Below are 101171 nucleotides of genomic sequence, written 5' to 3'. Positions count from 1 at the left end.
TGTTAAGTCTGTCCGTTTGTCTGGCCAAGGTGAAACTTTCTGGACAGGCTGGACAGCCTGTCCTACCCTTCGAAAATCTGCTACTTTGGACAGACTGTTAAGTCTGTCCGTTTGTCTGGCCAAGGTGAAACTTTCTGGACAGGCTGGACAACCTGTCCCACTTTATTTCCTATACTTTATGAAAGTAAACAATTTTTCTGGTAGTTTTATTCACTTTTCACGATCCTGCAACGGCACGCTGTAGTTCTTCGATGGCGGCGGCGATGCGCGCACGGATTTCGAGCAGCGTTGTCGGATTTTCGTTGTAATTCGTGTGGCTTTCGGCGATTTCCGGACCGAACCGGACGAGCGGCCCGGCCTTTTGAAGCAATTCGTCCGGTACCTTGCCTTTGGCGTTTTCGACAAGGTTCTGCAACAAAAATAGGTATTCGTAATCCTCGATGCCGTCGCGCACGATTTCGAGGCGGATCGAACTGAGCGGCGTTCCGTCCGGCCCCGGATAAATCAAATACCCGCATCCGTTGTGGCCCGGCTGGCGGTTGTAGGGAATCCATGGAACTTCCGGCCAACGCTGATCGCCAGCGCAGTTCAAATCCCAATGGGTGGTTCCCCAATAGAGGAAACCCTCGGCCTTGTATTTGAAGCACATCCAGAACATCATGCGGTAATCAATCGGCGGAAATTCGATCATGATGCCGGGACGTCCCCACACCGTATAAAACCACAACCGGTCGCCTTCGGCCATGCGTTCGGCCAGAATTTTTTCGTCGAATGAATCAATGGTCGGGCACCAGATGTCCACCGCGCCGAACAACGCGTCTTCCGGCGCGCTGGTTTCGAGGCGCGGCCATTCGGGAACGACTGTCTTGATCCAATTGTTCATCTCGACCATTTGGGGAATGCGGTGGCGTTGCATGACAGCCACCTCGTCCATGCTGTAGAGAAGGACCTTGTCGGCCCAGCCTTTTTCCTGCAGCAGGGCGCGCGTGGCTTGGATTTTCTCCGCGGCGGCAGCCCGATCCGCTTCGGGCAGGTAATCGGGCACATCCACAAAAAACACATTCTGCCCGTTGGCCATCAGATACTCGAAATCCTCAAGCAGATTTCCGCCATCCGGAGGGAACGTTTTGATGGGCGAGATGCGATGGTCGAGATGCATCTGATAAAACCGTTTTCGGACTTCGAACGGCGTTCGATCCGGATACCGGTAAAACGCCTTCAGCATGCCCTCGTTCATCCACATAGAGACCTTGAAGTTTGGTTTTTCGGGTATGGCAAAATCCCATACATGTACAGTTATTGGAACATCAAGGGGAGGGCATTCATCGGCTTCTATACGGACAATTCCCTCGTAATCGCCCGCAGCCGTGTTTTGGTTTGCGAAGACCGTTACATAATACGGCTGGACGTCTTGGCTGGCAGGGATATCCACGGGGTCATTGGGAAACAAGACATCCGGATACTCGCCTGTTTTCGGAACATGCCAGTTGTATTCGGGAGGCCCAATGGTGACATATCCGACCCGTGCGACCGAGACGTCATTTGTGGAAATGACGCCGCCCTCTTTTCGTTTCAGGTCTTCGGGAATTATGACGCGAAGGTTCTTCAGGTCTCTGAAGAGGGGCACGACAAGGATTTGAACAGCCTCCCGCTCGTTTCGGCAGAGGGATAGGGCGGCCGGTTTGGGCGCGGGTGTGCCGATGACATAGGCGGTCTGGGCCGTCTCGTCCTTGAAGAATTTCTTGAGTGTCGTATCCGGGAAGGCCCCGAATTCGGTGAGAGTTGGGGGTGAATAGCACAACGCGACGCCCCGCGCGAACACATGTTTGAGTTGTTCGCCGGTGGTTTCAAGCGCCTTCAAGGCCGCGCGTCGTTCATCGGGCGTGGCCTCTTCACGGGCAATGGTCGCGCGCAATTCTTCGAGCCGGGCGTTCCATGCCTGTTCGGCTTCGGCACAGGCCGCCTCGAGGCGTGTCCGCGCCGGGGAAGCGGGAATGCGTTCCAGCATGTAACTCTTTCCAACTATGGCCCGCTCGACGGCGATATCTATTGGCGCTTGGGGGTCGAGATCCCATTTCTTTTCCTCACGGCTGACAACCGCGCCCTGGCCGATATCGAGGAGGCTCGCGACCAGCCTGTATTCGCCCGGATACAATGCGGGGAACTCGAATTCGAACTGCTGGAAATCAAGCGCCCCGAAACGGCCCACAATGGAACGCGTGATGGCCAGCCCGTTCGGCGTGTAGACGGCGATATTCGCTTCGAGACGCCTCGGACGATACCAATTGTTGGTGATTTGGCCCTTGACCGTATTCGAGCCGATATGGACTCCGGTGATTTCGTCGAGATAGACATTGGGAATCTGGGCCGGGGACGGCAGGGCTGGCGGCGTGAACGGCGCGCCGAAAAAACATCCGGTCAATTGGGGATCGTGCGAAATCATCGGCCACGGCATCAGCGACGCATCATAAGCTCCATCCAGGGTAAGGCAATAGATACGCCGATCCTTGCTGGTAAACACGATGTCGGTCTTGCCGTCGGCATCCAGATCGCCGATTGCGGGCGTGGTAATCACCTCGGTTTCCGACGGAAACGACCATTCCTCCTGGCCGTTTTCGTCCAGACACATCAGGCGCTTGGAACGGGAACAGACGAGGATCTCCAGGCGCTGATCGCCGTCCACGTCGCCAATGGCGGGTCCCTGCACGACGCCCCCCCCCACATCCACGGACCACAGCGCCTTTCCATCGCGCAACCGGTGGACATGCCCCGTCCCGCCCTGTCCGGTGCCGTCCGCGCAGACGATGTCCAAGCGGTTCCGTTTGTCGAAATCCGCCAGCGCGATGCCGTTGGCCTGATCGATCGAGGACTTGCCTTCCCAACGCCATTTTTCGGCGCCGGTGATCGCATCGCGGACGATGACCTGAAAATCCTCGGTCACGGAGACGACATCCAAATCGAAATCCGCGTCAATCAATCCGATTGCCGGCGTCGAACGGCGTTCCTTGCGCGGGCCGGGTTCGTTGAACGACCAGACGACCTTTCCCGCGGGGTCGAATGCGGTTTCGGCGCCGCCGCCGAAGGTCGCGAAGATCAGCCGTTTTTTGGCCCGGGCATCGAACAGGAACGCGGGGATGCCCCGGATGGGCCCGTCGCCCTGGAAATGCCAGCGCTCCTGGCCGCAATCGTCGAAACAATACAGCATACCGTTGTCGCCTCCCACGACGATTTCGGCCCGGTAATCGCCGTCAATGTCGGCGACCAGCGGCCCGCTGTAATCGAAGGAATCCGGCAGCATCGTGCGCCAGACCATTTGCCCCAAACGGTCCAAGCACCCCACCACGCCGCCTTTGCTGGCAAAAAAGATTTCCTTGCCCCCGTCGCCGTCAATGTCGAGGGCCGACGGCGAAGCTTGCAATCCGTCATTGCTCAGATCATCGAGGCGGTAATCCCACAACAGTTCGCCCGTGCAACTCAGGCATAGAATGCGTTTGTCGCGCGACGCGCACACAATCACTTCCTGTTTGCCGTCATTGTCGAGATCCGTGAAAATCGGCGAGGCGTAAATTTTGCCCCGGGTCTCGAACGACCATTTGAGTCGCGGTTCGGCGGCATCGGCCTGAACCGCGCACAACATACACACTCCCATCGCGATCAGCCGTTTCATATCCACTCTCCTTTTGATTTTTTCGAGATCATAAGCAATCCCCGGCGCCCGCGCAATTCGACAGGGCGTTAGCATTCACATGCCTAGGCCGGAATCGCATGTCAGGTTGCACGATCCGGGCGTCGTGATGTATTGTTGCTTTGTGTGCGGTCGGCCATGCGTGCGGATGGCCGTAGTTTTGCGTAGCCGGGATCCATTTTTCGCGGGCGGGCTGCCCGTAACCGGGCCCATTGCTGGCACGATAACCATGGACAACCCCCCAGACAGGATAGTGCGGTCATGAAAACAGCCAAGTTGATTCTCGATGGACAGACGTATGAGTTTCCGGTGATTGAGGGTTCGGAAGGCGAACGCGCCGTGGACATTTCCGCCCTGCGCGACATGAGCGGCGTGGTGACCTACGATCCCGGATTCGGCAGCACCGCGGTCTGTAAAAGCGCCATCACGTTCATTGACGGGGACAAGGGGATTCTGCGTTACCGGGGATATCCCATCGAGGAACTGGCCTTGCGCGCCAAATTTCCGGCCGTGGCGTATCTGCTTATCTACGGGCATCTGCCCAGCGCGCGCGAGTATGCGGACTGGCGCCGCAAACTGACGATTCACAGTTATATCCACGAGGACATGCTCAAGTTTTTCGAGGGGTTTCCCCCGCTGGCGCATCCGATGGCGATTTTGTCCGCGATGGTCGCGTCGCTTTCGGCCTACTATCCGAATTTCGACGAGCACGAGGACGTGGATCTGAACATTGTGCGCCTGATAGCGCAGGCCAAGACCATCGCGGCGTATTCGTACAAGAAATCGATCGGCGAGCCGCGCATCTACCCGCGCACGGAGTTCAGTTACTGCGCCAATTTTCTGCGGATGATGTTCGCCACGCCCGCCGAGGAGTATGTCGTGCCGGACGTGCTCGAGGATGCGCTCAATCTCCTGCTGATCGTTCACGCCGATCACGAGCAGAACTGCAGCACGGCCACGGTGCGCACGGTATGCAGCAGCAAAGCGAACCTGTTCGCGGCGGTATCGGCGGGGATCAGCGCGCTTTGGGGGCCTTTGCACGGCGGCGCGAACCAGGCCGTCATCGAAATGCTCGAACGCATCCAGCGCGACGACAACGACTACCGGAAATTCATCGCGCGGGTAAAGGACCGCAAGACGCGCCTGATGGGTTTTGGGCACCGCATCTACCGGAGTTACGATCCGCGGGCGAAAATCCTCAAGGCCTCGATGGACCGGGTCCTGAACACGCTCGGCATCAACGATCCCTTGGTCGAACTTGCCAAAAATATTGAGGAAGCGGCGCTGAAGGACGATTTCTTTATCGAGCGCAAGCTGTATCCGAACGTGGATTTCTACAGCGGCATCCTGTATCGCGCGATGGGCATTCCGACTGACATGTTCACGGTCATGTTTGCGCTTGGCCGTATTCCCGGCTGGATAGCGCACTGGCGCGAGCAGAACCAGATGCCCGGCCAGAAAATCTACCGTCCGCGCCAAATTTATACCGGTCCGAATATGCGGCCGTACGAACACCGCGATGAAATCGGCACATGACGCGCGCCCGATCGCATGCCAATAATCCACATTGTCCGGTTTCGCGTGGCCCGTTGCGTGTTTGACATCTTCCCCGTCGTGCTTTAGACTCCGGGCAACATCGTTCGTGGCGGCGGAACGCCATGTTTACAAGGAGCCAATACCATGATTTTATTGACGGGCGGCGCGGGGTATATCGGCGCGGTGGCGGTGCGCGAGTTGCTGGACAAGGGATTCGCGGTACGCGTGCTGGACAAATTTCTGTACGGCTCGTATCCGTTGGACGCGGTGAAAAATCAGGTCGAAATCGTTGAGGGCGACATCTGCGATTTGGATGAAAGCGTGCTCGACGGTGTCAAGGGCGTGATTCATCTGGCGGGGCTGAGCAACGATCCAACCGCCGAATTCAACCCGGAGGCCAACCACCGGATGAACACGGTCGCGACACAAACGATCGCCGAGGCGTGCAAGCGGCGCGGCATCAAGCGGTTCATCTTCGCGTCGAGTTGTTCGGTGTACGATCGGGGTCTGATGGCAGAGGACATCTTGCAGGACGAGACCTCGCCGCTCGAACCGCGCGCGGCCTATGCAACGAGCAAATTCGCCGCAGAGCAAATCCTGCTCAAATTGGCGGACGACACCTTTCAACCGACGATTCTTCGCCAAGGAACGGTGTACGGCTGGAGCCCGCGCATGCGCTACGATCTCGTGATCAACACGTTCGTGAAATCGGCCTTCGAGGATCGCAAACTGACGGTGCATTGCGGCGGGGAAATGTGGCGGCCGCTGGTGGACGTGACGGATGTGGCAAAGTGCTATCTGGCCTGCCTTGAAGCGGACTTGGGCGTGGTCGGCGGGCAGATCTTCAATCTTTCGCACAAGAACTACCGCATTCTCGAATTGGCCCACTGGGTCAAGAAGGCATTGCAGGATATTGTTGATATAGACATTGTGGTCGAGTACGGCAGCCAGCGCGGGCGCAGTTATCGCGTATCCACCCGGAAAATTGAAACGGCGCTCGGCTTTCGCCCGATCGTCTCGGTCGAGGATTCCGCGCGCGATATGGCGCTCAAGGTCAAGGCGGGCATCAACGCGGATTTTGCCAATCCAAAGTATTACAACATCCGCTGGCTCGAATTGTTGCTTGAAATGCAGGCCCATTTGCGGCGTCTTGGAAACATTTTCTAATGCGGGTCCTGGTAACCGGCGCAAAAGGGCAACTCGGCACGGAAGTCTGCGCCGCCTATGCGGACGTGGAGTTGATTTCCGTTGATATCGATCGCGTGGACTTGCGCGACACGGATGCGGTGCATGCGCTGATCGCGGACGAAACCCGGCCGGACCTGGTCGTCAATACCGCCGCGGCGCACAACGTGCCGGAATGCGAGAAAGATCCCGCCACGGCCTTTGCCGTGAACGCGGCGGCCGTGCGCGCGATGGCCGCCGCTTGCCGCGCGTGCGGCGCGCGCATGGTGCATATCAGCACCGATTATGTGTTTGGATCGGGAGGCAAACGCCCCTATGTCGAAACGGATCTTCCCGCGCCGCTGAACGTGTATGCGGCGAGCAAGTTGGCCGGAGAATTCCTGCTGGCCGCGGAATGTCCCGATCATGTCATCCTGCGCACGGCGGCCCTGTACGGCCATGCGCCTTGCGTGGCCAAAGGCGGCAAGAATTTCGTGCAACTCATGCTCCACTTGGCCGCGACGCGCCCGGAGATCCGCGTGGTCACGGATGAGATCACCACACCCACCTACACGCGCGCGCTTGCCGCGCAAATCCGGCTGGTGGCCGAAAAGGGCAAACCGGGTCTGTATCACGCCACGTGTAACGGCGAGTGCTCATGGTATGACTTTGCCAAAGCCATCTTCGAGGAAACGAACACGTCCGCGAACCTCCTCCCGGCGACATCCGCCGATTTCCCGTCGCCCGTCAAACGCCCAAACTATTCGGTCCTGTGCAACAAACGCTTGCAGGATCAAGGGATTGATATCATGCCGCATTGGCGCGATGCCCTGCGGGCCTATGTACGCGCGGAACAAGACGCCCGTTGAGAAGGTGTGGACACCGTGGACGTGGTGAACCCTGCGGACTTCGCCCGAAAGATGCACCGCTTCTTGAGCCCATCTCGTCCATGAGACAAGCCGGAAGTTTTCCGCTTTGCCGCCGAATTTCGGTTGTTGGAAGGACAGACTACACGCCCGGCGTAATCTTTCCGAGGATGGCGGCATGGCGGGCGCCGGTGGCTTGGGGCACATTGGCGGGCGTGCCGCAAATGGTTTCATTGCCCAAAATGGCGAAGGCCACGGCTTCGCGCGCGATGGACGGTATGCCATATTGTTCGCTCGTGCGGACAGTCGTGTTGGGCAGCCCTTCGCGAATGCCCGCGAGAAGGGTTTTGTTGTACGCGCCGCCCCCGCTGACGACGACACGCGCAATGTCGTATTTGGGCTTGATGAACCGGTCGAATGCGTTGACGATGCTTTTGGCAACGGCCGCCGTCACGGTGGCGACGAGATTCTCGTAGGGTTGGCTTTTCCGGCTCATCAGCGCGTCGCGCAAATAGACTTCGATGCCGAATTCTTCCCGTCCGGTGCTTTTAGGCGGGGATTGATCGAAATAGGGATGGCTCAGAAGATAATCGAGGAACTCCTCGATAACGACACCTTCGGCTGCGGCCTTGCCGTCGGTGTCCATGTTTTCCTCGCCGCGCGTCAACAGCCCCACCGTGCCGTCAATAATCATATTTCCAGGGCCTGTGTCGAATGCGAGAATATCGTCGAAATTCGGCGTAACCACGGTTACGTTCGCGATTCCCCCGATGTTGAGGCACACAATCGAGCGATCCGGCCGGGCAAACAATACCCAGTCTGCATAGGGAACCAGCGGGGCGCCTTGTCCGCCGGCCGCCATGTCGCGCGTTCGGAAATCGGAAATGACCGGCAGTCCGGTTCGTTCGGCGATAATCGCCGGCTCGCCGATTTGAAGCGTGCCATGGGGTTTTTCACCCCGGGGGGGCACATGAGCGACCGTATGGCCGTGTGATGCGACGAAATCAATGGTGCAGCCCGCCTCTTTCGCCACGGGAAACATCGCGAGCACCGCATCGGCGAAACGCGATCCCAATTCAAAATTGAGCAGGCAAATATCCTGCGCGGTCAGTTGTGGACTCAGCAGGCGATTACGCAAATAGGACGGATACGGGAACTGGAGCAGTTTGATGAATTTGAGATGCAGGCTGTCGCCGGTCCCCTTGATGCGCACGAGCGCCGCCGAAATGCCATCGCAGGACGTGCCGGACATCAAACCGACGGCAAACCGCATTGGTTTGTTACGAATTGCGTTCAAGTCCATTTCAGTGCAACCTCGCGAGTGCAGCCATGGCAAAATAATGTTTCAATATACCGCTATATGTCGCGCCTGCGCTCGCCATTCCGCGCGCGCCGTCTTGGCACAAACCCACTCCGTGGCCGCGTCCGCCGCCCGTAAACACAAACGCATCGGGGGAACCCGGCCTTCCTTGCGCCTCGACCATAAACATAGCACTGTTCAGACCACCAAATGCAAGTCGGATGTCGAGATCCTTTCGCACGATCTCCGATTTCTTGGTCCCAATGATTTTTACCCATTTCAGGCGGCCGCTGACGCCGCGGTCGCCTGTTTCGATGGCCCGAACCGGTCCGACCGGATATCGCTTGTTGACGATATCGGTCAGTTCTTTGGCGGTCATTCGCTTTGTCCACCGGAACGATTCGCGATTTCCGGCGCAATAGGCCGCCGGTGTGCTTTTAAGCCATTTTGCCCATCCATGGGATTCGGGCCCGTTTGGGGCGGGATTCGCCTTCGGGGGAAAATCGGGCACACCGCGCAACGCGTTGTTCGGTGGTCCCGACCAGACGGTATCGTTGTGCTCGGTCCATCCGCCGCAATTGGCCGAAAAAACGGCGGGAACCACCCGGTCTTCCGCCACGAGCACCATGCCGCGGGTGGCCGCCACCGCGTCATCCGTGGTTTTTTGGCGTCCGTTATCGCCGCCGTAGGCCCGGCAATGCTCGTTTCCGCAAAAGTCGAAGCCTTCCAGGGCGTGTTTGCCGCCGAGTGCGGCGACCACCTCGCTCCGCGCGGCAACGGCTTGGGCCTTGAGTGCTTCGGCGGGCCACCCGGCCGGCATTTCCGCGGGCAATACACCGGCCAAGTACGATTCAAGGGCGATGTGTTCATAGAGTTCGAGTTGCGCATCCGGCCCGATACGAATTTCCAGCGATCCCCGGTACGTGCGGTCTTTTTGTTGATTTTTCCAGAATCCGACATCAATACCGGCGACACGCACGGGCGCATTGGAGTGGAATCGTGCCGGCGCATCCGTCATGCAAATTTCCCTGCCCCGTGAATCCCTGAAATGGATTTTGCCCCGGCCTTGGACGATCGTTTCCGGCAGAATCCATGCCCAGACGCTTTGCTTTTCGAGCGCAGCCTTGAGCGCTTTGGCTTTGTCCAATGTCGGCTGGCAGCCTATGGAAACCCACCAGTTACGGTTATCGGCCGATTGGCCGGATTCCAGTTTCCACACCCGCCCGAACGGGAGGATGTCCGTTGCATAACCCTGGCTTTTCCATTGGGCGGCATATTGGCGGGCTTCCGATAATTGGCCAGGGGGGAATGTTTTTGCAAAGAGCCGAAACCGCTGAACGGCCCGATGAGCGCCGCTCGCCTGAACCGTATAGGCGCCCGGCGGCAATGGTTTTCGATTGCCCTCGATAACAAGAGGCTGATCCGCATGGACGATTAGTTCTTTTCGTGCCGCCGCCAGTTGGATCGTAAGTGTGTTCGATTCGGAGGTTTCCTCGCCTTTGACGCCGAAGGCCGTTGTGAGCGTAAACAGGACGAGCGCCACACAAATCGGAGAAGGATTTGGAAACAGAATTTTCATGCCTCAGAAATTCTCCAATGCCTGGCGCAAGTTTCCATTTGCCCGGGCAAGAATGGCCTGCGCCGTTGCGAGATCACAAAAGCGGCGAGCCATGAGAACGGCCGCCGCTAGGTTGCCGCCCGCGTCCGCCAAACAGGTTTTCGCCCGTTCCCGATCACATGGTGCGAGTGCGGCCACAATGTTTTCGGCGCGCTTGCGCAATTTGTCGTTGACCGGCCGCATTCCAATCATCAGGCCATCATGAACGCGGCCATTCAACGCCATGGCGCCGGTTGATATGATGTTCAAGACCATTTTCGTTGCCGTGCCGGCCTTCAGGCGGGTCGAACCCGCCACCACTTCCGGACCGGTTTCGACGACGATACGGACGTCGGCGGCATTTGTTTCGATCGGATTGCAGGCGATAATCGCGGTACGGGCGCCGGCTTGCCGTGCCTCATCCAGCGCGGCCCGCACATAAGGCGTCCGGCCTGAAGCCGTAATTCCCACGACAAGGTCGTTCGCATGGACGGGCGGGCGCATGGCGGCCATGTCGGTTCGCGCCTGCGCCGTGTCGTCCTCCGCGCCCTCGACGCTTTCCCGAATTGCCCGGTCGCCGCCGGCGATAATCGCGACCACTTGATCGGGCGGCGTGCCGAATGTCGCCGGACACTCGGAAGCGTCGAGCACGCCCAGGCGCCCGCTGGTTCCCGCGCCCACATAAATTAGGCGACCGCCGGATCGGATGGCCTCGGCTGCCATTTCAACGGCTTTGGCCATGGCCTCGGACGCCTTTTCAACAGCCCGCGCGACACCCGCATCTTCCGCGATCATGAGCGCCACCATTTCTCGCGCGGGGAGCGTGTCAATGGATCGGGCCGCCGGCAGCCTTCGTTCGGTGGTTGCGTCATCCCTTCTTTCCGGGGCCACAGCCTCCGTGATCCACGCCGGCAAAGGTCCGTCGAGGGCCGCCATGCGAAACGCCGCGGCATGACCGCGCAACGGCGGAAGCAGCGGCTTGGCCTGTGGCCAGCATGCGGAAAGGGCGTGGCAATAGGCGTTCCTGAATAGCGCCGAACCCTCGAACAGGCCGCCTAGGATGAAGACCGGCGTGCTGGATGGCAAATCCAGTTTTTTTCGCGCGGCCAGTGTTTGCTGCACAAGGCGAAGGGCCTGTTCCTCGACGCATTGCGCCGCCACGGCGTCGCCTTCGGCGGCCAGTTTGTCCACAATGCGCGCCAACGCCGCAATTTCGTGTTTTCGCGCCTTGGAGGAAAAAAGGACAAGGTCGTCAAAAGAGGTCAAACCGGGTTCGCGCCATAGTTCGGAGGCCAGACGCGTCGGTCGGCCCGTGCCATCCACCGCGCGCGCGGCGGCTTGCAGGGCGGAAACAGCCACGGCATAAGCGCTGCCCTCGTCGCCGAAAATGCGTCCCCGCCCGCCGATGCGAATTTCACGGTACGGGTTGAAATCCCAAGCCAGCACGCTGGAACCGGTTCCGGCGATTGTCAGGACGGCGGTTTCGTTTTCCGCATTGGCCAGCAAGAGGGGATGTAAATCGTCGGCAATCCGGACACGGCCTCCCGTTTCCTCCGCCACGGCATGAGCAAGCGCGGTGCGTATCTGCATGCGTCCGGCGCCCGCAATCGCCGCCACAATCAAGTCCGGTTGATCATTCGAGCACGAATGAAACAAGCGGAGGATCATGTCTCTGCCGTGTTCGATGCCGTGTTCGATGAGATTGCAGGGTCCGGCCGCCATTTCGCGGAGCAACGTCCCCGCCGCATCGTAAAGACCGGCGCGCAAGCCCGTTGCGCCGCCGTCGCAGGCCAGTATGAGACCGCCGCCTCGTCCTTTTTTCGCCGACATGCACCAAACTCCCGGTGAAATGCGTCTTCTTGACGTAAGCATCGTATCACGCACGGACTTCAAACCGAAAGAGAAACCCGATGAACGCTGAAATCGTGGCCACGCTCGCGTTGCTTATGGCGGCCCGAAACGCATTTGTGGCCCTCAATCGTCTGGCCGCATCGGCCCGACAGATGGGGTTGTCGCTGGCCGAATTGTGTGAACAGCCGCCAATGGAGCGCACTCGGAATGCATCCGTCTGCGGAAGCGTCGTTGCCTCGGCCGTGGCGCGCTTGAGCGCGGAGGATTTGGAAAAGGCAAGAGCCATTCTCAAGCGGTCGGCCGCCCAAGGCATTTGGATGGAAAACCGGGGGGCGGAAGGTTATCCGGAGATTCTGGACCGGCGCATGGGTGAAGCCGCGCCGCCGATTTTATTTGGGAAAGGCGAACAGTCGCTTCTCAAGGATGAAATGGCGGCGATTGTGGGCACGCGAACGCCCTCGGAAAGAGGGAGCGCCCTTGCCGCCGACTGTGCGTCTTGGATGGTGCGCCACGGGATCGCCGTTGTCAGCGGCGGCGCCAAAGGCGTGGATTCCGCCGCGCATGAAAACGCGATTGCCGCGGGCGGTCGCACGCTGGCCGTGCTTCCGCAAGGGCTGTTGGTGCATGCCGCTTCACGGGCGATGACCGCCGCAATGGCCGAAGGAAAAGCCGTATTGATCAGTCCCTTCCCTCCCACTGCGCAATGGGCGACCCATGCCGCCATTATGCGAAACGCCATTATCGCCGCTTTTGCGCGATGCGTCTGCGTTGTCGAACCATTTCGTGAGGGCGGAAGCGTCCGAACGGCACGTTTTGCGCTCAGCCGGGGAATACCCGTCTTCGTTGCGGCTCCTCCGGTGGACAATGCAGCCTGCGATCACCTGATCAAGGCCGGCGCGCAATCATTGCTGACGAGCGGCGGGGAGTTGGATCTCGACGCCTTGAAAAGGGCCTGGAAACAGGAGACGGGAGGAAAATCGCGCAGGGAACAACTTCTCTTGCCTTAACGGCGCGCGGATCGGGATCCCCGGCCTTTCCGGTTTGCGCGCAGGGAAATCAATCGGACGGCGTTTCTTCGCGGATGGTTTCTATTTCGCTTTGCAACTGCGAACTTTCCCTTGTCAATTCCACGAAGGTGAATTTTTCGCGGATTAGACAATAGGTGCCCGCGGCGATGATGGGAACCAGGTTCAGAACATAAATCACAATCGAGAAGGTGAGGGCGGTGGAAATGGTCATGCCGGGGACAAGCATCATCAGCGCGATGACGATGGGATACTGGAATTGTCCCAGGAAACCAGGCGGACCGGGCAGGCTGATGAACACCGCCAGCAGCACTTCCATGACGAACGGCATGTACCACGGGAAATCAATGTGGAACGCGTACATCGCGCTTACCATGGTCACGACGAAAGTCCCCCACGTCAATAACGAAAAAGCGATCGCTTTCGCCATATCCGACGCCGATCGGAAAACATGTAGTCCGTCCGCGAAATTCTGAAGGATTCCGTGCACACGGGTGGCCAGTCGTTTCGAGACGAATCCTACGCAGGCATCGGAAATGCGCAAGACCAGTTTCTGGTTCACATACAGAAGAACGAGCACGGCGACCATGGCCACGAGCACGAAAAGCATCTTCACCTCGATGCTTTGCACCACTTCGGCGGAAAAACGGAGTTCCGTTCCGAAAACGGACGCGGGGATGACGACCGTGCCTTCGGGCTTGTAGGAAAAAATCGTGACGAAAATCACCGCCGCCAATCCGAAAAGATCCGTGACGCGGTCCAGCGCCACCATGGCGAACGCCTTGCTGAAGGGCAGGCCCGCCAATTTGCCCAGGACGACGGCTCGAACGACTTCGCCCAGCCGCGCCGGCAGGACGAAGTTGGCCATGAATCCGATTTGCGTGGCGCTGAACATGTGGCGGAACGACACGAATTTGGCCGTTCGGACGATATAACTCCAGCGTTGGACACGCGTGAAGAAGCCCAGAACGATAAAGGCCAGCGAGATGCAAAGCCACACCGGCGATACGCCGCGCAAGGCATCGCGTATCTCGGCCGGATTGGTGTCGCGAAAGAGAAACCATAGCAGGCCTATTCCGATGGCCAGCCCGATGATTGCCTGGATATAACGTTTCATGGAATCGAATCGTACCCGTTCAAGTGGAGGGAGTATAGCAGGCAAATCGCCGTTTGCACTAACACACCGCCATCCCTGCTTCCATGCCCCCTTTCACGATTCGATTCAAGGTCTTTGGAACGGCGGCCTTTGAGCAGTTATAATGAATTCAGCGCAGGCGCCAAGAGAAAATACTGAATTGCCTGCCACGACGACAATAGGGAGATGAATGCGATGAAGAGACATTCCCGGCGCGAATTTCTGAAAAGGGGTGCGATGATGGGCGGCGCGATGGCATTGGGGCCTTTGGGCGCAGCGACGGCACAGGAGGCGTCAGCGCCGCCGATGTGTATCGCCCGTTGGAAAGGCGCGGCGGCGAACACGCCCGAATCCATCCAGGCAATGGCGATTCAGTTGACCAAAGAGGCCATGGCCGGACTCGGCGGGATGGGGCGTTTCGTGAAAAAAGGGGATGTGGTGTGGGTAAAACCCAACATGGCGTGGGATCGCGCGCCGGAATTTGCCGCGAATACCAACCCGGATGTCGTGGGCACGCTGGTACGGTTGTGTTTCGAAGCGGGCGCGAAGACGGTCAAGGTCGGCGACATGACCTGCAACGACAACAAGAAAGCCTACCCCGCCAGCGGCATCGAAGCCGCGGCCAAGGCGGCGGGCGCCGAAGTGGTCTATCTCGATGAGAACCGATTTCGGGAAGTCGAAGTCAAGGGCAAGCGCCTCGACAAATGGCTGGTCTATCCGGAAATTATCGAGTCGGATCTCGTCATCAACGTGCCGATTGTCAAGCACCACACCATTTCGAAGGCAACCCTCTGCATGAAGAACTATATGGGCGTCATTGCGGGCAAGCGCGCGCAATGGCACCAGGATCTTTCCACGTGCCTGTGTGACATCACGGCATTTATGAAACCGCGGCTCTGTGTGTTGGACGCGATCCGCATTCTTACCGCCAATGGACCGACCGGCGGCAACCTGGACGATGTCAAGCGAATGGATATCGTCGCGGCAGGCACGGACATTGTCGCATTGGATGCCTTCGGCGCCGAATTGCTCGGCCATAAGCCCGAAGACATCCAATCGGTTGCAGCGGGTTTCAAGGCGGGTCTTGGACAGATGGATTATCGAAAATTGGCGCCCAAGGAACTCGAAGTCGCGTGAACCGCAAGCCGTTTGCGAAGAAGATCGTCTGGGCGCGACGGATAGTCCAAATTGTTTCGCTCGCGCTGTTCTTCTGGCTGTTCTGGGCCGCGCGCCTGTATGAAGGCCGGCCGGCCAGCCCATGGTTGCGCGTTTATTTCGATCTGGATCCGCTGGCGTCGCTGATCACATGGCTGGCCGGGCATGAACTGCGCACCGTTCCCATTTTGGCGATAGCGACGGTTGTCGTGACCATTCTATTGGGCCGGGTTTTCTGCGGCTGGATTTGTCCGCTGGGCGTGGTGCACAACGCGGCGACGTGGTTCCGCGCGAAAATGCGCAGGAACAAGCGTCCGCCGCGCGATGCGTGGTCGCCGTGGCAGCGCGCCAAGTATTACCTGCTGGCGGGATTGCTGGGCATGGCGCTGTTCGGCGGTCATTGGGCCGGGGTCTTCGATCCGATGCCTCTGCTGTTCCGCGCGACGACGACGGCTCTCTATCCTGGCGCTCAATATACCATCGAGGACGCTTCGACGGCCGTGTACCAGTCCGATCCGCATCTGGGGCCGGTGCATCTGACCTCGGCGACGGAGCCGGTCTATGGTTTCATGCGCGACCATGTGTTCAAGGCCAAGCGGCAAACCTATTGGGGTGCGGATCTCATCTTCCTTCTGTTCGTCGCGATTGTTCTATTGAATCTGTACCGTTCCCGGTTCTGGTGCCGATACGTGTGTCCTCTGGGCGGTCTGTTGGGCCTGTGCGCCCAACGCCCGGTGCTGCGATTGAAAAGCCACGACAACTGCACCGAATGCGGCTTGTGCGCCCAACAATGCCCCGCGGCCGCCAGCCCTGAAAAACCGGGCGCATGGCGCGCTTCGGAGTGTTTCGGTTGTTGGAACTGCGTGGCGGCATGCAATCGGGGTGCGCTGGATTTCACATGGTCGTTGCCGTGGCCGGCGCCGTCCAAGGCGAAACTGGATTTGTCCCGCCGTGCCCTTTTGTCGGCGGGGATGGGTGGAGTCGGTGGACTTGTCATGTTTCGCTTGTCGCCCCAGGCGCAGGGCATTTCATTCAATCCTGAATTGATCCGTCCGCCCGGCGCACGCAATGAACGGGCCTTTTTGCAGCGTTGCCTCAAGTGCGGGCTTTGCATGAAGGCGTGTCCGACGAACGGACTTCATCCCACGGGTCTCGAAGCCGGACTCGAAGGCATTTGGACGCCCATGATGGTCCCGCGCACCGGCTATTGCGAGTACAACTGCAACCTTTGCGGGCAAGTATGCCCGACCGGCGCCATTCAGGAACTCGCGCTGGACGAAAAGAAGAAGGTTCGCATGGGGCTTGCTGTCTTCGATACGACCCGCTGCCTCCCCTACGCCTTCAACCGGGAATGCCTGGTCTGCGAGGAGCATTGCCCGCTGCCCAAGAAGGCGATTTACTTCCTGCCGGCGGAAGTGCGCCAACGCGACGGTTCCACGATTACGCTGAAACAGCCCCACGTGGACGCGGATCTCTGCACGGGATGCTGCATCTGCGAGCATGTGTGCGTGTTCAAGGATCGCGCGGCCATCCGCGTCACCAGCGCCAACGAAAGCCGTCATTCCGGCAACAAGGCCATCCTGACCGGCAACACGGAAGAGGGCTGGGGCGAACCGGCGCCGGCGGAATCGGGCGGCGGCAATCCCTACGGTTCCTGAACCGAGACGGCGAACACGTCGAAACCGGATGCCTGCCGGATCTCAACCTCAATAAATTGACCTTGCGCCAAGCCATCGGCAGGCGCCACAAACACGCAACCGTCAACCTCCGGCGCCTCGCCGGGACTGCGCGCCATCCAAAGTCCCTGGACGTCATCGAAGGATTCCAGCAGAACGCGCGTGCGCGCGCCGATGCGGGAGACGTTGTATTGAGCCGAAATCGCTGATTGAAGATCCTGGACGTCTTGCCGTCTTTTTTCGCGGGTGTGTTTTCCGGGATGACGCGGCATGGCGTCGGCGGTCGTTCCTTCCTCGCGCGAGTAGGAAAACACGCCCGCCCATTGGAAGAAGTGTTCGCGAAGTCCTTCCAGCAGACGGCGATGTTCGGCGGCCGTTTCCCCCGGAAAACCCACAAGTATCGTGGTGCGCAATACGACATCCGGCATGGCCGATCGCAATTGCCCCAGCAAAGCGCCGAGGTCAAGATCCCACGCGGGCCGGTTCATCCGCCGCAAGACGCCGGCATCGAGGTGCTGCACAGGCATGTCGAGGTAATGAACGACCTTCGGGGTCGAGGCCATGGTTTCGATCAATTCACTCGTGATGCCGCCCGGATAGGCGTACAGGCACCGAATCCAGAAATCGCCTTCCAGAAGGGCCAGCCGGCGGATCAAATCCGGAAGGCGGCAATCGCCGCGATCGAGGCCGTACGCGGTAATATCCTGCGCAATAAGGTTGAGTTCGCGGACGCCTTGCTTCAGCAACGCCCTCGCTTCCTCGATCAGCGCCTCCGGCGGCACGGAACGGAACGGCCCTTTCATCGCGGGAATGGCGCAAAACGCACAGCGGTGATTGCAGCCGTCGGCAATCTTGAGATAGGCATAAGGCTTTGTGTCGAGCCGTTTGCGGGACAACGTTCCGTTGATTTCGACCAGCGGCGTTTCGCGCACGAGACAGGCCGGCGCATCTTCCGAACGAATCATGGCGGCCAGTTCGGCAAACTGCCCCACTCCGACAATGCCGTCAATTTCCGGAATCTCCCCGCGCAGATCGGCAGCGTATCGCTGGGCCAGGCAACCGGCCACGAACAGGCGGCGGGGATTGCCCGTCGTGCGTTTCATCTCGGCGACGGAAACGATGGTCTGCACCGATTGTTCCTTCGCGTCGCCGATGAATCCGCATGTCGTGATGACGACCGCGTCGAGAGGCGTCTCGCCGGCAAAGTTGTCCACGGCCAGCACCTCGCAGCCGCCCGATTCGAGCAGTCCCGCAAGATACTCGTTGTCCACCGTGTTTTTGTCGCATCCCAAGGTGATCAATCCGACACGCATAGATCCTCTATTCCGATATCGCCGACATAACCTGAGGAGGAAATTTTTCCAATCAATTATCGTCGTATGACGCCCGCGGCTTTGGAATTCCCGATCCTTCCCGGATCCGCCGGAAAAAACGGGACAGGATGTCGCCGCATTCGTCGGCAAGGAGACCGGGACGAACACGGGGACGATGATTGAAACGCGGGTCTTCGAGCAGGTTCATCAGGGTGCCGCACACGCCGGCCTTCGGATCGAAGGCTCCGAAATGGACCTCGGCAATGCGTGCCAGGATGATGGCTCCGGCGCACATCGGGCATGGCTCGAGCGTCACGTAGAGTTTCGCGCCCTCGAGACGCCAACTGCGGAAATGCGCGGCGGCCTGTGTGATGGCCAAGATTTCGGCGTGGGCCGTCGGATCCTGAAGGGTTTCCCGCTGATTGTGGGCTTTGCCGACGATGTGGCCGTCATGGACGATCACGCAGCCGACCGGCACCTCGCCGCATTCCAGCGCGCGTTCCGCCTCGCGCAGCGCGTAGCGCATGTGGCGCGAATCGTCGTCGAGCAGGGATCCATGCGTCATGCCCGCCATGGCCGCTCCCTGTTCTGGTGTTCCGCTAGACACTTGCGCGCGATGGCCGCGTCGGTGGCCACCTGAAAGTCGAACATGCCCACGCACAGGAAATCCGCGCCGTTTTTCAGCGCATAGGAGAAACCCTCTTCCGGCTGGATGGCCCCGGCGCCCAAAACCTTGAACGCAATCCACGGTTTCGTGACGGTTCTCATGATTTCGATCGTCTCTTCGGGCGTTTCCTCGAATACGCTGTCGTGGCGTTCCTTCGGCCCGGCCGACCAATATTGTTTGCTGTTGAACGTCTTCATATAGAAATCATTCGGGATGCCGGCTTTTTCGCAGGCGGCGACGACCTTGATGTCGTGCGCGCCGACGCCGGCAATTGCCCCGTTCGCCTGGATGTATTCGATTACCTTGGCGATTACGTCAAGCCGGTTTTGCCGCACCATGGCATCGCCGGTTTCGCCCTGAATCTGTACGCCCGTTGCGCCGAGGTCCAACGCAACCCGGGTATCCCACAACGGATCGGACAGCGTCGGTTTCACTTGCGCAATCCATTGCAGTTTTCCGCCTTCCTTTCCCCAATAGGCCTGCCAAATTCGCTGTGTGTTGGGATCGGTGCGGACAATGGCGGTGTTGATGCCCTGCGCTTCGCACAGTTTGAATGTCTCGAACACCTTTTCATCCGTGAAATAGTGTTTGAGCAGCGACGACACATAAATCAGGTCGCGGCTGTGCGCTATGCCGCTGATGAGGTTGCCGCCGCAAATCAGCCGGCTGATGGACACGTCCTTGATTGTGCCCATCGGCATCGTCTGTGGATTTGCGGGCGCAGAGGCCGGCGCGGCTTTCTCGCCGACATGCGCCGCAAGGGCCTTTTCCTCGAAGCCAAAGGCCAGCGCCGTGCCCGCCGAAGCCGCCAGCGATTTCTTGAGAAACCTGCGGCGGTTTACTTTTCGAGCCATTTTCATGCCCTCCCCGGATTTCGTTGATTCGCTCCGGCCGCGACCAGCCGCATGCCCAGCGCGCGGGCCTTCTTTTTGGCGCGCTCTTTCAAGACGGGACGCTGTTCGCCCGCGGCAAGGCCGATGAAAAGGACTCCGGCAGGCTTCGCGCCAAGCAGTTTCGCCACGTCTTTCAACAATTTGACCATTTTCGTCAAGGTCCGCGCCATGATGGCGGGAGCGGCGGATGATGCAACGATGACGGCCGGCTTGTTTTTTCGGGATGTGCGCGCCTTGGGCGCCGGCACGCCCCACGGCCAATAGGCATAGCACACAAGCCGCTCGATAAATCGCTTCGTGACCGCTGTGACCGTCCAAAAATTCATCGGTGAGCCGATAACGAGAGCGTCCGCCGCTTCGATCGAATCGAGAATCGCCCCCATCTCGTCATGTACGGCGCATTCGCCGCGTTTATCTCCGGGTTGCTGCGTGCAGGTCCGGCAGTTCGTGCAGAACTCGATGTGCCTGTCAATCAGGTAAATCTTCTCCGTTTCGGCCCCCCGATCCCGGGCGGAGGCAAGAATCTCGTCAACGGCCATGTCCACAACGCCGCCCTTGCGGTATGTTCCAACGATGGCGACGACCTTCACGATATTCCCTTTCCGTATTCGCGCAGGATGGCCTCCACCTTCTCGCGATGATCCCCCTGAATCTCTACGCTGTCCGTGAATGCCTTGCCGCCGGCTGCGCAACGTTTCTTGAGCACGGCGAGCAGATCCCCCGTATCTCCGGAAAGGTTGCGGACGATGGTGACGGTTTTTCCGGCCGCGCGCCTCTCGACGAAGATCGGATAACCGCCTTTTTGGGTCCGCTCGACATGGCATTGAAGTGTTGTCTTGCCCGCAACGTGTTCTTTTGGCGCAGACACGGCGGGCGTGTCGGATACGATCGCCGGAACGGTTTCTGTCAGTCCTTGAAATGGATTCGAGACCAACGAAAACGCGGGTCCGTCCGTGTGTATTCGTGTCGCCTTTTCTCTCATACCGATTGTTCCTTGCCTGGAAATGGATGATACCAAAAGCCGATTGTCGAATCCCACGGTTGGCTTGCAAAACCAGTTCCAATACATGCACGATGGGATTTATGCGAAATGCCGGGCTTGGTTGTTCAGACAGGCCCAAGTTTCGGCAAGACCGGTTTTGATGTCCGTAAACGCAAAATCGGGCAGGCGGCACAACAGACCGGACGGGGCAAACACGATGTCGTACTGTGGCATTTCGGGATTGTACCGGACGTCGAGACGCTTGCCCGACAAGCATTCGATGAGGGCAATGATTTCATTGAGACTGGCCGTTGTCCCGGTCACCGCGTTGAATACACCCGGCACGCGTTTTCCGAGAATTTCCACGACGAGCCGCGGAATGTCGCCCACATAGAGCAGATCCCTTCGCTGGCGTCCGTTGCCATGCACGACGGCCGGTTTGCCGTGCCGGGCGGCATCGAGAAACGCGCGCACCGGCCCATGGTGCGTATCGCCTGGACCGTACACGCCGGGCAGGCGCAAAATCGTCAACGGGATCCCCTGTCTTTCGCAGCAGGCGTCGAGAATGCCTTCCGCGGCCAATTTGCCGGCGGCATATGGACTCTCGGGCCGCAGCGGGCTGCATTCGTCCAGCGGCAAGGCGAGATTCGTCCGGCCATAAACGTCAATGCTGCTCAAATATACAAGATGAACAGGAGGGCGCATGCCGGCAATATGCGCGATATGCTCCGCGATGGCCGCATTGACGCGCAGCGCCTCCGAAGCGGGTCGAGGATCGTCTGGGTTTCTTGCCGCAGCCACAATCCACGCCGCATGCGTGGGGATTCGCGGCAAGAGCGATTCCGTCTGTTTGCGGTCGCAAAGGTCGGCATCCCTTGACGCAAATCCAATCACGTGAGGGGAACCGCTTCGGAAAAAGGCACGATACAAAACACCGCCGATAAATCCGCGGCCGTGTTCTCCGCCGCCAAACACAATAACCGGCGCCGACAAGTTCATGGGGACATCCGCTGCCGTCGAGATAAACACATTATGACGTGGGCATCACCCACAACCCAATTTCTCCTCGTGCTCGTCATCGTAATCGTCATCGCACTCGGGACCCCATGGTTTTCGCACTTGCTAATCCATGGAATTTCTATTGATTACGCAAGTTGCCCAAGAATTTCTTGTTGCTATTTGTAGAAGCCAGACAGACGTTGAGGCGCCAGTTGACGGCCGCCATTATAGCCGACCTCTCCGCCGCGTCCGCAATAGCGGAAAACATGCATGAAAACCGGACGGGCCAAGGGACCTGTATTGCGCCTGTATCCGCCGGTGCTTTGAGTGAATTTGAAAAGCCGGCGTTATTGTGTATGCTGCTCGTATTGTTGTGGACCTTTTGGCGCATGGAAGGAAATGCTTTGATCTCCTGGTTGATGGCCATGTATCTGCTGGGCGCGCCCAATCCGGTGTTGCCCCATACGGCCGACGCGGGCCTTTTGCGGCATGACGGGAAATACTATCTTATGGGTGTGGGAACAGACGGCAGCCTATTTGTCTCCGACGACCTTGTGCATTGGTCCGGTCCACAGCATGCCTTTTCAATGGAAAATGCCTGGACGTCCGGGTCCGCCGCCACGGATGATAATATCCATGCATGCGACCTGCTGCTGCATAACGGCCTGTTCCATCTCTATTGGTCGGTAAATCACGGTGAACTGCGTCAGATTGGGCATGCCGTCGCCAAAACACCCGAAGGTCCTTACCATGAACCGGTGCGCGAGATTCCCTTTGACGGACGCATAGATCCGCAATGTTTTCAGGATGACGATGGCCGCCTCTACTTCTATACGGTAAAATTTGGCTTTGGCAATGCGATTTGGGGCCAGCCCATGACCAGTCCCTGGAAATTGGCGGATAAACCCATACCTCTGCTAACGGCGGTCCGCGATAGTTGGGAAACGGCCGACAAACCCAAGCAATTTATCAACGAAGGGCCTTTCACCATCAAATATCGGGGCCGGTATTACATGATGTACAACGCCAATCATACCAGTCCCCAGTATGGAAACTATGCCCTTGGCGTTGCGGAATCCGATGGGCCCCTGAATTTCAACAACGGCGGCAAGTACCGTTTTCCCGTGTTGCGATCGAACCTCGATCCCAGGCATGCGGGCATCACGATCGACCCCAAGGCGCCTGAAACAAAAAATTGCGGCCAGCCCAATTTGGTGCGCGGACCGAACGGCATTGAATGGTGGCTCCTTTACTTTGCGGATCGGGGCGCTCGATCGCAATGTATCGATCGGGTGCATTTTTTCGGTCATGAACTCTTTATGGAAGGCCCCACCACCGCCGCCGTGCCCGGCTACCACCCTGTGCCCGCCCTGCCCACGTTTCGGGATTTCTTCGAGGATGCCGCATCGCCCGTGGCGCGCTGGAACTTGGAAGGTAATTGGCAACAGCGGCAAGGCGCTCTTCATGTTTGCGCTGAAACCGGCGAGGGATGTGCGCAGCCCCGTGTGTCATGGATGCGCAACTATGTGCTGGAAACAACCCTGCAATATCGGGAAAAAGACGCCGGCCGTCTGGGTGTCGTGGCATGGGACAACGGGCACGGGACACGTCTCCTCATTGGAATTGATCGCGCAAAAGACATCGCCTTTCAGCGCCTCTCGCACGGCCAACGAAGCAAAGAACACCGGGTTCCGTTGCCACGCGGATTCAACTGGGAAGGGCCGCATGATCTGCGAATCGAAAACAATGCAGGGGCCTTCAGTGTCTATCTGGGGGCCCTGCGCTTGGATCTGCCCGAAGAACCCATTTCGAAGTACTCGCCGGGTCTGCCGGCTCTTTTTGCTTCGGGTTGTTCCGCCTCTTTCGGAAGTTTTTCGTTGACACGCGGGTGGGACGAATGGGGCCGCTCAATTCGTGGCTGGACAAGTTCCACCGCCGGCCTCAGAAACGGAAATACGGGGGGCCTTGTCCTTCAGCCGCACCAATCGGCCTTCAAAGGCGACCCTCTTCGATACTATGAATTCACCGTGCAGACCGAGGCCAAGAAGGCGGGCGGCGTCTATGCGGTCTATGTCAATGAGGGAAACTATCTGATGGTCTTGTTTGACGCGGATTTTACCCGAATCGTGGCATCAGGCAAGCGTCATGACCGGTCTTTGCCTGAAGTTGCGTTCGTCGTCCATCCCCGAATCCACAGGGCACATGACGTGTCCGTCAATGGCAACAATCTGCGGGTCGTAAAGCGAAAGGGCGGCACGTTGCTTTTTGCCGAAGGGCTTGAGCTGGGAGAAATCGAAGGCGACTGGCCGGAGTCACGCGTGGGATTGTTCGCGGCAAACAACACATGTGCATTTGATGGCCTGACGCTTTTCGAGATTCCTTGAATTATTTTTCACGGGACTGACCGAAGGTTTGACAATCCTCTTTCGCATGATGAATTCTGTGGGCCGCAACCGGTGAAAGGACGCATGATGAAAATTATCGCATTCAACGGAAGTCCGCGCGGTCCGCGGAGCAATACCCACGCCATTGTGGCGCCGTTTCTGGAAGGCGCGCAGGCGGCCGGCGCCGAAACCGAAAATGTTTTTCTGGTCGATCACGATATCCGTCATTGCCGCGGATGTTATGTCTGCTGGATCAAGACTCCGGGCCGCTGTATTATCGAAGACGACATGGCGGGACTGCTGGGGAAAATGGCGGCCGCCGAGGTCATCGTGTTTGCGACGCCGCTCTATGTGGACAATGTGAGCGGCATCATGAAGCAGTTTCTGGATCGCCTGATTCCGGCGGCCGATCCGCATTTTTACAAGGATGAAAACGGCGAGTGCAGACACATCCCCCGCGAGGGCATGCTGGCCTCCAAACGTTTTGTGATTGTATCGAACTGCGGATTCGCGGAGGTTAGCCATTTCCAAGTCCTCCGGCTGTATTTTCGGCGGATGGCGCGAAACATCAACAGCCGCGTCGTCGGTGAAATTTACCGAACCGAAGGCGAACTGTTTCCACTCAAAATGCCCGGACTTAGCCCCATTCTGGATGCCTATCGCGATCGCGTGCGCGCGGCGGGACGTGAACTGGTCGAGACGGGCGCGATATCCGAAACGACATCCGCCCAGCTCGAAGAACCGCTTATTCCCGAGGCGCTTTATATCAGCGGCGCCAATCGTTGGTGGGACAAGAATCTCGCGGAATGCGGCGCATGACCGACATCCGGCGATATCGCCATTGTCATCGAAGTCTCCATGCTTCGATGCACAAAGTCCTTTCGATAACGATGACGATGACAAGCCCGTGTCAGGGCCGTTGATCCTTCCCTGCCTTGGTAAGCGCCCATCCAATGCGTACCCGGTCGTATTCGACAATGCGCGCCAATTCGTCCACCTGTTGCGGCGGGACATTCGCGCTGAACAGCCGGCGCATGCACAAGGTCCCGGCGTCGCGCGCGGAGACGCGGCCCATTTTCACGGCCTGGTCCAGCATGACAAGATATTCGAAGTCTTCCATGCCGTCGCGCAGGGCTTCGGAACGCACCGAGGGCAGCAAGCCGTTGCGTCCCGGATAAAAAAGAAAACCGAGACCCGCGTCTCTGCATCGCCAGACCAGCGGTTGGGCGACGGACTCATTTACCCATGCGGGGGGCCAGCGGTTCAGACGCCGCGCGACGAAACCCTCCGCTTGATGCCCCCAGCATACCCATGGAAACAAACGGGCCTCCACGGGACGGGCATCCACGGCAAACGAAGGGAAATCATTCACGGATTCGCAGAGCCATGTGGCAATCGGCGCAATGGACGCGGCGGGTTCGAGTGTGTCCATGTCGCCAAACACGATCTCGGTTACGCCGACGACCCGGTGAAAAAAACTTGCGCGAAACTCGAAACGAATGGACTGGAACGTTTCCGCTTCGTCGAATGTGCCTTCGAGCGAACTTTGCGTAAAAAGGGACGGCGGCGGATGCGGCGTCCAGCGGATCCGGGAGAAACGCGAGAAATGACTGCCGATCCATCGCTCGACGTCGAGTTCTTTCGCTTCCAGCCCGTTTTTCCAGATGATGCGAATGGTTCGTACCGTCACCGGTTCCCTTAGATTGATCTGAAGCCATTGCGGTTCGTCGGGCATGGGGATTCCACGCGAGACCCAATAGGTGAACAGGCATCCGTCGTATGCGTCTTCAGGACGCGATTCGCGTGAGGTTTCGCCGGGAAAACTGCCCGAAGAACGCGCGGAAACCGCCTCCGCGGGAGCGTTTTGCGTGATGGTCAATGATCGTCCCTGTCGCAGCAAGGCATCGCAATACGGGTCGAAACTTCCGAGCGGCGTCGCCCAAATGTCCGTGTAACGTTCGAAAAAGGGATCGCCCGCGCCCGCGAGCAGGCGAGCAACGCGCTTGTCGTTTCTATGAACGCGAAAGTAGGCCTCGCGCGCGGCCTGCCAATAGGCACGTTCCGGCAGCGGCATGACTTCGATATAGGCCAGCGGCAATTGGCCGCGATCATCGAGCCAGTTGCACATGTCGTGCAGGTAAAATTGAAGTGGATCCTGCAATTTCCCGGGCTTGGGCGCTGGAAACGGGGCAATGCCGGCCTGACCCGCGCCGATATCAATGGCGTTGAAATGGGCCGAGTCCACCGCGTAGGCGATATGCTCCTTGAGACGGGAAGTGTCTGCGTTGCCTTCGCGATCGATCGTGACCAGCGGTCCCCCGTCCCACACGCGATATGCGATGCGCTCGCGCGACAGCGCGTCGTAAAAGGGTTTCCATGCCTCCAGATCCGTGTCGGCGATCCCGTACACGTCGCGGATGGATTTGCGATCGAGTGGAAACGCGGTTCGCAGCGATGGCGTTTCAGGCAGCAGGAAGGGAAAGATCTCAAAAGAGATCGGGATTGTGCGTTTGCCCCGTTTGCCGAAATGGACGGAGACTTTTCCGGAATAGGTCCCCGGAACAGCGTCGCGGGGCACGCCGTATATCAGCCGGATTGCCGCCGTCGAATCGGCTTCAAGGGAAAACGTGTTGCATTCAAGCAAGGGATCCGGCCAGAGGGTTCCTTCGCGTTCCGCGCGCGGAGACGGTTGCTCGATACGCAAATAGCCGGTGCGGTACACGTCGGGCGGCGGGATATGTTTTCCGATGGGATGCCCTTCGATCGAAACGGCTTCCAGCGGCTTTCCCTTGGCGCGGATGCATAGTTGGATTGATTCGCGTTCGCCGCATGCGGCACGCAGGCGCGCTTCCCGGGCGGATTCGGCCAACGGAAAACTTTCCGGAAACACGCGAACCAGCGGCGATTCGACCCAGATTTCGGGCGCGCCCACGGAGACGAGGACAATGGCCATGAAAGCAAACATCGTTTATCAGCGGTTCCCGCCGGATGGTTGATTTCGCAAGACCATTCCTGCCGTCCAACAACACGCGAATCCGATTTTGGCGCCAGTCATCCCTGTTTCCTTCCGATTCAATGCCTGCATCATTGAATACGAAGAAGGACGAACGCAAGATGACTGCCTCAGGAATCCTTTTCAATGGGCCGGTCGAACTGAGGCGAGGGTATCCGGAACAGGAGTCCCCACGCCGCCAGGCGCAACAGAACCGATACGATGAAAATGACGTGAAACGGCACGAAGACCATGTCCGCCACCGTCCATTGACGTCCCTTGAGCGCTTCGAGGAAATAACCGGCCATCAGGGTCGCCAAGCCGCCCGCGAAATTGCCCACGCAGGCCGCGATGGCGATATACATGGCCCGATAATTGCCCGGCGAAATGCGGGTCTGGATTTTTAGCGAGGCATTGACCGCCGCCGAAGAGCCGGCCCCGCCCAGAATGCTGCTTACCGTCAGCCAGAACATCGCCGTCGCCGGCGTCGCCACGATCCAGAAGATCGGCAGAATGGTCCAAAGGAAATGCGATCCGATCATGACCCGTTTCACGCCCAAGCGATCCACCAACCGCCCCGTCATTCTACCGGTGAGCATGATGCCGGCCAAGGGAACGGCCACTAACACCAGCGCGCCCCCCATCAGGTGATCGCGAATGTGCAAATCCTCGACGAAGAAAATGGTCGCGAGCGCCCCGCCGAGAAACACCGCGAAATTCCAGCAGGCCGTAAACACCAGCCATGGACGATAAGCGCCGTCGCGCAGGGGCGCAAGCAAATGTTCGAGGAAACTTCCCTTGGCATCGCAGGCGGGCGCCGGTTCGGGAATCCGGCGGTGCATGAACAAATCCACCATGCCCACCGCCATTCCCAAAGCGAAAACGAGTCCCAGCGCGTGGATTTTGGCATGGTTCGGCGCTATGTCCACGCCGATGCTGGCCGGTATCACCAACGCCACCGTGGCAAAGGACAGCCATACGTCGCGACGTCCCATGAATGTGCCGTGCACCTTTTCCGGTATCAGGTCCGCCAGCCAACTGTACCATGGCGGAGCGGCTCCCGCCGATGCGAAACTGGCCGCGCACATCAACCCGACCAGCACATGGGGCGCCGCCGCCGGAAATCCATGATCGACGAACAGGTAGGCGGCAATAATGGCGATCGTCCGCAGGAGGCGGTTGGCGGTTTCACCGATGAACCAGAGCACGCGGCGGTAGCCGAAGCGGCCCGATGCGTATGCCGTGATCAATTGCATGGCAATAGCAAAGCACGACACGGCCCCCAGTATTCCCCATTCCATCACGCTCACGCCGATGGCATTGCCAAAGGCCACCAAAAACATGCCGGTCGTCAGGTTGAAATAAGCCGTGCCCATTGCCCCCGTGAGAATATGACGGCGCATGATCCACGGCAGGTTTTCCGGCGTCACCGCGCCATAGGAAAAATCTTTTGCGCGCGGCGCAAACGGAAACCTGTCACTGAACAAAGCCATATCGGACCGGACGACGTTGGAATTCGGGCGCATATTTTGACAGGAACGGATCGCGGAAGCAATGTGACCATTTTAATTTATAGCAGCGCTATATATGCAATACGCCATTATCATCGGTTCATCCCCCCCCACTTTCCCCCGCCAGCATGTTCCGGTTTGTCAAAGCCGTGGGAGACTGGCGTTGCCGCCACCGACAACGGAAACAAAACCGATGCGGACAAGGAAGCCATGTGGAATGATGCGAGATGCGTCGGGCGCTTCGCGCATGTTATGCTATACGCGATTGACGCAGCAAGAACCACAGGAGTTGAATACGAGTATGGCTTCGGTTTCCGAATTTCGCAATGGAATGGCCATTCGCCACAACAACGATATATGGGTCGTGGTCGAATTTCAGCATGTGACGCCCGGCAACTGGCGCGCCATGCTGCGCACCAAACTGAAAAACGTCAAGACCGGGCGCGTCATGGATGTTACGTTTCGCATGACCGATCAGATTGAGGAAATCCGTCTTGAAGCTAAGGACATGCAGTTCCTGTACGCCGAGGAAGACACCCTGCATTTTATGGATCTGGAGACCTACGATCAGATCTTCATTCCGGACAGCCTCCTCGGCGACTCGAAAAAATTCCTTCGGGAAGGGGACCGCTGTTCCATCTCCTTTATCGAAGGCAAGCCGGTACTGGCGGAAATGCCCATTTCGGTCCAGCTCAAAGTCGTCGAGGCCGAGCCGGCTGTTCGAGGCGACACGGCCACGAACGTCACCAAGCAGGTCGTTCTCGAAACCGGCGCCAAGCTGCAGGTTCCCCTCTTCATCAAGGTCGGCGACACGATCAAGATAGATACCCGCACGGGCAAGTATTCCGAGCGCGTTGCCACCGCCTGATTGGGCGTCGCGATTACCGTCCCGCAAAGTGCAGCAACAGGATCAGCGCGTTGAACAGCAGCGCGATGCTGCCGTGGAGAAAAGCGCCATACCAAATGGAACCGGTCCGGACAGCGAGGTACGCCAGCGCCAATCCGACCGGCAGCGATCCCAGCGCCTCCAGTTGCGCCTTGCCCGCGTGGACCATCACGTAGGGGATGACCTGCATAAGCATGCCCGCATACGCGCCGTAGTCTTTCGCAATCCCGAAGAGGATGAATCCCCGAAAGAAAAACTCCGTCCGGAAACAGAGGAAGACGATCGCGGGGATCTGCGCGGCGAAAAACGTCCCCCACGTTTCGTGGGATCGCGTGACGCCCGCGTAATAGGCCTGGAAGTCCGCGTTGAAAAATAGAACGACAAAGCACGGAATGTACAACAGAAAAAACAATCCGCACATTTTCAGCCCAAGCCGGATATCGCCCAGGCCAAGGCCGTATGCGGACGGTTTTTCGCGCATCGCGAGGATCATCAGCAGCGGGAAAAGGCCTTGCAGCAGGAACGTCTGATCGAAGTGGATTCGGGCGCAGGACCCTGCGAATTCCGTGCCGCCGATTGCCGTCAGCAGTTCCGGAAACCATTTGAGCGAACCCGTGTATTTCGGCAAGAGCAGGGCAACCGAGGCGCTGGCGACGATAAGCGTCGGATGCCATCGCGCATCCAATCCCCGTAGTTCGACGAGAAAACATTCCCGCGCTTTCGCCAACCAGTCAGCGGGCTTCAAGGTAATTTCTTGCCTCCGATATTACATCGGCCCTATCGGTCCATGGCTTGTATACCAACCGCATGTCCAGTCTGTATTCCTGATTTATACGGTAATTCGGCACGATCATCTGAAAATCCCATGCCGGATTATGGCCGTCGCCCGCGGGCGTCGCGCCCCCGCCGGAAGGCGAATGCGAGAACCGGACAACCGGTCCCGGCTTGAAGATGAAAATCAACACGTTCCGCCCGGCACGCCCGTAAAAAAACGGGACCGAATACCGCAGCGGCGACAGATTATTGAAGAGAGTCCCCGGACCTCCCGCGAAAGGGATATCGAAAGAGTCGGATTCATGGCGGACGGTGCTGTCGCGCCCGTGTTCCTGGGTGCAGTATTGCACCCAAACCGGCTTGTCGAGCGTCGAACCCGCCGCCAGAAAATAGATGCTCTTGTCGGGCGGCGCGTTGATGTAGGATGCCCAGAAAACGCCCAGCACGCCGCCCGCAAGATCCGCCTTGCGTGGAATGCAGCGGAAGGCCATGTCAATGCGGGACGGTCCGGCTGCTTCGAATCGCGTCCAGCTCTCGACGCCGTACACGGGCGTCGGCGGCTGGTGCAGTTCCACGGCCGACTCGGCAATCCGCCGCAATGTCATTGGCGCGCAGCGCGGCTCGAAAAAGACTTCACGCTCGGAGGGCCGTGGATTGATGTCGAAGTAATGCTCCAAATTCAATCCGGCATAGGCGGGCACGAACGCCGATTCCGTCTCGCCCGGAATTCGCAAGTCGAAAAGACCGTTGTAACCTGCGCGGTGTTCGCCCAGCGTACGGTTGTCGCCTATCGTACAGATAAGGCCCGGCGCGCGCAGTTCGGCATGTGTAACCGTATCCTCGCCCGCGGCAAACAACGCCGCCAGCAACGCTATTCCGTTCATATCGCCCCCTTTTGCTTGTTGGAAAGCGCGGCCCGTGCTTCTTGCGCCAGACGGCGCAGGGCATCCAAAGCAATGGTTTCTCCAAACGGCTTCAGGGAACTCGCGTCATACAGCGCTGCCAGGCGCTCCATGCACGCGTGGTTTGTTTCGGCGAACGTCAGAAGCCCTGTCAACACGTCAAGCCGTTCCAGGGGTGCGAAATTCAGACGGTTGGCCGGCGAACCGTCGGCCAGCAAGGGCGGATCCTGCAATTGCCCCATATATCGCCGCAGGAGATGTTCGAGTTTCGGGCCGTTCAACAGCGCCGGCGCCAGATTGCTTTTCTGGTGCGCCGCCACAAAACTGTCCGGCGATGTCGCCCATTCGTACCGGGTGTGCGAGGCCTGCGGCGCAGGCGGGCCTTCGTCAAGACAACATATCGTCCATTGCCGGTTCGGCGACCACGGGCGATCGGCATTCTTGGGTTTTCGGCCTGGTTTCTTTTTGGCGTCGGTAAACATATCGAGCGTAATCTCGAAACTGTTTTTTTGCAACGGCATGACGCGCACATCCAACTGATCGGCCGGAATACATTCAACGAAACGTTTCCGTGCCTTTTCACAGCGCGTCAATGCGTCAAAATCGCGTTGGTATCCTTCGGGAAACAGCGATTTGTCCCATTTGTGAACGCCCTCGCGCATCATCTGCTCCATGGGGACGAGCATGTCGCCCGTCGCGCACACAATCAGGACCGGATTGGCAATGCGATCCACCCAGGCAATCGGACTCAGCCGATACCATGTATCGGCGCCGAGATCGTTTCCAAAAACGCCATAGGCCCAATCCGCCAGCATGGTCACGGCGCATACGACCGGCAACGGGCTGTCCTTGATGTCTTGTTGCGGGTAGCGGGAAACGGCCCGGTTCGCCTCAAAATAGTTCAGGTTATACGCCCAATTCACGACCGGGCAATCGGCCGTCGCCGACGTCACAGGAAAGAAATCGGCGCTCATGGCCAAGGCCATGTAGCCGCCCTGGCTGCCGCCGTCAATGTGGAGACGAGCCGGATCGATAATGGGAAGGCGTCGCACCCATTGGATCAGCGCATGGGCAAGGTTGTAGCCGTCGCCGACCGAAACATCTATGGGGTGTTCCTTGTCATAATGAGCAGTCGCCACGGCCCAGCCGCGCTCGCACCATTTTCGGGCGCCGCCGATGTCCTTCTCGTAATGAACATGGCAGAAAACGGGGATCGGCCTGCCCGACCGCAACTCCTGCGCGCGGACCATCAGGCGCCCCATGCCGAGTTTGGTTTTTCCGCGCACATCCAGATAGGGAATTTCGACGGTGAGCACCCCCACACCGCCCTCCTCGGTTTCCCCGACCACCCGCACCGCGCCCTCATGTCCGGTTTCCCCGGCCACGGTCCCCTGAACAAATCCCCGCGCCGAACAGCCTATCAACAACAAGGCGAGGATACTTGCACACCACCGCGGGTTGCGCATGCGCGAACCTCCCACATGGATTTGCCGGCCGGCGGCCCCGAAAGTGAAATGCGGCCGCTACAGTCTCTTGATGCGAATATTCCTGAATGCCACGAACGAACCGTGATCCTGCAATCCGATGAAACCCCGCCGCAGGCGCATTCGGAGTTCGTCGTTCTGCTCCAAATCCGTTTCCTGCACAACCTGATCGTTCATCACTGCACGGAAACGACCGCCATCCAACAGGATTTCGACGGTATTCCACTCTCCGGGCGATTTGGTTGCATTCACCCGTGGCGCGACGACATCGTAAATGGCGCCGCTGGTCTGATTCGTTACCGGTTGCCCCGCATCGCCCTGCAATTGGAATTCCATACCAATCTTCGACTGCCGTCCCGCGCGCGGCGCGCGGAGATAGATTCCGCTGTTGCCCCCCTTGTTGATTTTCCACTCCAAACGCAGAATAAAGTTGTCGTAACGATCGCGTGTATACAAAGCGCGCCCCCCTTCCGCTTTCCAGACAATGGCGCCGTTTTCGACCGCGAATCCCTTCGTGTTGGCGCCAAGAAACCACCAGCCGTCAAGCGTCTTGCCGTCGAACAAAGAAACAAACCCTTCCGCTCGTTCCCGTTCGGAAAGTGTGGAATTATCCGGTTTCCACGCCGCGGATTCCGCGGGATTTTTCATCGCGGCCTCCAGATCAACATAGGATTGCTCATTTCCAGGTAAAACGAAATGGACCGAACCGAGGCGTTCCGCCGGGGGTATTTCTCCTGAAAGCATCAAGGGTTTTTCAGTTTGTTTGGCCGGTCTACGCGATGATTTCTTTCCACGCACAGGGGGCTTGTCCACCAGTTTTTCGACCACTTCGATGTCGCCGCCGGATTTCGCGGCGACGACAAGGCCGGGTGCGGCTTCGCGAAACGCCTTTACCAGTTCGTCGGCATTGGGGCCGTCAATCCAGTAGACCAGGCGGTTTTCGTTTTTCAATACCGCTGCGGCCGATCGGACCATCGTAAGACATTTTTCCTTATCATCAAGCGCCTTTTTAGGCAAAATCCTGCAAAGCCCCCCCATCCGCCGCCACAACGCCGCGTCCATGAGGGCCTTGATTGTCCTAGCCGTGCCCGGTGAAAGCGAACCGTCTGCGGCATACCCTGGAAGGGTAAAGCACACGGCATTGCCGCCCGCGTCGGCAATCCGGGCAAGCGTTGCCGCCCATTCGGACGGCGCCGTGCTTCGCAGCGCCATTTCGGATACCCGAACGGCGCGCATCATAAACGGATTCTTCCCCAAATAAAGAACGCCGTCCCGGACGGCCATCTTGTCTTTGTCGGCCAGGATATCGGGGAAAACAGTTGAGGCAAAAACGATCATGACGCCCATCACAACGAACGTTGCACATACAATCCGCATGGAAAACCTCCCTTCAACAGTCGGTATGAAGTTCATTCTAGCAACCCGCGGCATCCGGTTTCTAGCGCTTCGCAAAGGCTTGACCGCGATCCATGCGTGTGCTAGAATCCGCTCAACGTAAAATCCCGCTTTGCGGAAGAAGCGGGAAACGGCATCGTCGCTTCAGGAAGGAGCCGCCATGAAAATCCGTAACGTAGGGCAGGTTTTGGCGTTGCTGGCGATACTGGCCGCCGTGGGCGGTTGTGCGCGCGCCGCACGGGACACCACCGGGTTTGCCATTACCGAAACGGTCACGATCAATGCGCCCTTCGATGAAGCATGGCAGATGACGAAGGCCGTCTTGCGTGAAAAGGGGTATGATATTTACACGCGAGACAAGCGCGGCGTCTTCGTGGCTTTTACCGGCCAGCGCCACAGCCTGTTGCGGTTGAATCGAACCAAGTACACCATATCCTTGAAACCGGCTTCAGATGCCACCACCGAGGTAACGATCGAATCCATTCGACAAGTCTACGGAACAACGCTCCTGACCTATCCGGGCTGGCATGATCGAAAGGCCACGCGCCGCGATGAAGCCCAAGAATTACTCCAGGCAATTCAGGCAAAGACGGCAAATTCTCCCGCAACAACCCGGTAAAAGCGATTTTCGCAGTTTGAAAATGCCGCATACCCGGCGGGAAAATCAAAAAATTTGCTGTTATTTCCCGGATTTTCAATAAAAGCGGGATTACCTTGACAAAATGATGTGTTATAAGATATAGTTATAGCAGAAAGAAGATAGGCCTGAAGTTGTGGCCAAGACAAGGAGGTATTGACCATGTTGTCACTCATCGAAGTGAAGTGCCCGCATTGCAACGCACACGGTCAGATTATGTTGCCTCCGGTCGGGACTATTATCATCGGACCGTGCCCGGAATGCCAAGGACTTGTGGTGGTGTTCTGCGGCCATGTATTACCGCTTGACAAGGAAATTATGGCCCAAGGCACGATTCACGAGAAGCGTGAGCACCTTGTGGCTGTGCTCTCCAAATTTATTCGCGAACGGGTGGAACTGATGATTGCCGAGGAAGGCGCTTCCGACGAATCCCCGCCGGATGAGTTTGTCCCGCAAGGTGAAAATCACGAACACAAATCCGTTCCGCCGGAATCCAAGCCGGCTCGGGTAACGCATGCGCCGATCTCCGACGAAGAAGTCCGGTCTTTCGCGAAAATCGAACTGAATCTGCTGGACAACAGCGACTATTTCAAAACGATTTTCAACTGATCAATTTGTTGATTTTCCGGGCCGGAGACGGGTTATCGTTTTGTTCTTACCGCCCATTCGGCAGCCAGTGACGTATCCTGCGTCAATCTATGCCATCAAGACTGGATAATCAGGCAACACGCCGGATGGGTCCGTGCGTTTTGTTGCGATGTCGTTGCCGCTGGGGTGCATATTTGCCGAAAGGGGATTGCCAGTCTCGTTCGTGTTGAAGGGTTCTATCCCCATTGCATATGGCCTTTTCTTCGACAGGCTGGCGGGGAAGGCTTCATGGCTGGTATAGTCCCTGCCATCATTCAAGGGAACAGGAGTGAAGGCATGAAGCGGGTGTTGATTACAGGCGCGGCGGGGTTCATCGGCTCGCATTTGGCGGAACGATTGCTGGACCGTGGCGATACGGTTGCGGGTTTGGACGAGTTCAACGATTATTATAATCCGGCGATCAAGCGGGCCAATGTGGCGGAAGCCCTGAAGAACGAACGCTACACGCTGCACGAAACCGATATTTGCGACGAGCCCGGCTTGCGTGCGGTCTTCGAGGCGGAACGTCCGGAAGTGGTCGTTCATCTGGCGGCGCGCGCGGGGGTGCGGCCGTCGGTCGAAAATCCGAATCTGTACCATCGCGTGAACGTAATCGGCGGCCAGCACATACTCGATGCGTGCCGCGATTTCAAGGTGGACAACCTCGTTTTCGCGTCGAGTTCGTCGGTGTACGGCGGTTCGACCGATGTGCCGTTCCGCGAAACGGATCCCGTGGCGCGTCCGGTGAGCCCTTACGCGGCCACGAAACGGATGAACGAACTCCAGGCGCACGTGTACAGCCATTTGTACGGGCTGAACGTGACGATGCTGCGGTTCTTCACCGTGTACGGTCCGCGGCAGCGTCCCGACATGGCCATCCACAAGTTTACCCGGCTGATCCTCGAGGGGCGGCCGGTGCCGATGTTTGGCGATGGTTCAACGCGGCGGGATTACACGTATATCGAGGATATTCTGGACGGGTTGGTGCGGTGCGTGGACACGCCGTTCCGCTACGAAATCTTCAATCTGGGCGAACATCATACGACCAGCCTGCGCGATCTCATCGAGATGATCGCACGCCACTGCGGCAAGGAGGCGATCATCGAGCCGCGGCCCTTGCAGCCGGGTGATGTGTCCATCACGTTCGCGGATATCGATCATGCCCGGGCGCTGCTGGGTTACGCGCCGAAATTTTCGATGGACGAGGGTGTCGGACGGTTTGTGGAATGGTATAAGAGGCAGAAGGCAGAACGCTGACGATTCATTGTCCATGTTTGCGGGCCGTCTGTCGCTGGTTTGGGGCGCTCAAACGTTGGTACAATGAACGCCGCGAACGGGTCATCTGATGGCAGAAGGCAATCGGGAAGGAGTTTGACCATGAAACGAATTGTTGATTGCGGATTGCATTTCATGGCTTCGTTTCCAGCGTCGCATATATCGTACGGCGCGCGGTGCGCCGTGATGTGTTCCCTGGTTTTGGTGCTTTGCCTGGCATCCGCGGGCATTCATGCGCAGGAGCCGGCGCGCATGCGGCTTGTTTTTGCCTGTCAGCCGGACAATGACTTGTACGATTTGTTGTCTTCCCGCGGGGGCACATGGATGCGTTTCGACACGCCGCTCGAAGCATTGCGTTATGCGCCCAACGAATCGGGGGTGCTGGTCCTTGCGGATGAATATCCCGACCTGCAAACGGTCGTCACCGAGGACGATATTGACCTTGCCGGACGGAAAAATATCCGCCTTTTCGTCGAATTTCCGGAAAAGTTGCTCGGATTCGTTATCCTGCCGCCGCGTCCGGCGCATGCGGAGCGCCTCGTGGTTGAATCGGATTTCTTTGGTCCGAATTTGCCCAAGGGACGCATTCTGAGCCTGCACGATTACTTTCTGACTCCTGTGAATATCCGCTATTCCCATTTGGCGGCATCGCGCGTCGCGGGATACGACACCCTGGCCTATCCGATGCCTGAATTCACGGATCCGCTCCAACCGGACAGCAAGATATTTCCCGTTCTTTACAAATACCCCATCGGCCAGGTCCTTCTGTCCTCGACGAAACTGAGCCACTTTATCCGTGGACGCTATGCGCCGATGGACGCCTGGCGCACGATGTGGAGCGCGACGCTGGAATGGTTGTCGCAACGCAAGATCACGGTGCCCTTGTGGACGCCTACGGTTGCCCCCGCCTATCAGCGGGAAGAGGGGCTGCCTCCCGATGTCCAACGGCAGGCGGTGCGTCGCGGCGTGCAATGGTACTACAACGCGAAGTTACTCGTGCATCCGGCCTGGCAGGAAAAGGCCGCAGCCTTCGCCAAAGCCCCGGACGGCGTTGGACCGCGTCCGGAACCGGACTGGAAAACGGGCGACGGTACGCTTGGCTTGCTGGAGGGCGTCGTTTCGCGGATTGACATGGAAGGCTATCAGCCGGTTCGTTATGTCTTGCGCGCGGATTGCATGAGCGAGGCCGCCATGGCCATGGCCTTTGACGGCACGCTTAACAACGCCGCCATCAGCCTTGAAACGGCGGCTCATCTCGTGGATTTCGTGCTGGGCGAATCGCAACTGCACAAGGGCCCCCGTGCGGACGCGAAGAGTCCTTCGTACGGCCTGCTGGGTTGGAATACGACGGGCGGTGAAGGGGTGTATTACGGCGATGACAATGCGCGGAGTCTGCTGGGCATTATCGCGACGGCGGCGCTCGTCAAGGCCGACCGATGGCAGGCGCCGGTTCTCCGTTGTCTGCTGGCCAATCTGCGCACAACGGGGCCGCTTGGTTTCCGCGAAAACCGCATCGAGGAAGAACGGTTGCAGCAGGCCGGTTGGCTGCATTATTTCAATTCGCCGACGATTCAGTTGAGTCCGCATTACCAAGCGTATTTGTGGGCGGCCTATCTCTGGGGCCACAAACAGACAGGTTACGCGCCATTCCTCGACCGCGCCAAGCAGGCCATCCGGGCGACAATGGAGGGCTATCCCTCCCAATGGCGCTGGACCATGGGGCTTCAGGAAGAACGCGCGCGCATGTTGTTGCCGCTCGCCTGGTTGGTGCGTGTCGAAGACAAGCCCGAACATCGCGAATGGCTGCGCCGCGTCGCCGATGATCTTGTCGCAAAGCAGGAACCGTGCGGGGCGATCCGCGAAATGCTCGGCGATGCCTCGATCGGACTTGCCATTCAAGCCCAGTCGCACGACGAATACGGCGCGCGCGAAATGCCGATCATCCAATCCAATGCGGATAATGCCTGCGATTTGCTCTATACCTGCAATTTTGCGTTGCTGGGACTGCATGAAGCCGTTGCGGCAGGCGAAAGCAAATATGAGGAAGCCGAAAAGAAACTGGCCCAGTTCCTTTGCAAGATACAGATTCGGAGCGAGGAACACGTCGAACTCGACGGCGGCTGGTATCGCGCGTTCGATTTCGACCGCTGGGAATTCTGGGCAAGCGACGGCGACAATGGCTGGGGTGCGTGGTCCATCGAGTCGGGCTGGTCGCAGGCGTGGATTGTGAGCGTCTTGGCGTTGCGTGAATTGAAAACGTCCCTGTGGGACTTGATCGCAAATATTCCAAAAGCTGAATCCGCCGAGCAGACAATTCAGGAAATGATGGGCGCCGCGGCCGGCGCCGCCTCCGGCGAAAAGGCCGAACATCTCGCTACCGGCAAGAAGGTGGTTGCGACGGTAGGCTATACGGCGCCTTTCAGCGGCGGCGGCCCCGATGCCTTGGCTGATGGTCGTTTGGCCCAACCGGATTTGACGCATCCCGCATGGCAGGGCTACGAGGGCGCGGATTTGGACACCATAATCGATCTCGGCGCGTCCATGCCCGTGAAACGGTTACAGACGCAGTTCCTCCAACTTCCGGCGAAAGGGGCTTTCTTTCCGGTTTCGGTCGAATATCTGGTTTCCGAGGATGGCGCCAATTACCGGAGCGTGGGTGTGGTGTCCAACGAGGTTCCGCCGGCAGCGGTTGATCCCGCCGTCAAAACGTTTGTGATCGAGTTGCCGGAAACCGCCACGGTTCGTTTTGCAAAGGTGCAAGCTAAAAACCTGGGAACCATTCCCGAAGGCCTTCCATCGTGCGGCAAACCCGCGTTGCTTTGTGTGGATGAGTTTGTTATCCAGTAGTCAAGGCAAGGTTTGACAATCCCTGTTATTTGAAGTAAGAAGGCTTGGCGTTGGCGACGGAACCCGGCGGCTTGTCAATGAGTCGTCGCACGGCTGCTTCCAGTTCGGCAAGGCCAAACGGTTTCTTGAGGCATCCATCGAATCCATATTGGGACAGTTGGCGCATTTCGATTTCATCGAGATAACCTGAAATGGCCAGCACGCGCGAATGCCTGGTTTCAGGGCGATCCTTCACGCGCTTGCAGACCATTCGTCCGTCAATGTCCGACAAATGGATGTCGAGGATTACCAATTGCGGGTTATACTGGACGACCAGTGCGCCGGCATCGAATCCGGTGGATGCCGTCAGCACCGTATACTCCGCGAAGCGGGTCAAAGCCGACGGAATAATATCCAGATAAAAGGGATCGTCATCCACCACCAGGATCCGGCCCTCCCCCATGTCGAGCCGGTCCAAGGGAATATTGTGCTTGATCATGAAGGCCCGAAGATTTTCGTAGGGAATCCGCCGATCGCGCCCGCGTCCCAAACGGTATCCCTCAATCTGTCCCAAATCGAACCACCGCCCGACCGTATCGGCCGATACCCCGCAGATTTCCGCCACCTCGCCGCTTGTGAACACCTTTTTACTCATGCGCGATGTTCCGTGGTCGTTTGTTCACAAATAAATAAAGGCGTGTACTGATTCATGAGGTTCACAGGGCATTGAAACCCGTATTCAACCAGAATTTTTCGCGAAAAAATACATTTACGGCATTTGCGCAATTTCATTGTATCATGCGGGTGCAAAACTGTCAATGCGATTCAAAAGCGCTTACTTGAATCCGTGCGCCCAGTGGTGTTGAATAGGAGTTCTTGCCGGGTCATTCTGTGCTTCATGCCCAGAGGTTGCCGGCAAGTAAATCATGGCGTTGACGGCGGCCCTGTGGATTGTCCGCCGCCGACGTCATACAACCGGAGCGTTGGATATGCGAGCCTTGGTGTTCGACGGTGAATTGCGCGTAACGGAACTACCGATTCCACGGCCTGGCGAAGGCGAGGCGTTGATTCGGGTTCTGACGGCGGGAATCTGCAACACGGATCTCGAAATTCTCCGTGGCTATTTGGGCTTCAGGGGCGTGCCGGGCCACGAGTTCGTGGGCGTGGTCGAGCAATGCGCGAATCCCAATCTGCAAGGCAAGCGCGTGACCGGTGAAATCAACTGCGTTTGCCACAAATGCCCCTTCTGCCAGCTCGAGATGCCGCATCATTGCCTGAACCGCACGGTGCTCGGCATCGCTGGACGGCAGGGCGCCTTTGCGGAATTTGTCACGCTGCCGGAGGAAAATCTGCATATCGTGCCGGCTTCAATCCGCGACGACGTGGCGGTGTTCACCGAACCGCTGGCGGCGGCGTTTCGCATCGTCGAGCAAATTCCGGTCACGGCGAATGATCGCGTCGTGGTGCTGGGCGACGGCAAACTGGGCCAGTTGTGCGCGCAGGTGTTGTGGCTTTTGACGAAAAAACTGCTTTGCATCGGAAAGCATGAGTGGAAACTGGCCCTGCTCAACGCCCTGCATATACCGACCGCCCTGAAAGACGATCCCGTCGAGCGGAACGTGGACATGGTCGTCGAGGCAACGGGATCGCCGGAAGGCATCGCGCGCGCGCTTGAACTGGTACGGCCGGAAGGCGCCATCGTGCTCAAGACGACCCTTGCGGACACCGGTCCGCTCAATCTCAGCCTGCCGGTCATCAATGAAATCAGGATTATCGGTTCGCGATGCGGCCCGTTTCGCCCCGCGCTCGAGGCGCTTGCCTCGAACACGGTGGAGGTCCGCCCGATGATTACCGAAACCTATGAGTTGCGCGACGCGGACGTGGCCATGCAGCGCGCCGCCGCGCCGGACGTATTGAAAGTGTTATTGCATATTTAGAAACCGGCGCCGTGAAATCCGCGTCTACCGGGGCCGTCTGTTCAAGAGCAATCAAATGATTTGATTGCGGGCATGAATGATATAGTCGAAAATCGGTTTGGAAAGGAAAAGACCAGATGAAAGTCGGGATGTTGACGGGACCGTTCGAGAATGAAAAACTGGAAACGGTGATGGATTTCGCGGAGGAGGCGGGCATTCCCTGCCTGGAAGTGGTCGCCCATCCGGGGAGCCGGCACATCGATCCCGCCCGGCTGACCGCCGCGCAGGCGGAAAAAATCAAGGACATGCTGGCCGAGCGGGGTCTTCAGATTTCGAGCCTCGCCTATTACACGGACACCACCGATCCGAAACGTGTCAAGGCGGTCCAGGCGCATGCCATCAAAACAATAGATGCCGCGGCCATGCTCGGTGTGCCGACCGTGTGCATGCTGACCGGATCGCCGCTGCCGGGCATGAGCAAGATTGACACCATTCGGCAGGTGGTGCCCAAGGTTTTCGCGCCCATTTTGGCGCAAGCGCGCAAGAAGAAAATCAATCTTGCCATGGAAAATTACTTTGCGACATGCTTGCAGGGACTTGACACGTTCGAGGCGCTGTTCGAGGTCATGAAGGACGATCGCTTTGGTCTGAACTACGATCCGTCGCATTTGTATCACCAGGAATGCGATCATCTCGTTCCGGTGTCGCTTTACGGGCGGCGCATTTTCCACACGCACGCCAAGGACACGTTGGTGGACAAGGCGAAGCGCGCGAAAGTGGGCATTTACGGCGGCGGATGGTGGCGCTACGTGATCCCCGGATTCGGCAACATCAATTGGGGCGAATACATCAGTCATCTGCGCGCGAACGGGTATGACGGCGTGCTGAGCATCGAACACGAGGACGGCGCCCAGACGCGCGAGGAAGGATTCTGTCGCGGCGCATGGTATCTGGAGCAGTTTTGCTAGGCGCATTTTCCACACGGGCTTTTACGGCTTGTTCGTTCCCGTGTCCGTTATCGTTGTCGCATGTGTTTCTTCACATGAGGAAGGGACGAAGATCCGACCCTTGTGTCTTGGGAAAAAGGATGAAGAATGAAACGCGAATCGAAGCGCGAAGATCGCAATGACACCGGGAAAACGCCCCCCCCGCCCGCCGGCCGCCCAAAGCGCGCCTTATCCGGTTGGGAAATCCTGGTTCTTGTGGGCGTGGCGTTTGCCGCCGCGGCGGCGGTCTACCAAGTGCTGAACCGCCCCCCGGAGGGACTGCCGCCGCCGTCCGACGCTCCGTCCGATGCGCCCTTGCGTCCGTTCAAGGTCGTGAACGCGCACGAGCACCTGTTTTCGCGGAAGTACCTCGACAAGTATCTCAACGCCGCCGAGAAGACCGGAATCGCTCGCACGCTTTTCGTGGCGAGTTCCGAATACACGCTCATGGGCGCACGCAAACCGCAGGACAAGGGCAACGACGAAAACACAGAGGAAATCCTTGCCGCCGCGCGCGAACATCCGGGGCGGATCATCCCGTTCTGCACCATCCATCCGAACGATCCGGAGAAACTCGACAAGATCAAGCGATTTCGCGAGGCCGGCGCGATGGGCCTCAAACTCTACACCGGCCACGGCAACTTCTACGACAAGGCGCTCGACGATCCCGGCATGATCCCCGTGTACCAATATTGCGCGGAAACCAAGTTTCCGATCTGCTGGCATGTCAATATCACGAAATACGCGGACGAATTCGAGCGCGTCATGAAACAGTTTCCCGAAATGATTGTCATCGTTCCACATTTCGGCGTGACGTTTTTCCGTCCACGCGAAGAGCCGTGGCGCGTCTTTCAACGCCTTATGGACACCTACCCGAACCTGTACACGGACACGAGTTTCGGCACGCGCACGATTCTCGTGGATGGATTCGAGGCGGTCAGCCGCGATCCGGAACCTTTCCGCGAATTTTTGAAGAAATACGCGGATCGCACCTTGTTCGGCACGGACATGGTGGTCACGGGAAACAAAGAGAAGACGGAACCGTGGATTGCGGACGTGTTGCGCGCATGCCGCGAAATGCTTGAAAAGGATGCCTTCCGCTATGCGCTCGGCGCCAAGGGCGCGGCCTATGCTCCACGCAACAGCCGCAACGAGGCAGGTGTTTTTCGCGGCCTTGCGCTTGACGATGACACGCTCCGGAAAATTTACGAAACCAATATGGAAAGGCTTTTTCCGTCGAAATGAGACAAAATAAAGCGCCTGCCCTGACCCTCATGCGAAAAACACGCACCAAACGCGCTTGGTTGCTCGCCGGTGTTGTCCTGCTGATCCTTCTCGCCATTTTCTGGCCCCGCCGGGTACACCGCCAGCCTGTTTCCGCCACCACCGACCTGAAGCGCATCCAGGAGCAGCGGCTCATCATTGACGTTCACGAGCACATCGCGTCGCTCGAGGAAGTCCCCAAAATGCTGGCGGCCATGGATGCGGCGGGCATTGGTAAAACCTGCCTCATGGGCAGTTCCCGTTTTACATTGACATTGAACCCCTCGGTCGGCTTTACCGGGTACGATGAAGTCAACGAGGAATTGATGAAGATCTGCGAAAAATATCCAGACCGTTTCGAGGCATGGCCCACCCTCAATCCGCTCGATCCGGACAAACTCGAAAAATTCAGCAAACTTGTCGATCGTGGCGCGAAAGGGCTCAAGCTGTATCTCGGCCACGGTTATATCGTCAAAAAGACGAACCAGTACATGTTCCATCCCGTGGCGATGGACGATCCCGGCATGCTGCCCGTCTATCAGTACTGCCAGGATCATTTTGTCCCTGTTTGCCTGCATGTCAATCCCAGCCCGAAAGCCCCCGGATTTGCGCAGGAATTCATCGCTGTTCTCGATGCGTTTCCCGACATGAAAGTCGTCTGCCCGCACTTCATGTTGTCGTCCATTCTCCAGACGCGGCTCGAGGAATTCCTCGACACCTATCCCAATTTGTATTCCGACATCTCGTTCGGGCACGACGATTTCCTGTCCGCCGGATTGCGCCGCATATCGAAGTCGCCCGACAAATTTCGCGCACTTTTCAACAAATACCCCACGCGGTTCATGTACGCGACCGATCTCGTCGTTACTCCCGAAGCGCTCAAGACCGTCGAATGGATTCACGACCGCTTCAGGGTTTATCTCGACATGCTCACGCAGACCGCTTACACCACGTCCGTGTTGCCCCGCGAAGAATTCAGGGGGCTTGCCCTCAAAACGGATCTCCTTGAACGCATCCTATATAAAAATTTTCAGGACTTCACCGCGCTCAAACCCAAAGGCACGAAGATTACGCGGAAGATTGACTGGAATCGCATGGGCGTCACGCCGATCAATCGCAAACCCGGCGAGGCCATTCCGCCGCCCCCGCTTTGAAACCGGGCGGAGAGTCTCCCCCGCTGTACCGTTGCTTGAAGATCCGCGTTCAGGACAAAATCTTCAGGTCATGCGAAATGGGCGCGCACCAATGCCTCCAGATCGATCAGGCGATGCTCGTAAGTGTGTTCATTGAAAACGCGGGCGCGTGCGCGCTGCACGATGTTCTTTCGCTTCGCGGGCCTTGCGCGATATTCGCGAATCAGCGCGGCCGCCTCGTCGAGGGAATGGTAGCAAACGATTTCGGAGTCCGGGTCGAACAAGTCCATCAGCGACGATTGCGCGTCGGTCAGCAGGAATCCGCCCGCCGCCGGACAATCGAAAACCCGTTGGTTCACGGCGGAAGCCATTTGCATGCTCGTCACGTTCAGATTGATTTCCGAACACCGGTAAACCGCCGCCAAATCGCGTTCGTAATTCACCGGGCCCCCTCGCCATTGGGCGATGTCGTCCCATCCGTCGTCGCCGAACACACACACTGCGTCGCCTGGAAGCGCCTGGATGAAACATTGGCGCAGCCGCCGTGTGGCCTCGGTAAATAGCGCCAGTTCGGCGCGCATCCTGAATTCGGCATCCAGCCGCGAAAGCAATGGTTCCGGCAGGATGGCCGCCAGTCCCTCCGCGAATGTTTCGCGCGTGACGCGGCCCGTGTCGAGCGCCGTTTTCAGGGCGTCGGCCAATTCCGTGTTTTCCGCGGCCTTGCGCCATGCCTGGGCCGCGGGCGCCGTCATTGAATTGCCGACGAAGGTGCAGGGCAGAGTCCATGTTTCCGCCGGTCCCGCGTCGAATAGACTTCGATCCACCGCCAAAGGCATGTATTCGACCACGGGAAATCCCACCGATTTCAGATACGGCTCATAGGCGCGTTCCCACGTGAGCGCGAGGGAACGCGATGTGGCATAACAGGAACGATCCATGATGATGGTTCGCGGATCGTCCACAAACCACGCCACAAAGGGAAGCCCCAAATCCTCGAACAATCCCCCGAACATCCCCCCCACGTCCATCCCGCCGAGATTGACCGACAACAGAAAATCGGGCCGGAATTCGATCAGCGTCCGCAGTAGCCGCGCCACCGCTTCGCGCGGCAGCGTCCCTTCCGCGACCACCGGCACGCATTCAACGTCCCATCCCAGGCGCCGCGCCGCGTTCGCGCACGCCGTGTCGAGCCAGTACCGGCTTTCCAAAACGAGCAGACGGGGAACCGGACCCGCCAACTTGGGGTAATTCATCGCCGCCTTGAGCGATCGCGATAAGGTCAATCGGCGCGCTGTCATGCGGGAATCATAGCGTATGAACAATCAAATTGGCTACGCGCTGGGGGCATTTTTGTCCGCAAGAAGCAGGCGCGGCCGTTCATGCGGGCGCATCGAGACGGGCTTGTCCCGGGAATCGTCCGGCGCTTCGGCGGACGGGGCGTCCTGCGTAAAATGGCCGTCGCCGAAAGCCAGCGGATCCACGCGTTGAATCTCGCGGGCCCACGCCAGCAGAGTCATTATAGGGCCCTTGGGCGAATCCTTGGCGATTTCGTTGTCGAGTAGTTTCTCGAAGTCCGGGGTGCTCACGCGTTCCGGCAGCCGGGCAAAATGAACGCCGGACTGCACATAAGGCGCCAACAGCCAACCAAACGCAATCACCACCGACGCCGCCAGCAGCCCGGTCAAGGCCTCGCGCAGACCATAACGGGGCGGGGGCATTATCACGTGCGGTGTCCGCAAATGCGGGCGAAGCGCCTCGAACCGGTTGCGCGCCTCCGGGCACCGCAGGGCGTCGCGGCACATTTCCTCGAGCGAGGCCAGCATCTTTGCCTCTTCAGCGCACAGGTAACACTGTTCCAGATGCTCGCCGATTTCACGCTGCATGCGCGGAGGCAGGCCGCCGTCCATCCAATCCACGAGCCGTTTGATCACATCGTTGCATTCCATGACGCACTGTCTTCCTTGTCTATAACACAAACAATCCCTGTAAAAGTTCACGCAAACGCCGAATCGCCAGCAACCGCCGCGATCGAACCGTGTTGACCGGACACTGCATCACCGCGGCGATTTCATACAGCGACAGGCCGTTCACCGTGCGCAACACAAAGGCCATACGCTGTTCTTCGGGCAGTTTTTCGATCGCCGCGAAGACCTGTTCACCGATTTCGGCGCGACAGGCCTGCTCGTCCGGCGCATGGCCGTCGGGAATGGTAAACGCATTGCCCGGCGCATCGTCCGAAAATGGCGTCAACGTGCGTGGTTGCCGGAAGACTTGCCGGCGTTGTTCCTGCCAGACATGCCGCGCCACTGTAAACACATACGCCGCAAACGAACCGGACGGGCTGTATCGCGCGCGCAATCGCCAAATGCGCAGGAAGGTTTCATGGCATAGATCCTCCGCCATCTGGACATCCCGCGACATGCCGAAAAAGAAATCCAGCAGCCGGCGATAATAGCGCCTGTACACCTCGGCGAATGCGGGCTCGCTGCCCCATTGCACGCGCAGCATGAGGTCCGAGTCCGAAAGCCTCTCCAATGTGCCGCCCGTTTCCATCGTTCCACCATTATATGACCTTTCGCCCCCCAAGCGATCAAAAAATTGTATGATTATTCCATTATCGCCCCGCGGGCGGCGGAGGCGACGTACTTGACGTACTGGCGCATGAAGCCGGGGGGCACTTCGCGGCAGGGCGGCTGGAAATCGCCCAGCCGCAACGCGGGATCCGTGTTGCGGACGCGCAGGAGCCGGTTGGGAATGTCTATCTCGACTTCGTCGCCCTCCTCGACGCCGGCAATGGGTCCGCCGATGTAGGCTTCGGGGGATACATGCCCGACGCAGGGGCCTTCGGTCGCCCCGGAGAAGCGGCCGTCCGTGACCAAGGCGACGCGCCGGAGTCCGGAATGGGCCAGGGCCAACGTAACGGCCAGCGTTTCCGGCATGCCCGGGCCGCCCTTGGGGCCCTCGTAGCGGATCACGAGCACATCGCCTTCATGGACGGCGCCCGATCCAAGCGCCTCCAAGGCTGCGCGTTCGCTGTCCATCACGCGGGCGCGCCCCCTGAAAGCGCGCATGTCTTCGCGGACAGCGGATTGTTTGACCACGGCGCCGTCGGGCGCAAGGTTGCCATAGAGAACGACCGTGCCGCCTTCGGGATGCCACGGGGCGCTTTTGGGGCGTATGACCGCGGGATTTCGAATTTCCGCCGACGCGAGAAGTTGTCCGATCGTTTCCCCCGTTACCGTCAGGGCGTCGAGATGCAGCGAATCGCCCAAGGCCTTGAGCACGCCCTGCATGCCGCCGGCCGCATACAGGTCCATCATGCCGTGCGGGCCGTTCGGACTGATGGACAAGAGGGTCGGTATGCGCCGGTTGAAATCGTTGAAAACGGACAATGGCAGATGGATGCCCAGTTCGTGGGCAATGGCGGGCAAGTGGAGCGCCGAATTGGTCGAACCGCCGATGGCGAGGTCCGTCATGACGGCGTTTTCGAGCGCGTCGCGCGTGAGGATCCGGCGCACATTCAGGCCTTCTTCGACCATGCGCACGATGCGCGCGCCGGTTTTCCGGGCAAATTGCAGTTTGGCGGGATGGAACGCAGGCACGTTCGCGGAACCGGGTAGGGCGAGTCCCATCGCTTCGGACAGGCATTGGAACGTGTTCGCTGTGCCCATGACTTCGCAGGCGCCGCACGAGGCCCCCGTGCAGCAAGACAGGCCGAGCGGGGTTCCGGCATAATCCTTGAAATCCACGCTCTCGTTGTATCCGGTCTCGAATCGGACTTGCCAAGCGTTCGGTCCGCCGGTCAGCACGATGGCCGGGATGTCCACGCGCGCCGCGGCCATGATCATGCCCGGAATGATCTTGTCGCACGTGGCAATCAGCACGATACCGTCGAAGATCATACTTCGGGCATGGGTTTCGATGATGTTCGCGATCAATTCGCGCTGGGGAAGAATGTAACGCATGCCCTCGTGGCCTTCCGACATTCCGTCGCATGGCGCGGGCACGTTGAACTCGAAGGGGATTCCTCCCGCGGCCAAGACGCCTTCCTTGGCCTTTTCGGCCAGCGTCCGCAGGTGCATGTGCCCCGGATTCAATTCCGTGTGCGAATTCGCGATTGCGATGAAGGGTTTTTCCATGGCTTCGGCGATGTCCGCCCCCGTGGCCTTGATCAACGACATCCGCAGAAGATTGATCAGCCCGTCGCGTGGATTGAAATACCGGCTGCTTTTTGGCTTTTTCATCGTGGTCTCTCCTCTGCAAATGACATTAGCACAAGCGCCTGTCTTTTCAACAATCGGAACGGCCGGGCGGCTTCCCCGTGGCCGGTCAGGGCCCAAGGCGCCTCGGAAGCCGGGAGAAAGCGAAAACGACCTTTGTCGCGAGAACCGGGCGCGTGGTAAGATCCCGCGCATGAGTGCATGTATTCAGGCGGAACGGCTCACGAAACGGTATGGAAGCGTGACGGCCGTTCAGGATTTGTCATTCGAGGTGCAAACCGGCGAAATCATGGGCTTGCTGGGTCTCAATGGCGCCGGCAAGAGCACGACGCTGTATATGTTGACGGGCCTGGTCGCGCCGACCTCGGGTTCGGTGTCGCTTTTCGGAAAACCCCTGGATCGGCAGTTTCTGAATGTGGCGGCGCGGATGGGCGTCCTGGTGGAACGGCCGGTATTCCACGACTATATGTCCGCGCGGGACAACCTTGCCCTGTGCGCGCGACTGGCCGGGCGCGAAGCCTCGCTGGACCGCGCACTCGATCGGGTCGGACTGCTTGGCGTGGCCGGCCGGCGGGTCGGGACCTTTTCCATGGGCATGCGGCAACGCCTGGGTTTGGCGCAGGCCCTGTTGCTGGATCCTGAATTGCTCGTTCTGGACGAACCCGCCAACGGGCTGGATCCCGAAGCCACCCAGGAAATCATGCGTCTGCTCCGGCAACTGTCCGAGGAAAAACATGTAACGGTCCTTGTGTCGAGCCATATGCTGCATGAAGCCGAAACGCTGTGTGATCGGGTGGCCGTGCTGCACGAGGGAAGGCTGGTCGCCTGCGACAAGACCCAGTCGGTGCTTTCTTTCGACGAATCGCGGGTCGAAGTGTTGATGGACGCCCCGGAAGCCGCCGCGAAACGGTTGCAAACCCAGCCTTGGGTGGCTTCCGTCGAATTCGAAAAGGGACGCTTGGCCGTCCTTCTGAGGGAACCCAACGCGCATCAACTTATCGCTTTTTTGGTATCGGCGGGGTATCGCCTTGCGGCCGTGATCCCAAGACGGCGGACATTGCAGGATTATTTCATGGAACTCCTGCACAAGGAGGAAAAATGAGGGAATTTCAAACGATACTCCTTTGGGTGTTCCCGGTTGGAAAGGACAGCCATGGGTAGACGCCTCGCCAGAGCCTATGCCGTAGAATGGGCCAAGGCCATTCGGCGCCGATTTACGCCCGCCGGTCTGATCATCGTCATGGCCATTGTGGCTTGCATGCCTTTTGCCCGCCCCATTGCGCCGGGCAATGCAAGCGCCTACGCGTTCGTGGCCTATGCCACGCCGATCGCCCTGAATCTGGCGGGACTGCTGCTCCTTGTCGTTTTCGCTTCGAATCTCATGGCCGCCGAAATCGGGGGAAGCATCTGGCTGACACTGGTACGGCCCATTCGGCGAACGGAAGCGCTTGCGGCCAAAATCGCCTTGGGCATGACCTATGCCATCATTATGACAGGCTGCGTTGCCGTTGCGGCGTGGGCGTTGGCCTATGCCTTGGGCGATCTCAAAGGAATAACGTATGGAGGCGAATTGATTTATACACATACAGATATGGTTTTATGTTACACTTTTGGTATATTATTATCATTATTCCCGCAATTTTGTGCTGTTTCCTATGCAATTTTTATTTCGATGTGTGTACGTTCGTCCGTATCCGCCTTGGCGGCCTCGGTAGGGATCTGGTTGTTGGTGGATGTCGTCAAGCATCCTCTTCACTTGGCCCCGGGCTTGTTCACGAGTTACGTGGAAACCCCGTGGGAGGTCTTTCTTCGGCGGTGCGATGGAATTGAGGCCGGTTTCTGGCCGACAAGCGCGTATGCAATCGGTGTATCGTTGGCGTGGTTTGTGGTTTTTACGGGGCTTTCCGCATTTCTAATGGCAAGACGTGACTTTCGGGTATGATGCTGGCGCTGGTCATAGGCTGCCTTGGGGCGCTGGTTTTCGAACCGCAGGCATTGCCGGTTGAACTCTCGCCGCCGGATTCACTGACGGGACAGGTATCCGCCAATTTCAGGCTGGGAGATCTTGACGGAAACGGCGAGCCGGATCTGCTATTTCCCGATAGGGTGTTTTTTCAAGAAGGCGGTCATTTTCAGACGGACCGGCCTGTGCCCCTCTATTCTGCCGGGGACCGGGCATGTCTCGATATCCGGGGAGACCGGCTTTATTTCCGGACTCTTGATCGCCTTGCTGTTGTATGCTGGCGCGAGGGAGCCTGGCATGAACTGCGGAAACAGTCCATGCGCTGGCCTGCGCCGGGTTCGGAAGATGGGGACGGAACGGTGTTTGATCGTTTCGTCCATGATTTGGACCGGGATGGGGAACCTGAAATTGTGTTGCCGGACGATGACGGTTTGCATATCTTCCGTTGGAACGGCAAGGAGTATGAAGAATCCGGATCGCCGGTCCTGTTCCCGCCGCTGCGTGTTGCAAGCGCCCCGGCCCGTGAGTTGTGGCCTCCGCAAGCACGGCGTATCGCCTTTCCCATGCGTGAAATGACCTGCCGGTACCTGATCGAAGAGAATCGCGCCATCATCGTATTTCGCGAGGGCATGGGCGATCGGCTGTGCCGTTATCATGTCGTGCGTTACCTCCTCGATCCGCAGCGCCGGTTGCAGCCCGATTCCGGTCCGCCGGACGAATGGATCACGGAACCGATGCCGAACGAAATGCAGCCCTGCCGCTTGGGGCCGGACGATCAACCGGCCTTTGCGGGCGGCGATTGGGAATTGTCCGAGGCGTCCGCGCTGCCCGTTCCGGTTTTTGAAACGCGCGTGACCTTCGACCGGGGCAAGACGTGGCAGTCTTTTCGATCGGTCTCGTTCCGTCCGCAATGCCTGTTCGTGGATGCCGACGGCGACGGTTGCTCCGATTTGGTTACGGAAACGATCGGTCTTCTGGAAGGGGGGATTCGCGAGTCGGTGAACCGTTTTTTGGGTGCGCGCCGGGTCGAACACGAGGTGGCCATCCGCCTTCAGCGAAACCGGGCATTCGCATCCCGGCCCGATTGGCACGTGCGGTTTGGAATCGAACTCGATGCGCCGCCGGTGCGCAACAGCGAGTTCTTCGCGCGCTATCAGGCCGGCGAATTGATTGATCTTACCGGCGATTTCGACGGTGACGGCCGCCGTGATCTGCTGGTGCAGGATCGCCCTGGGCGTCTGGCCGTTTATCCGTCCGGCGCCTCCGGGTTTGCGGCGGAAGCGGTTGCCTTTATTGCGGTGGAATCCAATGCGCGGTTTGCCGTGAACGATGTCAATGGCGACGGACGGAGCGATATCGCCGTTTTTCCCGCCCAATTGGATCGCGGGGATGGATTGACGGCGCAGGTCTGGTTCTCCCGAAAGGGGGCGCGATGACCATTGCGATCCTGTTATGCCTTGCGGCCCTTTTCGACGTCAAGACCCTTCCGTTGGCCACGCCGGACGCCCACGTGTTTCTTGCGCAGGCTGACCGGGATGCGCAGGCCGATGTCTTTGTCCTGGAAAAGAATGCCGTTACGATCTTTTTTTCGATGGATGGCAACACGCGGTCGCTTGACTTGCCGGAAAACACGACGGCCTTGGATGTCGCCGACCTCGACAACGACGGCCAGACGGAACTTGTCGTGGTATGCGGCGAGCGACTCGTGGCCATACCGATTGCTGAAGGCGGGGTTCCGCGCGACCTCTTTATCCTGCGCACGCAACTCGCGGATTCGTCGTCCGCGCCCTATCCCTTTGTTCTTGCGATCGAGCACGACGGCAGGACCCTGCTGGCGTTGCCATGCGAGGAAACCTTCGAATTGCGCACGCCGGCCGGATCGCTTGTGTCCGCTTGGCCGTTGGGCGAAAACGCGCCGCTTCGCGCATCCTATGGTGTGCCTTTCCGGGCATGGACTGTCGAACCGCCGCGCCTTGCCGGGCGGGACGCTTTGGAAGGCGGCGTCAGCCGGACCTTTGCCTTCGAGCCTCATCTGCCCCCCGAATTGATTGGCGCCTCTCTTACCGCTCGGGCTTTTCGGCGTGCGACGCCCATGCAGATCCGTGACGCCGGGCAATTGGAACCCGACTCTTGGCCGTGGTTTCCGCTCATGGGAGACGGCCAGGGCGACATACGGGTTTTGTATGCCGTGAAGGGACCGGGCATGGGCGACACCCTCGTACGCATTCAGGGATATGATGGAAAATCCCTTGCGGGGCCGGAACGGCGATATCCCGGGCAACTCATCGTTCTGGACGATGGCGCGCCGGATTTCAACCGTGACGGCTATGCCGACCTGTTGCTGTGGAACGCGCCGGATCCCGGTATTTCAGTCGGTGAAATTACGAAACTTGTCTCCGCCGGCGCATGGCAGACCCATCTCTCTGTCCACCTATTTTCCCCGGAAAAAGGGCGTTATGAACCGGTTGCCGCGAGCCGGATTTCCTGTGATGCACCGCTTGCGTGGTTTCTGAGTCCGGAAGAAGCCGGGCCGTTGCGCCATTGTGTGCTTAGGGATTTCGACGGTGACGGACGCACCGACTTTGCCTGCGCCACGGCCCCAAACCGGTTTTGCGTCTGGACGTTTTCTGCCGAGGGTTTCGTCGTCAAGCCCTCGTACGAGCATGTCTTTTCCGAAGCCATTGTCGAGATGGCGTTCAAGGCGGATTTGGCCGGCAAGGGCCGGACAAGCCTTGGAATCCGAACCGAACACATGCTGCATGTCCTGCTCGCGCCTGTCAAATGAAATTACGTATTCATTCATCCTGAAAGCAGCTGTCGAATCCGGATCTTTGGCTATGGACGAAACGGACCCCTTTTTTCAAATCGTCCATTACCGGCATGGCGTCAGTTCAGATAGTCGCCAAGCCGGGATTCAAAGAAAGCCGCGGTTTGCCGCAGGCCGTCTGACAAGCCGATCTTCGGCGTCCAGCCAAAGCATTTTTTGATGCGCGCATTCGAGATGCGAATGTCGCCCACGTCCAATGAAACCCACTTTTTCGGCCACTCCACGTGGGTAACGCGCCCTTTTCCGACGATTTCGACGACCTTGGCCGCAAATTCGGCGATGGTGTGTTCGCCGTCGCCGCATGCAAAGAAGACTTCACCATAATGGGATTGGCTGGCCGCCACCGTGATTAAGGCGTCCACGCAATCATCCACGTGCATCACGTTCCGGCGTTGGTTACCCTCTCCGTAAATGGTTAAGTCGCGGTTTTGCAGCGCTTGGCCGATAAAGAAATTCAACACGCCGGCGGCGCTGCTCTTGATGTTGGCGCGGGGGCCGTAGACGTTGGCCAGGCGCACGACATGCGTTTTGATCCCGTGCGAGCGATGGTAAATCAGATGATACTTTTCGGCGACACTTTTGTTGGCGCTGTATATGTCGTAGGGGAATTCGGGGTGGAGTTCATCCAGCGGTTCGCGAAGCATCGGGCCACATTGGGTGCTCGTGCCGATGTAAACGATAGGGACGTCGGGATTGTGATGGCGGGCGGATTCAAGGACGTTCATCGTGCCCGTGCAGTTGATCGCAATGTCGAGAAAGGGATCCTCGATGGAATAGGTGTGCGACGTGTGGCCGGCGCAATGAAAGACGAGATCCGCCCCGGCCACGCAGCGGCTGACCAGTTTGATATCGCGAATGTCGTTGATGCGAACTTGAATGGCGTTCTTGTAGCCGTCGAGGTTGGCAAGGTTTCCCCCGCCATGGTCCATCAACGAATCGTACACCGTGACCTTGGCGCCGAGTTCATGGCAGCGGATTGCCAGATTGCTGCCGATGAAACCGAGTCCTCCAAGGACCAGCACCTGCCGCCCCTTGAAGAATCCATTCATGGCGATCGTTTCCGTATCACGGTTTCCTCATCAGGGATGTTGGCGGCGTGGCGCAAAACGACGCCCGCCGATCAACAAGACTGCGGCGCACAGAACCAGCAGGATACCATCCCCGCCGGGGGGCGGCGGCGGCGCGGTCATCGCTCCCACCGCGGCGACGCAGGATGTGTCGGGCACGGAAACCGTGTAACCGGTCCCGTTGACCACGACGCCGAAACCGCCGGCCCCGCTGAACGCGACCAGTGAAGTATATGTGACGCCCGCGGCCGGCGAAAACCGGACGGTTACATCCTGGCTTTGTCCGGCCGACAGGCGGTATGTCGCTCCCGACACAATCTCGAACGGAGCGGATGCCGTGGCTTTGCCCGCCAGAATTCCGCCGCCGGTATTGCGTACCTTGAACACTGCGTCCAAAGACCGGCCGGTACCCACCACGCCAAACGAATACGATTGGCCTTCGGAGGGCAACGTCACCGCGATGACGGGTGCATCCAGCCCTTCATCCAGCGGTGCAAGGACGGACAAGCCCGACACGTCGGCCTCGAGGCTGGACGCCGTCCGGAATGTCTTGACCAGATGGTCTTGGTTCCATTCACCGGTCCACGCAATGACCCGGTCGCCCACGACAGGATCCGCGACGACCGATGTCGGATACGAGTACAGCGCAGGGCTGACCGCGGCGGCCACGTTTGCGCCTTCAATCGCCACATGAACGGGATTGGCGGCCAGACGCGCAGGCGAAATCGGTGCATAATGCAGGCCGCCGTCGCCGCTGACCATGATGCTTGCCTGGACATAGGCGCCGTTGGCAATGGAAGCGGCGGGTTCGGAACCCGCAATGGACGACTCGATGGCGCCCAATAAGGTGACCGTATCGGGCGCGGATTGGAGCAGCAGGATGCCGGTCTCGCCGGAATGCAACAAGCCGGCGGGCGCGATGACCGATGCGCGAATCGCCGGATTGGCGGCGTCGCTCAAGGCGACGATGGCATGCGTCCCCGCGGCTTTGCCGGTCTCGCCGGTCCAGCGGACCATGCTCGTGAGACGTTTGGCGCCGGTGTCGTCCACAAGGATCGAGGCCAGCCATGCCGCACCGTTGGATGCGAGCGTCGTGAACGAATGGTCCGGAAGACCATTTCCGTCGGCATCCACGGCCGCGGCTTCCCTCACCACGGAGAAAGCGACGGCCACGGCCGGAATGACCGCCGAGGGACGCGTCCGGCTTGTGGCGCGGACCGTAAGGGTATGCGCACCGGGCTGAATGGCGCCCAACGCGGGCCCCGCCACCGAAAACAGGCCGCCCGCATTGCCGACATTGGCCACCAAGGGCGTTTCGTCGTCCAACGTAAACGAGACGCTCGCGGTATCGTCTGGACAATCCGTAAGCGCGGCAAGCGTGAGCGGCATGTCGAGCGAAGCGTTTGCGACATGCAGTACGGCGCCGTCCGCAAGATTCAGGGCATTTATTTCCTGAAGGACGCACGGTTCCTCAACAAATACCGCGACGACGGAACGGGCAGCCGTCATCGTAATGGTTGCAGGCATTGCGTTGCCCGTCAGATCGCCTTCCCAGTGATCGAAGTCGTAGCCGACGGCCGCCTGCGGCGTCAACGTTACGGTCGTACCGGCGGGATAGGGGCTTGTCGGGGGATCCAATTCCACCGTGCCCGTTCCCACGGGCTTGACCGTGACGCTCAGCGGGAAGGTCTGGGCACGCGATGCCGTATAGTTCTGAACCTGGACGGCCAAGACGTTCTCATATTGAACGGATGGCGGATCGAACAAATATCCATAAAGCGATGGTTGAACGGTTCCCGACCAACCTATGGGAATGGATGCGGTGTATTGTCCGAGCGCGTTGGTTTGCGGGGAACCGGGCAAACCGTTCATGACCACGCCCGCCAGCGGGTTACCATTGAAGGTTACGACACCTAAAATAGTCGCGGCCTGCGAGAAAACCGCCGTCAGCACACCGCTCATGATGACCGGTGTGGTTACGGGCGTCTGCGAACCCAGATTGATGCCGTTGAACAACCAATGGCTGAAAATCCAGTCTTGGGCCGGCGTTGCCTGGGCTGTGTGCGAACTGCCGGCCACAAAGGGCAGGATGGCCCCGTTCATCGCCAACGATCCGTCAATCAGCACCAAGCCCTGCCCCTCGATGGCAATGGTCACCAAGTACGAGGTGAACACCGCCCGGACAATATGATCGCTGTCCATGGTCACATTGAGCGATGTCGGGGCGCCGGGCACCGTGACGCCGTCCAATTCCCAGTGGTGCAACTGGTGAGGCGTGCCAAAGGCCGGATATGCTTGGATAACGGCTATGGAACCCTGTTCATACGTGTAGCTGCCGGGCGCTGGATCGGTCGATCCCTGGCCTTCGGCAATAAGGGTCAGCGCCCGTTGCGATGCCGCAAGAAACACGGCGGTAATCGTGTAATCCTTGTCCATCGTAATTTGCAAGGGGTTGGCGGAACCGGCGTTTACCCCGTTGACCACCCAATGGCTGAAGGCGCTTCCGGCTTGGGCTATCGCGCGGAGGCTCACGTTTTCGTTCGCTTCCGATTGGAACAGGATGGGCAGCGTATCAATAAAAAATCCGTTCCGTTCGATGCCGCCCTCGCCCACCGCGCTCAGATCAAGCCTAAAGGAGGAAAAGACGGCGTTGACGGTGTGATCGGCATCCATGGTTATATTGATCGTATCGCCGGCTCCGTATTGGATAATGCCGTCCACAACCCATTTGATCAAACTATATCCCTGATCCGGCGTGGCGGTGATGGGCACCACGGAATTCGTGGAGTGAGTGTACGCGCCCGGCGCGGGGTCGGTCGTGCCGCGGCCCGTTTTGGTAATGGTCAGGTTTTTCGATGCCGAAAATGTAAACGTGGCCTGGATGGTCGTATCGCGCGTGATATTGGTATTGAGGGATGGGTTCGTGCCCGCATTGGCGCCGTTGACGGTCCACCGGGCGAACGACCAGCCCGCCGCGGGCGTTGCATTGACGAAGAGGGGCGCGCCCGCCAGAACCGGCACAACGCCCTCGGGCTGCGGCGTGGTACCGATGGCGAGCGATCCTTGGCCGTTGATGACAAAGGTAACCAGGTACACCGTGAACACCGCGCGAACCGTGTGGTTGGCGTCCATCAACACTTCGAGGACATTGGGATTGGCGGGATTCGGGGGTACATCGTTCCCATCCACTATCCAGTGATGCAGGACATGCTGGCCGTTGGGCGCCGCCGTTATCGTGGCGGTGGATCCTTGCGCGTAATTGTACACGCCCGGCCCGGGGGTCACGGTTCCTTGGCCCAAGGAATTTTCCACGGTAAGGTTTACGGCGGTGCCTACCGAAAAGACGGCCCGTATCGTGACATCGTCGGTAAATGTGATGGGAAGCGGATTGGTGGCAACGAATTGGCCGTTGATTTCCCAATGATCGAAAAACGATCCGGTGCCCGGCGTGGCGACCATTTCCCCGCCTTGGCCCTCGAACATGTTGTATTGTCCCGGCGCAGGACCCAAGGGAGGAATGGCGGGCTCCTGGCTTTCTGGATCCCAGAGCACGGCCGTTCCATTTCCCTGCACCTCGAGCGTGGCCAGGTGCGAGGAAAAATACGCCATGAGAAAGCGGTCTGTATACATGGTCACGTTGATGGAATTCCCGGTTGGAAGGATGATTTCTCCATCTAGGATCCATGCGAGCAACACATGGCCGGGACCGGGATCGGGTGTGGCGGTAACGGTCACTAACGTATTCGGTGGGTAAGTATACTTACGGGGCTCTTCCATCGTCCCGCCTTGTGGATCGGTCGTTCCGGATCCAAAGACCCCTATACTCAACTCCGGTGACTCCGGTGTTTGCGCGAACGCGGAACCCGCAAGAAACACGATGCCTACGAGCATGAGCATGCTCTTTCGCATAGCCACCTCCCTGGCGCGGCAAAGCCGCAATATCATGGCCACAACTACTGCAATCTTTTTTGCCCACGAAAACCGGCGCGCCATCAGCATGCCGCATTCAGACTCCGCGAACAAAAAAACGATGTCATCTTTCTCCGTCCGCGATCCGTGGGACGTCGCGGACTGGATTATTGTTGTGCCGTTTCGGTGCCGCTGTCCGCCGCTTCCGGTGCTTCGGCGGGTGCATCCTGTTCTGCCGGTTCAGCCGTTGCCGCGGCGGACTCGCCGGACGAAGGTTCAGCCGGCGCCGTTTCTACCGCCGCTCCGGTCGGCTGTTCCGGAGACGCCGAAGAGGCTTCGGGAGCCGCTTCCGCCGGTTTTTCTTCCGCTTTCGGGAACAGATCCGGATTGCTCTTGCGCAGGCGGTCAAGCGCATTCTTGGCTTGGCGTTCGGTTTCCGTCCCCGGGAAACGATCGACCTGCGCCTGGTAAGCCGCCACGGCTTCGGGCAACTTGCCCAAATGCTCGAGACACCGTCCGATATTCAAGTCCTGCCGGCGCGCCGCGAAGGTGCCGGGCCATTTCTCGGCGACTTCCCTGTAGAACTCCAAGGCCTTTTCATATTGCGGCTCGTTTTCCGCGAGGTTGCCGAGGCCCTCGACCGCATCCGCGACGTTCGGGGATTCCGGATGTTCCTTGCGCAGGCGCTCGAATGCGTCGCGGGCTTTGTCGTATTGCTTCGCCTCGAACGCCGCCTCGCCCATCATGTAAAGGGCAAGCGCCGCCACGTCGCTTTTACCCTTCGCCACGTTTTCCAACTCGGCCGCGCGCAGGCCGGGGTCTTCATTTTCCATGGCGCGGGCATATCGCGCCATTTCCGAATCGTGCGCGCCGCGCACGTTTGCACGGTACAACAATCCCGCAATGATGCACAACACCACAAACGCCGCGCCGGCGCCGTACAAAACAGGGTTTTTCTGTATCTGCTCGACCAGTTGCGACCAGTCGCTCTTCTTGGTCACTTCCTCGAGGATATCCGGCGCCTTTTTCTTTACTCTCGTTGCCACGCTGCCTCCGTTTCTACTTCGGGAACTCAACTGTCGTTATTTGAACATGCCCTATAAAATATTGCCCCATTCCACAATCCGCCATTGACCGTCCGTTTTGGTCAAATAGACGACGACTTGGCCCTGCATATTGATAGGCGGCTCCACGCGGGGGTCAACGGGTTCCGCCACCGTGCCAAAAGTCTCGACGGCTTTCGCGCGTCCGTTTGCCTCAATCGTGATGCGCGGGACCACGCGCGTGATGCGGATGGTCCGGTACTTTCGGAAGATTTCGTTCAGATACTCCTGCAATCCGGCATAATCACGGCCTTCCGCGTCATGATAACTGCGCGACACGTGCGCCAGCACCTTGAAAATGCGCCGCGATTGCATGCCTTGCGCTACATCGTCCATTACGGTTGCAATTTGCTCCTCGTCCGTAAGGCGTAGCCCGCTGGCTTCGCCGATTTTTTGCAGACCCGGAATGCGGGCGGGCAAATCGGCGCTTTTGCAACCCGCGGCAAGGGTCGCGGCGCACGTTAATGCCATGGCAAAAGCCCATCTCATTGAGCGTCAACCGATCCCTTTTCCGGCGTCATGGTGATCATCAATCTACGCCCGCCCGTGACGCCCCTTTCCTGCACATTGACTTCCAAGTTCTTGCCGGGTTTTTTGAAAAATAACGTCTTGCCGCCGGCTTCGAGGACGTTGTCGAGCTTCCATCCCGCCGTGGGGCATTCCTTTACGTAGAACGCCACCAGATCGTAAAGCGATGCGCGTGTGGTGTAGACCATTCGCCCCACGGCAAACTGGGCCGATTCGTACACGAAGGTCCGTTCCAAATCTTCCTTGAGGCCGACTGGCAGCGGAATATCCTTGAACCGTTGATCCGACGATAGCGCCAATCCCGGCTCCGGCACGACCGGCGCCACGTACGGCTCCTTCGTGTCCTGATGCGTCGTGGAATCCATCTGAGCCACGGGCGGAGTTTGTTTTTTTTGCCACGGCATGGTTTCACAGGCCGTGCACAACAACGCCGTCAATGCCACGAGAACGATACACCGTTTCATCGCAGGACCCTTTCCGTTCGTCTTGCACAAACACCCCAAACATCATAACTCACTATGCAACGCCATCATAGCAGCAATCGTCGAATCGAGTCAAAGGTTTCCGGGCTGGATGGTTTTATGGGCGATATGGGAATCGGCGTTACCGCCCGGCATGACAATCCTGAAGCGCAGGACGGCCTTTCCAGAGTCAATTACCACCCGTAGAACTAGTGGCTTGAAAAAAGGATCCTGACGTGGGCAACACCCACGTCAGTTTTGATTTGGCCAGGCGTTTGCCGTTGCAAGGGCGGCCCCGATATGCGTCATGGCGCTATCTACTTCGGCCGGTTCAAGGAATCCGATTGACAGGGCGTCAACACACCCAAGACCTAGGACAAACCGGATGGATTCCGCGATGTTGTCCTTGCATTCGCCTTCGCAGGCTATCTTCATGCCGATAACGCCTTTGCCGTTTTCGTGCGCCGTGCGCAAGACGGGCACGACTCGGTCGGGCGGCGCATCCATTTTTTTGCCGAAGGGGTTGATGCGTTCCATCAATATGTCCACCCATGGATGTTCGGCGGCCTTTTGGGAAACGTCGAGGTTGTGCGAGGAAAGCCCGTGGGCGCGAATGATTCCCTTGGCCTTGGCTTCCGCGAGCACGTCCATGCACGGTTTCAGTTTTTCGGTCCAATCGGGATCGGTGACGCAGTGCAGAAGCACGATGTCGAGCATGTCCGTGTCGAGTTCCTTGCGGAAACGTTCCAGGTCGTCACGGACGAGTTGGGGATCGCGCGCAACGGTCTTGGTCAGCAGGACGGCCTTGTCGCGCGGAATAAACGACTTGAGCGCCTCGTGCATATAGGGATGCGTTCCGTACATGTCCGCCATGTCGAAAAAACGAATACCCTTGCCGTAAGCATGACGCAGGAGGCCGAGATAGGCGTCGTGACCCCGGCGAACAAGTTCGGATGTGTGATTCCATGCCTTCGTCCCTGTCCCCATGCCGGGCAGGGTGACTGTTACGCCGCATTTACCGAGCGTTCGAATGGCCGGCGCGTCCGGTTCCACGATTTCCCCGGCGTGCGCAGCCGGCACGGCCAGCGAGGCAGCGACCGTTCCCGCGGCGACTTGGATGAAATCGCGCCGGTTGATGCCGATCAGGCGCGATTGACGCACGTCTCTGCCATGCCCCGGCGTTTTTCGTAGGCGCATATTTTGTCCTCATGCCGCAGGGTCAGGCTGATTGGGTCCCAACCGTTGATTAGGCATTCCTTCTTAAAGGGGTGGATTTCGAACGGGATCGCTTCGCCATTTGGTTTTACGATGCGCTGTGCGGGCAAATCGATCGTTAGCCGATATCCATCCAGCGCACGAACTTCCTGGAACAAGGCTTCGACAACGCTGCCCGGCAATACGATGGGCAACAGGCCGTTGTTGAAACAATTATTGAAAAAGATGTCGGCAAACGACGGAGCCAGAATGCAGCGAAAACCGTAGTTTTCCAATGCCCAAGGCGCATGCTCGCGCGAGGAACCGCAACCGAAGTTGTCCTTGGTCAACAAGATTTTAGCGCCTTTATAACGCGGCGCATTCATCTCAAAATCCGGGTTTGGCGATCCATCCGGCCGATAGCGCCAGTCGAAGAAAAGGAAATTTTCGTAACCCGTTCGCTCGATGCGCTTCAAAAATTGTTTGGGAATGATCTGATCGGTGTCCACATTGAGTGCTTCGAGGGGTGCCACAATGCCGGTCAAAACGGTAAATGGCTTCATGAGACGGTCTCCTGTGGCGATTTCCCGGTGTCACCGGGCGATCGGCAATTGAAATGAAAGTTTCACGATTTGTCCCGCGGATTTTATAGACGCGGCGGATCCTGACATTGTTTAATACTTTAGGCGCAAATCAGGAGAATCCCAACGTCCTTTTCGTTTGTAAATGGGGACGTCAGTTTTTCTTCCCCTTTGCCAGAGCCAGCAGGGACGCGGGCGTGTCGCCATAGAGTTCCGAATCAGTGCTGCAACTTGCCGCGCAAAGCGTCTTGATCTCCTGCACCGTCATGCCGGCGGCTTTCGCTTCCGTGACGACCTCGTGCAGCCGGCCGATGATCTTCGATCGGCAAAGTTCCCGGCATTTGGCTTCGACGCCCTTGTTGATGTAGACGCCCATTCCGCGGCGGGTGAAGACAATTCCCATGACTTCCAAGTCCCGGTAGGATTTCGCCACCGTGTTGGGGTTGATGTTCAGTTTCTCCGATACTTCGCGCACCGAAGGCAGTTGATCGCCCTCTTTCAGGCGTCCCGATGCAACCGCGAACAAGACCGTGTTTTCAATCTGAACGTATACTGCGACGCTACTGCGGATATTGACGTTTTCAAACATGGATACGGTTCCTTTCCGTTAGTTACTCCACTATAATGACAACTCGGCCTTGTAAAAATCAACGAAACAGGGCAAACAGTCGAATTGGACCCTGCAGGCCTCCGCCGCGGGATCCCTTTTCAAATTCGATGGCGCGTTTATGATAAGGACTGGGCCAACCGGGTCCGCTTTTACCGGCCCATGCGCGCGCAACACGTTCGGAAGTCAATTCGTTCGCCAAGGTGTTGGCGACACGAATCGTGATCTCATGCATGCCGGCGGAAATCGGCGGAAATTCCACGCGCCACGGCGGCGCCAGAATATTGCCGACGGGTTTGCCGTCCATGAAAACCTGCGCGGCGTATTCGACCGGCCCCGTTGACAGTTGCAGCATTTTCCCCGCCCATGCTTCGGGTAGTTCGAAGACTGCGGAGTAGTCGGCCTGTCCGGAAAAATCTTCGCCGAGCCAATCTTTCCAGGATTTCGCCTGATCGAAGGGAACCGATGGTTGATCTTGTGGAACAATCTCGAAATCGTGTTCGCCGGCAACGTAACGCCGGTACGGTTTGGCTTGGATGCGTTCGTCCAGCGCCATGTCCTCCCTTGAGGATCGGTAAACGGGTTGCACATCGTACTTCCGGTTGCTCATGAAAAACACGCACGTCTGGCCGGGTTCCAACTGCACGCCGATGCGCCCCTTTTTTGTGCGCATGGACAGCATGAGACCGAGGCGGATATGGAACGTGTAAAGATACGGCGCGTCAACGGACAATTCGCCTTTGTAGAACTCGGCCCCTTCGTTGAACAGCATCAGGATGTCTCCCCCCTCGACGCGCCGGGTCGCCACGCGGATGTCGCGCGACTGTGGCATGATGACGGCCGTTGCGGGGATGGCGGTCACTGCGGATTCGATGGTCGGGAAAGCGGGTTTCGCCTCGCCGGGCGTGCCGTCCGTTCCGGGAAGGTGGCCGAAACAGACGACTTGCCCGCCCGCGGAGGCAAACGCGCGCAAGCGATCAAGAGAAACGGGATGCATCCAACAGACCTTGCCGCAGACGACGGTGTCGTACCGCATGGCGCCGGCGACGAGTTGCTTGCCGTCCACATGCGTTGCGGGGTCCATGAGAAGATCGTCATCCAGCAGATCGAAATCGTGTTGCGTGGCCAGCAATTCCCGCGCGAGTTGGTCATGCGATTCGACGGCTTCGGTGGCTTCAAGTCCGAGCGCCCACATGTCGCGCACGGGGTAATACAGGGCCGTGCGGATGCCCGGGGTTCCAATCGAAAAGAGATAGCCCATTCGCGCGGCATATTCCCACAAGGCGGTTTCGCTTTCCCACAAGGGATCCACGGGGCCGAAATGCGGGCGTTCACCCGTCATGTGATGATCCCGGGTGGTCAAGGGCATGCAGCCCACAACGAGGAGATTGATGCCGCGCACGAGCTGATAATCAACGACCCATTTCGCCTGGGCGGGCGTGAGGCCGTTGCCGTAAACGCAAAACGATTCGGAGAAGGCAAAGCGCGTGCCGTTCTGATGCGCGGCGCTCGAAGCATATTTGGGGAAAAAGTGCTGGTTTTCTTTTCCGGGGAATAGTTGACGCCAGATAACGTCCACGCCGGGCACGTCCATCGCGCGTAATTGCCGCAGGGCATGGCCGAATCCGTAACGGACCGCGTTGATCGTTTCGTCCTCGCCGTTGAGATGGCCGCCCGACGCAACTCCGGCGCGCCGGCACCAATCCCGGATTTGAATGAAATAGGCGTCGCGAAAACGGGCCGTCCACAGATCGTAGAATTCGATTCTTGCGCGGGCCACATCCAATGGCGCCTCTTTACCCGGCGGAGCAAACAACAGCGGGAGAATCCCGGCGATGTCGCGTCCGTGGCGGGCGCGATAGAGTTCGTCCATGCCCGGCGTCCACGTGATTGATTTGGGAGGATTGAGATTTGGGACATTCGGCTCGTCGGTGAACGTGAACTTGACCGTTTGGCCGAAATGCGGTTCGAGCACGGCGCGATACGCTTCATGTGTCAATTCGATGAACCGGCGCATGGCATCGGGGTTCAGCAGATCGGCATACCCACCGCGCTTTATCCGATACAGACCGGCTCGTGCATGGGCCTGCGGCATCCACGTTTCGCCCGGCCGCACGATCTGCCCCGTATCTTCGATGATCAGCGCGAAGGCATCCGGCGGAACCGTGTAGGCGGTCGCCGACTCGACCGGTTCGCGCACCATCGTGTGTTGCAGGAATTCGGGATGTCCCTCCGCGACCTTCCCGATGGCTTGACCGGACGGCCATCCGCCCTCGTCGTACAGCCACCAGTTCATGCCCAACGAAGCGGCTTCCTCGACAGCCAAACGGGTCCGTTCCATGAATTCCGGCGTCAGATAATCGGGATCGAGAAGGTTGTTTGTGCTGTCGGGACGAAACGCGTGTGGCATCGGAAGCATGCAGACGCTTCGGAATCCGTGCGCGGCCATCTCGCGCAAGTGTTCCCGCAACCGTTCCGGTTCCAGCGGCGCATTCCACAACCAGAACGGTCCCGGCCAGAGCAGGGAGTCGGGTTCCATAAAGGCTTTTGCATCGAAACCCGGAACCGGTTTCACACTGTCAGGGGGCTGCGCTTCCGGCGGAAGCGACGCCATCGCCGCCATGCAACAAGCCATCGCGCCATGAAGTGAAGCGATCATTTTTCAGCCGGGCTCTCCATGTCCGAGAAAAAAGCAGCAGGTTTACAGGACTCAGAATACAGAATCCTGAATCCAGAATGCCTGGTTCAGGTTTATTCGTTGCCATCCGGTCATCTTGCCGGTAAAGATAATAGGCCGATACGATGACTCATTGCACCAAGGGCTTCCCCTTGCCAGCGCTTTCCCGGTTGCGCGTTAGGGCGCAAACGGGCTTTGTCTAGTCTGCCGGAACGACGCCTTCGGCGCGCAATTCGGCGATGCGCCGCGTGGCCGTTTCGTGTTTGGGATTGATGGCGGCGGCTTTTTCATAGGCGGCCAGGGCGCCGGGCTTGTCGCCGCGTTCATCGAGGATTTCGGCGATTCCCGCGAGAGCCTCGATGCAGCGCGGATCGAACCCCAGCGCTTTGTGGAACAAGTCGAACGCCTCGCCGGAATTGCCTTCGGCGCGCCGTACGATTCCGAGCAGGGACCAAGCGACGGCATCGTAGGGCTTCCTCTCGGTCAGTATAAGGCTTATCGCCTTGGATTCGGGAAGTTGGGGATGTTCGGCGACGAGTTGCGCGGCCGTTTCAAACAGGATGCGCGAGTCGGCGTTTTTTTCGAGGGTTTGTTGCAGCAGCACGATAGCGTCCCGCCATTTTCCCTGTTGCCGCAGGGTTTCCACGAGCATGGACCGCGCAAAAATGTTTTCGGGATAATAATCAAGGGTGGTCCGGCATAGGGCTTCGGCGCGATCCCAATGGTCTAGGCTTTTGGCGGTAAGAATGGCCCCGTTGAGGCACTGGGCATGGCCCGGCGCGATGTCCAGCGCCTTGTCGAAAACGGCCGCGGCTTCTTCGAGCCGGTCGCCGCGTCTCAGGGATTCGCCGAGATACGCCAAGGTTTCGACATTGCCGGGTTGCAAGGCGGCCGCTTGTTGAAAGGCCGCGGCGGCTTGGGTCCAGTCCTGTCTTCTGACCAGAATTAGGCCTTTTTTTGCATGGACGGCCGGATTGTCGGCTTGAAGGGCTTCGGCTTTTGCCACGGCCGCAAGGGCTTCATCGAGGGCTTCACCCGACACATGGATATCCGCAAGAAGCAGCCATGCGTCGGCGTTGTCCGGATGTTTTTCAAGGAATTCGCGGCAGAGGGCGGCCGCTTCGTTGTCGCGCTTGTGTTCCGCAAGCAGCCGCGCTTCGCCGAGCCATGCGCCGGGCCGTTCGGGCGCGATTTCGCGGGCCTTCCGGTAGGCGTTTTGGGCTTCCGTTATCTTTCCCAGTTGGCCGAGTGTCGTCCCAAGCCGCTCATGCGCCATGAAATCGTCCGGTTTGAGTTCGATCAGGCGTTGACAGATCGATGCCAGATTTTCCATATCGCCGAGTCCCTCGTACGCAAGCGAAAGTCCGGCCAGCGCGCCGGCATGATTGGGATCATGCTTCAAAGTGCGCTGATAGGCCTCGACCGCGCCCCGCAGGTCTTGGCCTCTGCGTCGTACTTCGGCCAGTACAAGCCAAACGTCCGGCTGGCTGTCATCTTCAACGGCTAGCGATTCGAGGAGGCTTCGGGCGGCGGGGAGATTCCCTTTGCGGGACAGCACATCCGCCAGCGTGAGGCGCGACGGTTTGTCGGATGGATTCAATGCAAGGGCTTGGTTGAGGGCTTCAAGGGCTTCATCCAGCCGGTCCTGCTTGATCAGAACAACCCCCAGACGGTGCCAGACCGTTGCATTTTTCGGATCGGCTTCGATCGTTTTACGGTATGCGGATTCCGCGCCGGGCCAGTCTTCTTGCTCTTCCATGGCGCGTCCGGCATCCAACAAGGCCTCGGGGCTTCCGGCTTGGAACAATGATCGCAATCCGGCGTCGCGGTCGCCGACCGCAATCTGAAGGTTACCCAATCGTCGCAGAATTTCGGTATCGTCCGGGCGCAAGGCAAGCGCCTGATGCAACAGCCGGATTGCGTGATCCGTTTTGTCCTGTTTCTCGAGCGCCGTCGCGAAACGCAGCAGGATGCCCGCATCGTCCGGGCCTGTTTCCGCCGCCCGTTCAAAGGCTTTCGCGGCGATTTCGATCCGGTCCCTTTGCAGCGCGGCCTCCCCCAGTTCCATGAGGCCGTCTTTCGTCCGGATCGCGCGCGAGGGATTGCGGCGAATGCATTCGGAAAAGGCGCCCAGCGCGGCCTCCCAATCTTCGGCATCGCGAAATGCCGCCGCCAGACGCGCCATAGGCTCCGCGGCGTTTGGACTTCGTTGCGCGGCATTTTGCCATGCGGCGATGCGATTGGCGGGGTATTCTTCCTCCAGCAAACGGTCGAGAAGTCCGGCCGCCGCCTCGTTTTCCGGATCGGCCGCCAAGGCTTCGTAATAGCACTTCAGGGCATCGGCGGAAAGACCGGTTCCCCGCGAAGCGTTGCCGCGATCAATCCAATTGCGCACGACTTCATCCCGCATGCCTGCCCAGCGGGAAAGGGCATCGTCATCCGGCGCCCATCCGATGGCGCGCAGGGCTTCTATCCTATATGCGTGGACCGGGGAAAGATCCGGAAAACGTTCGACGACGGTTTTCCACACGGTTGCGCGTTCCTCGGGATTGCCTTGCGCGCGGAGTAGTCGGTCCAAAGCTTCGGCAGCGTCGAAAACCGGCCAGCCGCCTCGTCCGAACGCAAGTGCGCAAACATGGGCCCATTGCGCCGCGGTCGTGTTCCCGGCTTGTTCAAATTCACGCGCAAGAGCGGCAAGGACTTTCAATGGTCTGTCGCCACCTTGGGCAAGGGCCGCATAAGAACGTATCGAACGGACAAAGGAATCAAGCGGAACCGGTTGGGCCGCGGCATTTTGAATCAGACGTCGCAGCGTCACGGCCTCCGAGTAAATTCCGGGAGCAAATGCGCATGCGGCAAGGCGCGCCTGCAAGGCCCGATCCGCTTGGGCATCGGAAAAAATCCGAAGCGCCAGCATTTCACCCGCGGAGACCCGCTTTTCGGGATCAAGCGTGCAGAGGCGCTCAAGCGCGTATACGGCGCTGTCGAGGTCGCCATGTTTCAGCGCCGCGACAGCTTCGCAGAAAGACAGGGCGGCATTGGCGTCTTCTGTGCCCGTTTCGGCGCCTGGCAATGCCGTGGCGATGGTCAACGCGGATACGGCATGCCACAACGCTTTTGGGTGCATACCGTCCTCGTGAAAAAACGCGGCCGGGTCCCAGTCTTGAAAAGCGCTTTCCAAATTCAGCGACTGAAAGTTTTGGGTAATCTCGAGCGTTTGGGCGGCACGCTTGAAAGCGGCAAAGTCGAGCCGGTTCGCGCCCGGCACCGGCGGGAAAAAAACCGCCAGCAGCGGAATCCCGCTTAGAACACGGTTCATTTCCTCCAGATGCCGCACAACGAGCGGACGGCCGGACACAATGCCCCAAAGATGGCGATGGAGATCCCGCTGAATGGCCAATATGTCCGCGAACCACGAAGAGTCCGCCTGACGGAAATGACGCGATTGGCCGTCGTCTGCTCCTGTGCGGCTGTCGTCGGCATTGCATCCGACGATGACCATGTCCGGCTGAACGCGCGGCAATTTCGATCGCAGCAACGCCAATTCCTGGGCGGTGTCATAGCCTTCGACGGCCATGTTCCAAACCTCGTAATGCGTCGGGCCGGATCGCCGATTGAGCATCGTTTCCAGCATTTTCGGATAGGTCTCGTCCGGTGCAATCCAGCGCCCAAAAGTCAGCGCATCTCCGATTACGAGAATTCGAAATGTCTCAGGTGCCTTTTCCGGGTTGAATTCGACATCGCGAAAACCGAAGGAATTCGTCGCGAAACAATTGCCTAGGACGGCGTTTGGCCGGAGTTCGTACACAAGGTTTTTCTCGGACGATCGCACATGCACCGGCCCGTTGCCTTCAGAATCCCACGCGTAGATCCACCCGCTGTCGCGACAATAGACCGCGGCCGGATCCTGTTGTGCCGGCGAAGCCGCCAGAAGAATCCCCAGCACCCCCGCTGCGCTCACCCAAAAGAAAAAACAGAATGCCGCGGCAAGAACAATCCCGCCGATTATTCGACTTGCTCTTGTGCGTCGCCGCTGCACTCAGACATCCTCTCGATGCGACCGGCATGATTACCCGCCCGGAATTCTACGCTACTGTCCGGCACGGGGAAAATCAAGACATTCTCCCCCGCCGCACGTTTTCAACCGGCTTCCTATCTATTGGACTCTTCCCCCTACATTCGCCACGGGCTTCGCATGGGCCGGTACAACATACGATTGGCTTCGTCGCTGCCAATGAAACGCTCGGTGCTCCAATCCCATGTCAATTCACCGCCGAGGCGCGTCGCGATATCCGCGACAAGCGTCAACGTTGTGGCCGAATGCCCAGCCTCGACCGGCGCGGCCGGTTCCCGCCGCGTCCGCACACATTCGAGAAAATTTTCGTGATGGTCGTTCGAGACATACAGATGTTCGTCCGAGGATGCTAGAGCCGTCCTCAAAACCGAAGCCGGTTCGGCCCAGATCCCGCTGCGGTTGACGAGAATCCAGCCGGTCTCGCCCTCGAACCGGCACCCGTGCGGCTGCTGGGTTTCATCCGAAAAGATCAGCCGCACGCCGTCATTGGCCTGAATCTCGACCCACCAGGCAACGGACGTATCCGCCAATCCGTTTTTGGGAAATTCCGCCTTGCCCTTGATCGTGATTTGTCCCGAAACCAGGCCCGGCGCGCCCCATTGGGCGATGTCAATGTGATGCACGCCCCACGATTGAATCCAGCCGGCGCAGTAGTCGGAAATGAAATACCAATTGAACGATCCCTTGAGATCATTATGCGGCGTATAGGGGGCCGGACCAAGCCATGCATCGTAATCCAAATCGGGCGGTGGCGGGGCCGGGGGCGCTTCGGGCAGTACACGGCCTCCGGGCACGCCGACCTTTACCGTGTGCAGTTTGCCCAGATAACCGTTTCGCGCCAATTCGCATGCGAAACGGAAATCGCGGCTCGATCGTTGCTGCGTGCCCACCTGGAAGACGCGTCCATGCCGGCGCACGGCTTCGACAAGCGCCCGGCCTTCGGCCACCGTCAGCGTCAACGCCTTCTCGCCATACACATCTTTGCCGGCGGCAACCGCCATCGCGCCCTGCACGCCATGCCAATGTTCCGGCGACGCAATCACGACCGCGTCAATGTCGTCACGCGCCAGAACTTCACGAAAATCCTGGTAAATCGCGCAGGCGCGGGACGAATCGCCACGGCCGGCATAATGATCGTCTATCTGCATCTTGAGCGCTTCGCACTTCGAGCGATAGGCGTCGCAGACCGCGACGACTTTGGTGTCCTTGCGCCCCATCAACGCATGAGCGTGGCCGCTGCCGCGCGCTCCCGAACCAATAACGCCGACGGCGATGCGATCCCCTGGGGCCACCCCGCCGTTGCGCCCCAACACCTCGGCGCGAACCACTTGATGCGCACCAATGGCCACCGCCGCACTTGCCAGGAAAGCGCGACGCGATACGGCATGCATTATGAAAAACCCTCCCGATTGTATCGTTCCGCTTTACTATAGCGAAAAGCGATCCAGCTTGCGAATAATGAAATGGAGTGGCTGCAAATGGGCCTTTTCAGGGGGTTTCAAGGAATGGACGAGGGTCGGTGATTGAGTTATGGACTCGGAAAGTCTCTTTTTAGGAACATCTCTGTCCAAATGGCGGCTTGCAGAAAGCCATTTTGAGTAAATAGACAGCGTTTTTCCGGGAAAGCGTTCTTGGGACCCCTTTTCTTCGCGATGAAGAAGAAGTGTTCCCGGTCAATCGTATTTTGGGCCGCTCTGACATGCGGATTTGAGTTCGGAATCGCTTGGCCCGGATATCCGAGCCCTGTTTTCCATCTGCGTATATCTGCGTCATCTGTGGATCATGTGATTTTCCGCAGATGACGCAGATAGTCGCAGATATCGAACCGATGAACGGAATAAAAAGGTAAAACGTGGCTCCTTGCGGTTTTGTGGTTTTTTTTACCATTCTTTTGGACAGCAATGTTTTAGGAAACGGCGACGATTCCACGCCAGTCTTGTTGCCAAAATGCACACAACATGCTACTATTTGCTCATGAAACCGTTTGATTGGAACCTCGAAAAGAATAATTGGCTTCGGTCAGTTCGGCGCGTTACCTTTGAGGAGATCATCTTTCACATTCAAGCCGGAGACTTGCTCGATGTGATTCAGAGCGGCAAGTCCGGCAAATATCCGAATCAACGCATCTTCGTTATCAATATCGAGGGATACGTTTACCTTGTTCCCTTTGTTGAATCGGAAGAGGCGATCTTTCTCAAGACGGTTATTCCGAGCCGAAAGATGACCAAGCGATACTTAGGAGCGAGAGAACATGAAACTGACTGAGGAAGAACGGGCTATCCTGGAATCGGTCGAGCGCGGCGAATGGGAAAGCGTGCCTCATCTTGCGGACGAGAAACGCCGCTACCAAATCGCAGCCCGTGCGGCCCAGCGCAAGAACAAGCGCGTGAACATTCGCATGACGGAGATTGATCTTCTACGTTTTCAGAAAAGAGCGGCAGAGGAAGGATTGCCGTATCAGACCTTTATATCGAGCATCCTCCACAAATACATTACAGGACTATCCGTCGCGCAAGACGAACGATGACCGACAAAACAAACCCATTTCCCGCGTTGCTCCACCGCGAACCGGCGCTGAAATGACTACTTCCGCACCAGTCTCGACACATAAATGCGAAAATTGTTGCCGCGAAAGAGAGAGCATTGTAATGACTCTAGGAGTTTTCCGTCCGGAATTATAGCCAGCGCCTGGCGGAGGGTCCGCAAGGATGGCGAATCCTCCAGGCATTCCCATGCAAACAACGGCTGCGTGGTGTGGATGAATATGAGCGATTCCCTCCATACCTATTATTACTATTATACTATGTTACTAATCCCCGTTTCAAGCGCCGCGTGGTCGAAAAATGGAGGAAAAATCGCTGCGCGCCTTCCAAATCCGCGCCAGTTACGCGTCCGCGCGGGTAGCTCGAATTTTTCGACCCGCCCGCATCCCGCCACTGTTGACAAGAATCAATTACGCAACCGGATCCCGGTGAGTTGAACAAACCATTTCTTTATGGTAACATTTACATCAGTGCCGGAGTGGTGAAATTGGCAGACACGCTAGGTTCAGGACCTAGTGCTCGCAAGGGCGTGGGGGTTCAAGTCCCTTCTCCGGCACCATTCTTTTTTCGGGCCTCTTTACCCCGTAGGGTGAAGAAAATCAAACGATGCCCAATGCCTAGATATTCATCCTGATTTCACGGGCCTCAGGTATCGCTCCAGATTGGCGTACACATTCAGACGAGGGGGCGGCAGCAGAACGTTTTTCGTCTCTGAGCCTTCGATCAGGTCACGAAACGTTGGGAAGTGGGTGTCTCGAACAACCAGCACATACCATCTGTCACGACGGAAGGCTTTCTTTCGTTCTGTTTCATACGTTTGCCACTGTTCAGGCGGTGTGTTCTTCTTGGGTTGGCGCGGCGTGGGAGCGTGGTGGAAAACAAGAGGAATGGTGCGGGCGGCCCCCCACTCCGGCCCCACCGGTAACGCGGCCGCCACTTGCAGGAACCGTTGGGCCCCAGCGGATCGCGTCGAAAGGCCGCGCCGGCCTCCGATACAATTCCCCAGCATCGAATTATCTAGTCAAAAGCCGAACTCATTGCTGTCCAAAAGAATTGCAAAAAACCACAAAACCGCAAGGATCCACGTTTTACCTTTTTATTCCGTTCAGCGGTTCGATATCTGCGACTATCTGCGTCATTTGCGGAAAATCACATGATCCACAGATGACGCAGATATACGCAGATGGAAAACAGGGCACGGATATTCGGGCCAGGCGATTCCGAACTCAAATCCGCATGTCAGAGCGGCCCAAAATACGATTGATCGGGAACACTTCTTCTTCATCGCGAAGAAAAGGTGTTCCAAGAACGCTTTCCCGGAAAAACGTTGTCTATTTACTCAAAATGGCTTTCTGCAAGCCGCCCTTTGGACAAAAATGTGTAGTACACGTTCGATTTACGGCCGCTCTGCCATGTGGCGGGTATAAGCGAAACGCTTATTCGGCAAATACTTAAAACTGGTCGGGGCGGCGGGATTCGAACCCGCGACCTCTTGGTCCCAAACCAAGCGCGCTAAACCGGGCTGCGCTACGCCCCGAATACGGCGTTTTCCGGATGTATTAGACCACATTCAGGCGCTGGCGTGCAACGATGCGATGACGGTGCGGTGGGGATAGCAACGTGTTCGTCCGTTGCGGGAATGTCCATTGTATCCATTTCTTGCGTCCGGCTGTTCGGAGAGGTACTCTCCTGACAAAGAGGGAAAGGAGCCGCATCGCATGCTGATTGCAACGACCATGGCCGCGCTGGCCCTCATCGGCGCCAGTCCGGCGGATATCGTCGTCGAAAAGGTCTATGGCACGGAACTCCCCGGTAAGTACAAGCATCCGGCCTGTATCGAGGAACTCGCCAACGGCGACCTTTATATCGCTTATTACGGCGGGGCGGGTGAATATGAGCCCGACACGGCCGTCTATGCCGGACGGTTGCGCAGAGGAACGAAAACGTGGTCGAAGCCGAAGATCATCGCCGACACGCCGCTTCACTCGGATGGCAATCCGGTGGTCTGGCAGGCGCCCGACGGTATTGTTTGGCTGTTCTACAATGTGCGCTACGGCGAGACGTGGTCCGACACGCGCATTCACTGCAAGATCTCGAAAGACGGCGCGAAAACATGGTCGGACGCGTTTGTCGTGGGCGAGGAACGCGGCATGATGGTCCGTTCGCGGCCGATCCTGCTCAATGACGGCGATTATCTGATCCCCATTTATCATGAAACCGGACACGACCGCGAAAACGTCGGCGCGGACACGACGTCCCTTTTTCTGCGTTACAATCCCAAGACGAATGCGTGGTCGGAGTCCAGCCGGATTCATGCGCGGTTCGGCGCGCTGCAACCGTCCGTCGTTCAGATGAGCGACCATCATCTGATCGCTTATATGCGGCGCGGCGGCGGTTACGACATGACCTCGGATGCCTGGATGCCCCGCGCGGAATCGCACGATGGCGGGAAAACGTGGACCGACGCCGTCGAGACCGCGTTTCCCAATCCGAACGCGGCCATTGATTTCATCAAACTACGAAACGGACATCTGATGCTCGTCTACAACGACAGCATGACCGACCGCACGCCGTTGACGGTCGCCGTTTCAACCGACGGCGACAAGACGTATCCGTTCAAACGCGATATCGCCACGGGGCCCTTCGATTACGCCTATCCCTACGCCATCCAAACGCGGGACGGGAAAATCCATGTGGTCTACACCTCGCATGAACGCACGCGGATCAATCACGCCGTATTCGAGGAAAGCGCCATCACGGGCCGGTAGCCGACACAGAGGCCGTTTGGCATGAATATGCGGGGCGATTGACGGTATAATCAGGTATTGTGGCCCTTGGAAAGCGAGGAAAATATGTATATCGGACGAATTGTGTGCGTGGCATTGACGGCGGACGGGCGGTTGTGCGCGTCATACCGGGTATCGAGCCGGTCGTTTCCGAACCGGACGGCGGCCGTGAAGCCGGACAAGGTCAGCATCATCCCGAAACCGGGTTTTGAGGCGGACGTTCAGAAAAACCCCTATATCGCGTACAACTGCGCTCGAATCGTTTGCGGCGGCAAGGCGGCGGTCGTGACAAACGGCAGCCAAACAGACGCGATTGCCGAAAAAATAGCAATGGGCATGCCGCCACGCGATGCGCTTGCATTGTCGTCGCTTATTCTCGATTATGAGAAAGACGACTTCAATACGCCTCGCATCAGCGCCGTCGCTGATGTACGTGACGGAAGCGGTTGGCTGGCCACTGTGCGGCACGATGCACTTGAAGTTCGTCGGATGCCCCTTTCGCCCGGCAGGTTTTTCTATGTGGCCACTTACGAGGAAAACGCGGTCTCGGATCAATTCGGCGGTGATTATGACGCCTCCGATGCGGATTCCGCGTGCGATTTCATCCTGGGCAAGGGCGTGTTCGCGAAACGCGAAAAACCGGTGACGGCCGTCGCGGCCATCGTGTCCGGCGGCGGTTTCGAGTTGGCCGCAAAAGATGTGTCCGTTTCATAATTTGAGCGGATTGTTCTTGTCGTGCTCGTAATCGAGTAAACAGTTGGGCCTTTTGATTACGCTCACGCGCACGAGCACGAGAAGATCGTAGTCGTATCTGGCGCCGAAGATGAGGGTGAGTCATGACATCCGTATATACGAGTCCGCTGGTTGAACGCGTGGCGACGCGCGAGATGTGCGAACTATGGAGCGCGCAACGCAAGTTCTCGACGTGGCGGCGCTGTTGGCTGGCGTTGGCCGAAGCCGAGCACGAACTGGGCCTACCCATTACTGCGGAGCAACTCGAGGAGATGCGCGCCCATCTCGACGACATTGATTTCGAGGCGGCGGAGCGTTTCGAGCGCGAACTGCGGCACGACGTCATGGCGCACATCCATGCTTTCGGCGTCGTCGCGCCGAAAGCAAAAGCGATTATCCATCTCGGCGCGACCAGCTGCTACGTCACCGACAACACCGATTTGATCCTTATGCGCGAAGGCTTGGATTTGCTGCTGTCGAAAGCCGTAAATGTGCTCGCAGCACTTGCGGTTTTTGCGCGGCAATGGAAAGATTTGCCGACGCTTGGCTTCACGCATTACCAGCCCGCGCAGGTCGTCACCGTCGGCAAGCGCGCCTGCCTTTGGGCGCAGGATTTGCTAATGGACATCGAGGACATCGAGGCCGCGAAGGCGCGTCTACGGTGCCGGGGTGCAAAAGGCACGACGGGCACACAGGCCTCGTTCATGGCGCTGTTCGAGAATGACTCCGAGAAGGTGCGCGAACTCGACCGGCGTGTCGCGCGCAAGCTGGGATTCGCCGAGTCCTATCCGATTACGAGCCAGACCTATACCCGCAAGGTGGACACCCACGTCCTGCGCGTGCTCGCGGCCATCGGCGAGTCGGTCCATAAATGGGCCACGGACATGCGCCTCCTCCAGAACCTGAAGGAAGTCGAGGAACCCTTCGAGAAGAACCAGGTCGGTAGTTCCGCCATGGCCTACAAGCGTAATCCGATGCGGTGCGAGCGCGCCTGCGCGCTGTCGCGTTTCCTCATGACCGCTCCGCTCCACAGCGGATTCACAAGCGCGGTGCAATGGTTTGAGCGCACGCTCGACGATTCGGCAATACGCCGGATCAGCATTCCCGAAGCGTTCCTCGCGGCGGACGGTGTGCTAAACCTGTATCTGAACGTCATGGAAAACCCGGCCGTTTATCCGAAGGTGATCGAACGCCATCTGTGGGCGGAATTGCCGTTCATGGCCACCGAGAACATCCTCATGGCGTGCGTTAAACGCGGCGGCGACCGCCAGGAACTACACGAGGTCATCCGCAAGCATTCGCAGGCCGCCGCGGCGCGCGTCAAGCAGGAGGGACTCGACAACGACCTGCTCGACCGGCTTGCCGGCGATCCGGCCATCGGCATGACGCGGGCGGAAATTGACGCAACGCTCGATATGCGCGAATTCGTGGGCCGAGCGCCGCAGCAAGTCGAAGAGTTCGTCGCGGAATACGTCCAGCCCATCCTCGACCGCCACCACGACCGCTTGGGCGCCACCTCCGATGTGCGCGTGTGAATTATGGACGGATTGGACGGATCCAGATGGATCAGACGGATCCGCCCGATAACATGGCCGGGCCCAAATCGAAGCAGGCGGCTTCTTCGGCATTTCGCACGAAGAGTCTGCCGTGGGCGATGACGGGATGGTTCCACGTCTTGGCGGCGAGGGCCTTGAACCGGGCGACTTCGTTGAAACGGTCGGGAATAGCCTGAACCAGTACGACATCTCCTGCTTCGCTCAGGATCAGCGCCACGTCCATGTCGGCCAGGAGCAGCATTTGCCCACTGTAGCGTTTTCCTTCCCACCGGCGCTTACCCGTCTTCATGTCCACACACACGAACCGTTCGCCGTCGAAGCCGTAGCAGTCGCCCTTGTGCATGACCCCGTCATTGAAGTAAGGGCGAAATTGCTTGCTGCTCCATTCTTCACGGACATTCCATTTCCCTTCCTGCTGTTGTATTCGCAGCAGCCGCGATCCCGTTGTGCCGGTCGCACCGAGCATGACGCGTTCATTGTCCACAAGAAGCGGCTGGACGCAGCGCGGATTCGTCTTTACCTTCCACGCATATTCCCACAATGTCGCGCCGGTCTCGGGTACGAAGGCTTGCATGCCGAAATCGCCGGCCATGATGATTTGCGAAACCCCGCAAACGAAAGCCATGTGCGGTGACGCATAACTGTCCGTGCCATGCCCGGCGCGCCAGTTCACCTCGCCCGTCGTCCGGTCATAGGCCACGACGCTCTTGCCCTCTCCCCCACTCGAAAACACGAAGACGCGGTCGCCAACGACCAGCGGCGAACTCGCGAATCCGTATCCGGGCACGCCTGTCTCAGCGTCCTTGGTGAGTTCGCGTCGCCAGACGACGGCGCCTGTCGAGGCGTCGAGACACTGCAACACGCCCGTTCCGCCCTGGACATACAAACGGCCCCGGTCAAAGGCCGGTGTGGCGCGGGGTCCCAATCCCATCGTGTCCTCGAACCGCGCATCAATCCGATTGATCCAGACCGGTTCTCCTGTGCCGGCACGGTAGCAGGTCACGAGCTCCTGTTGACCGGCCTGCTCCTGCGTAAAAAGATAGTCTCCCACCGCGATGAACGACGACCACGCTGGACCAACTTCCCGCCGCCAGACTTCGCGCGGCGGCGTGCTCCAGTTCGTCGAAAACGTAACGCCGGTCACACGGCTTTCGCGATACGGACCGCGAAAAGCCGGCCAATCGCCCGGTCCGGCTTCCGCAGGCACGGCGGCGGTTCCGTGTGCATTGGCGTGAGGAATCGCTATCGAACGCTCCTCTTCCGTTTCGGTCCATCGCCACGACACGATCGGCGCGAGATTTCCGCCGATGGTATCCACCCGCATCGCCATGAACACGCCCGTGCAGATCACGATAAATCCGGCGGTCATCCAGCGCTGTGCCTTCCACGAAAGCCGGAATGAGACGGCAAGGACAATCGCGCTTCCAACCGTCATCGCCGGTATCGCGTATGCCAGCAACATCGCGCCGTTGCGTTTCTGGGTGAACACGACCAAGAGCAATGCAACGGCAACAAAAACCAGACCGGCCAGTCTGTCGCGAAGCGGCACGCGGCTGGCCGCCAGCCACCATACGATCAGCAGCAATACCGCCGCCAGCGGAACAATCACAAGTTCGATGAAACTCTGGACATTCGTCGAACCCAGATACCGGAAGCCACATGCGGCCACGGCATACGCCATGGCAATCACGATGGCGGGCCAGAGGCGCAATCGCGTTTCGGGAGGCGATCCATCGTTGTTGTGTCCGGCGGCTTTGGCTGTTTCCTCTTGATTTGAAGTATTGAACATGGGAAATCCTCGCACGTGTATCATTACGCTTGTCTTCTGACTGCCGATACGCGCCGCCGGATTCACCCGAACATGCGGCGGGTGCTGGCTCGGGCAATTATTCGGCTCAAGGGCGGACAGAGCCGGTTCATATGGTACATGATTCGCGCCTCAGGCGAAACAAGCACGAGACGCCGGTTGCGTTCGACCGCCCGCACGATCGCGCCGGCCACCTTTTCGGGCCCGTAGTTCCGGCGATCATAGATTCGTTGCAGGTGGTCGCGAAGGGCGTCGGCGTTGCCGGTATTCCGCAGCCGCGTGGATTGCACGAGATTCGTGTTGATGACGCCGGGGCATACGGTTGAAACGCCGATACCGGTTCCGCGCAAGTCTTCGCGCAGCGCTTCCGAGAAACCGAAGACGCCGAACTTGCTTGTCAGGTATCCGGTGACACGTCCCGCCGGCCAGAATCCGTACATCGAGGAGACGTTGATCACATGTCCGCCCTGTCCGCGCTGGACCATCGCGGGCACGAAGTAATGACAGCAGTGAATGACGCCGCGCAGGTTTACTCCGAGGACCCATTCCCAGTCGTCCAGCGATAGATCGAGAATGCCCCCCACGATATACACCCCGGCATTATTCACGAGGACATCAAGAGACGGTACGAGCCGATGTACTTCATCGGCAAAGGCTTCCACCTCCTCGTGCTTCGAGATATCCACTCGCCGCGCCAGGAGACACGTCGAGATTTCGCTGACTTGGGCAGCCGTGCGCTCCAATTCCTCCGAATTCACATCGCACAACACCAGTTGTGCGCCCTTACGGGCGAAGGCAAGCGCCGTCGCGTGACCGATACCGCACGCCGCGCCCGTGATCAGCGCCACGCTCACCGTTTTCTCTCCATGTTCAGCCCACCGCCTCGAGCGCAGTATGAAACATGGCGGTTTCAACTGCAAGTACGGGGATGGCGTGATTTGCTCCGCCGGATTCGGTATTCTTTCATTCGATTGTCCGAAGGCAAGCGGAATCGAAGTTCAGGAAGGAGAAATGGAGTCATGGCCAAGATTTGTTTCCTGGGTGCGGGCAGCACGGTGTTTGCGAAGGCGGTGCTGGGCGATTGCCTGCACGTCGAATGCCTGAAAGACGCCCATATCGCGCTGGTTGACATCGATCCGGACCGTTTGAAGGTGTCCGAAGTCATGTTGAACAACATCAACCGGACGTTGGGTGCGCGGGCCATCATCGAGGCGTATGACGCGAAGGACGCACGAAAGGCCCTTCAAGGCGCGGATTACGTCGTGAACGCCATCCAAGTGGGAGGATACGAGCCGGGCACCGTCATTGATTTCGAGATTCCGAAGAAATATGGCTTGCGTCAAACGATAGCCGACACGTTGGGCATCGGCGGCATCTTCCGAGCCTTGCGCACCATTCCCGTCATGCTCGATTACTGCCGGATTATCGAAGAAGTCGCGCCGGACGCGTGGCTTCTCAATTACACGAATCCGATGGCCATGCTGACGGGGGCGATTCTCAAGGCAACCGGAGTCAAGACGGTCGGTCTTTGCCACAGCGTCCAAGGCTGCGCCAGTCATCTTTGCTGGGAACTCGGCCTGCCGAACGACAACCTGAAATGGAAGATTGCCGGCATCAACCATCAGGGATGGCTGCTCGAAATATCGCGCAACGGCGAGGATCTGTATCCTGAAATCAAGCGCCGGGCGCAACTCGATGAGTATGTCCACAAAGACACGGTCCGTTTCGAACTCATGAAACGGTTCGGCTACTACGTGACCGAATCGAGCGAGCACACATCCGAATACGTGCCATGGTTCATCAAGTCGCGTGCGCCCGAACTCATCGATCGTTTCCACATCCCGCTCGACGAGTACCCGCGGCGTTGCATAGACCAGATCAAGGGCTGGAACGGCATGCGCGACTACCTGTTGTCGGACCAGCCTCTCGATCATGAACGGGGCGGGGAATATGCCTCCTACATTTTCGAGGCGATGGAAACCGGCGTGCCCTTCACGCTCGGCGGGAATGTGCTGAACAAGAATCTGATCACGAATTTGCCGTTCGACGCGTGCGTCGAGGTCATGTGCGTGGTTGACCGCAACGGCGTCACGCCCACGCATGTGGGCGATCTGCCGCCGCAATGCGCCGCGCTGACGCGCACGAACGTCAATGTGCAGGAACTGGCGATTGAGGCTGCCCTGACCCGCAAGCGCGAGCACATTTACCATGCCGCGCTTCTCGATCCGCACACCGCCGCCGAACTCACGATTGACGAAATCGTGGCGATGTGCGACGAGTTGATCGAAGCCCACGGGAATTTCCTGCCCGAGTACCGGTAACGGGGTATCGAGGACTCCGCAACGGTTGCCGGAAGTTTTTGTCGCAATTGCGTATGATGTGATACCTTGAATCGCAGTCATGCGAGTTGGAGGAGAACGCCCATGGGAACTCGAAAACCGGCCGTGGCCGGCCAGTTCTATCCCGGAACGCCGAACGAACTGCGCCGGACCATCGAGCAGTGCCTTGCGATTTCCGGGCAGGAAGCCGCGCCGGAATTTGTGGCGGCGATTGTCGCGCCGCATGCGGGCTACGTCTATTCGGGATCGACGGCGGGGTTCGCCTACGCTCGTGTGCGGGGCAAGCGTCCCCGCCGCATCGTTCTCATGGGATGCAGCCATCGCTATGCCATCGAAACAGCGTCCGTCGCGGCGTACGATGCGTACGAAACCCCGCTCGGCGTACTTCCGGCCGACGGCGCGTTTGCCGGCATTCTGGCTGATGAATGCCATTCGGTGTCGGACGAGCCGCACCGTTACGAGCATTCGCTGGAGGTTCAGTTGCCCTTCATTCAGATCGCCGTCGGCGCCGTTCCCGTTGTGCCGGTGCTGTTCGGCGGCCCTCCGGGCGAATGGCATATCCGTTTCGGTGAACGGCTCGCGGAACTGATCGATCCGTCCGATTTGATCGTCGCGTCAACGGACCTGTCCCATTACTTGCGTGAGGACCAGGCTCATCAAGTGGACAAGCACACGATGGATGTGCTTCTGAGCCAGGATTGCACGCGGTTCGCGAAAGCGCTGGCCGAGGATTCCTGTTCGATGTGCGGGGGCGCGGCGGTCGTGGCGGCGATGGCTTGCGCACTGAAACGCGGCGCGCGCGAGTGGTCCATCCTCGATTACCGGACCAGCGCCGAAATGTCGGGCGATTATTCGCGCGTGGTTGGATACGCGGCAATTTCCATGGAGTTGCAACCGTGAACGTTCGCGACATCGTCGAAGCCATCGAAGAATTCGCCCCCCGGGAACTGGCCTATGAATGGGACCGCTGCGGGTTGGCCGTCGGCGATCCTGAATGGGAAGTGAGCCGCGTGATGCTCGCCCTGACGGTCACGCCGGCATGCGCCGAGGCCGCCCGGCGGCGGCGCGTCCACCTGATCGTGTCCCATCACCCCCCGATTTGGGAACCGCTGAAGGCGCTGCGTATGGACGATCCGCACACGCGGATGTGCCTCGAACTTGCCGGAGCGCGCATTGCATGTTTCGCTGCCCACACGAACCTCGATGTGGCGCCGGGCGGTGTCAACGATACGCTGGCACATGCGCTGGGACTTGTCGGATGCAGACGTCTTTTCGTCGAGCAGGGCAAGCAGGTCAAACTCGTGACATTTGTGCCTGCTGCGCATTTGGCGTCCGTGCGCGAGGCGATCTGTGAATCCGGCGCGGGCGTGATCGGCAACTATTCGTATTGTTCGTTCAGCGCGCCGGGAACAGGCACGTTTCGCCCGAACGAGTTCGCGAATCCGGCGGCCGGCGAACGCCTGGCCTTGAATGAGGAAAACGAGTGCCGCCTGGAAGCGCTTGTGCCGCGGCAGCATATCCGAGGCGTAATCAAGGCGTTGTTGCGGGCGCATCCCTATGAGGAAGTGGCCTACGATGTTGTCCCGCTCGAAAATCTTGACCGGAATACCGGACTCGGCGTATGCGGTGAACTGCCGGACAGCGTGCCGTTGGGTAAACTGGCTCGTCGCGTGCGTGCCGCGCTTGGCGCCGGCCATGTCCGTGTCGTGGGGGATCCGGCAAGGCCCATACGCACCGTGGCCGTGATTGCCGGCGCGGGCGCGAGCCGAATCGGCGACATTCCCGGCGGTATAGATGCCCTTGTTACCGGCGATATCGGGTATCACGACGCCCTGAATGCACAGGAAAAGGGCCTTGCCCTTATTGATGCCGGACACGCCGCCACCGAACGCCTCATCCTTCCCGTCCTTGCACGCTTCCTGAAAAGACGTTTCAAGGCACTGAAAGTTTCCACATGGGACGAACCGGAATTGTTTCACATCGTCTCGATAAAGGGTTGAATCATTTCGCATGCCGGCAAAAAAGCGTCCCTCAAACAAATCGCTCAAGATCCTTTATGCCTGTTCCGAACTCGCGCCGCTGGTAACGTCCGGCGGTCTCGGTGATGTCGCCTCCGCGCTGCCCCGCGCCCTGCACGCGCAAGGACACGACGTGCGCGTCGCTATCCCCTGTTATCGTTCGATCCCGCCGGAACATCGCGGGGATCAATATTGCCTGTGCATGGCCGATCTGGGCGCCAAAACCCAATGGGGCGCGTTGCGGATCAGCACCGTGCCCGGGTCCTCCATTCCCTTGTACCTCATCGAGCATGACGGATATTTCGGGCGCGAACATCCCTATGGTCACGGCGCTTACGAATATGAGGACAACGCGGAACGATATTGCTTCTTCTGTCTGGCGTTGCTGCACGCGATTCCGCAGACGCATTGGCGGCCCGACATCGTGCATTGCCACGACTGGCATACGGCGCCGATTCCCGCTTATATCAAGACACGGCTGGCCCACACGGAGGCTTGGCGCGGCATGCCCTCGCTGTTTACCATCCACAATCTCGCCTACCAGGGCCGATACAAGGCGCGTTTTCTCGAAAACACCGGCTTCAGCTGGGATCTTTTCACGCCCGACTGCCTCGAATTTCACGGCGATATCAATCTAATGAAGGCCGGCATTGCGTTTGCCACGAAGATCAACACGGTCAGTCCGCGGTACGCCCAGGAAATCCTGACGCCCGAATTCGGCGAAGGACTGGACGGATTTCTCCGCACCCGCCGGAACAGCCTGCACGGCATTCTGAACGGTGTGGACTATACCCAATGGGATCCCGTATCGGATCCCCACATCGCCGCGCACTATTCCGCCTTGGATCTTTCCGGCAAGGCCGTCTGCAAGCGTGCCCTGCAAGACGAACTCGGCCTGCCTCCGCGAAACGCGCCGCTTTTTGGAATGGTTTCGCGGCTCTATTGGCAGAAGGGCCTGGACCTGCTGGTCAACGCGATCCCCGCCATGCTCCAGGAAGACGTTCAAATCGTCATCCTGGGCACAGGCGATCCGTACTATGTCGAACCGCTGCGCCGCATCGAGGCCGCCCATCCCGCGCACATGAGGGTCCTGGTCAAGTTCGACAGCGCCCTCTCCCACCGAATCGAGGCCGGTTCGGATTTCTTTCTCATGCCTTCGCACTACGAACCCTGCGGCCTGAGCCAGCTTTACAGCCTTCGCTACGGAACCATTCCCATCGTCCGCGAAACCGGGGGGCTTGCGGACAGCGTCGTTCCCATTACCCCGTCGAACATCAAGAAGGGCAAGGCCACCGGCATCGTTTTCCAGCCCAAAACCCCCGAAGCGTTTCTCCATGCTTTCCGCCAGGCGATCGAATTGTACAGGCAGCCCAGCGTACTGAACGCCGTCCGTCTCGCCGGCATGAAACAGGACTTCTCTTGGGAACGTTCCTCAAAGGCCTACGTCGAACTTTACCGCGAAGCCATCGCAAGGCCATAGGATGCATCGCGCCGCTGTGGATGCAAAAGTATTTTCCATTCACGCCGAACAAAAAAGTGTTATAATTGCGAAAATGCCGCTGGAAACCGGCAATAAAGGAGGATCGTGTTGCTGTATAAGTCGAGGCACGTTGGCATTCGACATGAAAGGGGCAATCATGCGTACGTCGGTTATTCTTGTTGCGATGGCCGGTCTTTGGATCTGTGCCGGGGCATGGGCGGTCGTATACGTTGACAAAGACAACATGGCAGGGCCGTGGAATGGGGCATCGTGGGCTACGGCGTTCCAGACTATCCAAGAGGGACTGGATGCCGCTGGCGTTGGGGAGGATGTATGGGTTGCGGAGGGGATCTATGCCGAATCGCGTCCAAACAACACCAGCGGCTCTCTCCAGATGAAAGACGGCGTCAATGTATATGGCGGCTTTGCAGGAATGGAGACGACACGCGGCCAACGAGACTGGCGCACGCACGTTACCACTATCAGCGGCGCCACGGCCCGATCGGGAAGCCCCGCCTATCACGTGATCCTGGGCGCCAACAACGCGACAATCGACGGTTTCACGATCCGCGACGGAAGGACTATCCCATCCGGGGGGATGGTTTTTCAGTCCTGGCCGGATTGACAGAGCGTTGCATGGAATGGCATAGTGATTGCGCTAACAGAAAAGGAGCATGATGCCGTGTATCGCGCAATCAAAGTCGTGGTCGAGCACCACGCAGACGGATACGTCTCTTACCCCCTCGGATTGAAAGGCGTTGTCGTCGGCCAAGGCGAAACGTACGCGGAGGCGTTGCAGGATATCGAATCGGCCATCCGCTTCCACGTCGAAAGTTTCGGCGAGGACGTTCTCGATCCCGACCCTGAGACGCCAGTGCTTGAAGCATTCGTGGCGGAAGCAGGCGTCCAGGTGAAATGACCGCCTTTCCCTCGGACGCGCCATTGGAACAAGTCATACGGGCCTTTGAACGGCTCGGTTTCCGCGAGGTCCGAAGAGGCAATCACATTTCGATGCTTCGTGAAAGCGCGGACGGAACCAACACCCCATTGACCATGCCTTCTCATCGCAGAATCAAAGGTTCGACGCTCCGCACCATCCTTACCCAAGCGCGCATATCGCGCGAAGACTTCCTGAACGCATTCGACGCCTCCTGAACGCGATCCGCGCCCGTAGAAAACGGGCGAAAATAAAACTTGACATTTGCGGATCGGCCAAGAGTTGACTGAGAGAATATCATTCCTTAACTGCCTTTTGCAGTGCGGCATTCACGGCTTTCTGCTTGGCCTTCTCTGCCAGTTCCTGGCCAGCCGCCTTTTCCAGGGTGTGGACCAGTTGCTGTTTGTTCTTGAGCACGTCCACGCCGAGTTTCTGCTTCGCCGCGATAAGCGAGTCCACGGACAGGCCGGAGGGAATAAAGAATTACGAATGATGCGTGTAGAATGACCCCAAATGCTCCTGGCCATGAGACGCGTGTCCGTCGCACATTGAGGCGCCATTCATTGCGGCGCATCTTCCAGGTGTTGGCGGTGCGCGGATCTGATACACTGAAGACGTTCATGGAATAACGTATGTAGTGCGGGCTTTCGGCCCGTGGGTCGGCGCCGAACGCCTGAACGAACGGGCTGAAGCCCGCACTACGGACAACATCCCGAATCTTGGAACGGGACAGCGCTACGGGAGGCGAGTCATGGCTGGATTGGTGTCGTTGATGGTGGGTTGCATGGCGAATGGCATGGCGGCGTTGCCGGAGCCGCCTCTGTGGGGACGGACGGGCGTCACGTTGTACGTCTCAAAGCTGGGCGACAACTCGGACGGCACATCGTGGGCGCACGCGTTCACGACCATCCAGGCGGCGCTGGCCGCAATCCCCGACGACAGGGGCGGACACCGTGTCATCGTGCGCCCGGACATCTACATGGAGCCAAATCTGTACACGGCGTTCAAGGGGGCGGAAGGTGCGTACAATCTTTTTATCGGCGATGTGGACGGCCGTTACGGTTCAGGAAAAACCGGCCATGTCGTCATTGATTCGGGGGATCCCGAAAAGGGCTTCAAGAGCTACGACTGGTGGGGCACATTGCGCTCCTATAAAAAAGGCTGGTCGAAGGAACACACGGAAGAGAGTTTCTCCGCGAAATGCTGGGACCGATGGGTCTTGCGCAATCTCTACGTTACCGGCGGAGACGGCGGGCTGATGTGGGATCTCGTGGACAATCTCGAACCGTTCACCATCGTCGTCGAGGACTGCATCTCGCTGGGCCGCGCGTTCGGCGGCGGTGTCGGGAATTGCCTTTCACGCACGGAGGAACCAATCGTGTTCCGGCGGTGCCATTTGGCGGCGCTCGACTGGTGGGGCGATACGGCGGCCGCCTATGTGCGCGTCGAAAACGAGGCGATGCTCGACCGGCCCGATGTCTATTTCGAGGACTGTACGATGGTAAGCCCGCAATGCGCGCTCAAGGGCGGCAACTACGGATTCCACACGTTTACGCGCGCGAAAGTCACGCGCTGCAAACTGATCGTGCTCAATTTCTCGCAACCGGCCGGCACGCCCAGCGACGGCATCGTGACCAGCATGCAGAACGGCAAATACTTCCACGTGGACTTCGAGGACTGCACGCTCATGGGCTACAAAGTCTTCGGCGTCAAGGTGGACAAAGATTCCGTGGGCGACATCCCTTACACGACCAAGGGCGATGTGAGGGCCTATGTCCAATTCCAGCAGGACGTGCCGAAGGGATTTCATCGTTTGAACGCGTGGCCGGCGGACATCTTCGCCTCGATTGCGCCGCCGCCCCCGCCTGCATCGCCGCTGGCGATCAAGAAGGAAAACGCTATCGTCATGCGCGATATGTGCGAGGTGACGCCCGTGATTTGGAAGGGCCGGCTGTGCATGTTCGAATGTGTGCGGCCCGCGTCGGGCGGCACGCGAAAAGACTATTGCCTTTTGTTGCGCGATGTCGAAACAGGCAAGGAAATGGCCCGTTTCGCCGAGGGCTACGGCCTTGCCAACGCCTTCGTGCACGGCGATACGTTCTACGCGTGCGCGTCTCGCTGGGGCGACGACAATAGTTGGAACGACGTCACGATCTTCAAGTCGAAAGACCTGCAAACGTGGGAAAGCAAAGTAGCCATCCAACAGGAGAAGGAAAGCCTGTTCAACAGTTCCATCTGCGCCGGCCCCGATGGATTCGTCATGGTGTACGAATCCAACGATCCGACATACCCCGCTTTCACCATCAAACTCGCGCAATCGAAGGACATGGAAACGTGGACGAAGCTGCCTGACGCGACCTTCGGCACGAACCGCTACACCGCCTGTCCGAGCATCCGTTACGCGAACGGCTACTATTATGTACTCTACACCGAACATCGCTCGCCGCTGTGGCGTTATGAAACCTACCTCACGCGATCAAAAGACCTCAAAACGTGGGAATTCAGCGCGGCCAATCCCGTGCTCGCCCCCGAAGGCGTCGAGGAAGGCATCAACAACTCCGATCCGGAAACGGTCGAGTACAACGGCAAGACCTTTTTATACTATGCCGTGGGCGATCAGCAGACGTGGATGAACATCAAGCGCGCCGTATATCCCGGCACGCTCGCGCAGTTTTTCGAGAGTTACTACACAATGCCCGGTATCGTGGACAAAGGTACGGCGTTCGCCGCGCAACAGCCGCCCGCCGAATCGCCCGACGATGCGCGCGACCGTCGCACGGCATGGTTTCGCGATGCGAAATTCGGCATGTTCGTCCATTGGGGCACGTACGCGGTCCGCGCGAAGAACGAGAAGGGCGTCTGCGCGACGTGGTCCATGAACGACGACCATGTGCCGGTAGCGGAGTACGCGCAATACGCGGAACGGTTCCAACCAGCGAAATTCGACGCGAACCGGTGGATGGGCATCGCGAAGTCCGCCGGCATGCGCTACCTGATTTTTACCTCCAAGCACCATGAAGGTTACAGCATGTTCGACACCGCCCTGTCGGCGTACAGCGCCGGAAAGGGCAAGCCGGGCCGCGATTTCGTGCGCGAACTTGTGGCTGCCGCCCGCGCGTCGGACATGCGGATTGGTTTCTACTATTCGATGCTCGACTGGCATCATCCCGATTACACGGCAAACTTCCCGAAATACGTGGACGAGTTCCTGTTCGGACAAGTCCGCGAACTCTGCACGAATTACGGCCCAATCGACTGCGTTTGGTTCGACGGCGAATGGGACCGCCCGATGGCCGACTGGAAAAGCGAGGCGCTCATCGCGGAAATCCGCACCCTCCAGCCCAACGCCCTCATCAACGACCGCGTCGGCAAGGACGAGCGCGGCAGGAACCGACTTGTGGATTTCTACACGCGCGAGCAGCCCGTCGAGATTGACAAGGCCGCCGAATTCGAGGGACGCACGGCCATTCCGTGGGAAGCCTGCATGACCATCGGCGAGTCATGGGGATACAAGGAGGGCGATGCGCCCTTGAAAAGCGCCACGGAATTGATCCGGCGCCTGGTGGATATCGTGAGCCGGGGCGGCAACCTGTTGCTGAACGTTGGACCGAACGCCGACGGCGAGATTCCCCCGCCGCTCGTCGAACGGCTCGAAGCCATCGGCGCGTGGCTGAAGGCCAACGGCGAATCCATCTACGGCACGACGGCCTCGCCATTTATAAACCTGCCCGCGGGCAAGTGCACCGCGAAAGACAATCGGCTCTACATCCACCTCGAAACGCATCCCGGCGGCCCGCTCGCCTTGCCAAGTCTGCAAAACGACATCCGTCGCGCATGGCTCCTGAAAACCGGCGAACCGCTGCGCTTCGACAACGCGAACAAGCAGATCTATTTGCCCGAAACCCTGCCCGATGACGCCGTCGCCACCGTAGCCATCGAACTCGACGGCCTGCCCGTGGTGAAATGAAGGGAAAGATACCCATGATGGAGACCTTACGGCCAGACCGTGTCTGTACACTGAAAGGGCGAATCCAAACCGTATGGTGCGGATATGCGAAAAGATGTGAAATGCCATTCGGAAACCGTAAGTGCATTGCCGCATGGGTGATGGCGTTGTTCTTGGCGTTCACGGCGCACGGCGCCGCGAAACCGTCTTCGGATTGGCCGGAATTTCGGGGGCCGACCGGAGACGGCCATGTGCCGTTTCAATCTGGCGAAGAATCGAATCTGCCTATCCATTGGAGCGAAACCGACCATGTCAAATGGAAAACGGCAATTCCTCCGCAAGGATGGTCCACGCCTGTTGTGATGGATGGGCGGATATGGCTGACAACGGCGTCCCCGGAAGGCCATGATTTCTTCGCGATATGCGTGGATGCCGCAAACGGTCAAATCGTTTTTTGCGAAAAACTGTTCCATTCGGACAACCCGGAACCGCTGGGAAACGATGTCAATTGTTATGCGTCTCCGTCGCCCGCCATCGAAAAGGGGCGGGTATACATCCATTTTGGCAGTTATGGAACCGCCTGTCTGGATTCGGACACCGGGGCGGTCCTGTGGCGCCGCACCGACCTTCCTTGCCGCCATTACCGTGGGCCGGGATCCTCGCCAATTTTATACGGTCCGATGCTTGTGCTGACGTTTGACGGGGCCGATGTTCAATATGTGACGGCGCTGGACACAAAAACGGGCCAGACGATCTGGAAGACCGATCGAACGACGCCTTGGCCCGATCTCGATGCCGACGGAAAACCAGTCCGGGAAGGCGACTTCCACAAGGCCTTCACGACGCCGATCGTTGTCAATACCGGCGGTGTTCCGCAGTTGATCAGTCCAAGTTCCTACGCGGGTTATGCCTATGACGTTCGCACGGGGCGGGAAATCTGGAAAACACATCATTCCGCGTATTCGCCGGCGGTTCGTCCCGTGCAAGGCAACGGATTGGCGTATGTGGTGACCGGACGCGGAGGCGCGGAGCTTTGGGCGATGCGTCTCGATGGACACGGCGACGTCACCGATACACATGTGGCGTGGAAGGTTTCCGGTAAAATTGTGCCTGAGGAACCGTCTCCCGTGCTGGCCGGCGATTTGATCTATCTGATAAGCAACGACGGCATTGCCTCATGCCTTGACGCGAACACAGGCGAACAAATCTGGAGCGAGCGATTGGGCGGCAACTACATGGCCTCGCCCATTTACGATGGATCCCGGCTGTATTTTTTCAGCACCCAGGGAAAATCGGTGGTTCTCAAGGCGGGCCGGACCTTTGAAATTCTCGCCACGAACAAACTCGACGCCGGCATGATGGCTTCGCCGGCCGTTGCGGGCAAGGCGCTCTTTCTGCGCACAAAAACCCATCTTTACCGCATTGAGGAATAAATGTGGTCCCGGCAGGACGAGGATACTTCATTTTCATCCCGGTAGAAGATGGCGCGTTATGGGCTCCGATAGTTCCCATTGGAGAGCGGAACGACAAAAGGGACGCGAACGCTCGCCGAAACGCCCGGCCGACGTTCGTATCCCTTTTGTCGTGTGTGGTGTGTAGGTCTAGTCTACCCGCTCAATCCGTTGTGGGCGTTTTTTGGCGCCCGCTTTTTTCTCGGGTTTCGGGATCAGCGGTCCGTCCTCGACGGGCCGGCGATACTTCCACGCCGGGTCGCGAAATTCGCCCGGATTGAGTGTATTGTGAATCAACGTATGCTGTGAATTGGGGATAAACGGGGTTCGGCCCAATTCGTCGTACCTTTGTTGGTGTTCGGCTGACAACGGTTCGATTTCATCGGGCAAGACGGTGCATGTCAGGAAAACCAGCAATTCCGAGCGCTGTTTCTTGATGCTGTTGCTGCGGAAAAGCAGATTCATGATGGGGATATCGCCCAAGATGGGCGTCTTACTGACCGAGGTCGTGTCGTCGAGTTGGCGCAGGCCGCCAATATAAATAGTCTGGCCGTTCTTGGTGCGCAGTGACGTTTGCGCCTGCCGCTTTGCCTCGACGGGAATATCGTTGACCACTTCGGTCGAGGTACTCTCCTTTACATCAATGTCCGAGATGATGTGATTGTCGTGCGACACGTTGGGCGTGACGGTCATGATGATACCAACTTCTTTGAAGGCCGTGGTCGCCATGGGCGGCCCTGTGGTGGATTGCGTATATTGGATATAGGGAATTTCACGCGTAATGTTGATGTTTGCCTTCTTGTTTTCGACGGTGACCACGGTGGGATTGGCCAGCAGCTTGGCGTTGTTGGCTTTGACCTGGCCCGCAATGGCGCCTTGAATGTCCGCATGGGACGACAACAACGCAAACGTAAGCCGTCCCGCCATGGGAATCGCGGTAATGGCGCCCGGCGTAAGAACGCTGCCCGTCGTGTCGTTTTCCATGCCGAGGCCGGTGAGGTCTCTGCGCAAGTTGATAGCCTTGTAAATCCAATCAATGCCCGTTTCGGCATTGTCGGCCAGCACCGCATCCACGACCATGGCCTCGATTGTCACTTGCTTCACGGGCATGTCCACCTTCGTGATGAGATCGCGGATTTGTTCCAAGACCACCGGCACGTCGGTGACGACCAACATCCGGCTACGCGCATCCACGGCGGCTTTCCCAATTTCAGGCGTTTGAATGCCGGCTATCAGTTTCGATAATTCCTCGGGATCGGCGTTGTTGATTTTGATGGCCTCGGTAACCGTTGGGGTGGCCGGTTTCGCCACGTCAAGGTCGCGCGCAAGTTTTTCCAGTTCCTGGATGCGCATGTCGGGTCCGGCCAAGATAAGCGTGTTGGTCTGCTTGTCCACCGAAATCGAAACCAAATTGTCGTCCGGCGTTCCTTTTACAACGTCCTGAAGCGTTTTCTGAAGTTCTTCCACCTTTGCGCTGTCGAGTTTGACCATAAGGGTCTTGCGCTTCGCGGCAAGGGCGTCTTCATAGGGAACAATTCGGTAAATGCCTTCTTCCTCGACAATGCCGAGGTTGTTCATGCGCAGTACCGTGTCAATCGCCTTGCGAAGGGTGATATTCTTGAGACTGGCCGTCACGACGCCTTTGAGTTCAGTGCCCGCAATCACATTAATTTGCGCTTTTTGAGCAAGCAACGCGACAACGTTGGTCAAATCCATTTCGCGCAAATCAATGTTGACGATTTGCTCCAACGGGTTCCCTGCAAAGGGCGGTGATTCGATCGATTCCGGCCTTGGGGAAGCGGAATCGGTCTTTGCGGCCCGTGGCAAATTTTGGGCATCCACCACGGAGGGCGACGATAATCCCGCTTCGGCGGGATTGGACGGCGTGCCGGCGATGCCGGAAATCAACTGTTTCATGCGTCCGATGGCCGCAACACCGCCCGAAGCGCCCTCGGCGCCTTCGTCACGTTTGGGGGGCGGTGGCGGCTCGGCCGGTGCGGGTTCCGCGGCGGGTTGTTGTTCCGCTGAAGCATCGGCATTGTCCGAAGCGGCCGGAGTCCCCGTGGTTTGCGACGGATCCGCCTGATTGCCGGTTTCCGTGGGATTCGACGCGGCCGTTTCAGCCGGAGGCGGCGCAGGTTCCGCGGCTACTTGGGCAAGGCGGGCTAACGGCGGCATACGCAACTCTATCTCCGCCGCTTTCACCATTTCCAAGTCCCGCGCAAGATATTCCACGCGATGTTCGGATGGATTCGGCATGGCCGCCTGTTGACGGGCGGCCAGTGTCATAAAGCCGTCGCGAACACGGGAAGCAACTTCCACCCCGCTTTTACTCATCGAGTGCGCGAGCGAACCGACGCGCATGGCGCCGTCCCGCACCCATTCCTTGCGAACGCGCTTTTCCTGCACTTCCTTGCGCACCGCCTCGAGGGACGCCTTGGTTTTGTTGATGCGTTCGGCCGTTTTTATTGTTTCGACCGTCTGCGTGGGCGGATTCGCCCCGTTGCCGGTAATGGTCAGACAGATGCGATTGCCCTCCCGCGCGACCGTGTAATGTCCCGGACCGGCCAAATCCGCTACCACGCGGGAAATATATTGCGGTTCCACCGCAAAAAGGCTGGTGCGCACTTGGCGAACGATTGTTGCCTGTGCGGGGGTAAACACCTTGCCTGCTTGAAGGTTGACGGCTCCCGTCACGTCCAATACGATCTTTCGGCCTTCTTCTGTTGTAAACGCCTTGTAGGCCGGTTCGCCGGTTGTTTCGACGGTCAGCAGGGCTTGGGGTCCCACTCCATCCACCCGGATATCCGTTAGCGCCTCCGCCTGTGAGGCATTGTCAATCAAGGCGCCCGCGTCCGGACGCCCAAGCCGGTCCAATGAAGCGCGGGCCACTTCCCGTTTGCGTTGTTCAAGCGTGTCGGCCGCACTGGCCATGGCCGACACCGCCACCAAGGCTATGGCGCATACGCCGGCTAGGCGCATGGAAACTGTCATGCGGCTTTGAAGATGCATGGAGATCATGTATCACAACTCCTTGAGTTCGACCTGGATTTCGGAGTCCCCGACTTTGAAGGTTACCGACTCTTTATCTATTTTATAAACCACCGTTCCATCGGGATATTCATATCCGGGGAAAATGACTTCATTGTCCACTACGGCAAGCGGCCGGGTCTTGTCCCATATAATGCCTGTGACAACCTTGTTCATGACCTGCAAAATGCTGGGCGGAATCGTGCTCAGGTCGCCGGTGGCCTCCGAGGCCGATTTCTTGCTCACCGTTCCCACGAGGGGCGCCAGGGGATCGCGTGGCATGCGATCACGCGCATAGTCGAAATCCACTTCCTTGATGCCCATCAGGAGTTCGTCAATATTCACCTCGGCCTTTTGCATGACCGATTGCGGCTTTTGAACCGCGGGGACGGAGGCTGGCGCCTGTGATCCGGGCGCCGCGGCCGCAGCCGTGGGTTTCGGGGAAGCCGGCGATGCGCCCGGTTTTCCGCGGAACTGGTAGACCAGAACGCCCACCAGCACAACGCCAAGAATGGCGACGATGACCAATTGTTTTTTCTGTTGTTCGTTCACGACTTTTTCTCGCCCTCGCTGGGCTGAATGAAACGGTAGGTGCTCAGCGTGAAAGAGGCCTCGGCAATCCCCTCCTCCATCTTGCCGATATTCAACTCGGATATCTTCAGATAACGCTGAAACCGTTCCAGCCGGTTGATGAAAGTGACAATCTGATGGAAATTTCCCTTTGCCACCACGCTGTAAGGGATCGTTTCCTTTTTCTCGTCCGTTACACGCGGCAGTTGCGACAATTCCACGCGGAGTCCGATCTCGCCCGCAAAACCCTCGAATTGGCGCAGCAGCGTCGGAATTTCGCGGCTTTCCGGAAGCCGCTGCTCGAATTGCGAGGTCAGTTCCTGCATCTTGGCCGCCTCGACGCGCAACTTGTCAATGTTTTTCTCGGTCTCACGGGCAAGCCGCAGATCGTTCACGACGACGGCGTCAGCCGCCTCGATCTCCTGCAGTTTGGCCGCCTGCCTGGCGTGAAGAACAAAGTAATACCCGGCGCACAACCCCGCCGCCACCGCAAGGATGATCCCCGTCGCCATCCAATCCTTGGGCGTTACCGTGCCTTTCAGGAAATCCATCATTGCTTCGGCTCCCCGGCGGATGCCGCTTCTTCCTTCTTCTCCACGACAAGATATTCAAGGGTGAAATTGCGCACGCGATACCCCTTGAATTCGGTGTCAACCAGTTTGGGCAGGCTCAACTGAAACAGGCCGGCAAACTCTGGATCCTGCTCCATGTTGAAGGTAAGCGGATAAATGTCGTTGCTTCCGTCGGCGCCCGTGATAACGTAGCCCTTCAGTTCCAGCACACGTTGCGGAACCGTTACGGACTTCATCTCCTCCTTGCCGGTCTGTTCATTGAAAACCATCCGGTTTTCCTTGATCGTGCGCTGTTTTTCGGCAATCCCCGAATACCAAAAATTGTCCGGCGTCAAACGGCTGATGTTGAAAAGTTGCCGCGACCAGATAATGCGATCGGCCACGATGTCCTGAATGATTTGAATCTTGTCGGCCAGACGGGTCTTTTGTTCGGAGAGCCGCTTGAATTCGTCCACAATGGCCTGAAGTCCCGCCAGTTCCTTCTTGTGTTGCTCGAATTCGGCGTTTTTCGCTGAAATCCGGGCTTGGCCCTGCAGCCAAAGGACGCTTAGCGCAACAAGAACTAGCACCAACACCAGCGTGCTGAGAATATACGGAAGGGGGGTCCGCTTGATCGGCCGCAAATGATAGGGAAGAAGATTTATCGTAATCATAATTCCGCCATCCCCCTTGCCGCCAAGCCTATGGCGACCATAAACTGGGCTGGATGCTCAAACAGAACGCCCATGGTGGACCCGTTGCCAAACGTCAACGCGCTCTCCGTGGGATTGGCCACGTCCACCCGACTGAGGGCCAGTTCTTCTTCGAGGGTAAGGCGCACGATCGGTAGATGCGCCACCCCGCCGCTTAGAATCATCCGATCAATGGGCGTTTCGTACAATTCATGTTCGTAGAAATCGAGCGAACGTCGCAGTTCGGCGACCAGTTTGTTCAGCGGTGTGGCCAGAAGATCCTGGACCGGTTTGTCGGAATCCAGCGAGGGCGCGGCGGGGGCGGGCGTTTTCGGCGCCATCTCGAATTCATCCTCAAAGGGATCAAGCAGCGACGCGTTCGATGCCGGTTTGGGTTCCTCCGTTTCGGGCGCAGCCGACGGCGTTTCTGGCTTTGATTCCGATTCCTCCGCAGCCGCGCATAGCAATTTCTCGGCCTGCTCGTAATCGCACCGGCGCGCACGAACGATTGCCTGAATGAACTCGCGCGCCCCCCAGTTGACGTCGCGTATGAAATTGGACACGCCATCCTTCACAAAATGGATGCTTGCCGACGTAAGGCCGATGTTGACCAACGCCACGGTCTCGCCGGTCTTCAGAAATCCGCAACATTCCGCCGCATCCGCCAAAGCCAGCGAATCAACCGACAGAATGCCGTACTGGATTTCGGCGGCTGACGCAATCTGAACGCGCGAATCTATCACTTCATGGCGTGCCGCCACCAACAAGACTTTCAAAAGACGATCGTTGCCCTCGGTCACCCGTTCCAGCAGGCTCCAATCGAGAAAAACTTCCGACAAATCGTATGGAATGTGCTGGGATGCCTCTTTTTCAATGGCCGCGCCTATGCGATCTTCCGGCATGTCCGGCAAGCGTGGATATCGAATCACCACGGTCTGCCCGGGCAAAGCCCCAACGACCAGACTCTGGGCAAGAAATATCGTGCGCAAGGCATCGCGGACGGCTGTTGCGTGCGCCGCAACGGGATCGGTATTGACCAAGTTGCGGTCCACCAACGCCATGCCCGCGCCATCCACATGCAGGCGGCGGCCCGAACGCGACATCTGCACGGCTTTCACGCAATGGGCGCCTATATCAATGCCGACTGCCTTTTTGGGCTTACTGAACAGCAATGATTTCCATGCTCCTCTGGCCTTTCAACTACCCCACTCCTCAATTATGCGTTCTTAATCCAACTTCCGTCACACCCAGTACGGCCTATCCTCCCTGTCTTTGCACTTTACATCTTAGCAAATATTCGACTTTCTGTCAACACTTTTCTTTTCCAGTTTTTTGCGTACAAAACAACGCATAAAACGGGCCAAGCCAAGATACGATTTGCTTTAGCCGTCCAATGCGCTTTCCATACATTCTATCGGACAAACCGGTTATCTCTTGACAACAATACTGCAAGTTTCCCATCGTTTCGACAGAATATTGACATATCGGCCCAAAGGCCAACCCCCTATAAAAAAATCAATCTAAAATACATACAGGTATGTATTTATGCCGATATCAGCGCCATATTGCGAGAACCGTCCGCCGTCCGGCGATGCGAGTGGTATCGGCCTGAGCAGATAGTGCACACACCCGAAACCATGATGTTCGAAGCAGGCACGCCCGTCCCCGCCAGTTGTATGGCATTGGCCTGCCAGAGATCCAGATAACGTCCACGAACAGGAAGACCGGCTGCGGCAAATTCCTTGGCCCTCAATGGATCGACTTCGTAGCAGCAGGGTCCGGCCGAGGGGCCGATAAGGGCATGGAAGGTCCTTGGTTGGGTGCCCGGAATTTGCATCATACGCTGGATTGCCAGCGCGGCGATGCCGTGCAACGTGCCTTCGCGTCCGGCATGCACCAAGCCAACCGAACCGGAAATCGGATCGGCGATGAAGACCGGCACACAGTCGGCAACAAACAGAGCAAGGGGTAAATTCTTTACAAGTGTAATGAGTCCATCCGTTCCCGGAAACGCCAGCAATCCCTTCCGAAAGCCGCGTCCCCGGTCGGCTTCACCGGCCACGGCGATTTGCGTGCCGTGAACCTGCATGCCGCACACGAGGTCTTCCGGGCGAATTCCGCACGCGGCGCATACGCGCATCCTGTTCCCCGCGCTATCGGCGGCCAACGATTCCCGACAGGTTTCACTATCCGATCCCCGCATTCCGCAATCTCCGTCGGTTATGTCCGTCATAACCGCCAGCGCCACGCCCAAACGTTCCAGTTCCTTGAATCGCACCATACTCGGTTATTCCAATCGTTCCAACACCCGGTTCAACTCCTTTTGCGTGTCGTTCTGCGCATCCATGAGGGCTTGTTCGGGCGATTTCAGTCCGTTCAACACATCGCTTACGGCATGATCGAGCACGCCCATGAAATAGCCCTGGGCGGGCATCACGGGACGCTGATGCCGTGCGGTTCGGAGTATGTCAAGAAACAGGGCCATGGGTGGGTTGTCTTCGGCCAGTTCCAGGGCGGAACTGTGGCGGTAACCGGGAAACTGGCCCGTGGTCTGGACCATGGATTTGCCCATCTCCGGGCTGGAGCACAACCACTTCATGAATTCAAACGCGGCTTCCGGATGGCGGGAGCCGCGGGGAATACCCACGCACCACCCCCCCACCCACGCGCTGTGATCCGAACCCATCTTTTCGGGATAGGGAAAAGGCGCCACGCCATAATCGAGGTTGGGCGCATACTTTTCAAAAAGCCGCAAATTGGAGATGTGTCCCGCCGCCATGGCAATCTTGCCCCGGATAAACGGACTGTCCGCCTCATCGCCGAAACCTTCCGAAAAACTGTTGATGGCCTCGAATCCGTATTCGTCCGCGTAGGACTTCATCCAGCGCATGGCTTCCAAGACGCCCGGATTCTCGCCGCAGACCAGCCGCTCGCGCTTTTCATCGTAAAATTCGCCTCCAAAAGCCCAGCCCCATGTGAATATCGAGTTCGGAAACCCGAAGACGCTCCACGGAATGAAACCGATGCGCTTGAGGCGTCCCTTTGCATCGCGCTGCGTCAATTGCCTCGCCAGGCGATCCAGTTCCTCAATCGTCTTCGGCGGACCGTTCTCCAGCAGCCCCGCCTCCCGGAAAACGGACCGGTTCCACAACAGCGCGAAATTCGGGTCGGCGCAATAGGTCAATCCATAGGTTTTCCCGCGGAATTGACACTGCCGGGCGCATGGTTCCCAGTAATCCCCGTTACGAACCCCGAAACGCGCCATCAGCGTATCGAGGGGTTCGAGCGCGCCGCGCGCCGCCCATTCGCAAACTTGCGGACCGCCCACGATGGTGCAATCCGGCGGAATGCCTGCGCTAATCGAGAGGAACAATTTCTGGTTTGATGCCGGATTGTGCGGCACATACAGTGTGCGCACCTCGATTGACGGATGGGCGCGATTGAACAACGCAATCAGCCGGCGCAGTTCATCGCCTTGATCGCCCGGCCACGGCTGCCAGAACGTGATAACGGTCTTGCCCGCGGTTGAACGCGGCGGCATGCCGGTCAGGGAATGCAAACCTGCCAGAACCGCCACAATTCCCGCAAACAGTATCAGCACTCGCGCCATACAACTCGCTTTCCAGACACCGAATCGAAATTGTATCGAAAACCGGGATCGCGGTTCCCCTCGTACGGAAAAAGGATTTTGGGTTTGGGATAAATTTGCAGGGAATCTTACCGGCGAGCGCGGGCTTGAAACACGTCCGCGAAGGCGTCAACGAAGTCGTCCATCGCTTGATCCATGGACGGCGTTGCCGGCAAAAGCGAAGCCAGCGATGCGACGGGCTTGTCGCCGATGCCGCACGGAACGATGTAGCGGAAGTGTTCCATGTCCGGATTGACGTTCAGAGCGACGCCGTGGAACGTTACCGTATGGTGAACGCCGATTCCGATGGCCGCGACTTTCGCGCCGTTCACCCACACGCCGGTCAGCCCTTCCATGCGGCCCGCGTCGAGACCGTAGCGGGTAAGTTGGCGGATCAGCACGTCTTCCAGCGAGCGCAAATACGGCCAGATGGCCAGGTTCCAGATCGTGAGGTTCAGAATGGGATAGGCGACCATCTGTCCGGGGCCGTGATAAGTGACGTCGCCGCCGCGATCCGTATCATGCACCGCGATGCCTCGGCGCAGCAATTCCTCTCTCGAGAGCAGGAGGTTTTCCGCATGAGCGCTTCGGCCCAAGGTGATGACGGGGGCATGTTCGAGCAGGAAGATCGCGTTGAGCGCCTGGCCGGCCTCCACCGCCGCACGGCGTTCGTATTGCAGGCGAAGGGCGTCCGCGTAGGGAACGTATCCAGGCAAGCGGATGATATCGAATGTCTTGTCCATCGCAGAGTGAAGCGGGAAGCGATGCATCCCGATCGGTCCTATCCGACTGATCGGTCGGATTCTCCCGATCGGGCAGGCGCCTACACTCCCGCAAGTGAGGGTTCGCCGATGCCGATGGCTTCCAGGACCGCTTCTTCCGTGGGTTCGACCGTGACGGTTTCCGCGGCGGCCTTGATCGCGCTGTCAGGATCCTTGAGTCCGTGGCCGGTCAGCACGCACGCCACGCGGATGCGGTCGCCGACAATCGGCTTCATCGCATCGAAATAACCGTTTTGCGCGAGTTTGATCAGACCGGCGATGCTGGCCGCGCTGGCC

General features: G+C 58.6%; 80 protein-coding genes and 2 tRNA genes (1 of these 82 cut by a window edge). 36 read left to right on the top strand and 46 right to left on the bottom strand.

Annotated elements, in window-relative coordinates:
• Nucleotides 1-217 precede the first annotated feature (217 nt).
• Entirely contained in the window at nt 218-3667 is a 3450-nt protein-coding gene (locus P5540_01565; protein ID HRT63487.1) for a DUF4091 domain-containing protein, read from the bottom strand.
• A 279-nt stretch (nt 3668-3946) separates the two neighbouring features.
• Here P5540_01565 and P5540_01560 point away from each other — a divergent pair, with 279 nt between their 5' ends.
• The 3 genes from P5540_01560 (at nt 3947) to rfbD (ending at nt 7254) form a co-directional block, all read left to right on the top strand.
• Nucleotides 3947-5221 carry a citrate synthase gene (locus tag P5540_01560; protein HRT63486.1) on the top strand — a complete coding sequence of 425 codons (1275 nt, stop codon included), beginning with the start codon at nt 3947-3949 and terminating at the stop codon, nt 5219-5221.
• Nucleotides 5222-5365: 144 nt separating this feature from the next.
• The gene (locus P5540_01555; protein ID HRT63485.1) at nt 5366-6388 is read left to right on the top strand and encodes an SDR family oxidoreductase; all 1023 of its coding nucleotides are present in this window, start codon (nt 5366-5368) and stop codon (nt 6386-6388) included.
• Nucleotides 6388-7254, top strand: coding sequence for a dTDP-4-dehydrorhamnose reductase (rfbD, locus tag P5540_01550; GenBank protein HRT63484.1), 867 nt, complete (start codon nt 6388-6390; stop codon nt 7252-7254). The genes P5540_01555 and rfbD overlap by 1 nt, the downstream gene beginning before the upstream one ends.
• A 139-nt stretch (nt 7255-7393) precedes the next feature.
• On the opposite strand, the gene P5540_01545 is transcribed toward rfbD, so the two are convergent.
• Genes P5540_01545 through murQ form a run of 3 tightly spaced genes read right to left on the bottom strand, consistent with a single transcriptional unit; the run spans nt 7394 to nt 11978 of the window.
• A complete protein-coding gene (locus P5540_01545) occupies nt 7394-8554 on the bottom strand; it encodes an anhydro-N-acetylmuramic acid kinase (GenBank protein ID HRT63483.1) in 1161 nt (386 codons plus the stop codon).
• 1 nt (nt 8555) lies between these two features.
• On the bottom strand, nt 8556-10130 hold the full coding sequence (locus P5540_01540; GenBank protein HRT63482.1) for a SpoIID/LytB domain-containing protein: 1575 nt from the start codon (nt 10128-10130) through the stop codon (nt 8556-8558).
• A gap of 3 nt (nt 10131-10133) precedes the next feature.
• A complete protein-coding gene (gene murQ, locus P5540_01535; GenBank protein HRT63481.1) occupies nt 10134-11978 on the bottom strand; it encodes an N-acetylmuramic acid 6-phosphate etherase in 1845 nt (614 codons plus the stop codon).
• A gap of 80 nt (nt 11979-12058) precedes the next feature.
• Between murQ and P5540_01530 the strand changes: the two genes are divergently transcribed.
• A complete protein-coding gene (locus P5540_01530) occupies nt 12059-13006 on the top strand; it encodes a DNA-processing protein DprA (GenBank protein HRT63480.1) in 948 nt (315 codons plus the stop codon).
• A 49-nt stretch (nt 13007-13055) separates the two neighbouring features.
• Here P5540_01530 and P5540_01525 read toward each other — a convergent pair whose 3' ends face one another.
• Entirely contained in the window at nt 13056-14141 is a 1086-nt protein-coding gene (locus P5540_01525; protein ID HRT63479.1) for a lysylphosphatidylglycerol synthase transmembrane domain-containing protein, read from the bottom strand.
• 213 nt (nt 14142-14354) lie between these two features.
• Here P5540_01525 and P5540_01520 point away from each other — a divergent pair, with 213 nt between their 5' ends.
• Both P5540_01520 and P5540_01515 read left to right on the top strand, forming a co-directional pair.
• On the top strand, nt 14355-15296 hold the full coding sequence (locus tag P5540_01520; GenBank protein HRT63478.1) for a DUF362 domain-containing protein: 942 nt from the start codon (nt 14355-14357) through the stop codon (nt 15294-15296).
• The gene (locus P5540_01515) at nt 15293-16972 is read left to right on the top strand and encodes a 4Fe-4S binding protein (GenBank protein ID HRT63477.1); all 1680 of its coding nucleotides are present in this window, start codon (nt 15293-15295) and stop codon (nt 16970-16972) included. The genes P5540_01520 and P5540_01515 overlap by 4 nt, the downstream gene beginning before the upstream one ends.
• Here P5540_01515 and rimO read toward each other — a convergent pair.
• The 6 genes from rimO to P5540_01485 all read right to left on the bottom strand — a co-directional run bounded on the left by rimO (nt 16960) and on the right by P5540_01485 (nt 21844).
• Nucleotides 16960-18303 (bottom strand): 30S ribosomal protein S12 methylthiotransferase RimO, encoded by a 1344-nt coding sequence (rimO, locus tag P5540_01510; protein HRT63476.1) that lies wholly within the window; start codon nt 18301-18303, stop codon nt 16960-16962. The genes P5540_01515 and rimO overlap by 13 nt on opposite strands.
• Before the next feature lie 52 nt (nt 18304-18355).
• The gene (gene tadA / locus P5540_01505) at nt 18356-18868 is read right to left on the bottom strand and encodes a tRNA adenosine(34) deaminase TadA (GenBank protein HRT63475.1); all 513 of its coding nucleotides are present in this window, start codon (nt 18866-18868) and stop codon (nt 18356-18358) included.
• Nucleotides 18865-19824 carry a twin-arginine translocation signal domain-containing protein gene (locus P5540_01500; GenBank protein ID HRT63474.1) on the bottom strand — a complete coding sequence of 320 codons (960 nt, stop codon included), beginning with the start codon at nt 19822-19824 and terminating at the stop codon, nt 18865-18867. The genes tadA and P5540_01500 overlap by 4 nt, the downstream gene beginning before the upstream one ends.
• Before the next feature lie 2 nt (nt 19825-19826).
• On the bottom strand, nt 19827-20453 hold the full coding sequence (locus tag P5540_01495) for a flavodoxin family protein (protein HRT63473.1): 627 nt from the start codon (nt 20451-20453) through the stop codon (nt 19827-19829).
• Nucleotides 20450-20845 carry a hypothetical protein gene (locus tag P5540_01490; protein ID HRT63472.1) on the bottom strand — a complete coding sequence of 132 codons (396 nt, stop codon included), beginning with the start codon at nt 20843-20845 and terminating at the stop codon, nt 20450-20452. Before P5540_01490 ends, P5540_01495 begins: the two co-directional genes overlap by 4 nt.
• 99 nt (nt 20846-20944) lie before the next feature.
• Complete coding sequence (locus P5540_01485) at nt 20945-21844, bottom strand: NAD(P)-dependent oxidoreductase (protein HRT63471.1); 900 nt, start codon at nt 21842-21844, stop codon at nt 20945-20947.
• A 404-nt stretch (nt 21845-22248) separates the two neighbouring features.
• Between P5540_01485 and P5540_01480 the strand changes: the two genes are divergently transcribed.
• Together P5540_01480 and P5540_01475 are read left to right on the top strand one after the other, a co-directional pair.
• Nucleotides 22249-24228: a family 43 glycosylhydrolase gene (locus P5540_01480; GenBank protein ID HRT63470.1), complete on the top strand. Its 1980-nt coding sequence runs from the start codon at nt 22249-22251 to the stop codon at nt 24226-24228.
• An 84-nt stretch (nt 24229-24312) separates the two neighbouring features.
• On the top strand, nt 24313-25047 hold the full coding sequence (locus P5540_01475; protein HRT63469.1) for a flavodoxin family protein: 735 nt from the start codon (nt 24313-24315) through the stop codon (nt 25045-25047).
• A gap of 91 nt (nt 25048-25138) precedes the next feature.
• On the opposite strand, the gene P5540_01470 is transcribed toward P5540_01475, so the two are convergent.
• A complete protein-coding gene (locus tag P5540_01470; GenBank protein ID HRT63468.1) occupies nt 25139-27193 on the bottom strand; it encodes a DUF4091 domain-containing protein in 2055 nt (684 codons plus the stop codon).
• Between the two features lie 158 nt (nt 27194-27351).
• The gene (locus P5540_01465) at nt 27352-28713 is read right to left on the bottom strand and encodes an MFS transporter (GenBank protein ID HRT63467.1); all 1362 of its coding nucleotides are present in this window, start codon (nt 28711-28713) and stop codon (nt 27352-27354) included.
• A gap of 319 nt (nt 28714-29032) precedes the next feature.
• On the opposite strand from P5540_01465, the gene efp reads away from it, so the two are divergent.
• Nucleotides 29033-29599 (top strand): elongation factor P, encoded by a 567-nt coding sequence (gene efp, locus P5540_01460; protein ID HRT63466.1) that lies wholly within the window; start codon nt 29033-29035, stop codon nt 29597-29599.
• Nucleotides 29600-29612: 13 nt separating this feature from the next.
• Here the strand turns inward: efp and P5540_01455 are convergent, their stop codons facing one another.
• The 4 genes from P5540_01455 to P5540_01440 are packed head-to-tail and all read right to left on the bottom strand — an operon-like array spanning nt 29613 to nt 34154.
• Complete coding sequence (locus P5540_01455) at nt 29613-30362, bottom strand: type II CAAX endopeptidase family protein (GenBank protein HRT63465.1); 750 nt, start codon at nt 30360-30362, stop codon at nt 29613-29615.
• The gene (locus P5540_01450; protein HRT63464.1) at nt 30349-31275 is read right to left on the bottom strand and encodes a hypothetical protein; all 927 of its coding nucleotides are present in this window, start codon (nt 31273-31275) and stop codon (nt 30349-30351) included. The genes P5540_01455 and P5540_01450 overlap by 14 nt, the downstream gene beginning before the upstream one ends.
• Complete coding sequence (locus P5540_01445) at nt 31272-32759, bottom strand: hypothetical protein (protein HRT63463.1); 1488 nt, start codon at nt 32757-32759, stop codon at nt 31272-31274. The genes P5540_01450 and P5540_01445 overlap by 4 nt, the downstream gene beginning before the upstream one ends.
• Nucleotides 32760-32816: 57 nt before the next feature.
• A complete protein-coding gene (locus P5540_01440; GenBank protein HRT63462.1) occupies nt 32817-34154 on the bottom strand; it encodes a DUF1080 domain-containing protein in 1338 nt (445 codons plus the stop codon).
• A gap of 178 nt (nt 34155-34332) precedes the next feature.
• On the opposite strand from P5540_01440, the gene P5540_01435 reads away from it, so the two are divergent.
• The 4 genes from P5540_01435 to P5540_01420 all read left to right on the top strand — a co-directional run bounded on the left by P5540_01435 (nt 34333) and on the right by P5540_01420 (nt 39558).
• Nucleotides 34333-34791: a hypothetical protein gene (locus tag P5540_01435; protein HRT63461.1), complete on the top strand. Its 459-nt coding sequence runs from the start codon at nt 34333-34335 to the stop codon at nt 34789-34791.
• Between the two features lie 180 nt (nt 34792-34971).
• Nucleotides 34972-35418: a hypothetical protein gene (locus tag P5540_01430; protein HRT63460.1), complete on the top strand. Its 447-nt coding sequence runs from the start codon at nt 34972-34974 to the stop codon at nt 35416-35418.
• Between the two features lie 315 nt (nt 35419-35733).
• Nucleotides 35734-36693: a GDP-mannose 4,6-dehydratase gene (locus tag P5540_01425; protein ID HRT63459.1), complete on the top strand. Its 960-nt coding sequence runs from the start codon at nt 35734-35736 to the stop codon at nt 36691-36693.
• Between the two features lie 120 nt (nt 36694-36813).
• Complete coding sequence (locus P5540_01420; protein ID HRT63458.1) at nt 36814-39558, top strand: discoidin domain-containing protein; 2745 nt, start codon at nt 36814-36816, stop codon at nt 39556-39558.
• Nucleotides 39559-39583: 25 nt separating this feature from the next.
• Here the strand turns inward: P5540_01420 and P5540_01415 are convergent, their stop codons facing one another.
• Complete coding sequence (locus tag P5540_01415; GenBank protein HRT63457.1) at nt 39584-40192, bottom strand: response regulator; 609 nt, start codon at nt 40190-40192, stop codon at nt 39584-39586.
• 334 nt (nt 40193-40526) lie between these two features.
• On the opposite strand from P5540_01415, the gene P5540_01410 reads away from it, so the two are divergent.
• From P5540_01410 to P5540_01395, 4 genes are all read left to right on the top strand, one after another.
• On the top strand, nt 40527-41474 hold the full coding sequence (locus P5540_01410) for an alcohol dehydrogenase catalytic domain-containing protein (protein ID HRT63456.1): 948 nt from the start codon (nt 40527-40529) through the stop codon (nt 41472-41474).
• Between the two features lie 116 nt (nt 41475-41590).
• Nucleotides 41591-42421: a sugar phosphate isomerase/epimerase family protein gene (locus P5540_01405; protein HRT63455.1), complete on the top strand. Its 831-nt coding sequence runs from the start codon at nt 41591-41593 to the stop codon at nt 42419-42421.
• A gap of 126 nt (nt 42422-42547) precedes the next feature.
• Nucleotides 42548-43684: an amidohydrolase family protein gene (locus tag P5540_01400; GenBank protein ID HRT63454.1), complete on the top strand. Its 1137-nt coding sequence runs from the start codon at nt 42548-42550 to the stop codon at nt 43682-43684.
• The gene (locus tag P5540_01395; protein ID HRT63453.1) at nt 43681-44856 is read left to right on the top strand and encodes an amidohydrolase family protein; all 1176 of its coding nucleotides are present in this window, start codon (nt 43681-43683) and stop codon (nt 44854-44856) included. Before P5540_01400 ends, P5540_01395 begins: the two co-directional genes overlap by 4 nt.
• 68 nt (nt 44857-44924) lie before the next feature.
• On the opposite strand, the gene P5540_01390 is transcribed toward P5540_01395, so the two are convergent.
• Genes P5540_01390 through ilvD form a run of 4 tightly spaced genes read right to left on the bottom strand, consistent with a single transcriptional unit; the run spans nt 44925 to nt 49016 of the window.
• The gene (locus P5540_01390; protein HRT63452.1) at nt 44925-46133 is read right to left on the bottom strand and encodes a glycosyltransferase; all 1209 of its coding nucleotides are present in this window, start codon (nt 46131-46133) and stop codon (nt 44925-44927) included.
• Nucleotides 46134-46166: 33 nt separating this feature from the next.
• A complete protein-coding gene (locus P5540_01385; protein ID HRT63451.1) occupies nt 46167-46781 on the bottom strand; it encodes a zf-HC2 domain-containing protein in 615 nt (204 codons plus the stop codon).
• A 19-nt stretch (nt 46782-46800) separates the two neighbouring features.
• Nucleotides 46801-47388 carry a sigma-70 family RNA polymerase sigma factor gene (locus P5540_01380; protein ID HRT63450.1) on the bottom strand — a complete coding sequence of 196 codons (588 nt, stop codon included), beginning with the start codon at nt 47386-47388 and terminating at the stop codon, nt 46801-46803.
• A gap of 53 nt (nt 47389-47441) precedes the next feature.
• On the bottom strand, nt 47442-49016 hold the full coding sequence (gene ilvD / locus P5540_01375) for a dihydroxy-acid dehydratase (protein HRT63449.1): 1575 nt from the start codon (nt 49014-49016) through the stop codon (nt 47442-47444).
• A gap of 232 nt (nt 49017-49248) precedes the next feature.
• On the opposite strand from ilvD, the gene P5540_01370 reads away from it, so the two are divergent.
• From P5540_01370 to P5540_01355, 4 genes are read left to right on the top strand one after another with little or no spacing between them, the layout of a single operon-like run.
• A complete protein-coding gene (locus P5540_01370) occupies nt 49249-50157 on the top strand; it encodes an ABC transporter ATP-binding protein (GenBank protein ID HRT63448.1) in 909 nt (302 codons plus the stop codon).
• A gap of 51 nt (nt 50158-50208) precedes the next feature.
• The gene (locus P5540_01365; GenBank protein ID HRT63447.1) at nt 50209-50997 is read left to right on the top strand and encodes a hypothetical protein; all 789 of its coding nucleotides are present in this window, start codon (nt 50209-50211) and stop codon (nt 50995-50997) included.
• On the top strand, nt 50994-52454 hold the full coding sequence (locus P5540_01360) for an FG-GAP-like repeat-containing protein (protein ID HRT63446.1): 1461 nt from the start codon (nt 50994-50996) through the stop codon (nt 52452-52454). The genes P5540_01365 and P5540_01360 overlap by 4 nt, the downstream gene beginning before the upstream one ends.
• Nucleotides 52451-53803 (top strand): VCBS repeat-containing protein, encoded by a 1353-nt coding sequence (locus P5540_01355; GenBank protein ID HRT63445.1) that lies wholly within the window; start codon nt 52451-52453, stop codon nt 53801-53803. The genes P5540_01360 and P5540_01355 overlap by 4 nt, the downstream gene beginning before the upstream one ends.
• A 101-nt stretch (nt 53804-53904) precedes the next feature.
• Here the strand turns inward: P5540_01355 and P5540_01350 are convergent, their stop codons facing one another.
• The 11 genes from P5540_01350 to P5540_01300 form a co-directional block, all read right to left on the bottom strand.
• Nucleotides 53905-54894 (bottom strand): NAD-dependent epimerase/dehydratase family protein, encoded by a 990-nt coding sequence (locus tag P5540_01350; GenBank protein HRT63444.1) that lies wholly within the window; start codon nt 54892-54894, stop codon nt 53905-53907.
• Between the two features lie 30 nt (nt 54895-54924).
• Complete coding sequence (locus P5540_01345; GenBank protein HRT63443.1) at nt 54925-58821, bottom strand: hypothetical protein; 3897 nt, start codon at nt 58819-58821, stop codon at nt 54925-54927.
• Nucleotides 58822-58988: 167 nt separating this feature from the next.
• Nucleotides 58989-59867, bottom strand: a complete 879-nt coding sequence (locus P5540_01340; GenBank protein HRT63442.1) for a tetratricopeptide repeat protein — start codon at nt 59865-59867, stop codon at nt 58989-58991.
• A 51-nt stretch (nt 59868-59918) separates the two neighbouring features.
• Nucleotides 59919-60395, bottom strand: coding sequence for a hypothetical protein (locus P5540_01335; GenBank protein ID HRT63441.1), 477 nt, complete (start codon nt 60393-60395; stop codon nt 59919-59921).
• A 14-nt stretch (nt 60396-60409) separates the two neighbouring features.
• Complete coding sequence (locus P5540_01330; GenBank protein HRT63440.1) at nt 60410-60916, bottom strand: hypothetical protein; 507 nt, start codon at nt 60914-60916, stop codon at nt 60410-60412.
• Nucleotides 60917-61165: 249 nt separating this feature from the next.
• Nucleotides 61166-62074, bottom strand: a complete 909-nt coding sequence (locus P5540_01325) for an aldo/keto reductase (protein HRT63439.1) — start codon at nt 62072-62074, stop codon at nt 61166-61168.
• Nucleotides 62056-62670, bottom strand: coding sequence for a 3-isopropylmalate dehydratase small subunit (gene leuD / locus P5540_01320; protein HRT63438.1), 615 nt, complete (start codon nt 62668-62670; stop codon nt 62056-62058). Before leuD ends, P5540_01325 begins: the two co-directional genes overlap by 19 nt.
• A gap of 172 nt (nt 62671-62842) precedes the next feature.
• Complete coding sequence (locus tag P5540_01315) at nt 62843-63277, bottom strand: GntR family transcriptional regulator (protein ID HRT63437.1); 435 nt, start codon at nt 63275-63277, stop codon at nt 62843-62845.
• Nucleotides 63278-63335: 58 nt separating this feature from the next.
• Nucleotides 63336-65918: a glycosyl hydrolase gene (locus P5540_01310; protein ID HRT63436.1), complete on the bottom strand. Its 2583-nt coding sequence runs from the start codon at nt 65916-65918 to the stop codon at nt 63336-63338.
• 253 nt (nt 65919-66171) lie between these two features.
• Nucleotides 66172-69918, bottom strand: a complete 3747-nt coding sequence (locus P5540_01305; protein ID HRT63435.1) for a tetratricopeptide repeat protein — start codon at nt 69916-69918, stop codon at nt 66172-66174.
• Between the two features lie 227 nt (nt 69919-70145).
• Nucleotides 70146-71438, bottom strand: coding sequence for a Gfo/Idh/MocA family oxidoreductase (locus P5540_01300; protein ID HRT63434.1), 1293 nt, complete (start codon nt 71436-71438; stop codon nt 70146-70148).
• A 583-nt stretch (nt 71439-72021) separates the two neighbouring features.
• On the opposite strand from P5540_01300, the gene P5540_01295 reads away from it, so the two are divergent.
• The 3 genes from P5540_01295 (at nt 72022) to P5540_01285 (ending at nt 73149) form a co-directional block, all read left to right on the top strand.
• A complete protein-coding gene (locus P5540_01295; protein HRT63433.1) occupies nt 72022-72312 on the top strand; it encodes a toxin in 291 nt (96 codons plus the stop codon).
• Nucleotides 72299-72574, top strand: coding sequence for an antitoxin (locus P5540_01290; protein ID HRT63432.1), 276 nt, complete (start codon nt 72299-72301; stop codon nt 72572-72574). The genes P5540_01295 and P5540_01290 overlap by 14 nt, the downstream gene beginning before the upstream one ends.
• A gap of 488 nt (nt 72575-73062) precedes the next feature.
• Nucleotides 73063-73149 (top strand) — tRNA-Leu (locus P5540_01285).
• A gap of 899 nt (nt 73150-74048) precedes the next feature.
• Here P5540_01285 and P5540_01280 read toward each other — a convergent pair.
• A tRNA-Pro gene (locus P5540_01280) sits at nt 74049-74127 on the bottom strand.
• Nucleotides 74128-74308: 181 nt separating this feature from the next.
• Between P5540_01280 and P5540_01275 the strand changes: the two genes are divergently transcribed.
• The 3 genes from P5540_01275 (at nt 74309) to purB (ending at nt 77643) form a co-directional block, all read left to right on the top strand.
• Nucleotides 74309-75358: an exo-alpha-sialidase gene (locus P5540_01275; protein ID HRT63431.1), complete on the top strand. Its 1050-nt coding sequence runs from the start codon at nt 74309-74311 to the stop codon at nt 75356-75358.
• A gap of 84 nt (nt 75359-75442) precedes the next feature.
• Nucleotides 75443-76090: an IMP cyclohydrolase gene (locus P5540_01270; GenBank protein ID HRT63430.1), complete on the top strand. Its 648-nt coding sequence runs from the start codon at nt 75443-75445 to the stop codon at nt 76088-76090.
• A gap of 122 nt (nt 76091-76212) precedes the next feature.
• The gene (gene purB, locus P5540_01265; protein HRT63429.1) at nt 76213-77643 is read left to right on the top strand and encodes an adenylosuccinate lyase; all 1431 of its coding nucleotides are present in this window, start codon (nt 76213-76215) and stop codon (nt 77641-77643) included.
• Nucleotides 77644-77674: 31 nt separating this feature from the next.
• Here purB and P5540_01260 read toward each other — a convergent pair whose 3' ends face one another.
• Nucleotides 77675-79453 carry a PQQ-like beta-propeller repeat protein gene (locus P5540_01260; protein HRT63428.1) on the bottom strand — a complete coding sequence of 593 codons (1779 nt, stop codon included), beginning with the start codon at nt 79451-79453 and terminating at the stop codon, nt 77675-77677.
• Nucleotides 79454-79515: 62 nt separating this feature from the next.
• Nucleotides 79516-80325: an SDR family NAD(P)-dependent oxidoreductase gene (locus P5540_01255; protein HRT63427.1), complete on the bottom strand. Its 810-nt coding sequence runs from the start codon at nt 80323-80325 to the stop codon at nt 79516-79518.
• A 165-nt stretch (nt 80326-80490) separates the two neighbouring features.
• Here P5540_01255 and P5540_01250 point away from each other — a divergent pair, with 165 nt between their 5' ends.
• From P5540_01250 to P5540_01220, 7 genes are all read left to right on the top strand, one after another.
• On the top strand, nt 80491-81792 hold the full coding sequence (locus P5540_01250; protein ID HRT63426.1) for an alpha-glucosidase/alpha-galactosidase: 1302 nt from the start codon (nt 80491-80493) through the stop codon (nt 81790-81792).
• Nucleotides 81793-81894: 102 nt separating this feature from the next.
• Nucleotides 81895-82710 carry an AmmeMemoRadiSam system protein B gene (amrB, locus tag P5540_01245; GenBank protein ID HRT63425.1) on the top strand — a complete coding sequence of 272 codons (816 nt, stop codon included), beginning with the start codon at nt 81895-81897 and terminating at the stop codon, nt 82708-82710.
• Nucleotides 82707-83810 (top strand): Nif3-like dinuclear metal center hexameric protein, encoded by a 1104-nt coding sequence (locus P5540_01240; protein HRT63424.1) that lies wholly within the window; start codon nt 82707-82709, stop codon nt 83808-83810. The genes amrB and P5540_01240 overlap by 4 nt, the downstream gene beginning before the upstream one ends.
• A gap of 10 nt (nt 83811-83820) precedes the next feature.
• Nucleotides 83821-85308 carry a glycogen synthase GlgA gene (gene glgA / locus P5540_01235; GenBank protein ID HRT63423.1) on the top strand — a complete coding sequence of 496 codons (1488 nt, stop codon included), beginning with the start codon at nt 83821-83823 and terminating at the stop codon, nt 85306-85308.
• A gap of 157 nt (nt 85309-85465) precedes the next feature.
• The gene (locus tag P5540_01230; protein ID HRT63422.1) at nt 85466-85933 is read left to right on the top strand and encodes a DUF1565 domain-containing protein; all 468 of its coding nucleotides are present in this window, start codon (nt 85466-85468) and stop codon (nt 85931-85933) included.
• 57 nt (nt 85934-85990) lie between these two features.
• Nucleotides 85991-86227 carry a type II toxin-antitoxin system HicB family antitoxin gene (locus P5540_01225; GenBank protein ID HRT63421.1) on the top strand — a complete coding sequence of 79 codons (237 nt, stop codon included), beginning with the start codon at nt 85991-85993 and terminating at the stop codon, nt 86225-86227.
• Complete coding sequence (locus P5540_01220; protein HRT63420.1) at nt 86224-86463, top strand: type II toxin-antitoxin system HicA family toxin; 240 nt, start codon at nt 86224-86226, stop codon at nt 86461-86463. Before P5540_01225 ends, P5540_01220 begins: the two co-directional genes overlap by 4 nt.
• A gap of 79 nt (nt 86464-86542) precedes the next feature.
• Here the strand turns inward: P5540_01220 and P5540_01215 are convergent, their stop codons facing one another.
• Nucleotides 86543-86704: a hypothetical protein gene (locus P5540_01215; protein ID HRT63419.1), complete on the bottom strand. Its 162-nt coding sequence runs from the start codon at nt 86702-86704 to the stop codon at nt 86543-86545.
• A gap of 292 nt (nt 86705-86996) precedes the next feature.
• Here P5540_01215 and P5540_01210 point away from each other — a divergent pair, with 292 nt between their 5' ends.
• Nucleotides 86997-90212: an alpha-L-fucosidase gene (locus P5540_01210; protein ID HRT63418.1), complete on the top strand. Its 3216-nt coding sequence runs from the start codon at nt 86997-86999 to the stop codon at nt 90210-90212.
• Between the two features lie 101 nt (nt 90213-90313).
• A complete protein-coding gene (locus tag P5540_01205) occupies nt 90314-91624 on the top strand; it encodes a PQQ-binding-like beta-propeller repeat protein (protein HRT63417.1) in 1311 nt (436 codons plus the stop codon).
• 168 nt (nt 91625-91792) lie between these two features.
• Here P5540_01205 and P5540_01200 read toward each other — a convergent pair whose 3' ends face one another.
• The 9 genes from P5540_01200 to thrC all read right to left on the bottom strand — a co-directional run.
• Entirely contained in the window at nt 91793-94663 is a 2871-nt protein-coding gene (locus tag P5540_01200) for a secretin N-terminal domain-containing protein (GenBank protein ID HRT63416.1), read from the bottom strand.
• A gap of 3 nt (nt 94664-94666) precedes the next feature.
• Nucleotides 94667-95224: a hypothetical protein gene (locus P5540_01195; protein HRT63415.1), complete on the bottom strand. Its 558-nt coding sequence runs from the start codon at nt 95222-95224 to the stop codon at nt 94667-94669.
• Nucleotides 95221-95796 carry a type 4a pilus biogenesis protein PilO gene (gene pilO, locus P5540_01190; protein HRT63414.1) on the bottom strand — a complete coding sequence of 192 codons (576 nt, stop codon included), beginning with the start codon at nt 95794-95796 and terminating at the stop codon, nt 95221-95223. The genes P5540_01195 and pilO overlap by 4 nt, the downstream gene beginning before the upstream one ends.
• Nucleotides 95793-96467 (bottom strand): hypothetical protein, encoded by a 675-nt coding sequence (locus P5540_01185; protein HRT63413.1) that lies wholly within the window; start codon nt 96465-96467, stop codon nt 95793-95795. The genes pilO and P5540_01185 overlap by 4 nt, the downstream gene beginning before the upstream one ends.
• Nucleotides 96464-97657: a type IV pilus assembly protein PilM gene (gene pilM, locus P5540_01180; protein HRT63412.1), complete on the bottom strand. Its 1194-nt coding sequence runs from the start codon at nt 97655-97657 to the stop codon at nt 96464-96466. Before pilM ends, P5540_01185 begins: the two co-directional genes overlap by 4 nt.
• A gap of 371 nt (nt 97658-98028) precedes the next feature.
• A complete protein-coding gene (locus tag P5540_01175; protein ID HRT63411.1) occupies nt 98029-98766 on the bottom strand; it encodes a polyphenol oxidase family protein in 738 nt (245 codons plus the stop codon).
• Nucleotides 98767-98772: 6 nt separating this feature from the next.
• Nucleotides 98773-100095 carry an ABC transporter substrate-binding protein gene (locus P5540_01170; GenBank protein ID HRT63410.1) on the bottom strand — a complete coding sequence of 441 codons (1323 nt, stop codon included), beginning with the start codon at nt 100093-100095 and terminating at the stop codon, nt 98773-98775.
• 107 nt (nt 100096-100202) lie between these two features.
• Complete coding sequence (gene lipB / locus P5540_01165) at nt 100203-100883, bottom strand: lipoyl(octanoyl) transferase LipB (protein ID HRT63409.1); 681 nt, start codon at nt 100881-100883, stop codon at nt 100203-100205.
• Between the two features lie 53 nt (nt 100884-100936).
• Nucleotides 100937-101171 carry the end of a threonine synthase gene (gene thrC / locus P5540_01160; GenBank protein ID HRT63408.1) on the bottom strand. Its footprint extends 869 nt past the window's final position, so 235 of the gene's 1104 nt are visible here — the last part of the coding sequence; its start codon lies off the right edge, out of view — the gene reads right to left on this strand; the stop codon is at nt 100937-100939.

The organism is Candidatus Hydrogenedentota bacterium (assembly GCA_035450225.1).
Lineage (GTDB): Bacteria > Hydrogenedentota > Hydrogenedentia > Hydrogenedentales > SLHB01 > DSVR01.
Note: the sequence above shows the minus strand (reverse complement) of the source record. Positions and strands in the feature narration are given on the sequence as shown.

What these genes read in the sequence shown, in the direction of transcription:
- P5540_01390 (HRT63452.1), bottom strand. Translation starts at nt 46,133, where the DNA reads ATGACAGCGCGCCGATTGACCTTATCGCGATCGCTCAAGGCGGCGATG.
- P5540_01430 (HRT63460.1), top strand. Translation starts at nt 34,972, where the DNA reads ATGTTGTCACTCATCGAAGTGAAGTGCCCGCATTGCAACGCACACGGT.
- P5540_01425 (HRT63459.1), top strand. Translation starts at nt 35,734, where the DNA reads ATGAAGCGGGTGTTGATTACAGGCGCGGCGGGGTTCATCGGCTCGCAT.
- P5540_01410 (HRT63456.1), top strand. Translation starts at nt 40,527, where the DNA reads ATGCGAGCCTTGGTGTTCGACGGTGAATTGCGCGTAACGGAACTACCG.
- P5540_01300 (HRT63434.1), bottom strand. Translation starts at nt 71,438, where the DNA reads ATGCATGCCGTATCGCGTCGCGCTTTCCTGGCAAGTGCGGCGGTGGCC.
- P5540_01350 (HRT63444.1), bottom strand. Translation starts at nt 54,894, where the DNA reads ATGAATGGATTCTTCAAGGGGCGGCAGGTGCTGGTCCTTGGAGGACTC.
- amrB (HRT63425.1), top strand. Translation starts at nt 81,895, where the DNA reads ATGGGAACTCGAAAACCGGCCGTGGCCGGCCAGTTCTATCCCGGAACG.
- P5540_01310 (HRT63436.1), bottom strand. Translation starts at nt 65,918, where the DNA reads ATGGCGGCGATGGCGTCGCTTCCGCCGGAAGCGCAGCCCCCTGACAGT.
- purB (HRT63429.1), top strand. Translation starts at nt 76,213, where the DNA reads ATGACATCCGTATATACGAGTCCGCTGGTTGAACGCGTGGCGACGCGC.
- P5540_01475 (HRT63469.1), top strand. Translation starts at nt 24,313, where the DNA reads ATGATGAAAATTATCGCATTCAACGGAAGTCCGCGCGGTCCGCGGAGC.
- P5540_01420 (HRT63458.1), top strand. Translation starts at nt 36,814, where the DNA reads ATGAAACGAATTGTTGATTGCGGATTGCATTTCATGGCTTCGTTTCCA.
- P5540_01485 (HRT63471.1), bottom strand. Translation starts at nt 21,844, where the DNA reads ATGAACTTGTCGGCGCCGGTTATTGTGTTTGGCGGCGGAGAACACGGC.
- P5540_01530 (HRT63480.1), top strand. Translation starts at nt 12,059, where the DNA reads ATGAACGCTGAAATCGTGGCCACGCTCGCGTTGCTTATGGCGGCCCGA.
- P5540_01270 (HRT63430.1), top strand. Translation starts at nt 75,443, where the DNA reads ATGTATATCGGACGAATTGTGTGCGTGGCATTGACGGCGGACGGGCGG.
- P5540_01335 (HRT63441.1), bottom strand. Translation starts at nt 60,395, where the DNA reads ATGGCATTAACGTGCGCCGCGACCCTTGCCGCGGGTTGCAAAAGCGCC.
- P5540_01295 (HRT63433.1), top strand. Translation starts at nt 72,022, where the DNA reads ATGAAACCGTTTGATTGGAACCTCGAAAAGAATAATTGGCTTCGGTCA.
- P5540_01520 (HRT63478.1), top strand. Translation starts at nt 14,355, where the DNA reads ATGAAGAGACATTCCCGGCGCGAATTTCTGAAAAGGGGTGCGATGATG.
- P5540_01560 (HRT63486.1), top strand. Translation starts at nt 3,947, where the DNA reads ATGAAAACAGCCAAGTTGATTCTCGATGGACAGACGTATGAGTTTCCG.
- P5540_01380 (HRT63450.1), bottom strand. Translation starts at nt 47,388, where the DNA reads ATGGAAACGGGCGGCACATTGGAGAGGCTTTCGGACTCGGACCTCATG.
- P5540_01370 (HRT63448.1), top strand. Translation starts at nt 49,249, where the DNA reads ATGAGTGCATGTATTCAGGCGGAACGGCTCACGAAACGGTATGGAAGC.
- P5540_01445 (HRT63463.1), bottom strand. Translation starts at nt 32,759, where the DNA reads ATGCGCAACCCGCGGTGGTGTGCAAGTATCCTCGCCTTGTTGTTGATA.
- P5540_01490 (HRT63472.1), bottom strand. Translation starts at nt 20,845, where the DNA reads ATGAGAGAAAAGGCGACACGAATACACACGGACGGACCCGCGTTTTCG.
- P5540_01360 (HRT63446.1), top strand. Translation starts at nt 50,994, where the DNA reads ATGATGCTGGCGCTGGTCATAGGCTGCCTTGGGGCGCTGGTTTTCGAA.
- P5540_01205 (HRT63417.1), top strand. Translation starts at nt 90,314, where the DNA reads ATGCCATTCGGAAACCGTAAGTGCATTGCCGCATGGGTGATGGCGTTG.
- P5540_01175 (HRT63411.1), bottom strand. Translation starts at nt 98,766, where the DNA reads ATGGTGCGATTCAAGGAACTGGAACGTTTGGGCGTGGCGCTGGCGGTT.
- P5540_01220 (HRT63420.1), top strand. Translation starts at nt 86,224, where the DNA reads ATGACCGCCTTTCCCTCGGACGCGCCATTGGAACAAGTCATACGGGCC.
- P5540_01210 (HRT63418.1), top strand. Translation starts at nt 86,997, where the DNA reads ATGGCTGGATTGGTGTCGTTGATGGTGGGTTGCATGGCGAATGGCATG.
- glgA (HRT63423.1), top strand. Translation starts at nt 83,821, where the DNA reads ATGCCGGCAAAAAAGCGTCCCTCAAACAAATCGCTCAAGATCCTTTAT.
- pilO (HRT63414.1), bottom strand. Translation starts at nt 95,796, where the DNA reads ATGATGGATTTCCTGAAAGGCACGGTAACGCCCAAGGATTGGATGGCG.
- leuD (HRT63438.1), bottom strand. Translation starts at nt 62,670, where the DNA reads ATGAAGCCATTTACCGTTTTGACCGGCATTGTGGCACCCCTCGAAGCA.
- P5540_01260 (HRT63428.1), bottom strand. Translation starts at nt 79,453, where the DNA reads ATGTTCAATACTTCAAATCAAGAGGAAACAGCCAAAGCCGCCGGACAC.
- P5540_01365 (HRT63447.1), top strand. Translation starts at nt 50,209, where the DNA reads ATGGGTAGACGCCTCGCCAGAGCCTATGCCGTAGAATGGGCCAAGGCC.
- P5540_01545 (HRT63483.1), bottom strand. Translation starts at nt 8,554, where the DNA reads ATGGACTTGAACGCAATTCGTAACAAACCAATGCGGTTTGCCGTCGGT.
- rfbD (HRT63484.1), top strand. Translation starts at nt 6,388, where the DNA reads ATGCGGGTCCTGGTAACCGGCGCAAAAGGGCAACTCGGCACGGAAGTC.
- P5540_01435 (HRT63461.1), top strand. Translation starts at nt 34,333, where the DNA reads ATGAAAATCCGTAACGTAGGGCAGGTTTTGGCGTTGCTGGCGATACTG.
- P5540_01330 (HRT63440.1), bottom strand. Translation starts at nt 60,916, where the DNA reads ATGAAACGGTGTATCGTTCTCGTGGCATTGACGGCGTTGTTGTGCACG.
- P5540_01250 (HRT63426.1), top strand. Translation starts at nt 80,491, where the DNA reads ATGGCCAAGATTTGTTTCCTGGGTGCGGGCAGCACGGTGTTTGCGAAG.
- P5540_01465 (HRT63467.1), bottom strand. Translation starts at nt 28,713, where the DNA reads ATGGCTTTGTTCAGTGACAGGTTTCCGTTTGCGCCGCGCGCAAAAGAT.
- tadA (HRT63475.1), bottom strand. Translation starts at nt 18,868, where the DNA reads ATGACGCATGGATCCCTGCTCGACGACGATTCGCGCCACATGCGCTAC.
- P5540_01275 (HRT63431.1), top strand. Translation starts at nt 74,309, where the DNA reads ATGCTGATTGCAACGACCATGGCCGCGCTGGCCCTCATCGGCGCCAGT.
- P5540_01200 (HRT63416.1), bottom strand. Translation starts at nt 94,663, where the DNA reads ATGATCTCCATGCATCTTCAAAGCCGCATGACAGTTTCCATGCGCCTA.
- P5540_01395 (HRT63453.1), top strand. Translation starts at nt 43,681, where the DNA reads ATGAGACAAAATAAAGCGCCTGCCCTGACCCTCATGCGAAAAACACGC.
- murQ (HRT63481.1), bottom strand. Translation starts at nt 11,978, where the DNA reads ATGTCGGCGAAAAAAGGACGAGGCGGCGGTCTCATACTGGCCTGCGAC.
- P5540_01400 (HRT63454.1), top strand. Translation starts at nt 42,548, where the DNA reads ATGAAACGCGAATCGAAGCGCGAAGATCGCAATGACACCGGGAAAACG.
- P5540_01290 (HRT63432.1), top strand. Translation starts at nt 72,299, where the DNA reads ATGAAACTGACTGAGGAAGAACGGGCTATCCTGGAATCGGTCGAGCGC.
- lipB (HRT63409.1), bottom strand. Translation starts at nt 100,883, where the DNA reads ATGCATCGCTTCCCGCTTCACTCTGCGATGGACAAGACATTCGATATC.
- P5540_01470 (HRT63468.1), bottom strand. Translation starts at nt 27,193, where the DNA reads ATGTTTGCTTTCATGGCCATTGTCCTCGTCTCCGTGGGCGCGCCCGAA.
- P5540_01345 (HRT63443.1), bottom strand. Translation starts at nt 58,821, where the DNA reads ATGCGAAAGAGCATGCTCATGCTCGTAGGCATCGTGTTTCTTGCGGGT.
- ilvD (HRT63449.1), bottom strand. Translation starts at nt 49,016, where the DNA reads ATGTCGTTGATCAAGGCCACGGGGGCGGACATCGCCGAAGCCATGGAA.
- P5540_01315 (HRT63437.1), bottom strand. Translation starts at nt 63,277, where the DNA reads ATGTTTGAAAACGTCAATATCCGCAGTAGCGTCGCAGTATACGTTCAG.
- P5540_01525 (HRT63479.1), bottom strand. Translation starts at nt 14,141, where the DNA reads ATGAAACGTTATATCCAGGCAATCATCGGGCTGGCCATCGGAATAGGC.
- P5540_01450 (HRT63464.1), bottom strand. Translation starts at nt 31,275, where the DNA reads ATGAACGGAATAGCGTTGCTGGCGGCGTTGTTTGCCGCGGGCGAGGAT.
- P5540_01440 (HRT63462.1), bottom strand. Translation starts at nt 34,154, where the DNA reads ATGCGGATTGTATGTGCAACGTTCGTTGTGATGGGCGTCATGATCGTT.
- P5540_01540 (HRT63482.1), bottom strand. Translation starts at nt 10,130, where the DNA reads ATGAAAATTCTGTTTCCAAATCCTTCTCCGATTTGTGTGGCGCTCGTC.
- P5540_01415 (HRT63457.1), bottom strand. Translation starts at nt 40,192, where the DNA reads ATGAGTAAAAAGGTGTTCACAAGCGGCGAGGTGGCGGAAATCTGCGGG.
- P5540_01565 (HRT63487.1), bottom strand. Translation starts at nt 3,667, where the DNA reads ATGAAACGGCTGATCGCGATGGGAGTGTGTATGTTGTGCGCGGTTCAG.
- P5540_01230 (HRT63422.1), top strand. Translation starts at nt 85,466, where the DNA reads ATGCGTACGTCGGTTATTCTTGTTGCGATGGCCGGTCTTTGGATCTGT.
- P5540_01355 (HRT63445.1), top strand. Translation starts at nt 52,451, where the DNA reads ATGACCATTGCGATCCTGTTATGCCTTGCGGCCCTTTTCGACGTCAAG.
- P5540_01405 (HRT63455.1), top strand. Translation starts at nt 41,591, where the DNA reads ATGAAAGTCGGGATGTTGACGGGACCGTTCGAGAATGAAAAACTGGAA.
- P5540_01500 (HRT63474.1), bottom strand. Translation starts at nt 19,824, where the DNA reads ATGGCTCGAAAAGTAAACCGCCGCAGGTTTCTCAAGAAATCGCTGGCG.
- P5540_01170 (HRT63410.1), bottom strand. Translation starts at nt 100,095, where the DNA reads ATGGCGCGAGTGCTGATACTGTTTGCGGGAATTGTGGCGGTTCTGGCA.
- efp (HRT63466.1), top strand. Translation starts at nt 29,033, where the DNA reads ATGGCTTCGGTTTCCGAATTTCGCAATGGAATGGCCATTCGCCACAAC.
- P5540_01385 (HRT63451.1), bottom strand. Translation starts at nt 46,781, where the DNA reads ATGGAATGCAACGATGTGATCAAACGGCTCGTGGATTGGATGGACGGC.
- P5540_01185 (HRT63413.1), bottom strand. Translation starts at nt 96,467, where the DNA reads ATGATTACGATAAATCTTCTTCCCTATCATTTGCGGCCGATCAAGCGG.
- P5540_01555 (HRT63485.1), top strand. Translation starts at nt 5,366, where the DNA reads ATGATTTTATTGACGGGCGGCGCGGGGTATATCGGCGCGGTGGCGGTG.
- rimO (HRT63476.1), bottom strand. Translation starts at nt 18,303, where the DNA reads ATGCGTGTCGGATTGATCACCTTGGGATGCGACAAAAACACGGTGGAC.